The 115052-nt window shown below is 57.9% G+C and carries 111 protein-coding genes and 2 pseudogenes (1 of these 113 running past the window's edge); 66 read left to right on the top strand and 47 right to left on the bottom strand.

From position 1 onward, the window contains the following. The 11 genes from ACEW8N_RS02290 to ACEW8N_RS02240 form a co-directional block, all read left to right on the top strand. On the top strand, positions 1–214 hold the 3' portion of the coding sequence (locus tag ACEW8N_RS02290; RefSeq protein ID WP_373498171.1) for an AtpZ/AtpI family protein. Its footprint begins 5 nt before the window's first position; only the last 214 of its 219 coding nucleotides appear in the window; the start codon falls outside the window, past its left edge; the stop codon is at positions 212–214. Between the two features lie 19 nt (positions 215–233). Then, positions 234–620: an ATP synthase subunit I gene (locus tag ACEW8N_RS02285; protein WP_373498170.1), complete on the top strand. Its 387-nt coding sequence runs from the start codon at positions 234–236 to the stop codon at positions 618–620. Between the two features lies 1 nt (position 621). Next, a complete protein-coding gene (gene atpB, locus ACEW8N_RS02280) occupies positions 622–1311 on the top strand; it encodes a F0F1 ATP synthase subunit A (protein WP_373498169.1) in 690 nt (229 codons plus the stop codon). A gap of 101 nt (positions 1312–1412) precedes the next feature. Next, positions 1413–1694 carry an ATP synthase F0 subunit C gene (atpE, locus tag ACEW8N_RS02275; protein ID WP_020877026.1) on the top strand — a complete coding sequence of 94 codons (282 nt, stop codon included), beginning with the start codon at positions 1413–1415 and terminating at the stop codon, positions 1692–1694. A 313-nt stretch (positions 1695–2007) separates the two neighbouring features. After that, a complete protein-coding gene (gene rpsF, locus ACEW8N_RS02270) occupies positions 2008–2436 on the top strand; it encodes a 30S ribosomal protein S6 (protein ID WP_373498168.1) in 429 nt (142 codons plus the stop codon). Next, complete coding sequence (gene rpsR / locus ACEW8N_RS02265; protein ID WP_373498167.1) at positions 2436–2720, top strand: 30S ribosomal protein S18; 285 nt, start codon at positions 2436–2438, stop codon at positions 2718–2720. Before rpsF ends, rpsR begins: the two co-directional genes overlap by 1 nt. A 36-nt stretch (positions 2721–2756) precedes the next feature. Then, complete coding sequence (locus ACEW8N_RS02260; protein ID WP_373498166.1) at positions 2757–3728, top strand: YybS family protein; 972 nt, start codon at positions 2757–2759, stop codon at positions 3726–3728. 23 nt (positions 3729–3751) lie between these two features. Beyond that, positions 3752–4207 carry a 50S ribosomal protein L9 gene (rplI, locus tag ACEW8N_RS02255; RefSeq protein ID WP_373498165.1) on the top strand — a complete coding sequence of 152 codons (456 nt, stop codon included), beginning with the start codon at positions 3752–3754 and terminating at the stop codon, positions 4205–4207. 75 nt (positions 4208–4282) lie between these two features. After that, positions 4283–5680, top strand: a complete 1398-nt coding sequence (gene dnaB, locus ACEW8N_RS02250) for a replicative DNA helicase (RefSeq protein WP_373498164.1) — start codon at positions 4283–4285, stop codon at positions 5678–5680. Then, a complete protein-coding gene (gene hflX / locus ACEW8N_RS02245) occupies positions 5677–7314 on the top strand; it encodes a GTPase HflX (RefSeq protein ID WP_373498163.1) in 1638 nt (545 codons plus the stop codon). Before dnaB ends, hflX begins: the two co-directional genes overlap by 4 nt. A 32-nt stretch (positions 7315–7346) precedes the next feature. After that, complete coding sequence (locus tag ACEW8N_RS02240) at positions 7347–8135, top strand: inositol monophosphatase family protein (RefSeq protein WP_373498162.1); 789 nt, start codon at positions 7347–7349, stop codon at positions 8133–8135. 336 nt (positions 8136–8471) lie between these two features. Here the strand turns inward: ACEW8N_RS02240 and dnaA are convergent, their stop codons facing one another. Beyond that, a complete protein-coding gene (gene dnaA / locus ACEW8N_RS02235; RefSeq protein ID WP_373498161.1) occupies positions 8472–9824 on the bottom strand; it encodes a chromosomal replication initiator protein DnaA in 1353 nt (450 codons plus the stop codon). Between the two features lie 559 nt (positions 9825–10383). On the opposite strand from dnaA, the gene uvrA reads away from it, so the two are divergent. The 13 genes from uvrA to ACEW8N_RS02170 all read left to right on the top strand — a co-directional run bounded on the left by uvrA (position 10384) and on the right by ACEW8N_RS02170 (position 28578). After that, positions 10384–13245: an excinuclease ABC subunit UvrA gene (gene uvrA, locus ACEW8N_RS02230; RefSeq protein WP_373498160.1), complete on the top strand. Its 2862-nt coding sequence runs from the start codon at positions 10384–10386 to the stop codon at positions 13243–13245. Positions 13246–13329: 84 nt separating this feature from the next. Then, entirely contained in the window at positions 13330–14619 is a 1290-nt protein-coding gene (locus ACEW8N_RS02225; protein ID WP_373498159.1) for a phenylacetate--CoA ligase family protein, read from the top strand. A 27-nt stretch (positions 14620–14646) separates the two neighbouring features. Then, positions 14647–15936, top strand: coding sequence for an aminopeptidase P N-terminal domain-containing protein (locus tag ACEW8N_RS02220; protein ID WP_373498158.1), 1290 nt, complete (start codon positions 14647–14649; stop codon positions 15934–15936). Between the two features lie 116 nt (positions 15937–16052). Beyond that, entirely contained in the window at positions 16053–16337 is a 285-nt protein-coding gene (locus ACEW8N_RS02215; protein ID WP_373498157.1) for a PxxKW family cysteine-rich protein, read from the top strand. Between the two features lie 286 nt (positions 16338–16623). Further along, the gene (locus ACEW8N_RS02210; protein WP_373498156.1) at positions 16624–17952 is read left to right on the top strand and encodes an aminotransferase class I/II-fold pyridoxal phosphate-dependent enzyme; all 1329 of its coding nucleotides are present in this window, start codon (positions 16624–16626) and stop codon (positions 17950–17952) included. Between the two features lie 34 nt (positions 17953–17986). Continuing rightward, complete coding sequence (locus ACEW8N_RS02205) at positions 17987–18649, top strand: lactate utilization protein (protein ID WP_373498155.1); 663 nt, start codon at positions 17987–17989, stop codon at positions 18647–18649. Positions 18650–19204: 555 nt separating this feature from the next. Continuing rightward, positions 19205–21109, top strand: coding sequence for a propionyl-CoA synthetase (locus ACEW8N_RS02200; protein WP_373498154.1), 1905 nt, complete (start codon positions 19205–19207; stop codon positions 21107–21109). A 427-nt stretch (positions 21110–21536) separates the two neighbouring features. After that, positions 21537–23444 (top strand): propionyl-CoA synthetase, encoded by a 1908-nt coding sequence (locus tag ACEW8N_RS02195; RefSeq protein WP_373498153.1) that lies wholly within the window; start codon positions 21537–21539, stop codon positions 23442–23444. A gap of 258 nt (positions 23445–23702) precedes the next feature. Next, positions 23703–24617, top strand: coding sequence for a CoA ester lyase (locus ACEW8N_RS02190; RefSeq protein WP_373498152.1), 915 nt, complete (start codon positions 23703–23705; stop codon positions 24615–24617). A 179-nt stretch (positions 24618–24796) separates the two neighbouring features. Further along, complete coding sequence (locus ACEW8N_RS02185) at positions 24797–25702, top strand: substrate-binding domain-containing protein (protein WP_373498151.1); 906 nt, start codon at positions 24797–24799, stop codon at positions 25700–25702. 37 nt (positions 25703–25739) lie between these two features. Then, positions 25740–26474, top strand: a complete 735-nt coding sequence (locus tag ACEW8N_RS02180) for an ABC transporter permease (RefSeq protein WP_373498150.1) — start codon at positions 25740–25742, stop codon at positions 26472–26474. Then, on the top strand, positions 26471–27481 hold the full coding sequence (locus tag ACEW8N_RS02175) for an ABC transporter ATP-binding protein (protein WP_373498149.1): 1011 nt from the start codon (positions 26471–26473) through the stop codon (positions 27479–27481). Before ACEW8N_RS02180 ends, ACEW8N_RS02175 begins: the two co-directional genes overlap by 4 nt. Before the next feature lie 356 nt (positions 27482–27837). Next, the gene (locus tag ACEW8N_RS02170; RefSeq protein WP_373498148.1) at positions 27838–28578 is read left to right on the top strand and encodes a cytochrome c3 family protein; all 741 of its coding nucleotides are present in this window, start codon (positions 27838–27840) and stop codon (positions 28576–28578) included. A gap of 139 nt (positions 28579–28717) precedes the next feature. Here the strand turns inward: ACEW8N_RS02170 and ACEW8N_RS02165 are convergent, their stop codons facing one another. From ACEW8N_RS02165 to ACEW8N_RS02105, 13 genes are all read right to left on the bottom strand, one after another. Continuing rightward, positions 28718–29557: an aminotransferase class IV gene (locus ACEW8N_RS02165; protein WP_373498147.1), complete on the bottom strand. Its 840-nt coding sequence runs from the start codon at positions 29555–29557 to the stop codon at positions 28718–28720. Between the two features lie 180 nt (positions 29558–29737). After that, complete coding sequence (locus ACEW8N_RS02160) at positions 29738–30820, bottom strand: hypothetical protein (protein ID WP_373498146.1); 1083 nt, start codon at positions 30818–30820, stop codon at positions 29738–29740. A gap of 187 nt (positions 30821–31007) precedes the next feature. After that, positions 31008–31685, bottom strand: coding sequence for a DVU0298 family protein (locus ACEW8N_RS02155; RefSeq protein WP_373498145.1), 678 nt, complete (start codon positions 31683–31685; stop codon positions 31008–31010). A gap of 66 nt (positions 31686–31751) precedes the next feature. Beyond that, positions 31752–32099, bottom strand: coding sequence for a DsrE family protein (locus tag ACEW8N_RS02150; protein WP_373498144.1), 348 nt, complete (start codon positions 32097–32099; stop codon positions 31752–31754). A 45-nt stretch (positions 32100–32144) separates the two neighbouring features. Further along, complete coding sequence (locus ACEW8N_RS02145; protein ID WP_373498143.1) at positions 32145–32333, bottom strand: ferredoxin; 189 nt, start codon at positions 32331–32333, stop codon at positions 32145–32147. 1 nt (position 32334) lies between these two features. Next, entirely contained in the window at positions 32335–33528 is a 1194-nt protein-coding gene (locus ACEW8N_RS02140) for an FprA family A-type flavoprotein (RefSeq protein ID WP_373498142.1), read from the bottom strand. A gap of 144 nt (positions 33529–33672) precedes the next feature. Then, positions 33673–33834 carry a rubredoxin gene (gene rd, locus ACEW8N_RS02135; protein ID WP_373498141.1) on the bottom strand — a complete coding sequence of 54 codons (162 nt, stop codon included), beginning with the start codon at positions 33832–33834 and terminating at the stop codon, positions 33673–33675. Between the two features lie 35 nt (positions 33835–33869). Then, positions 33870–34841, bottom strand: coding sequence for an NAD(P)H-dependent oxidoreductase (locus ACEW8N_RS02130; RefSeq protein ID WP_373498140.1), 972 nt, complete (start codon positions 34839–34841; stop codon positions 33870–33872). A gap of 147 nt (positions 34842–34988) precedes the next feature. Next, the gene (gene cydB, locus ACEW8N_RS02125; protein ID WP_373498139.1) at positions 34989–36017 is read right to left on the bottom strand and encodes a cytochrome d ubiquinol oxidase subunit II; all 1029 of its coding nucleotides are present in this window, start codon (positions 36015–36017) and stop codon (positions 34989–34991) included. A 2-nt stretch (positions 36018–36019) separates the two neighbouring features. Further along, positions 36020–37336, bottom strand: a complete 1317-nt coding sequence (locus ACEW8N_RS02120) for a cytochrome ubiquinol oxidase subunit I (RefSeq protein ID WP_373498138.1) — start codon at positions 37334–37336, stop codon at positions 36020–36022. Between the two features lie 157 nt (positions 37337–37493). Further along, positions 37494–37700: a hypothetical protein gene (locus ACEW8N_RS02115; protein ID WP_373498137.1), complete on the bottom strand. Its 207-nt coding sequence runs from the start codon at positions 37698–37700 to the stop codon at positions 37494–37496. Between the two features lie 110 nt (positions 37701–37810). Continuing rightward, positions 37811–37966, bottom strand: a complete 156-nt coding sequence (locus ACEW8N_RS02110) for a rubredoxin-like domain-containing protein (protein WP_373498136.1) — start codon at positions 37964–37966, stop codon at positions 37811–37813. Positions 37967–38005: 39 nt separating this feature from the next. Then, entirely contained in the window at positions 38006–38380 is a 375-nt protein-coding gene (locus ACEW8N_RS02105) for a desulfoferrodoxin (RefSeq protein ID WP_373498135.1), read from the bottom strand. Between the two features lie 737 nt (positions 38381–39117). Between ACEW8N_RS02105 and ACEW8N_RS02100 the strand changes: the two genes are divergently transcribed. From ACEW8N_RS02100 to ACEW8N_RS02060, 9 genes are all read left to right on the top strand, one after another. After that, positions 39118–41031 (top strand): DUF294 nucleotidyltransferase-like domain-containing protein, encoded by a 1914-nt coding sequence (locus ACEW8N_RS02100; RefSeq protein ID WP_373498134.1) that lies wholly within the window; start codon positions 39118–39120, stop codon positions 41029–41031. A 354-nt stretch (positions 41032–41385) separates the two neighbouring features. Then, positions 41386–43017 carry an AMP-binding protein gene (locus ACEW8N_RS02095; RefSeq protein WP_373498133.1) on the top strand — a complete coding sequence of 544 codons (1632 nt, stop codon included), beginning with the start codon at positions 41386–41388 and terminating at the stop codon, positions 43015–43017. Positions 43018–43101: 84 nt separating this feature from the next. Then, positions 43102–44424, top strand: coding sequence for a hypothetical protein (locus tag ACEW8N_RS02090; RefSeq protein WP_373498132.1), 1323 nt, complete (start codon positions 43102–43104; stop codon positions 44422–44424). A 90-nt stretch (positions 44425–44514) separates the two neighbouring features. After that, entirely contained in the window at positions 44515–44706 is a 192-nt protein-coding gene (locus ACEW8N_RS02085; protein ID WP_373498131.1) for a hypothetical protein, read from the top strand. Positions 44707–44723: 17 nt separating this feature from the next. After that, on the top strand, positions 44724–46334 hold the full coding sequence (locus ACEW8N_RS02080) for an acyl--CoA ligase family protein (protein WP_373498130.1): 1611 nt from the start codon (positions 44724–44726) through the stop codon (positions 46332–46334). Between the two features lie 170 nt (positions 46335–46504). Next, on the top strand, positions 46505–48184 hold the full coding sequence (locus ACEW8N_RS02075; RefSeq protein WP_373498129.1) for an AMP-binding protein: 1680 nt from the start codon (positions 46505–46507) through the stop codon (positions 48182–48184). A 192-nt stretch (positions 48185–48376) separates the two neighbouring features. Further along, positions 48377–48721: a hypothetical protein gene (locus tag ACEW8N_RS02070; protein ID WP_373498128.1), complete on the top strand. Its 345-nt coding sequence runs from the start codon at positions 48377–48379 to the stop codon at positions 48719–48721. Positions 48722–48908: 187 nt separating this feature from the next. Next, positions 48909–49112: a hypothetical protein gene (locus tag ACEW8N_RS02065; protein ID WP_373498127.1), complete on the top strand. Its 204-nt coding sequence runs from the start codon at positions 48909–48911 to the stop codon at positions 49110–49112. A 540-nt stretch (positions 49113–49652) separates the two neighbouring features. After that, a complete protein-coding gene (locus ACEW8N_RS02060; protein ID WP_373498126.1) occupies positions 49653–50966 on the top strand; it encodes a CNNM domain-containing protein in 1314 nt (437 codons plus the stop codon). A gap of 4 nt (positions 50967–50970) precedes the next feature. Here ACEW8N_RS02060 and ACEW8N_RS02055 read toward each other — a convergent pair whose 3' ends face one another. Continuing rightward, positions 50971–52467, bottom strand: a complete 1497-nt coding sequence (locus ACEW8N_RS02055) for a phosphatidylcholine/phosphatidylserine synthase (protein ID WP_373498125.1) — start codon at positions 52465–52467, stop codon at positions 50971–50973. 329 nt (positions 52468–52796) lie between these two features. Here ACEW8N_RS02055 and nifU point away from each other — a divergent pair, with 329 nt between their 5' ends. Then, complete coding sequence (gene nifU / locus ACEW8N_RS02050; protein WP_373498124.1) at positions 52797–53627, top strand: Fe-S cluster assembly protein NifU; 831 nt, start codon at positions 52797–52799, stop codon at positions 53625–53627. Further along, positions 53624–54793 (top strand): cysteine desulfurase NifS, encoded by a 1170-nt coding sequence (nifS, locus tag ACEW8N_RS02045; protein WP_373498123.1) that lies wholly within the window; start codon positions 53624–53626, stop codon positions 54791–54793. Before nifU ends, nifS begins: the two co-directional genes overlap by 4 nt. Before the next feature lie 123 nt (positions 54794–54916). Here the strand turns inward: nifS and ACEW8N_RS02040 are convergent, their stop codons facing one another. Beyond that, entirely contained in the window at positions 54917–55237 is a 321-nt protein-coding gene (locus tag ACEW8N_RS02040) for a cupin domain-containing protein (RefSeq protein ID WP_373498122.1), read from the bottom strand. Positions 55238–55526: 289 nt separating this feature from the next. Here ACEW8N_RS02040 and ACEW8N_RS02035 point away from each other — a divergent pair, with 289 nt between their 5' ends. Continuing rightward, positions 55527–58199 carry a CBS domain-containing protein gene (locus ACEW8N_RS02035; RefSeq protein ID WP_373498121.1) on the top strand — a complete coding sequence of 891 codons (2673 nt, stop codon included), beginning with the start codon at positions 55527–55529 and terminating at the stop codon, positions 58197–58199. Between the two features lie 90 nt (positions 58200–58289). Next, positions 58290–58523 (top strand): hypothetical protein, encoded by a 234-nt coding sequence (locus ACEW8N_RS02030; protein ID WP_373498120.1) that lies wholly within the window; start codon positions 58290–58292, stop codon positions 58521–58523. 87 nt (positions 58524–58610) lie between these two features. Here ACEW8N_RS02030 and ACEW8N_RS02025 read toward each other — a convergent pair whose 3' ends face one another. Continuing rightward, positions 58611–59180: a rhodanese-like domain-containing protein gene (locus ACEW8N_RS02025; protein ID WP_373498119.1), complete on the bottom strand. Its 570-nt coding sequence runs from the start codon at positions 59178–59180 to the stop codon at positions 58611–58613. A gap of 241 nt (positions 59181–59421) precedes the next feature. Between ACEW8N_RS02025 and ACEW8N_RS02020 the strand changes: the two genes are divergently transcribed. The 6 genes from ACEW8N_RS02020 to ACEW8N_RS01995 all read left to right on the top strand — a co-directional run bounded on the left by ACEW8N_RS02020 (position 59422) and on the right by ACEW8N_RS01995 (position 63836). Then, positions 59422–60801, top strand: coding sequence for a cytochrome ubiquinol oxidase subunit I (locus ACEW8N_RS02020; RefSeq protein WP_373498118.1), 1380 nt, complete (start codon positions 59422–59424; stop codon positions 60799–60801). A gap of 5 nt (positions 60802–60806) precedes the next feature. Then, complete coding sequence (gene cydB, locus ACEW8N_RS02015) at positions 60807–61805, top strand: cytochrome d ubiquinol oxidase subunit II (protein WP_373498117.1); 999 nt, start codon at positions 60807–60809, stop codon at positions 61803–61805. 100 nt (positions 61806–61905) lie between these two features. Beyond that, positions 61906–62130, top strand: coding sequence for a hypothetical protein (locus tag ACEW8N_RS02010; RefSeq protein WP_373498116.1), 225 nt, complete (start codon positions 61906–61908; stop codon positions 62128–62130). Positions 62131–62207: 77 nt separating this feature from the next. Then, positions 62208–62384: a rubredoxin gene (locus ACEW8N_RS02005; RefSeq protein WP_373498115.1), complete on the top strand. Its 177-nt coding sequence runs from the start codon at positions 62208–62210 to the stop codon at positions 62382–62384. 193 nt (positions 62385–62577) lie between these two features. Beyond that, positions 62578–63603: a hypothetical protein gene (locus tag ACEW8N_RS02000; protein WP_373498114.1), complete on the top strand. Its 1026-nt coding sequence runs from the start codon at positions 62578–62580 to the stop codon at positions 63601–63603. Next, the gene (locus tag ACEW8N_RS01995) at positions 63600–63836 is read left to right on the top strand and encodes a hypothetical protein (RefSeq protein ID WP_373498113.1); all 237 of its coding nucleotides are present in this window, start codon (positions 63600–63602) and stop codon (positions 63834–63836) included. Before ACEW8N_RS02000 ends, ACEW8N_RS01995 begins: the two co-directional genes overlap by 4 nt. A gap of 76 nt (positions 63837–63912) precedes the next feature. On the opposite strand, the gene ACEW8N_RS01990 is transcribed toward ACEW8N_RS01995, so the two are convergent. Continuing rightward, the gene (locus ACEW8N_RS01990; RefSeq protein WP_373498112.1) at positions 63913–64458 is read right to left on the bottom strand and encodes a DUF4124 domain-containing protein; all 546 of its coding nucleotides are present in this window, start codon (positions 64456–64458) and stop codon (positions 63913–63915) included. A 169-nt stretch (positions 64459–64627) separates the two neighbouring features. Between ACEW8N_RS01990 and ACEW8N_RS01985 the strand changes: the two genes are divergently transcribed. From ACEW8N_RS01985 to htpX, 11 genes are all read left to right on the top strand, one after another. Next, positions 64628–66445, top strand: coding sequence for a penicillin-binding protein activator (locus tag ACEW8N_RS01985; RefSeq protein WP_373498111.1), 1818 nt, complete (start codon positions 64628–64630; stop codon positions 66443–66445). A gap of 416 nt (positions 66446–66861) precedes the next feature. Continuing rightward, positions 66862–67503 carry a TetR/AcrR family transcriptional regulator gene (locus tag ACEW8N_RS01980; protein ID WP_373498110.1) on the top strand — a complete coding sequence of 214 codons (642 nt, stop codon included), beginning with the start codon at positions 66862–66864 and terminating at the stop codon, positions 67501–67503. 153 nt (positions 67504–67656) lie between these two features. Then, positions 67657–70938 carry a fused isobutyryl-CoA mutase/GTPase IcmF gene (icmF, locus tag ACEW8N_RS01975; RefSeq protein WP_373498109.1) on the top strand — a complete coding sequence of 1094 codons (3282 nt, stop codon included), beginning with the start codon at positions 67657–67659 and terminating at the stop codon, positions 70936–70938. Positions 70939–71035: 97 nt separating this feature from the next. Beyond that, entirely contained in the window at positions 71036–72211 is a 1176-nt protein-coding gene (locus ACEW8N_RS01970; RefSeq protein WP_373498108.1) for an acetyl-CoA C-acetyltransferase, read from the top strand. Between the two features lie 49 nt (positions 72212–72260). Then, on the top strand, positions 72261–73112 hold the full coding sequence (locus ACEW8N_RS01965) for a 3-hydroxybutyryl-CoA dehydrogenase (protein WP_373498107.1): 852 nt from the start codon (positions 72261–72263) through the stop codon (positions 73110–73112). Between the two features lie 106 nt (positions 73113–73218). After that, positions 73219–73758 carry a helix-turn-helix domain-containing protein gene (locus ACEW8N_RS01960; RefSeq protein ID WP_373498106.1) on the top strand — a complete coding sequence of 180 codons (540 nt, stop codon included), beginning with the start codon at positions 73219–73221 and terminating at the stop codon, positions 73756–73758. Between the two features lie 76 nt (positions 73759–73834). After that, positions 73835–74992: an acyl-CoA dehydrogenase gene (locus ACEW8N_RS01955; protein WP_373498105.1), complete on the top strand. Its 1158-nt coding sequence runs from the start codon at positions 73835–73837 to the stop codon at positions 74990–74992. Positions 74993–75075: 83 nt separating this feature from the next. Continuing rightward, a complete protein-coding gene (locus ACEW8N_RS01950; RefSeq protein ID WP_373498104.1) occupies positions 75076–75252 on the top strand; it encodes a hypothetical protein in 177 nt (58 codons plus the stop codon). 493 nt (positions 75253–75745) lie between these two features. Further along, a complete protein-coding gene (locus ACEW8N_RS01945; RefSeq protein ID WP_373498103.1) occupies positions 75746–75910 on the top strand; it encodes a hypothetical protein in 165 nt (54 codons plus the stop codon). 109 nt (positions 75911–76019) lie between these two features. Continuing rightward, positions 76020–76220, top strand: a complete 201-nt coding sequence (locus ACEW8N_RS01940; RefSeq protein WP_373498102.1) for a cold-shock protein — start codon at positions 76020–76022, stop codon at positions 76218–76220. A 244-nt stretch (positions 76221–76464) separates the two neighbouring features. Next, positions 76465–77388 (top strand): zinc metalloprotease HtpX, encoded by a 924-nt coding sequence (htpX, locus tag ACEW8N_RS01935; protein WP_373498101.1) that lies wholly within the window; start codon positions 76465–76467, stop codon positions 77386–77388. A 2-nt stretch (positions 77389–77390) separates the two neighbouring features. Here htpX and thiE read toward each other — a convergent pair whose 3' ends face one another. The 3 genes from thiE to ACEW8N_RS01920 all read right to left on the bottom strand — a co-directional run bounded on the left by thiE (position 77391) and on the right by ACEW8N_RS01920 (position 78841). Continuing rightward, positions 77391–78035, bottom strand: coding sequence for a thiamine phosphate synthase (gene thiE / locus ACEW8N_RS01930; protein WP_373498100.1), 645 nt, complete (start codon positions 78033–78035; stop codon positions 77391–77393). A 146-nt stretch (positions 78036–78181) separates the two neighbouring features. Next, positions 78182–78478: a hypothetical protein gene (locus ACEW8N_RS01925; protein ID WP_373498099.1), complete on the bottom strand. Its 297-nt coding sequence runs from the start codon at positions 78476–78478 to the stop codon at positions 78182–78184. Positions 78479–78538: 60 nt separating this feature from the next. Beyond that, the gene (locus ACEW8N_RS01920) at positions 78539–78841 is read right to left on the bottom strand and encodes a hypothetical protein (protein WP_373498098.1); all 303 of its coding nucleotides are present in this window, start codon (positions 78839–78841) and stop codon (positions 78539–78541) included. Between the two features lie 462 nt (positions 78842–79303). Here ACEW8N_RS01920 and ACEW8N_RS01915 point away from each other — a divergent pair, with 462 nt between their 5' ends. After that, positions 79304–80695: a sigma-54-dependent transcriptional regulator gene (locus ACEW8N_RS01915; RefSeq protein ID WP_373498097.1), complete on the top strand. Its 1392-nt coding sequence runs from the start codon at positions 79304–79306 to the stop codon at positions 80693–80695. 39 nt (positions 80696–80734) lie between these two features. Here ACEW8N_RS01915 and ACEW8N_RS01910 read toward each other — a convergent pair whose 3' ends face one another. Beyond that, a complete protein-coding gene (locus tag ACEW8N_RS01910; RefSeq protein ID WP_373498096.1) occupies positions 80735–81295 on the bottom strand; it encodes a DUF2179 domain-containing protein in 561 nt (186 codons plus the stop codon). A 394-nt stretch (positions 81296–81689) separates the two neighbouring features. On the opposite strand from ACEW8N_RS01910, the gene ACEW8N_RS01905 reads away from it, so the two are divergent. After that, positions 81690–81917, top strand: a complete 228-nt coding sequence (locus ACEW8N_RS01905) for a hypothetical protein (RefSeq protein ID WP_373498227.1) — start codon at positions 81690–81692, stop codon at positions 81915–81917. Between the two features lie 376 nt (positions 81918–82293). On the opposite strand, the pseudogene ACEW8N_RS01900 reads toward ACEW8N_RS01905, so the two are convergent. Next, positions 82294–82725: pseudogene (locus tag ACEW8N_RS01900) on the bottom strand (class I SAM-dependent methyltransferase); the annotation flags it as partial. Then, a complete protein-coding gene (locus ACEW8N_RS01895; RefSeq protein WP_373498095.1) occupies positions 82712–83962 on the bottom strand; it encodes a glycosyltransferase family 4 protein in 1251 nt (416 codons plus the stop codon). The gene ACEW8N_RS01895 and the pseudogene ACEW8N_RS01900, both read right to left, overlap by 14 nt. Before the next feature lie 347 nt (positions 83963–84309). Here ACEW8N_RS01895 and ACEW8N_RS01890 point away from each other — a divergent pair, with 347 nt between their 5' ends. After that, positions 84310–85200 (top strand): hydroxymethylglutaryl-CoA lyase, encoded by an 891-nt coding sequence (locus ACEW8N_RS01890; protein WP_373498094.1) that lies wholly within the window; start codon positions 84310–84312, stop codon positions 85198–85200. An 82-nt stretch (positions 85201–85282) separates the two neighbouring features. Here ACEW8N_RS01890 and ACEW8N_RS01885 read toward each other — a convergent pair whose 3' ends face one another. From ACEW8N_RS01885 to ACEW8N_RS01860, 6 genes are all read right to left on the bottom strand, one after another. Continuing rightward, a complete protein-coding gene (locus tag ACEW8N_RS01885) occupies positions 85283–85795 on the bottom strand; it encodes an NUDIX domain-containing protein (protein WP_373498093.1) in 513 nt (170 codons plus the stop codon). Continuing rightward, positions 85785–87059 carry a class II fructose-bisphosphate aldolase gene (locus ACEW8N_RS01880; RefSeq protein WP_373498092.1) on the bottom strand — a complete coding sequence of 425 codons (1275 nt, stop codon included), beginning with the start codon at positions 87057–87059 and terminating at the stop codon, positions 85785–85787. The genes ACEW8N_RS01885 and ACEW8N_RS01880 overlap by 11 nt, the downstream gene beginning before the upstream one ends. A 201-nt stretch (positions 87060–87260) precedes the next feature. Further along, the gene (locus ACEW8N_RS01875; RefSeq protein WP_373498091.1) at positions 87261–87536 is read right to left on the bottom strand and encodes a hypothetical protein; all 276 of its coding nucleotides are present in this window, start codon (positions 87534–87536) and stop codon (positions 87261–87263) included. Continuing rightward, positions 87533–88276, bottom strand: coding sequence for a tRNA pseudouridine(38-40) synthase TruA (gene truA, locus ACEW8N_RS01870; protein WP_373498090.1), 744 nt, complete (start codon positions 88274–88276; stop codon positions 87533–87535). Before truA ends, ACEW8N_RS01875 begins: the two co-directional genes overlap by 4 nt. A 25-nt stretch (positions 88277–88301) precedes the next feature. Continuing rightward, the gene (locus ACEW8N_RS01865; RefSeq protein ID WP_373498089.1) at positions 88302–89213 is read right to left on the bottom strand and encodes an AEC family transporter; all 912 of its coding nucleotides are present in this window, start codon (positions 89211–89213) and stop codon (positions 88302–88304) included. A 6-nt stretch (positions 89214–89219) separates the two neighbouring features. After that, positions 89220–89327: a dual CXXC motif small (seleno)protein gene (locus ACEW8N_RS01860; RefSeq protein WP_373498225.1), complete on the bottom strand. Its 108-nt coding sequence runs from the start codon at positions 89325–89327 to the stop codon at positions 89220–89222. A 265-nt stretch (positions 89328–89592) separates the two neighbouring features. Between ACEW8N_RS01860 and argJ the strand changes: the two genes are divergently transcribed. The 9 genes from argJ to ACEW8N_RS01815 all read left to right on the top strand — a co-directional run bounded on the left by argJ (position 89593) and on the right by ACEW8N_RS01815 (position 99482). Next, complete coding sequence (gene argJ, locus ACEW8N_RS01855) at positions 89593–90777, top strand: bifunctional glutamate N-acetyltransferase/amino-acid acetyltransferase ArgJ (RefSeq protein WP_373498088.1); 1185 nt, start codon at positions 89593–89595, stop codon at positions 90775–90777. A gap of 22 nt (positions 90778–90799) precedes the next feature. Continuing rightward, a complete protein-coding gene (locus ACEW8N_RS01850; RefSeq protein ID WP_373498087.1) occupies positions 90800–91525 on the top strand; it encodes a pseudouridine synthase in 726 nt (241 codons plus the stop codon). Positions 91526–91703: 178 nt separating this feature from the next. Next, positions 91704–92996: a nucleotide sugar dehydrogenase gene (locus ACEW8N_RS01845; protein WP_373498086.1), complete on the top strand. Its 1293-nt coding sequence runs from the start codon at positions 91704–91706 to the stop codon at positions 92994–92996. A gap of 5 nt (positions 92997–93001) precedes the next feature. Then, positions 93002–94183, top strand: coding sequence for a DUF3524 domain-containing protein (locus ACEW8N_RS01840; protein ID WP_373498085.1), 1182 nt, complete (start codon positions 93002–93004; stop codon positions 94181–94183). A gap of 56 nt (positions 94184–94239) precedes the next feature. Then, a complete protein-coding gene (locus ACEW8N_RS01835) occupies positions 94240–96057 on the top strand; it encodes a thiamine pyrophosphate-dependent enzyme (RefSeq protein ID WP_373498084.1) in 1818 nt (605 codons plus the stop codon). After that, a complete protein-coding gene (locus tag ACEW8N_RS01830) occupies positions 96054–96596 on the top strand; it encodes an indolepyruvate oxidoreductase subunit beta (protein ID WP_373498083.1) in 543 nt (180 codons plus the stop codon). Before ACEW8N_RS01835 ends, ACEW8N_RS01830 begins: the two co-directional genes overlap by 4 nt. A 36-nt stretch (positions 96597–96632) precedes the next feature. Next, on the top strand, positions 96633–97658 hold the full coding sequence (locus tag ACEW8N_RS01825; RefSeq protein WP_373498082.1) for a TRAP transporter substrate-binding protein: 1026 nt from the start codon (positions 96633–96635) through the stop codon (positions 97656–97658). 34 nt (positions 97659–97692) lie between these two features. Beyond that, positions 97693–98181: a TRAP transporter small permease gene (locus tag ACEW8N_RS01820; RefSeq protein ID WP_373498081.1), complete on the top strand. Its 489-nt coding sequence runs from the start codon at positions 97693–97695 to the stop codon at positions 98179–98181. Continuing rightward, positions 98178–99482, top strand: coding sequence for a TRAP transporter large permease (locus tag ACEW8N_RS01815; RefSeq protein ID WP_373498080.1), 1305 nt, complete (start codon positions 98178–98180; stop codon positions 99480–99482). Before ACEW8N_RS01820 ends, ACEW8N_RS01815 begins: the two co-directional genes overlap by 4 nt. Positions 99483–99494: 12 nt before the next feature. Here ACEW8N_RS01815 and moaA read toward each other — a convergent pair whose 3' ends face one another. The 17 genes and pseudogenes from moaA to ACEW8N_RS01730 all read right to left on the bottom strand — a co-directional run. Then, a complete protein-coding gene (moaA, locus tag ACEW8N_RS01810) occupies positions 99495–100490 on the bottom strand; it encodes a GTP 3',8-cyclase MoaA (protein ID WP_373498079.1) in 996 nt (331 codons plus the stop codon). 64 nt (positions 100491–100554) lie between these two features. Further along, positions 100555–100956: a hypothetical protein gene (locus tag ACEW8N_RS01805; protein WP_373498078.1), complete on the bottom strand. Its 402-nt coding sequence runs from the start codon at positions 100954–100956 to the stop codon at positions 100555–100557. 53 nt (positions 100957–101009) lie between these two features. Next, complete coding sequence (locus ACEW8N_RS01800) at positions 101010–101969, bottom strand: tol-pal system YbgF family protein (RefSeq protein WP_373498077.1); 960 nt, start codon at positions 101967–101969, stop codon at positions 101010–101012. Next, positions 101970–103703, bottom strand: a complete 1734-nt coding sequence (gene gspE / locus ACEW8N_RS01795) for a type II secretion system ATPase GspE (RefSeq protein WP_373498076.1) — start codon at positions 103701–103703, stop codon at positions 101970–101972. It abuts the gene before it with no gap. 36 nt (positions 103704–103739) lie between these two features. Then, positions 103740–105761, bottom strand: coding sequence for a type II secretion system secretin GspD (gene gspD / locus ACEW8N_RS01790; protein ID WP_373498075.1), 2022 nt, complete (start codon positions 105759–105761; stop codon positions 103740–103742). A gap of 62 nt (positions 105762–105823) precedes the next feature. Beyond that, on the bottom strand, positions 105824–106720 hold the full coding sequence (gene gspC, locus ACEW8N_RS01785; RefSeq protein WP_373498074.1) for a type II secretion system protein GspC: 897 nt from the start codon (positions 106718–106720) through the stop codon (positions 105824–105826). A 21-nt stretch (positions 106721–106741) separates the two neighbouring features. Further along, positions 106742–107602, bottom strand: coding sequence for a type II secretion system protein GspN (gspN, locus tag ACEW8N_RS01780; RefSeq protein WP_373498073.1), 861 nt, complete (start codon positions 107600–107602; stop codon positions 106742–106744). Positions 107603–107620: 18 nt separating this feature from the next. After that, positions 107621–108148, bottom strand: coding sequence for a type II secretion system protein GspM (gene gspM / locus ACEW8N_RS01775; protein ID WP_373498072.1), 528 nt, complete (start codon positions 108146–108148; stop codon positions 107621–107623). Next, positions 108145–109599, bottom strand: a complete 1455-nt coding sequence (gspL, locus tag ACEW8N_RS01770; RefSeq protein WP_373498071.1) for a type II secretion system protein GspL — start codon at positions 109597–109599, stop codon at positions 108145–108147. Before gspL ends, gspM begins: the two co-directional genes overlap by 4 nt. Next, positions 109592–110656, bottom strand: coding sequence for a general secretion pathway protein GspK (locus ACEW8N_RS01765; protein WP_373498070.1), 1065 nt, complete (start codon positions 110654–110656; stop codon positions 109592–109594). Before ACEW8N_RS01765 ends, gspL begins: the two co-directional genes overlap by 8 nt. Before the next feature lie 95 nt (positions 110657–110751). Further along, positions 110752–111444 carry a type II secretion system protein J gene (locus tag ACEW8N_RS01760; protein WP_373498069.1) on the bottom strand — a complete coding sequence of 231 codons (693 nt, stop codon included), beginning with the start codon at positions 111442–111444 and terminating at the stop codon, positions 110752–110754. A 4-nt stretch (positions 111445–111448) separates the two neighbouring features. Then, positions 111449–111862, bottom strand: a complete 414-nt coding sequence (locus ACEW8N_RS01755; protein WP_373498068.1) for a prepilin-type N-terminal cleavage/methylation domain-containing protein — start codon at positions 111860–111862, stop codon at positions 111449–111451. Beyond that, positions 111852–112214: a hypothetical protein gene (locus ACEW8N_RS01750; RefSeq protein WP_373498226.1), complete on the bottom strand. Its 363-nt coding sequence runs from the start codon at positions 112212–112214 to the stop codon at positions 111852–111854. Before ACEW8N_RS01750 ends, ACEW8N_RS01755 begins: the two co-directional genes overlap by 11 nt. 69 nt (positions 112215–112283) lie before the next feature. Next, positions 112284–112403 (bottom strand): annotated as a pseudogene (locus tag ACEW8N_RS01745) (prepilin-type N-terminal cleavage/methylation domain-containing protein); the annotation flags it as partial. After that, entirely contained in the window at positions 112388–112843 is a 456-nt protein-coding gene (gene gspG, locus ACEW8N_RS01740) for a type II secretion system major pseudopilin GspG (RefSeq protein WP_373498067.1), read from the bottom strand. The pseudogene ACEW8N_RS01745 and the gene gspG, both read right to left, overlap by 16 nt. Positions 112844–112884: 41 nt before the next feature. Next, positions 112885–114111, bottom strand: a complete 1227-nt coding sequence (gene gspF, locus ACEW8N_RS01735) for a type II secretion system inner membrane protein GspF (RefSeq protein WP_373498066.1) — start codon at positions 114109–114111, stop codon at positions 112885–112887. Between the two features lie 494 nt (positions 114112–114605). Next, positions 114606–115052 (bottom strand): tyrosine-type recombinase/integrase (locus tag ACEW8N_RS01730; protein WP_373498065.1); only part of this gene is annotated, 447 nt, incomplete at its 5' end.

Genomic DNA, 115052 nt, shown 5'->3' with positions numbered 1-115052 from the left:
TAAACGAAATCTTCAGTATCTGAAAGAACTCGCGTATTTCAGCAGCATCGGGTTGTCGGTCGCGTTGTCCATATTTATCGGCCTGGGCATCGGCGTATATCTTGACGGGCGGTTCGACACCAATCCTTGGCTGACGTTGATTTTTTTAGGGCTCGGCATCGCCGCGGGCTACCGAAATATCGGGCTTGCGATCAGGAAGAGCCGGAAATTCTGACGGGAAAGCATAAACGGTTTTGAAGATCCAGCAGCGCTTATTAAAATTCGTGACACGAACGAACTGGATACTCCTGATCATTGCCAGCGCTCTCGGGCTTCTCTGGGCAACACCCGCATTTGCCGGCGGCATCTTCTGCGGCGGCCTCATCGTCACCGTCAATTTCCACCTATTGTATCGAACCCTGAGAACCGCACTTGTTCCCGCCAACTTACCCTCGCACAATGTGATTCTGGCAAAATATTATGTCCGCTTCATCATCAGCGGACTGATCATTTTCGTGCTCATCTTCAAGCACATCGTGAATCCCATAGGCCTTTTTATCGGGCTGTCGGTCGTTGTCGTCAGTATCATGCTGGCAACCCTGATCGAATTTAAAAACCTTTTTTGGAAGGAGGCTGTATAAGGTGGAACATCCCTATCTATTCTTCGTCAAGCTGTTCGAACTCATTGGCCTGGGCCATTTTGCCCATGCTTATCCCCACGTCATTTATTCCTGGGTGGTGATGCTTCTTCTTGTCGGACTGGGCTTCCTGGCGGCCAAGGGCATCGCCATGGTCCCGAACAAAATGCAGAATCTTTTTGAAATCGTGGTTTCAGGCATCGAAGACTTCATGGTGGATATCACCGGCGAAGAGGGGCGGTGGCTCTTTCCGTTGGTCGCCACGATCTTCATGTATATCTTCATCGGCAACCTGATCGGCCTCGTTCCCGGATTCTTTCCGCCGACGGCCAGCCTGAACACCACCCTGTCCTGTGCGCTGGTGGTGGTGGTTTTCACCCACATCATCGGCATTAAGTATCACGGGATTGGTTATATCAAGCACTTTTTAGGGCCCGTATGGTGGATGGTTCCCATCATTTTCCCCATCGAGCTCATCGGCCACATCGCCAGAATTCTGTCCCTCTCTTTCCGGCTTTTCGGCAACATGATGGGGCACGAACTGGTCCTGGGGATTTTGTTCGCCCTGGCCGGCGCATTTTTTGCCCCCCTGCCCATCATGGCGCTGGGCATCTTTGTCGCACTGGTTCAGGCCTTCGTTTTCTTTCTTCTGTCGATCATGTATTTCACCGGTGCCATGGAGCACGCCCACTGATCGATCGGATAATCGGGTACGGATTTAATTTCGCTATTAATGGGATAGTGGAAGAAGCTAAATACTCATCAAATCTATTCAAGGTGAAGGAGGTACGTTAGATGGAAGCTCAGGCATTACAATTTTTTATCGCATGTGTGACTGCGGCGGGTTTTGGAATCGCGGTAGCGGCTTTCGGTTGCGGCATCGGTCAGGGTCTTGGCCTGAAGGCTGCCGTTGAGGGCATTGCAAGAAATCCCGAATCTTCCGGCAAGGTAACCGTTACCATGCTGATCGGTCTTGCCATGATCGAATCTCTTTGTATCTATGCCCTGGTTATCGCGCTGATCCTTATCTATGCGCATCCGCAGGCTGCAGCGATTGCAGGATTGTTTGCCAAGTAGAGACAGGGCCGTTTATTTTTACGGATGAAAACGGGGTCGGCCATCATGGCCGGCCCTTTTTCATGGGCCCTGCGGGATCGCGCCGCGCCCGGCGCCGCCCAGCCCATGCCTGCCCTTCGACCGCTCTCCGCCCGGCCTCTCCCTGAAGCCGACTGCTGTCGCGTCGGCTCTTGTTTCCTCATGGAATATTCGATAAATAATCTTGACTTTTAGCCGTCAGCGATGCTAAAGATCCAAATTTTGAAATTGTCACAGGTAAGGGATTTTATCCTTGCTCCGCCATGTCGGGGCTTAATATCCGCAAGGAGGAATTATGAGAAGATACGAAACCATGGTCATTGTCGATTCTGACCTGTCCGGCGAAAAGCGGGATCCGCTTTTTGAGAGAATGGAGGAAATCATCTCTCAGCAGGGCGGCGCGCTGATCGTCCGTGACGACTGGGGCCCGCGAAAGCTTGCCTACGAGATCAACAAGCGGACGCGCGGACACTATGTAAGGTTTGATTACTGCGGGAACGGGGATCTGGTCAGCGAACTGGAGCGGTTTTGCCGGATCGACGACCGCGTCATGAAATACATGACGATCCAGCTTGCCAAAGAGGCTGACGCCGAGGCCATAAAGGCCGAGATCGCCAAAGCGGGGAGCGCCGAGGCGGCTTCGGCCGAGAAGCCTGATGCTGCCGATGAAACAGCATCCGCCGTGGGCGACACCGAAACACCTGACACCGCAGAGGAGGAATAATGGCTTTTCAACGCAAGAGAAATGCAGTCAAAGGCGGCGGTGGCGGCCGAAGGAAAAAACGGATTTTCCATCGTCGAAAAGTCTGCCGTTTTTGCGCCGACAGCAGCATTGCCATCGATTACAAGGAGCCGAAGACGCTCCGGATGTTCACGACCGAGCGCGGAAAGATCATTCCCCGCAGAATTTCCGGTACCTGCGCCACCCATCAACGGAAGCTGACCGCATCGATCAAGCGGGCGCGTACCATCGCCCTTCTGCCGTTTGTTGGAACGGTCGATCTGTAAGGATTTACATGGGGGCGGACCCCGCCCCCTGATGCCATGTCCGAGGAAAAACTGAACGTGCTGCCGACAGGCAGATCGAGCGCGACGGCGGATTTTTTCAGGGGGATCTTTGCCGTCGGGCTGTTGTTTTATGCGGCGACTCATATTCCGGTCGTCGGTTTTTTCTTTTCCCTCCTGATCCCGGTGCTGATCCTTTTCTACCGCCTGCGGCTGGGCCAGAGGGCAGGCGGCATCATCCCCGTGGTTTCCGGCGCGGCCATGGCCCTGACGCTGGGTGCGGCATCCTTTGAGATGCTCTTTTTCGCGGAGCTGATGCTGTTGGGCTTCGTCATGGGGGAGCTCTTCGAAAGAAATCTGCCCATCGAAAGGACCGTTCTCCTGACATGCGCGATCGCAATCGCGTCCGGCGGTGCATGTCTGGCGGTTTACAGCAGTTTCTCCGGAATCAGTCCCTGGGCCATGGTGTCTGACTATGTCGACCGGAACCTTCAAATGACGCTGGCGCTGTATGAGAGTGTCGGAATGGCCGAGGAGGTGATCCGGGCGGTATCCGAATCCCTTGAGGCGATCCATTTTTTTCTGGTGCGGATCCTTCCTTCGCTGGCGGTATCCTCGGTGCTGTTCATCACGTGGACGACCCTTGTCATGGTGAAGCCGGTCACCCGCAGGTACGGTCTTGCCTACCCCGATTTCGGTCGGCTGAATCACTGGCGGGCGCCGGAATGGCTCGTATGGGGCGTCATCGGAAGCGGCATCCTCCTGCTCTTCCCGCACAACGGGCTTCGGATGGTGGGGGTCAACGGCCTGATCATCCTGATGACGGTCTATTTTTTCAACGGGATCGCCATCGTCTCCTTTTTCCTGGAGAAAAAGCGGTTGCCCCTGTTTCTGCGGATCGGAATCTACATGTTTATCGCGCTTCAGCAGATCGCGCTTTTTCTGGTGATCGGCATCGGCTTTTTCGATATATGGTTCAATTTTCGAAAATTGGAAACACCAACAGACTGAATCCATCCCCGAGAGAGGTTAATATGAAAGTCATCCTGACAAAAACCATTGAAACCCTGGGTATCATCGGCAGCGAGGTCAAGGTTGCAAAAGGATACGCCAGAAATTATCTTTTGCCCCAAGAAATGGCTGTCCTGTCAACCCCCGCCAATCGCAAGCGGCTGGAGTTCGAAAAAAAACGGTTTGAGGTTCAAATCGCCAAGGAAAAAGCCCTTGCCGAGGAGATGGCCAAGCGTTTGGAGGGCGTCTCCTGCACCATCGCCGCCAAGGTCAGTGATGAAGACCGGCTCTACGGCTCGGTAACCGTCCGGGATGTCATCGACGCGCTTGCCAAACAGGGGCTGGATGTCCGCAAGCAGATGATTCTGATGCCGGAATCCATCAAGAAAATCGGAACCTACGCCATCCCCGTCCGGGTCTACAAAGGGGTTGAACCCGAGATCTCCGTGGTGGTTGTTCCGGAAGAACAGGCGGAATAAGAAACCCGATCGAATCCGATAAGCATCAGGGCATCCCCTAAGGGGCCTTGATGCTTGATCTTGAGGTGGATGCCCATGGCCGTGAAATCCATACAGCGGGATGCCGACACGGCATATAAGCTTCCCCCCCAGAATATCGAGGCGGAAGAATCCCTTCTGAGCGCTATTCTTCTGGATGATTCGACGCTCATCGATGTCGTCGAGATCCTTTCGCCGGAAGACTTCTATTCGACGTCTCACCAGAAGATATATGAAGCCGTCGTTGATCTGTTTTCAAAAAACGAACCTGTCGACCTGATCACCCTCTCGAACCGGCTCACCGAGAAAGGCCTCCTTGACGAGGTCGGCGGCAAGGGGCATCGCGGCATAACCTATATCTCCTGGCTGACGGATGCGGCGCCGGCGGCCGTCAACGCCCCCCATTACGCCCGGATTGTCCGGGACAGGGCAAGCCTGAGGCGCCTCATCCAGAAAGCCAACGAAATCACCCGCCGATGTTACGACGCCCAGGGGGATGTGGACGACATCATCAATTTCGCTGAAAGTTCGATCTTCGAGATATCCGAAGACAAGATCCATCCCGCTTTCTTCCCCATCAGCAAGCTCATCGAGTCGAACATCGACGCCCTGGAGGAACGCCAGGGAAACAAGACCCTCATCACCGGCGTACCGACGGGATTCACGCGCCTGGATCATCTCACCTCGGGGTTCCAACCTTCGGATCTGATCATCCTGGCGGCGCGGCCCAGCATGGGCAAGACGGCGTTCGCCCTGAACGTCGCCCGGAACGCCGCCGTGGACGGCAATGTGCCGGTCGCCATATTTTCCCTGGAAATGTCCAAGGAGCAGCTCTCCATGCGGCTCCTTTGCGCCGAGGCCCGTGTCGACTCCTCCCGGATCCGTTCCGGCTATTTCAGCCGGGACGACTGGGACGCCCTCACCGAGGCCGCCGGCGTGCTTTCCGAGGCGCCGATCTATATCGACGATTCGGCGGATATCACGGCCATCGAGATCCGCGCCAAATCCCGCAGGCTCAAGATGGAGAAGAATCTGGGGCTGGTCATCGTCGATTACCTGCAGTTGATGAAAGGGCGTTCCTCCCTGGAGCGCAGGGACCTCGAAATCTCTGAAATCTCCCGGTCGCTCAAATCCCTGGCCAAGGAGCTCGAAGTTCCCGTCATCGCCCTGTCCCAGCTCAACCGGAAGCTGGAGGAGCGCTCGGACAAGCGGCCCATGCTTTCGGACCTCCGGGAGAGCGGCAGCATCGAGCAGGATGCCGACGTCGTGGCGTTCATTTACCGGGACGAGGTCTACAACCGGGAGGAGAACAACCCCAACCGCGGGAAGGCGGAGATTATCCTCGGGAAGCAGCGGAACGGCCCCATCGGCTCCGCCAGCCTGGTCTTTCTGAACACGTATACGCGATTTGAAAATCCCGCGCCGGACGATATGGCCGGGATCGGGAGGTCATGAAAAATCTTTACGGAAATATCGACGACCTCAAGGCGGACCACGTCCGCCGCCTGGAAAATCTCTACCGGCGAAAGGTCCCGGACACATTTCTCATCACCCCCGAGCTGGCCCGGGATGTCACCCACCTTTCCCAGGAGCTGCGCCGGCAGATCGGTCTCCTGATTGACCGGTCCGGAAGGGTCGTGTCGGTCATCGTGGGGGATGCCCAAAAGATCGTCATCCCCGAGACCCCGTCCCATCGGACCCTGCCCGGCAGGCTCAAGGGGCTTCGCTGCATCCACACCCATCTCAAAGACGAGCCGCTCACCTCCGACGACCTCACCGATCTCGCCCTCCTGCGCCTCGACATGATGGCGGCCGTGACGATGACCCCCGAGGGCGGAGTCCGGATGGTCCATGCGGCCCACATCCTGCCCAAAGGCTCCCCCGAGGCACCCTACCAAATATTGGATGGCCTGCCGCCCCACCGCCTGGATATAGGGTTCACGGAGGTCATCCGTGCCCTGGAAAGCGAGCTGGCCCAGATCCAATCCGGCTTTTCCGGCGCCAGGGGAGAGGAGCGCGCCGTCCTGGTCAGCGTCACCACCGCACCGCGGAAGATCGCTGAAGACTCCCTGGCGGAACTGAAGGAGCTGGCGGTTTCCGGCGGGATCGAGGTCGTCGAGACCGTGCTGCAGCAGCGCAAAAAGGTCGATCCCCGGTTTCTCATCGGCCGGGGCAAGCTCCAAGACCTCAACCTCCTGGCGCTCCAGAAGGGGATCTCCCTCATCATCTTCGATCAGGAGATGAACGCCTCCCAGATGCGCTCCATCACGGACCAGATCGAACTCAAGGTGATCGACCGCACCCAGCTCATCCTGGATATCTTCGCCCAGCGCGCCCAGACCCGGGAGGGCAAGCTCCAGGTCGAACTGGCCCAGCTGAAGTACCTGCTGCCTCGCCTGGTGACAAAGAATACGGCCATGTCGCGCCTTACCGGCGGCATCGGCGGTCGGGGGCCGGGCGAGACCAAGCTGGAAATCAATCGAAGGCGGGTCCGTGAGCGGATCAACCACCTGGAGAAGATCCTGGGAGAGGTGATCAAGCATCGGGATCGCCAGAAGGCCCGGCGGACCAAAAAGGGACTTCCGGTCGTCTCCATCATCGGCTACACCAATGCCGGAAAATCGACGCTCCTCAACTCCCTCACCCAGAGCAGGGTCCTGGCCGAAGACCGGCTCTTCGCCACCCTCGACCCCTCCAGCCGGCGGCTCCGCTTTCCAAGGGACATCGAGGTGATCATTACGGACACGGTGGGATTCATCCGGGACCTTCCAAAGGATCTCATGGTGGCTTTCCGGGCGACCCTCGAGGAGCTTCAGAGCGCAGACCTCCTGCTTCACATCGTGGATGTCAGCAACCCGAGATACAAAGAGCAGGTGCAGTCCGTGGAGCGCATCCTTTCCGAACTGGATCTCCAGCATATCAAGGTGCTCCGGGTCCTGAACAAAATCGACCGGGTTTCGCCCGACGACGTGGCGTATCTGGTTCACACCCTGGGCGGGATCCCCATATCCGCACTGGAGCGAAAAACCCTCGTGCCGCTTACGGAAAAAGTGGCGGAAGAAATTGAAATACTGTCATCTATCGCTTGACATCCGACCCAAAATATATAAGTTTTCTGTCCATGGATCTTGAATACGTCAGAAACGTCGGTATCGCCGCGGCTTATGAAGGCGGCGGCATCCTTCGATCCTGTCTGGGCAACCTGTCCTCCATCGGCAAAAAGGGCGCCATTGATCTTGTCACGGAAGCGGATCTGGGCTCCGAAAAGCAAATCATCCAAACCATACGGTCCCGCTTCCCGGACCATGCCGTTCTCGCTGAGGAAAGCGGCGAGAATCCTGGCGAACCAGACTGTCAGTGGATTATCGATCCCCTTGACGGCACAACCAACTACGCGCACCAAATCCCGATTTTCGCGGTCTCCATTGCGTTTTCTTATCGGGAAGAGGTGGTCGTGGGGGTGGTCCTGAACCCTGTCTCCGGCGAACTGTTTACCGCCGTCAAGGGAAAGGGCGCCGAGCTGAACGGCCGGGCCATCCATGTTTCTGAAAGCCGGGACGTGTCGGAGAGCCTTTTGGTTACTGGATTTCCGTATGACTTCAAAGAGATAATCGACTCCGTCATGGGGCGTTTCAAATCCTGCCTGAGGGCGTCCCGGGGCGTCAGGCGCCTGGGGGCAGCGGCTCTTGACCTCTGCTTCGTGGCGTGCGGGCGGTTTGACGGATTTTGGGAAGAGAACTTGAAACCATGGGATACCGCTGCGGGAATGGTGATTGCGGCGGAAGCCGGTGGGCGGGTCACCGATTTCAAAGGAAAGGCATTCGATGTTCAAGACCGGGAAATTCTGGCCACAAACGGCAGCATTCACCGCGAAATGATGTCACTATTGGCGTTAAAGGAAAAGAAATGAAGCAGTCTGGCAAAAAGATTTCGTTAAACGATCATCTGGGATGTTTCGGTGAATTCAATCTGGGGGATCCGATCTGCAAAAAGATGTGTTCCCTGAACATTCGCTGTGCCATCGAACGCGAACAGAATGATCAGCTGGAGCTGTTGGAGGACCTGATATCCTCCGATACGATGATCATCAAGGTACAATAATTCGATTTGTTGAGAGATGTAAAAGCCGGCCTGCGGCCGGCTTCGTTTTTTCCCGATCTTCCCTGCCGCGATCTTCCCGGTTTTATGATTTCAACCCCCGAACAGAGGCCAGCGCCGCCACTGGGATTCAATCACTTGAATTCATTCAGTGGGATTCAATGCGTTCGCAGAGGAATTCCAACTGCTTTTTCAGGGAGCCGTCGGAGCGGATCCCCTTTTCGACCGCTGCGATGGAATGGACGGCGGTGCCGTGGTATCGGTTGAAGCTTTTCCCGATGGCCTGAAGGGGCTGGTCGGTGTATTTCCTCGCGAGGTAGATGGCCACCTGCCTGGGCCGGACGATGGCTCGTTTCCGCGAAGGGGAAATGATCTCCTCAAGGGAAATGTTGTACTGCTTGCAGACGAGTTCCTTGATAAGCTCAACGGTGATGGCCTGTTTTTGCTGGGTGATGTTCCGAACGACGCTCTCGGCGAGCCTCAGGTCGATGGATTCCCCCAGCAGGGATGCCTTGGCGGAGACGCCAATGAGGCCGCTTTCGAGCTGACGGACATTCTCGGAAAGTTCGCCGGCAAGATACTCGATGACCGTCGGGGGCAGCATGCAGCCGTGCTCCTTCATCTTTCTTTTGAGTATCTTGACCCGTGTCTGGAAGTCGGGGATCTCGATGTGAGAGATCAGGCTTCGGGCCAGGCGGGATTTGAGCTGCTCGCTCATGTTCGGGATTTCCGCCGGGAGGTGGCAACTGGTGAAAATGATCTTTTTGTTCGCGTCGATGAGATAATCGAGCGCCTGGGCGAGTTCCATCTGGGTCCGCTCTTTTCCGGTCAGAAAATGGACGTCCTCCAGCAGCAGAACGTCGCACTGGTTCCGGTACTTCAGCTTGAACTGCTCGATGGCGTCGGTCCGGAAGGCCCGGACCATCTCGTTGGTGAAATCCTCCGCCGTGATGTAATACACGTTTTCCGTTGGGAAATTGGAGAGGATATGGTGTCCGATGGCCTGGGAAAGATGGCTTTTCCCCAGCCCGGTCTGGGACATGAGAAACAGGGAGTTATGGTTCAAGCCCTGCCGCGATGCCAGAGACAGGGCGGCCGAATACGCAAAGTTGTTGTTGTTGCCCACCACGAAACGGTCAAACGTGAAGTTTTTTCGGAGGAGTCGGCCGCTGGAGGGCGGCTGAGGCATGGCGGGCAGCTCCAGCTGAGGCTCCACCCGCAGTTCGGCGGGATCGAAATTCCGCTGACGGGCGCTGTTCTGCCTGGAAGCGATTTCAATGGCGATTCTGGAGTCGCCGCCCGCATGACGCCGGAGCATCCCTTCGATCATGGCGCCGTAATGGTCCACGACCCGCTTTTTTGCAAAAAAGTTGGGGCAGGAGAGGACGATGGCGTTTCCATCCGCCTTGACGAACTCGACAGGCTCGATCCACATCCGAAAGCAGTGGGCGGGGATCTCCTTTTTGACCATAGCCTTGATGTTTTTCCAGATATTTTCCATTGGGCAATATGCTTCCTTTATTGCTCGCGCAATAGAAATAAGGCGCTCAATTTGTCGTCGTATTCGGCGTTTTGGGTTGCTTTGGCCAGTTATGGCCCAATTGACGGGATATGGTCCGGCATCTCCTTACACATGGGATGGTCTAATAGGGGATTCTTGCCTCATCGTCAAATCGGATGAAACAGGGTGGAAGAAAATTTGGCGCAGCAGGCATCCATTATTTTAACATTTCGAATAAATTGATTATTAATATTTTATTTCTTCCAACTCTCCATAAATACAATCCATTTCAGCTACCTGGTTTATCCCCAAGTATTTTAAGGGGAAAGGCAGTGCACCCCGGAAATCGCAGCAGCCCCACGCCCCTCGCAATCTTGATATTTCTTGAATTATCTTCTTTTTTCGGAAAAATACCCTGCAATTTGTCAAACTGATCACAACTCGTGGAAATGAAATAAATTATTTGAAAAAGAAAAACAGGCCGGATAAGATGCGGTCTGGAATGCTTCCGGCGGGCTTCCGCCGCGACCTCGAATCACGGTTTTGATATCGGACAGGCATGGCATCGGGCAATATCATTGTACAGGGCGCAAGGCAGCACAACCTGAAAAACATCGATGTGGAGATCCCCCGGTCCAGGCTGGTGGTGGTGACCGGCCTGTCCGGATCGGGAAAATCCACGCTGGCCTTCGACACCCTTTACGCCGAGGGGCAGCGGCGGTACGTGGAATCCCTGTCCACCTATGCCCGGCAGTTTCTGGAGCGCATGGACAAGCCGGATGTGGACCTGATCGAAGGCCTCTCTCCCGCCATCGCCATCCAACAAAAAACGGCAAGCCACAATCCTCGGTCCACTGTGGGGACCGTCACCGAGATCCACGATTATCTCAGGCTGCTCTTCGCGAGGATCGGCAGGCGCCACTGCCATCAATGCGGCAGGCCTGTCACCCCCCAATCCATCGATCAGATCGTGGCTCAGGTGACGGCGCTTCCCGAAGGAACCAAGATCATCATCCTCGCACCGCTGGCGTCCCTCCAGAAGGGGGGCCACGAGAAGCTGCTCAAAAGCCTCCGGAAGCAGGGGTTTTCCAGGGTCCGCATCGACGGCGAGGCCATGGACATCGAGAACGCGGGCACTCTCGACAAGAAACGGAGACACGCCATCGAGGTGATCGTCGACCGTCTGGTCGTGAAGCCGGGCGTTCAGCATCGGCTGGCCGATTCGCTGGAGCTGGCCATGGCCCAGGCCGACGGCCTGGCCGCCATCGACGTCATCGGCGGGGAAAGCATCCTGTTCAGTGAGCATGCCGCCTGCACCCAATGCGGGGTCAGCTTTCCCGAGATTTCACCCGCCAGTTTTTCTTTCAATTCCCCCCAGGGCGCCTGCCCCAAATGCAACGGGATGGGTGCGGCCAGCGAGTTCGACCCCGAGCTGATCGTTCCCAACCCGGAGCTGAATTTGAGGGAGGGGGCGGTGAAATTATGGGAGAACCGGAACTCCGTCCAGTTCATGGAATTCCTGGAAGCCCTGACGGGCCGATACGGGGTGGACATCTACACCCCTTACCAGGACCTTCCGGACAGCTTCAAGGAGGTCCTGATGCACGGGTCCGGAGAAGACGAGATCTCCTTTTTCTTTGAACGGAAGAACCGGCGCGTCGTTTATCGCAAGCGTTTCGAGGGGATCATTCCAAAGCTGACCCGCCGTTATGCCGAAACCGACTCCCAGCTCTCGAGGGACGAGATCCTGCAATACATGAATGTCCGGCCCTGTGAGGCCTGCGGCGGCTGCAAACTGAACCCGGTGTCGCTCTCCGTCCGGGTCGGCGGCCGGAACATCGCCTACGTCAGCCGCCTGAACATCACGCAGGTACGGGAATTCTTTTCCGCCGCGGCGCCGGAGTTCACGGAAAAGGAGACGGTCATCGCCCGAAAGATCCTGAAGGAGATCGCAGACCGCCTGGGGTTCCTGGAGAATGTCGGGCTGGGGTATCTGACCCTCGATCGTTCGGCCGGCACCCTCTCCGGCGGAGAATCCCAGCGCATCCGGCTGGCGACCCAGATCGGGGCGAAGCTCACGGGGGTCCTCTATGTGCTGGACGAGCCGAGCGTCGGGCTCCACAAGCGGGACAATCAGCGGCTCTTGTCCACCCTGTGTCAGATGCGGGATCTGGGGAACACGGTGTTGGTGGTGGAGCACGACGAAGAGACGATTCTGGCCGCCGATCACGTGGTGGATATGGGGCCGGGGGCCGGGGCCCGGGGGGGCGAAGTGGTCTTCTCCGGCCCCCCCGGGCGCCTGCTCCAGTCGGAAACCTCCCTCACGGGCCAGTATCTTTCAGGGAAAAAACGCATCGAGGTGCCCGGCACCCGGCGTGCCGGCAACGGTCGACGGATCGTCCTGAAAGGGGCCCGGGCCAACAACCTCAAGGGCATCGATGTGTCCTTCCCCCTTGGGAGCCTCATCTGTGTCACGGGCGTTTCGGGATCCGGAAAATCGACCCTCGTCCTGGAAACCCTCTACCGGGTGCTTGTCCGGAAGCTTTACCGAAACCGGACGCGCGCGGGGGCCTGCGATGATGTCGCGGGGGTCGAATTCGTGGACAAGGTGATTCATATCGACCAATCGCCCATCGGCAGGACCCCCCGTTCGAACCCGGGGACCTACACCGGCGTATTCGCCCCGATCCGGGAGATTTTTGCCGAAACCCCGGAGGCCCGGATGCGGGGGTACAAGGCGGGGCGCTTCAGTTTCAACGTCAAGGGGGGTCGGTGCGAGTCGTGCCAGGGCGACGGGATCGTCCGGATCGAGATGCATTTTCTTCCGGATGTCTATGTGACGTGCGACGTCTGCCGGGGAAAACGGTATAACCGGGAGACCCTCGAGGTCCGCTACAAGGGGAAAAACATCGCCGAGGTCCTCCACATGACCGTTGATCAGGCCCTGGAGTTTTTCCGGAACATCCCGGGCATCCACGGTAAACTGCAGACGCTTTCGGAGGTGGGGCTCGGGTACATCCAGATCGGGCAGCAGGGGACCACCCTTTCGGGAGGGGAGGCCCAGCGGGTGAAGCTGGCAAAGGAGCTGAGCCGGCGGGCCACGGGGAAAACCGTCTATTTTCTCGATGAGCCGACCACGGGCCTTCACATGGACGATATCCGAAAGCTCCTCGATGTACTGAACCGTCTGGTGGACATGGGGAACACCGTGATCGTCATCGAGCATCATCTGGACGTCATCAAAACCGCGGACCACGTCATCGATCTGGGGCCCGAAGGGGGCGACGGCGGCGGATGGGTCGTTGCCAGCGGCACCCCCGAAGCGGTCGCTGCCGGAACCGCATCCCATACCGGGCGGTTTTTGAGGCGGGTTCTATCGGTTAACGCCCTTGACGGATTCAACCCGCGGGAAGGTTCTTGACGTTTTTACACGCCGATGCCATAACCCCGCAAACCGCGCTACCCGTGCCGTGAAACCGGAGGATATATGTTGAAACGAAACTTTATGCCGGAATTTCCAACCGAAGCAGCACTGTATGCCCACCAGTTGAAGGGCCTGAAGTGGACGGTGGCCCACGCCTATGAGGGGTCTCCCGTTTACCGGGCCAAGCTGTCCGCCGCCGGGGTGTCTCCCGGGGATATCCGGTGCCTTGAGGACATCCGGAGGCTGCCCTTTACCGACGCGGAGGACCTCAAGGACGGGTACCCCTTTCCCCTGCGCTCGGTCCCCTTCGAGAGGATCGTCCGGATTCATTCGAGCAGCGGCACCACCGGCCGGCGCAAGAATCTCTGTTACACGCAAAAGGATGTGGATGACTGGGCTCATTTTTTTGCCCGGGCCTACCAGATGGCCGGGGTGACTTCCGAGGACCGGGTCCAGATTGCCGTCGGTTACGGTGTCTGGACCGCGGGGGTGGGGTTTCAGATGGCCTGCGAACGGCTGGGAGCCATGGCCCTGCCCGTCGGACCCGGCAATGTGGACCTCCAGTGCCAGTTCCTGGTGGACATGCAGAGCACCGTGCTCTGCTGCACGGCCTCCATGGGGCTCCTGATGGCCGAGGAGGTGAAGCGCCGGGGGCTCGTCCGGAAGATCAACATCAAAAAAGTGATCTACGGATCGGAGCGTTCGTCCGTTTCCATGCGCAAGAAGGTATCCGAGCTTTTCGGTGGGGCCGAGCTCTTCGACATCACCGGGCTGACGGAGCTGTACGGTCCGGGAACGGGCATCGAATGCCCGGACCACGACTGCATCCACTTCTGGGGAGACTATTATATCCTCGAAATCATCGACCCCGACACCCTGACACCGGTGGCCGAAGGGGAATGGGGCGAGATGGTGGTCACGACGCTCTGCAAGGAGGCCGTCCCCCTGATCCGCTACCGGACCCACGACATCACCCGGATCATTCCCGGCCGGTGCACCTGCGGATCTATTTTGCCCCGCCATTCCCGGATTTCGGGCCGAACCGACGATATGTTCATTTTCCGGGCGGTGAACATCTATCCCTCCACCATCGATGCCATCATTTCAGAGATTTCGGGGCTGGGCTCCGAGTATCAGATCCATCTGTCCCGGGATGAATCCGAGCGGGGCATCATGCGTCTGGTTGTCGAGCGCGCGGACGGGGTCGACGAACGAAGGTCGGAGGACCTGGCCGCCGAGGTGCGGACGCGCATCAAGAAAAAAGTCCTGGTCACGCCGACGGTGGAGGTCGTGGCCTATGGGCACCTCCCGCGCTCCGAGCGGAAAAGCCAGCGGGTATTCGACACCCGGATACAGGATCCGATCGTTTAGCAACCGGCCGATACAGGACAAGGACCCATGCGATACGCTCCCATTGACCGCGAACTCTTCATTCGGAACCGGGCCGCGTTTTCAGGCTCGCTGAAACCCCGTTCCGTGGCTGTTTTCAATGCCGGCGACGTCGCGCCCAAGAGCGCCGACGGTGTAAGGCGCTTCATCCAGCAGACCGATATGATTTACCTGAGCGGCATTGACCAGGAGGAATCCATCCTGGTTCTATGCCCGGATGCCGCGGAGAAAAAGCACAGGGAGGTCCTCTTCATCCGCGAGACCAGCGAGAAGATCGCCACCTGGGAAGGCCCGAAGTATACCCAGGAGGAGGCCCGCCGCATCTCCGGCATCCGGACGATCTACTGGACTTCCCAGTTCGAAGGGGTGTTCCGGGGACTTGCCCTGGAATCGGATTGCATCTACCTGAACACCAACGAGCACCCGCGGGCCGACGTGACGGTGGAGACCCGGGACGGGCGCTTTCTCAAGTGGTGCAAGGCCGCGTATCCGCTCCACCGCTACGAACGGTCCGCGCCCATCCTGCACCGGCTGCGGGCGGTGAAATCCCCCATCGAGACGGAGCTGATTCAGCGGGCCTGCGATATCACGGAGAAGGCCTTTCGCCGAGTTCTGGGGGCCATCCGGCCGGGGGTGTGGGAGTTCGAGGTCGAGGCCGAAATCTGCCATGAGTTCCTGAAAAACCGAGCGCGCTGGCCGGCCTACGAGCCCATCATCGCCTCGGGGCCGAATGCCTGCATCCTGCACTACGTCAAGAACGACCGGCAGATGGCCGACGGCGACCTGGTGCTGATGGACTTCGGGGCCGAATATGCCCATTATGCCGCGGATCTTACGCGCACGGTTCCGGTGAACGGGCGCTTCAGCCCTCGCCAGCGGGCGGTCTATGACGCCGTGCTCCGGGTCCAGCGGGCGGCAATCCAGATGCTTCGACCGGGCAACAGCCTCAAAACTTATCATAAGGCCGTCGGCGCCATCATGGAAAGGGAGCTCATTCACCTGGGCCTCCTCGACCCCGAGGAGGTGAAGCGGCAGGATGAGCATGCCCCGCTCTACCGAACCTACTTCATGCACGGCACCTCCCATCATCTCGGCCTGGACGTTCATGATTACGGCATAGCATCGCGGGCCTTCGAGCCGGGCATGGTTTTCACCTGCGAGCCGGGCATTTACATACGGGAGGAGGGCATCGGCGTCCGGATTGAAAATGATGTCCTCATAACAGACACGGGGCCTGTCGATTTGATGGCCAATATTCCCATTGAAGCTGAAGAGATCGAATTCTTGATGGCCCCATGACTTTTTTGGTTGACAAGATTCTTGAGCTGCTTTAATCTCGACAGTTACGAAAGAGAAGTTTGAGAAAAATCGATTCAAACTTTTTTTCAGTCCAAGTTTAAAGGAGAGATACGTAAATGATTTGTACCACTGTAAGAAAAGGGTATGACTGCCCTTTTATGACCGCCAAAGGATGTTCCTACAACGGAGGGAGCTGTCTGGAAACCGTTGAGGCCTGCAAGGGCTGCGCCCGCATGACCGAGATGGAGACCGGCTGGTATTGCAGCTCTTTTCCGGAGCCTTCGCTGAAATGGAAAAACGGCGTGTGTAACATGGCCACCCATGTGAAGCTGGGAGAAGTTTCGCCCCAGGCAAAGGTGAACCCTCTGAAGGCCTCCAAGCGCGCCCGACGCGGAAAATAAAGATCGCCTTCATATCGCCCCCATGCCCCTCCCGGATCCATCGGGCGGGGCTTTTTTTTTATCCCCTGCCGCCGGTTTTTTTCTGCTTGATATTTTTCTCTTAAAACATTACACAACATAGCTGTTTACCGCATATCCCTTGACCCGATACCCCCCCTCGGACGTGCATGCCCGTTGACGCATGAGGGCGTCACACCTGCCGTGCGCCCGGGGCGAGGCGTTCGGGGAGGGGATGATGAACATGATGCCGACAACAAGGCGCTTCGATTAGAGAGGAATAGGGCAGATGAGCGTGAATCCCATCGCACAGGAGTTGAATGCAATCATCAAAAACGGCAATCCCCACCTGATGGAGATGCTGTCCAAGACAGGGCGGCGGCTTTTTTTTCCCAAGGGGATTCTGACCCAGAGCGCCGAGGCCAGGGAAAAGGCCGATCCCAAATTCAACGCGACCATCGGCATTGCCACCGAGCATCTGGATACCATGTATCTGCCTTCGGTCATGGGATACATCAACCGCGAGGAAATCAAGGCCCGGGAATGTCTGACCTATGCGCCTTCCTATGGCCTTCCCGAACTGAGGCACCTGTGGCGGGAATTCATCTGCGAAAAAAATCCGTCCCTCGCCGGAAAAACCATCAGCCTTCCCATCGTGACCAACGGTATCACCCATGGGATCAGCATCTTCGCCGATATGTTTCTGGATCCGGATGATGTTGTGATATTTCCTGATAAGATGTGGGGGAACAACCATCTCGTCATGGCGGTGAGGCGGGATGCCGTCATCAGCAACTACCCCATGTTCAACGATCGCGGCGGTTTCAACCTCGATGCGTTTGAAAAGCGCGTCCGCATGGAGGCCGACAACAATTACAAGGTCGTCGTGTTCCTCAACTTCCCCAACAACCCGACGGGGTATACCATCAACGAGGCCGAGGCGGATCGGATCGTCGATATCCTCACCGATATCGCAGAAGGCGGCACCAACATCATCGCCGTCACCGACGATGCCTATTTCGGGCTTCGATATGAAGATGAGCCCATCAGCGAATCCCTCTTTGCACGGCTGTGCGACCGTCACTCCCGCCTCCTGGCGGTAAAGCTCGACGGCGCCACCAAAGAGATGTTCGTCTGGGGGCTCCGGGTCGGGTTCATCACCTATGGCACGAAGGTGATGCACGGCGAGGCGGTCTCGCTCTACGAGGCACTGGAAAAGAAAACCGCCGGAGGCGTCCGCGGGTCCATCTCCAGCGCCAGCCACATCGGCCAGCGGCTGGTGCTGAAAGCCCTGGGTTCGCCCGAGTTCCGCCGGGAGCGAGACGCCAAGGTCATGATCCTCAAGCGGCGCGCCAACCTTGTCAAGCGCCTGCTGGCCGGAACGAAATACAATGACGCTTGGGATGTCTATCCCTTCAATTCCGGGTATTTCATGTGCCTCCGCCTCAAAACCGTCGAGGCTGAAGCCCTCCGCCTCCACCTTCTCAATCAATACCGGGTGGGGACCATCGCCACCGGAAAACATGACCTCAGGATCGCGTTTTCTTCGGTGGATGAGGAGAACCTCGAGGCGTTGTTCGACGCCATCTACCGGGGGGCAAAAGACCTGGCAAGGTAAGGCGATTTCAATTTCTGAGGGACAGCAGGCTGCCGTGGACTTGGGGGGCGTGAAGACGGATATCCGTTACGATAAGTGGCTGGGCGAGAAGCTCGGGGAAAGATGCGTCAAAAATCTCAAAAAAAACGGATTTGACGCCCATTTTGCCCCCGCGGCCGACGATGCGCGGGCGCTGGTGATGGACCTGCTGACCTCCTGTCAGAGCTTCGGCTTCGGGGGGTCATCCACGACGCGGGCGCTGGGGCTTCCCGAAACCCTGAAACGCTTGGGGAGGGTGGTCTACGATCACTGGGCGCCGCCGGAGAACATGACCGATCTGGATGTCCGCCTGAAACAGGGGCGCTGCGACTGTTTCCTCTGCAGCGCCAACGCGGTTTCCGCCACCGGGGAAATCGTCAATGTCGACGGGGTGGGAAACCGGAACAACGCCATGACCTTCGGATGCCCCAAGGTTGTGATCATCGCCGGCATGAACAAGGTGACGTCTTCTCTGGATTCAGCGCTGGCGAGGATCCGAGAGGTGGCAGCCCCCATGCGGGCCAGGAGCCTCGGCATGGAAACCCCCTGCGCGGAAACCGGGAGGTGCAGCGACTGCAACGCGCCTCAGAGGATTTGCCGGATCACGACCATTCTGCACCGGAAGCCCATTATGACCGATATCTCGGTCGTTCTCATCAATGAACCGCTGGGGTTCTGAAGCCAAGGCAGTCCATTCCGAAAAACCCGGACATCCGTCCATGCCCGAGCTGCGGTCAGCCGCCTGGCTTCCGCTTCGGGTCCCAGCCGCCTGAACGTCCTTGCCGCCCGTGTATTTTCAGAAAATCCCGGGTCATTTCCGCACCCAAACGCCCCAAGCTTGATCCTCCAAATAATTTTTTCCGCAAACAATGCCAGGGTCGCAAGCCCGGATCGAGTTTTTTTCTGCAGGCAGGGTGGGTTCGCTGCCCGTCGGGTCTGGCTGTGTTCCCCCGGGCCGGGGCATCCGAATCGTCATCTCAAAACCGACCCAAAGGAGATACATGCCGGGCCAGGATGCTCATTTAATATACTATATGTCATTCATTTATTTTATCTTGACATATAGAATGATTTTTGATTATAGTCTATGAGAGATTAAATCCTATCGTGCGGGATATGCCAACAGTCTCTTGGGTGCCGGCGCTCGGTGGAGGTGTCGCGGAGGTCTGCGGAACAGGTTTCTCCATTCGGAGAGGCCCATGAAGTAACCGTTCAAGATGAGGAGTGAGGGAACATGACCAATTTATACGATGAGGCCTACCAACAATCATTGACGGACCCGGAGGGTTTTTGGGGGAAAGCCGCTGAGGACTGCCATTGGTACAAGAAGTGGGACAAGGTGCTGGATGATTCCAACAAGCCTTTTTACCGATGGTTTGTCGGCGGCATGATCAACACTTGCTACAATGCGCTGGATTTTCATGTCGACAACGGGCGGGGGGATCAGCTTGCGATGATCTATGACAGCCCCGTGACGAATACCATCAAGAAATATACCTACACCCAGCTCCGGGACGAGGTGGCGAAATTCGCGGGGGTTCTGGCGGGGATGGGCGTCGTGAAAGGGGATCGGGTTTTGATTTACATGCCCATGATCCCGGAGGCGGCCATGGCCATGCTGGCCTGCGCGCGCATCGGCGCGATCCATTCCGTGGTCTTCGGGGGGTTCGCCGCCAAGGAACTGGCCACCCGGATCCAGGACGCAAAACCCAAGGTCATGGTGTCGGCCTCCTGCGGCATCGAGGTGCAGCGGGTGATCAAATACAAGCCTCTCCTGGACGATGCCATCAATTTCTCCTCCCACAAGCCGGAAAAATGCATCGTATACCAGCGTCCCATGGAGAAGGCGTCCATGATCGCCGGCCGGGATTTTGACTGGAATGAGGTGATGGCAACCGCCAAACCGGCGGACTGCGTTCCGGTTGCCGCAACCGATCCGCTGTACATCCTTTATACCTCGGGAACCACAGGCCAGCCCAAAGGCGTGGTCCGCGACAACGGCGGACATGTGGTCGCCCTCAAATGGACCATGAAAAACATCTATGACGTGGATGCCGGGGATGTCTACTGGGCCGCATCCGACGTCGGCTGGGTCGTCGGGCACTCCTATATCGTGTATGGCCCGCTCTTCAAGGGGTGCACCACCATCCTGTTCGAGGGCAAGCCTGTCGGGACCCCGGATGCCGGCGTATTCTGGCGGGTCATTTCAGAACACGGCGTCAAAAGCCTCTTCACGGCGCCGACGGCATTCCGGGCAATCAAGCGGGATGATCCCAAGGGCGAATTTATCAAAAAATATGATCTTTCCAACTTCAGGATTCTTTTTCTCGCGGGAGAGCGCTCCGATCCGGATACCATCAAATGGTCCGAGGAAAATCTGAAGGTGCCCGTCATCGACCATTGGTGGCAGACGGAAACCGGCTGGGCCATCTGCGCCAACTGCATGGGGCTGCATCGCTTCCCGGTGATATACGGGTCGCCGACCAAAGCGGCGCCGGGATGGAACGTTCAGGTATTGGACCCCGAATGCAAACAGGTCGGTCCCGGGGAAATCGGGGCACTGGTCGTCAAACTGCCTCTTCCCCCGGGCAGCCTCCCGACATTGTATCAGAATGACGAGCGATACAAGGAATCCTATCTGGATGAATTTCCGGGATACTATAAAACGGCCGACGCCGGCTATATCGATGAGAATGGATATGTCTACGTCATGTCCCGGACCGACGACATCATCAACGTCGCCGGACACCGCCTCTCCACCGGCGCCATGGAAGAGGTCTTATCCGACCACCCGGATGTCGCCGAGTGTGCGGTGCTTGGGGTGGGAGACAGTCTCAAGGGGCAGGTGCCGGTCGGGTTCCTGGTTCTGAAAGCGGGGGTGTCGAAGGCGAATGAAGAGATCGTCAAGGAAGTCGTCAATATGGTCCGGGACCGCATCGGGCCGGTGGCCGCCTTCAAAACCGCGACGGTGGTCAAGCGCCTGCCCAAGACCCGTTCCGGAAAGATTCTGAGGGGAACCATTCAAAAGATCGCTGACAATCAGGCATACAATGTCCCCGCGACTATCGACGACCCGACGATTCTGAACGAAATGGAAGAGGCCCTGAAATCCATCGGGCTTGCCGGGGCCAGAAAGTAGGCGGTGTCGCCGTCGCCATGACATAGACGCATGACCCGATAGAAACCATCCTGCCCCGGAAAGCGGGGATACAACCCAAAAGATGCCGACGAGATGATGCTTGCCGGCATCTTTTTTGTTCTTCGTGTACGTCCGCGATTAAGGCTAAATGCCATTCAAAAAAATAGTTTGACAAAGTTAACATTTTTTAGTTAGATAGTGACCGCAAATTATGATTGAGCGTTCGTTCAATAAATGGCTTGTGAAAGGGGGAGGAGGATCAACGCCGAACCCGTGCATCTTTTTTTGTTAAATATTTATCGATCGCTCAGTTTTATCTTGCCGGGCCGCGGTCTGCTGTGGTGCGCAGCGGGCGGCAACCCCATCATTGGCGGCGTAGCGCCGAAAAAATAGCGGTTCACGTAAATTCAGCAAAGGGAGATGAAGCATGACCAACCTGTACGATGAGGCGTTTCAGCAGTCCATCAAAGATCCTGAAGGGTTCTGGGGCAAGGCGGCGGAGGAGATCCACTGGTATAAAAAATACGACAAGGTGCTGGACGATTCCAATAAGCCCATGTACCGCTGGTTTTCGGGCGGAGAGCTGAATACCTGCTACAATGCCCTGGATGTCCACATCGAAAGGGGAAGGGGGGGCAGGGTCGCGCTGATCTATGACAGCCCGGTGACCAACACGATCAAGAAGTATACCTACAGTGAACTGCGGGATGAGGTTGCGAAATTCGCCGGCGTCCTCACGACCCAGGGCGTGGTCAAGGGAGACCGGGTGATTATTTATATGCCCATGATCCCGGAGGCTGCCATCGCCATGCTGGCCTGCGCGCGCATCGGCGCCATTCATTCCGTCGTCTTCGGCGGCTTTGCGGCAAAGGAGCTGGCCACCCGCATCAACGACGCGGCACCCAAAGTCATCGTGTCGGCTTCCTGCGGCATCGAGGTGCAGCGGGTCATCAAATACAAGCCCCTCCTGGACGAAGCGATTGAATTTTCATCCGTAAAACCCGAAAAGTGCATCATCTTCCAGCGTCCCCAGGAAACCGCCCCCCTCACGCCCGGACGCGACATAGACTGGGTCCAGGCCATGGCCGATGCCAAGCCTGCCGCATGTGTGCCCGTTGCCGCCACGGATCCGCTGTATATCCTCTACACGTCCGGCACCACGGGTCAGCCCAAGGGCGTCGTCCGCGACAACGGCGGACACGCGGTCGCGCTGAAATGGACCATGAAGGCGATCTACGACATCGATGAAGACGACGTATGGTGGGCGGCCTCTGATGTCGGCTGGGTCGTGGGCCATTCCTACATTGTCTATGCGCCGCTGTTCAAGGGATGCACCACCGTCTTTTTCGAGGGCAAGCCGGTGGGGACTCCGGACGCCGGCGTTTTCTGGCGGGTCATCTCCCAGCACAAGGTCAAGTGCATGTTTACCGCGCCGACCGCATACCGGGCGATCAAACGCGAAGATCCCCGGGGGCTGCTGATCAAAAACTACGACCTGTCGTGCTTCAAGATCCTTTTTCTTGCCGGCGAGCGATCGGATCCGGATACCATCCAATGGTCCGAAAGAAACCTGAAGGTCCCGGTCATCGACCACTGGTGGCAGACCGAAACCGGCTGGGCCATTGCCGCCAACTGCATGGGGCTGCACCATTTCCCGGTGAAGTACGGCTCCCCCACCAAGGGCGTGCCGGGTTGGGATGTGCAGGCCCTGGACGAGGCATGCAACAAGAAGGCTCCGGGCGAAATCGGCGCGCTCTCGGTCAAATTGCCGCTGCCGCCGGGAACCCTGCCGACCCTCTGGCAGAACGACAAGCGGTTCGTGGAATCCTACCTCGCGGAATACCCCGGCTATTACAAGACCGCAGATGCGGGGTATGTGGATGAGGATGGCTACGTCTACGTCATGTCGCGCACGGACGACATCATCAACGTCGCGGGCCACCGCCTGTCCACCGGCGCCATGGAGGAGGTCCTGGCAGATCATCCCGATGTGGCCGAATGCGCGGTATTGGGCGTGGCGGACAACCTGAAGGGCCAGATTCCCATCGGCTTCCTGGTCCTCAATGCCGGCGTTACCCGGAGCCAGGAAGAAATTATTCAAGAGGTGGTCAAGATGGTCCGGGATCGCATCGGGCCGGTGGCCGCCTTTAAAAAGGCGACGGTGGTCAAGCGCCTTCCCAAAACGCGTTCCGGCAAGATCCTGAGGGGGACGATCCAGAAGATCGCCGATAATCAGGAATACAAGGTTCCGGCGACCATTGATGATCCGACCACCCTGAATGAGATGGCGGAGGCCCTGTCCGCCATCGGTCTGGCAAAGGCCCGGAAGGACTGATCCTGCTGCGCGGGAGGGGATCTCATTTTGCGGGAACGCAGGTCTCTTTCATGAAGCCAGGCCGGCATATCTGTGCGATGTGCCGGCCTTTTTTCGTTATAACCCTTTCTTGACAAACACTTACCTGTTATCTATAACCCTCCGAAGCATCTTGCCGTCGCCTGTTGTTGATGGGCGCCGTTGGATCGAGTCGACATTTTTTATCTCTGCAACCAAAGTCGGGGTTTCCGCCGCAATCTTTCAGGAGAGGAATCATCCATGAAGCCGAGGCGTTCTGTTTTATCCGTTCCCGGTCATGTGGAAAAAATGCATCTCAAGGCCGGACAGAGCCATGCCGACGTGGTGATGCTCGATCTGGAGGACAGCGTCCCCGCGGACCAGAAGGATGCGGCCCGGGACCAGGTGGTCCGTTCGCTGGAGGCGATGGACTGGGGCGGGAAGGTCGTCACCGTCCGCGTCAACGGCCTGGATACCCCCTTTGCCTACCGCGATCTCCTGGCGGTTGTCGAAAGCTGCGGCGACCGGGTGGATTCGGTGGTCGTTCCAAAGGTCAACGCACCGGGAGACATCCACTTCGTGGACCGGATGATGGACGGCATTGAAATGGCCAAGGGATTTTCCAGGCGCGTCGGGATCGAGGCATCCATCGAGACCGCCCGGGGCATGGATGCCGTATCGGATATCGCAGCCGCCAGTGACCGTCTGGTCAGCCTGGTCTTTGGCATCGCCGATTATTCCGCATCCATCGGCGCCCGTCTGGTGTCGATTTCCGGTCACGGCGAGAAGGAGGAGGCGCTCTATCCTGGCCACCGGTGGCATTTTGCCCTGAGCCGCATGATCATGGCGGCCAAAGCCCGCGGCTTGATGGCCATCGACGCGCCTTACGGGAATTTTACGGACGTAGAAGGGCTGGAGCGCTCCGCCGTCATGGCCTGCGCCATCGGGTGCGATGGGAAATGGGCGATCCATCCAGGGCAGATCGAGATCGTCAACCGCGTGTTCACGCCGTCACAGGCGGATATCGATCTGGCGGTCAAGGTGCTGGATGCTTTCGGCGATGCGGCGTCCCGAGGCCGCGGGGCGGTGGCGGTGGAGGGGCGGATGGTGGACCAGGCGACGGTCCGACTGGCCCGGCAGGTGTATGACCATGCAAGGCATTTGAAATTGCTGTAGGCTTCCATAGAAACCGCCGATTTCGAATCGATACAGCAAAGGAGTATCCTTTCCCGTATGTTTGGGGTGATATTGGTTTTTTCTTTCTGATATCTATGAATCATATAAAATTTATGATATGGACGGATATCTTCGGATAAGAAACATACCTGTTACCCCGATTCGTGAAAGGAAAAAAGATGAAAAATGGATGGATCATTTGTCTGTTTTGCCTGATCGGCGCCACGGAGGGCTACAGCGCGGATAAGGTCATCAAGATGTCGACAACAACCAGCACCGAGTCCTCGGGATTGCTGGATGTACTGCTTCCGGAGCTTCAGAAGGACACCGGCATGGAGGTCAAGGTCATCGCAAAGGGAACCGGCGCCGCCATCCGGGACGGCATGGACGGCAATGTGGACGTGGTTTTTGTCCACGACATTGAGCGCGAGCGGAAATTTGTCGAGGAGGGATACGGCACCAAGCGTTATCCGGTGATGCACAATGATTTTATCCTCTTGGGGCCGAAAAATGACCCTGCCGGGGTAGGCGGCATGAAAGATGCGGTCGGCGCCATGAAAAAGATCGCCGCGGCCGGGGCCATGTTTGTTTCGAGGGGGGATGACTCCGGCACCCACAGCAAGGAGCAGGAGTTGTGGAAGGGGACGGGGCTGCCGCTGCAGACCGTGAAGCAGACGGTCTCCTCAGAGGGGAAAACCAAAGAGATCCACTTTGTCCACCCGGACGGCCTGGGAAAGTGGTATATGTCCATCGGGCAGGGGATGGGAAAGGCCCTCGTCTTTGCCGATGAAAAACAGGCCTATACCCTGGCGGATCGGGGGACCTATATCCAATATAAATTGGGGAGGAAAGAGGGGCTTGGGCTGGAGGTGTTGAGTGAAGGGGACCCGTCGCTTTACAATCCATACGGTGTCATCCCGGTAAACCCCGAAAAGTTCAAGGATTCAACTCCGCCGATACGATATGATCTGGCCGATGCCTTTGCCCGGTGGCTGGTGTCTCCCAGGGGGCAGTCCCTGATCGCCGACTACAAGGTTCACGGGCAGCAGCTTTTTTTTCCCGACGCCATCCCCAATGTCAAGTAATCGGCTTCCGAACCATTGATCCAGCCGGGGCGGCCTGATGCTGTCCCGGTTTGCCATGGATATCCTTCCTGTTATGGAATTCTTCCTGGATAGCATCGTCTCCGCGTTGATGATGATGAGGCGTCTGGATCCGGATCTCCTCAGCATTGTCGGCGTCTCCCTCAATGTGAGCATCACCGCCAGCCTGGTCTCTTCAATGATCGGAGTGCCCCTGGGAATAGGCATCGCCGTCAACCGCTTCAGGGGAAAGCGGGCGGTGATTACGGTATTGAATACCCTGCTCGCCTTGCCGACGGTGGTCATCGGCCTGTTTGTCTATGCACTGATCTCCAGAAAGGGAATTTTTGGAAATTTAGGGTTGCTTTACACCCAAAAAGCCATTGTCATAGGCCAGATCATCCTCATCATACCGATTATTACAACCTTTACGATCTCCGCCATCAGCCGGATCGACCGGCGGTATCGCTTGACCGCCATGACCCTGGGGGCGGACCGGTTTCAAACCCTGGGGATCCTGCTGATGGAGGCCCGGTTCGGGATTGTTTCCGCCGTGGTCGGGGGATTCGGGCGGGTGATTTCGGAGATCGGCATCAGCATGATGCTGGGCGGAAACGCCCGGGGATTCACCCGGACGATGACTACCGCCATGGCGCTGGAGTATGACAAGGGAGAGTTCGTTCTGGCGATTGCCCTCGGCATGATTCTGATGACCATCAGCCTCTTTATCAATGTGCTCCTGAACTATTTTCAGGGAAGGATGTCGTCGAATTGACCCTCTATTCGCTTCGAAACCTGACCAGGGTCTACGACGACCGGACCGTCCTGGATATCCCGGAGCTGTCCATGGAACAGGGGAGAATATACGGCCTCATGGGGCCCAACGGTTCCGGAAAAACCACCCTCCTTTCCATTCTGGCATTTCTCGAGAAACCCTCGACGGGCGCTGTATGGTATCATGGTCGCCCGGTGGACTTTTCAGAAAGAAGCCTTCAGCCCCTTCGCCGCGAGATCGTGCTGGTCAATCAGCACCCCATCATGTTTTCGACCACGGTCCATCGCAATGTAGAGTTCGGTCTCAAGATCCGAAAGGTTCCCAAAAAGGATCGGACCCGGATGGTCGAAGAGACCCTGGACCGGGTCGGGATGCGCCACCTGCAAAATGCACCCGGTGCCGGGCTTTCAGGCGGCGAGACCCAGCGGGTCGCCATCGCCAGGGCACTTGCCTGTTCACCCAGAGTGATCCTGTTCGACGAGCCCACGGCCAGTGTCGATGCCGGCAGTCAGGCCGCCATCGAAAGCATCATCCGCGACCTTCATGCGGATCGCCGCATTTCAATCGTCATTGCCACGCATAATCTGCTTCAGGCATCCAGGTTGGTCGAGGATCGGATTCTATTGTTCAACGGCCGCCCGGGAGCGTCGGCAAGCGATAATATTTTTTACGGAAAGGTGGTTCGCCGCAACGATCGCTGCGTTTGCCGGGTGAGCGAAGGGGCGGCTTTTCCCATTCCCCCGACCGACAGGATGTCTGTTTCGATTGCCGTCCATCCGGAGCAGATCGTGATCGTCCCTCATGGTGAGGCGCCTCCGGCCGGGGAGGGCGTCTTTACAGGGCGGATCGTTCAGATCACCGATCAGTCCGATGGAATCCGGGTAGTGGTGGATATCGGCATCCACCTGAGTGTTCTTATGAGGCGCGAGGCCTATGCGTCGCTCGGGCTTCGCGTCGGCGTGCAGATCGGGGTGTACTGTCCGGCCCATGGCATTCGAATCCTGTGAAGCGGCAGCAACCACCGCAGTCTGGCAGGCCCTGATTCCGGTCAAGACAGGGAGCAGCCTGCTGGATTCATGGGGCGCAGCGTCTCCCGCATCCCTGACATTCGGCTTGAACAGATGGCGTGTTACCTCATTCGAAAAGGGGCCGGTTCCGCAAATTCCCCCGGGTCTTTTTTCCCGAACGCTCCTGATTCGGGCGCGATAAAGTTTTTGACAAAGAAATGGTTTTATAATAAATATGGTCCTTCCATCATTGAGAAGTTTTGCCTTAAAGAGGTGCGGAATCATTCTAACCAAGAGATGGTGACCGCCGCGGGAAACCCGGGCGGAGGCCGAACGAAACAGGAGGAGGCTTGTAGATGGACAGGAAGACGTTGGCGCTAATATTGACCGAGGTTGTTTTGATTGTTGCCCTGGTGGTCGTGGTCGCAATGGATTTTAACAAGAAGCCCCATGCCGAAGGTATCGCGGATACCGCTGTTGCCGAGAAGGCGACGGAAGCCGCACCGGAAGAGGGCGTTTCCGAGGAAAAGGCCCCTGCTGCCATAGTGGCGAAGGCTGAGGAGGCCGTTGAAGAGAAAGCGCCTGAGGCGGCCGAGGCAAAAACGGAAAAGGCCGTTGAAGCCAAGAAGCCGGCCAAGGAAGAAAAGCCCGCCGAGAAAATAGAGGCCGCCAAGCCCGTCGAAAAGGCTGCGACGGCAGCAAAAGCCTCCGGCAGCGGCGTGGTTGCCGATGTCATTGCCATGAACGAGCCCGCCTATGCCAAGCATACGAAGACTATTGTGCAGTTTACCCACAAGAAGCACACCACGGAATACAAGTCTGCCTGCGGCGACTGTCATCACAATGAAAAGGCCGAGCCCCTCACCGAGCTGAAAGAAGGGGATGCCGTTCAGAGATGCATCGAGTGTCATCCCAAGGCCAGCAAGGCCCCGGCGCCAAAGAAGGGCGAGAAGATGTCCGATTCGGAAAAAATGGAATACCACGCCGAGGCGCTCCACGCCAACTGCATCGACTGCCACAAGGAACACAACAAGAAAAACAACACCAAGGCGGCCCCGACAAGCTGCGCAACGTGTCATCCAAAAGAGGCCAAGTAACTCCCTGACTCTTGCCGCGGCGGCTCCGGGGTGCTTTCGCCCGGATCCGTCGCGGTTTCCCCTCCCGCCCCGCTAAGGCCACGGGTGGCGGGATTTATCCTGAGCTTCTCTCTGTGATCCCCGGAAGGCGCTTTTCCCGTCATCCCTCCCCCATCTTCCGTTTCTCGATATAGCGGGCGACTTCCTTCGCAAACTCCCGGATGATTTTCCTGATGACGGGCGCCGCGGCCGATGGGAGCACCATCTCCCCAATGGCGGCGACCGGCAGGACATCTACGGTCGTGCCGGTGATAAATGCGCCCTCGAGATCCGGCAGGCCGCTTCGATGAATGCATTCTTCCGCCACGTCGATGCCGTTCGCGCGGCAGATATCCATCACCTTCTGGCGGGTCACGCCGAGCAGCACGCGCTGCCCCGGCGGGGTATGGAGCCTGCCGCCCTTGAGGAAAAAAAGGTTGGACCGGCTTCCTTCGGTGATGTCCCCGTTGTCGTCCAGAAGGAGGGCTTCATAGGCGGATGCCGTCGCCAGCGCGGCGCGGACCCTCTCCCTGAAAGAATCCTTAAGGGTCTTTACGTTCGGGGTTTCTCTCTCTCCCGCGAAAAGGATGGTGGCGACCCCCCGGGCGTAGGTCTCGGCATCGGGGTATTCGGTCCGGATGAAATAGACCAGGATGCGGGGCCCTCCGGCGCCGCGGGTCAGTACGATCTTGACATTGATGCGTCCGCAATGGTTTGCTCGGACCAGCCGGTCGATATCCGACAGAATCGCTTCCTCCGAAAACGCGGTGGCTGCCCCCGAAAGCCGAAGGGATTGTTTCAGGCGGGCCATATGCTCCTCGAAGAAGATCGGGACCCCGTCGATGATCTTGATGACCTCATAGATCGACGACAGGTCCATGGGGGGGATCCGTTCCTGGTCAGAGGTCGGTAGCAGTTGATGGTTCGCGATATAGTAATCGCAAAAGGCCTCTTGAATCATGCTGTTCTCTCCACGGCGCATCCTCCTTCACCCAAAGAAATATCCCGCCGGATGTGCCCGCCGGGATGGCGATCCCCGGGGGGCTGTCCGGTCAGATGGTTGTAAGGTTCTCAGAAACGGTCATAAGATTAAGACAGGATGATTCGGGGGGCAAGAAAAAGGACCCGAAGGGCGTCGGAATCAGGGTTTCGGAGAGGCGGTTTTCCTTTCCGCTGCCGGCAGGAGGCGGAGGACCCAAAGGATCGCCGCCGAGACGAGAACCAGCGACATGAAAAAGAGGATCATGGGGCCGTTTTCCTGGATCACCGAAAGGTCCCGGATGCTGAAATAGGGCTTCAGGTAGGCGGTTCGCACCAAATCGCGCATGAGGATCATGACGGCAATCAGAACGGTCACGCTCGCAACCGAAGGCCACACCTGGGACCGAATGCCATAGTAGAGTGTCTGGATGACCAGGGCGAGGGCGATCATGAACACGGCCGTGTGCAGATTTGAGTCGCCCATAAAAAGGGCCATGACGGCTTTGGGAAGGCTCATCTGGAACCAGAACCCCACCAGGATCTGGGCCAGGGTCGCCCCGGTAAACCACTGCATGCCGAGCCGGATGTTCTTGTCGGCGTCCATGGCCCCTTTTTTTTTCTTGAAGGTCCATACCGCGGCGATGAACAGCCCTCCGACAGCCAGGGAGGCGGTCATGAAATGGAGGTAGCGGGGCAGGAGCACCGCATCTTTCAGGTTGAGCAGGAAGCCGTCCGGACGGATGAAATATCTGAACCAGGATGAGGGATTGATCATCAGGGTCATGTTGTTGGACAGGACAAAGCCGATGGTCAGGAAGAGGAAGACCGCGGAACCGAGGAAGAATCTCCGGGAGCCGATCGACAGGGCATCAAATCTGGATTTGTAATAATAAGCGTTGGTGTAGGCGATGATGAGCAGCGCGACGGCGGAAAGCCAGAACACGGCCATGAGCGTCGAGCTGGTATAGACAAACTGACCATAAAGAAGCTGAAGAAACAGGAGCGGTGCGACGCCCATGTTGATGGCCAGCGCGATCACGACGGGCAGCTTTTGGGCGACATCCTTTCCGAGGGATTCGGAGGCATCTTTTTTCAGGCCTGCGATCAGGGTGATAACGCCGGTGCCGACCATGATATTCACCAGCAGGATATGAATCATGAAAAAAACATTGAGGAGGACCCAAAACAGCACGCCGGGCGCGGGGATCGGATCGGCTGTCGGAATGAGATCGAATGGATTCATATGGCAACTCCTGACGTGAGTGTCTTAGGATCGGAAACGAAATGAATTGAACAATCTCGCTTGTCTTTTGGGCCGTCTGCTGCATTGTGTCAAAGGCCGGATACGCAGCGTATGCAACCTTTGACGCGCCTTGAAGACGACATAGAATCCGGCGCAATCTTTGTCCGATTCATTTTGTTTGCGATCCTTATGTCATTGCGTTTCGAGCAAAATCTGCAACAGCCCGCTCGATGAGACAGTCGTCGATATAAATCGTTACGGTTGCGTTATCACCGGCAAGGGCTTTTATCAAGGCCTTTGTATGCGCATCGGCAATGGGGGAGAGCGCCCAGGCGGCCAGACCCCGGTGAATCGGGTCTGATGATGTCAGAAAAGGGACGAGGTGGGGCGCGACATAGGAAACCAGCCCCGCCCTGGCGTGGGTAAGCCGGCCGACGCCCCAGAGAAGTCCTCTTTGAAGCACCGGGTGTTCCAGAAAATTGCCCTCCACCATGGTGTAGGACGCCAAAATCCGATGGAACTCCTCGGCCAGGCGCTGGTTTCGGGCCATAATCTCCCCCATGGCTTCCGGGCATCCCCAACCGATGCCTCCGGACTCGTCGTTGAGCTGCCACATCATCCGTCGCAGAACGACCCTGGCGGATTCTACGGTGCCGCTGTCGGCCATTGCGGAAACCACAACCCCCATGGCGGAGACGGCCCGCCAAAACACGATGTCATCCCCGTAAAAATGGGAAAAGAGAGGACCGATAACCTGCTTGGGCGGAAAGCGGCAGATGACGTCCATAGCCTCTTCGAAGGTCTTTTCGCGCAGGAGTTTCGAGATCTCCTTTTTCAGGGCGCGGCTTCCCAATTTTTCCGGCATCACAGATCCTTCCTTGGAATCTTCCTTGTCAAAACCTGACCGGAGGGAAATGGCGGCCGAAGGCCGTCAGAAGGTGATGATTTCATAGCCATCCCGTTGGTATCGGGCCAGGCTCGGATGACCGTTCATGTCATTCAGGGGCAGCAACCCTGCAGACCGGGCGGCGTCCAGGGTCCCCATTTTTCTCGAGCACGCTTCGCACACGCCGTCCACGAGGCCCGCCTTCTTGACTTTTTCCCAGAGGGCGTGAAGGGGATGATCCGCAGCGTCAAGCTCCGGTACCAGGCGGGTTGCGGCACCCTCCACCACGATCCTCACCTCATCCCCTTTGGCCTTCATGTCCAGGGCATTCAGCAGCACATGGATAAAACACATGGCATCCCCGTTGAACACAAACAGGGCGTTTTTTTTCATGGGTCATCACCTCGCGAGGTTGATGCGGGGGCTGGCCCCGCCGGTTTATTCCTCCCAGGAGATGCAGTCCTGGGGGCAGAGTGCGATGGCTTCGTCGACTTCAGCCTCGGGATAGGATTCCAGGTCCGCCACCTGAATGAATCCCAGGTCGTTCATGCTGAAAACGGACGGGCTGACCTCGATGCAGGCACCGCAGCCATTGCAGGCACTCAGATCAATTACAGGCCTTTTCATATTACCTGCGGGTCTCCTTGATGACTGCCGCGATCTGACGGCCGAAGGCCACGCATTTTTCAAGTGCGTCATCATCGGGGACATATTGGTGTTTGAGACCGGGGGTGATCAGGTCGAATTTCATGTCGGCCAACTCCTGCTCCAGGATTTTGACGGATTCACCGCTCCATCCGAACGAGCCGAAGGCCGCGGCGATCTTGTTCTGGGGCTTGAGTCCCTTCATATAGGTCAGAAAATCGGCCACGGTCGGGAAAATGCCGTTGTTCAGGGTGGGGGAGCCCACCACCACCGCTTTGGCGTCGCAGATCTCGGTCATGATATCACTGCGGTCGTACTCCCGAAGCTTCATGGGGCGGACATCGACGCCCTCCAGGTGGAGGCCGTCAGCGATGGCAAGGGCCATGAGTTCAGTGCTGTGCCACATGGTATCGTAAACCACCACGGCTTTGTTTTCCAGGTCTTCCTGCCGGCTCCATCTGGCGTAAGCGTCGATGATGGTGGAGGGATTCCGCCAGAGCACCCCGTGGTCCGGACAGAGCATGTTGATCTCCAGGCCCATGCCCACCACCTTGTCGATGAGCTTGAGAATCAGGGGGGCATAGAGCAGCAGGATGTTGGCGAAGTATTTTTTGGCGTGAGACATGATCTTTTCACCGACCACATCGTCGAACTGCTCATGGCCGGCGTAATGCTGACCAAAAGCGTCGCTGGAAAACAGAATCTTGTCTTCCTTCAGATAGGTGAACATGCTGTCCGGCCAGTGCAGCATTCGGGTCTCGATAAAACTGAAGGTCTTGTCTCCCAGAACGAGGTCTTCGCCTTCCTTGATCGCCTGGAAATTGAAGGTTTCCGAAAAATGGCGGGAGAGGTTCTTTTGCCCCATGCTGGAGCAGTAGACGGGTTTTTCCTTCCCCACTTTTCCCATGATGTAGGGCAGCGCCCCGCTGTGATCCATCTCCGTGTGGTTGCTGATCACGACGTCGATCTTGGCGGGGTCCACAATTCTTGCGATGTTCCTGAGCAACTGGTCGGCAAAGTTTTTCTTGACCGTATCGATCAGGACGATTTTTTCACCGACGACCAGAAAGGCATTATAGCTGGTCCCCATGTGTGTTGAGTAACCATGGAAATCCCTGATAGTCCAGTCGATGACGCCTACATCGTAAATTCCTTTGGCAATTTCAACGGGTTTCATTGGTCTTCCTTAATGTTGCAGTGTTACGGATGATCGGATGCAGCGATAGCGACGAAAAAAGGTAAATGCCCTTTTTGCCATTCGGTCCGGCGAAAAGGGCATTGTGCTCTAGAAGATTAAACGTGTAGAAGGCGATGTCAACCGTTATTCTTCGACCTCGAAATCACCTTTGCCTGCACCGCAGATGGGGCATTCCCAGGTGTCCGGGACTTTCTCGAACGCCGTTCCGGGGGGCACGCCGTTGTCGGGGTCCCCCTCGGCGGGGTCATAGACATAGCCGCAAATCGTACAAACGTATTTCTTCACTGGTACCTCCTGTCATTTAGAGTTAAACATCCGGGTTACGACTTCAACTGTCCGATCAAATCCGAGACGCGCTTCTCGATCTCGTCCCGAAGGCTCCGCATCGCCTCGATATCCAGGCCTTCCGGGTCCGGCAGGTCCCAATCGACCCGCACCGCATTCGGCGCGGACGGGATATCGCCGCACCCCATGGCGACGATCATATCGGGCGGGCCGGCTTCAAGGGCCGTATCAATGGATTCGGGAATTCGAAACCCCATATCGATGCGCTTCTCAGCCATAACCGCCTCCATGAGGGGATCGATTTTTTCCGCAGGACGGTCGCAGCCGATCAGGGCATCGATCTTTTCGCCGCCCAGCATCTGTGCAAAGGCGCCGGCCATCTGGTTCCGGGCGGAGCCCCGCCCCCCGGCGAAGAGAATTTTACGGCGGCCGACATATGGCTTGAGCAGGTCGCCGACCGCAGCGGCGACATCCCCACGAACGGAAGGATGGCGCTCCATGTCCCCCCTGTGCTCGATCTGCCAGTAATACAGACTGCCCGAATAACGGGCGCCCACAGCGTCAAAAAAATATTTGGCCGTCAGGTCGACGCCCAGAAAGAGGTTCTTGCCCTTTGTGGCGCCCTGGGAAAGCATGAATCCCCGGCGGATTCCGCGTTTGGGGTCGGTCAGCTTCAGGCGGTAATTGCGCGCCCAGAGGGTCTGGGACCGGTCGATCAGGGCCTTGAGCTGGGCGGTGACGTTGTAAAAGAATACAGGGGATGCCGGCACGACCACATCGGCCTTCCGGAGCAGGGGGTATATTTCGGGATCCATGTCGTCCTGGATGGGGCAGAATCCCTTTTTTTCGCAGGTGGTGAACTCTTTGCAGGGTTCGATATGCTTCTGGCAGACGTTCACCATATGGGTTTGGGCGCCGTATTTCCGGGCTTCTTCCAGGAAAAGCGACAGCAGGAATTCCGTGTTGCCCTTTTTTCGTGGGCTCCCCTGTAGTCCAAGTACCAGCATGATAGGGCATCCTTAAGGTTACCGTCCGTCTGCTGAAGCGCGCCGTGGTTCTGACAACACCGGTCTTTTCCCTCGAAGCGCTGGGGCAATCCGGCGGCAGAGGGGCATTCATCGCATGATGCCTCGACCGCCCGGATGGCCGTCTCCCTAATAAGCTTCTTCCGAAGCCAGATCTTCCTTCGTCACCTTGCCCTTGAACAGGGTGTAGGCCCAGACCTGGTAGGCCAGAATGATCGGCAAGAAGATGATGACCACGGTCAGCATGATCTTGAGGGTCAGGGGGCTGGATGAGGAATTGAACGCCGTGATGCTGGCCGCGCTGTCGACGCTGGATGGCAGCATGTTGGGGAACAGACCGATGATGCCGAAAAAGGTGCAGCAGAGGATGGCCAGGGCGGATGAGAACCAAGCCGTGAAATAGGCCTTTTTGATCAGGAACCATTTCACCTGGATAAAGGCTGCCAGGTTGATCACCACGAGCAGGAACAGGATCGGATTGGCGTAATAGTTGTCGTACAGCCGGGTCTCGAATTTGGAGGCGATCAGGAAGAGGAGGGCCGCCGCAACGAGGATCCACCAGAGGCCGTGGGCCGTGAGGACCGCGCGCTCATGCAGGTCGCCGTCGGATTTGATGGCGAGCCAGAGGGCGCCGTGCTCCAGGAAGAGGAGCAGGAAGAGAACCCCGCCCAGCAGGCCGTAACCGTTCAGGAGGCTGAACAGATTACCGTGGTACAGGCCGGCGGCGTCGATGGGAATGCCTCTGAAGAAATTGGCGAATGCGACGCCGAACAGCACCGCGGGAGCCGCGCTGCCGAAGAAGACGCAGAAATCCCAGATCTGCCGCCACATCGGGTGCTCCACCTTTCCCCGAAACTCCAGAGCCACCCCCCTCAGGATGAGGGCAAAGAGAATCAGCATCAGGGCTGAATAAAGGGATGAAAACATGGTGGCATACAGGATCGGGAAGGCAGCGAAGGTGACCCCGCCCGCAGCGATCAGCCAGACCTCGTTCCCGTCCCAGAAGGGGCCCATGGCGTTCAGCATGACGCGTTTTTCAGTGTCATTTTTGGCGAGGAACGGCATCAGGGTGCCGATGCCAAAATCAAAACCGTCCGTGATGAAAAAGACCGCCCACAGCAGCCCCCAAAGAAAAAACCATGTGATCTGAAGTTCCATGCTTACACCTCTCCTTCGACCAGTGCCGGTCCCTTTATCGCATTTTGAGCCATCAGATAGAATCCCGCCGCACCCAGCAGACCGTACACCAGCAGAAAACCGGCGAGGGATATTGCAACCTGGACCGAATCCACGGGCGAGGCGGCATCCGCGGTTTTCATCATGCCGTAGACGATCCACGGCTGGCGCCCGACTTCGGCCAAGATCCAGCCCAGTTCGTTGGCGATATACGGCAATGGAATGGAAAACATCATAATTTTAAGATAGAGGCTGGATTCTGCCAGGCGGTTTCGAAGCAGCAGGCCGACCGAGGTGATCAGGATAAAATAGGTGCCGAGCCCCACCATTCCCTTGAACGCAAGGGAGGAGATGAGCACCGGCGGCCGTTCTTCCTTGGGGAAGTCCTTGAGGCCCCTGACCTCGGCATCAACATTCTTGAAGGCGAGAAAGCTGAGGAGACCGGGTATTTTTCCGATTTCGATCAGGTTGCCTTCTTTTTCTTCATCCGGAATGGAAAAGAGGTAGACAGGCGCCTTGGGCTGCGTTTCCCAGAGGGTTTCCATGGCGGCGAGCTTGGCCGGCTGAACCTCTGCGACGTGGGCGGCATGGAAGTCTCCCTGAACCGCGACGAGCACCGATGCCGCAAATCCCGTGATCAGGGCTATTTTAAAGGAGCGGGTAAAAAAATCGACCTGCTGTTTTTTCAGCAGATGGTATGCGCTGATGCCCATGACAAAGAAGGCGGTCAGGACAAAGGCCCCCGCGATGACATGGAGGAAGATCATCCAGCCGAATTTATTGAAGACGACCTGGAAAAAGCTGACCAGCTCCGCCCGTCCGTTTTGGATGTCGAAACCCACGGGGTGCTGCATCCAGCCGTTTGCGATGAGAATCCATATCGCCGACAGCGTGGAGGCGCCTGCGATGAGCCACATGACGGTTGCGTGAGCCTTTTTGGAAAGCTTGTTCCATCCGAAGACCCAGACGCCGATCATCGTGGATTCGAGGAAGAAGGCCGCAGTGGCCTCAATGGCCAGGAGGGAGCCGAAAATATCGCCTACGTAGGCCGAATAGACGGACCAGTTGGTGCCGAACTGAAATTCCAGGGTGATTCCCGTGACGACGCCCACCACAAAGTTGATCAGAAACAGCTTTCCCCAGAACTTGGTCATCGCCAAATAGGTTTCATCCCCGGTCCTGACGTATTGCGTTTCCATATATGCCACAAGGGTGGAGAGCCCTATTGTCAGCGGGACAAACAGAAAATGGAAGATGGTTGCGGCAGCGAACTGCAGGCGCGAAAGCAGCACTACATCCATAGTTTCTCCTTAAAAGATCAAGAGGTTAAATATTATCCGCAAGAGGTTCTGAAAAGGCTTTTAATCAGTGGACCACCCGCCTTGCCGCGGCCGGGAGGGCAGCGGCGGGCGGATGGTCGCGATTAAGGAAGATGGAACGGTGCTCCCATCCGGTCGGCTACCGGGGGTCATCCGATTTTGCCGAGCCTTCGAGTGCACATTGGGTGAAATCGATCTTTTTGCCGCACTTGTCGCAGGTATGGGCCCGATCGAACTCATCCGAGAAGATCTCCTTGACTTCTCCGCATTCGGGGCATTTGCAGGCAAAAGACTGAAGGTTTTTGAATTGCTCGAATCCCGGGCAGTGCTGAGGGGTATTGGTCATGTCGCTCTCCTGGGTTAGTTGTAAAGGTTGAGATCAAACATCCGGCGATCGGGGTCCGCGAAGCGTCATCTCCGCAGCGGAACCGACAGGTCCGCCATGGACGGCCTGGATCATTTGATCCGCTTGTCCACACCCTCTTTGGAACAATCCGGCGTGTAGCAGGTATTGTTCAGAAACTCACACGATTGATTGCAATTGGGGCATTTCTCGGGAGGCCCTTCGGCCTGGATCGTATACCCGCAATTCTGGCATTTCCAAATGGTCATGGGGTCGCCTCCATCATCTTGCCGCATGCGCCGGCAGGATCAGGCCTTCCAGAGTCCGTGAAGGTTGCAGTATTCCCGAGCGGTTACCTGGGTCGCGGCCACGCAGAACACGGCTTCGGGGGCCTGTCCGGGTTTGAGGAACTGGCGGTAGGCGATGCCGTCTGCGATGAGCTCGATCCACTGGATGTAATGTTTTTCCTCCATGGGATGGGCCACGCTTCCAACGGTCACCTTGAAACCGCCCTCCACCTTTGCGATGACGGGCACATGTTTTTCCTTGGCCGCGTCCACCGTATTTTCGGTCATCAGTTTCATCGGCGCGCCGCAGCAGACCAGTTCACCGGCGCCGCCCTCCAGAACCTCAACGATATTTCCACATGCCTCACATTTGTATACTTCCAGCCTCTTTGCCATTATCTCTCCTTTCTCTTTGGGTAGGGATGGAAATTCCGCGGTATTCCATCGCGGGATTTCATGAGATGCACTGTGTCGTGCACCGCTGAAAACGGTTGTCGCCGGCAAAGAAAATATTCCACAGTGCCGAACAAAGACGCGCCCAATGCTTTTCTTGACGGTTCCGCAAAAATCCGACAGCCGGCTGAGTCGCGTCCTTTGTCATTTCGGCCCACTGTGACGACCCATGGCTATTTCGGGATTCGCAAGCCTTGAGCAGGATCGCTGCTGCGAAACCGTCTGCAGGCGGCTCGATTGCGAAACCTTCTTTTCCGGGCCTTTTTGCCTATTGGATTTGGTATCTTTTTACATTTTATTGGTTGACGTTGTAAAGCGCTTTGTTTCATATTGGAGCACTATCATATACCATCTCTGTAAAATTTTTCAAGGCGTGATGGCAGCGCCGTTTTTTCTCAAATGACAGCAGGGGGCATAACCCATCAAACCCCACTTTAAGGATCTGAGCTGTCTTCTGCGTTGCGCCAAAGGCCGAATCCGTAAAGTATGCAACCTTTAACGCGCCTTGAAGACGACCCAACATCCGGCGCAATCTTTGTCCAATTAATTTTGTTTAGGATCCTAAATAAGAACAGTTCCTAACTAACAAAGATCTCGCTGATTTTCAAGATATTCATTTTGACATGGAAATTTCAATGTGCCTCCCTGACAGAAGGGGGCATGCATAAGGTGTGCGGCGTATGAACGGGGAAGACATTTACGGGACGTTGACCAGAACGGATCCTTTTGGAATACTGGAGCCGGAGGTTTTGCGGGAACTCGGCGAAAAGATAGAGATGAAGGTCTATGCGGCCAATACCTATGTTTTCAAGACCGGAATGCAGAGCCTCGACGCGCTGTTCATCATCCATTCAGGCCTTGCGGAAATGATCGTCGTCGATGACAAGGGGCTGGAGATGGTGATCGGCTTGAGGCGGCCCTTTGATTTTTTCGGGGAGACCGTCGTCCTGTCCCAGCAGCGATACCCCGGCGCGATCCGGGCCAAGGAGCAGTTGGTATGCTGTCTCGTCTATCGCAGGGATCTGGAAAAACTGATCTACGACTATCCGGAGTTCTGCGGATTCTTCAACGTCCTGCTGGCCGAGAGGATGCGGCTGTTGTACGAGGCGCTGGTGGATGAGCGCTCCAAGGGGGGATATTCTGGGATCAGTCAAATGGAGCCCGAGCTTTTCAGAAAGCGGGTCAGCGAGGTGATGGCCTATCCGCCCATCACCTGCCGAACGGAGGATCTGGTGGCGACCGTTTCGAACGTCATGGCGGAAAGGGATATCAATGCCATTGTCGCCCTGGACCGGGAGAATCGGCCGAGAGGGATCCTGACGGAAAAAAATCTGGTCAAATACCTCATCGCCAAACAGACCTATCCGGTGGAGACCTGCAGGGTCGAGAATGTCATGTACAGCAACCTGGTTGAAATCAGCCCCCATGCCTTCATTGGTCAAGCCCTGGTGGCTATGATGCGCAGCAAGACCAAAAACCTCATCGTGATGGAGCGGGGCGAACTCGTGGGGGTGGTCACCCTGGTGGATCTGATCAAAACCCAAAGCGCGGGGACCCTGCTCATGACCCGGGACATCGAATCCCAGCCCGATATCCGGGGGCTTGCGGTGGTCAGTCGGGAAATCGGCAGCATCCTGGGGGCGATGATCGAGGAGAACGCCACCATGACCGAGATTTTTGACGTGATGTCTGAACTCTACGAGCGCATGAGCCGCCGGGTCATCCAGCTTTCCGAGGAGCGGATGAAACTGGACGGATGGGGGCCGCCTCCGGTGGAATATTGCCTCATCAATATGGGAAGCGCCGCGCGCTACGAACAGCCGCTTCTGACGGGCCAGGCGAACGCCATTGTGTACGCCGATCCGAAAGACGGCGAGGCCTCCGGGGTTGACGCCTATTTCGCGGCCCTATCCGAAATCATCGTGGATGGTCTTGCCCAGTGCGGTTTTGAAAGGTGCGATCAGGAGATCATGGCTGTTAATCCGTATTGGCGGCGCTCCATCGGCGGTTGGATGGCGCTGATCCGCCAGTGGACCGAACAATCCGACAGGGACCTGGACAAAGCCGTGCTCAATCTCTTTGACGCCAGGCCGTTATGGGGAAACATGGCTCTGGCCGAAACGCTGTTGGGAGGGCTGGTCCATGCGGTGGAAAGCCGGTCGGGGAAGAAGCTTTTCAGCACTGACACGGCCGTCGAGTATCATCCGCCCATAAGCTACCTCGGCACATTCATCACCGAGAGAGGCGGACTTCACAACAATGAGATCAACCTGAAATCGTCGGCGATCATGCACATGGTCAACGGCGTGCGGCGATTGGCCGCCAAAAGCCGCATCACAGAGCCGTCGACGTTGGGGCGGCTCGACCGCCTTGTCGACGCCGGCGTGATTTCTGATAAGGACGGAGAGATTTTCCGCAGGAGTTTCCAGGATTTGATGATGCTCAACATCCGGGAAAACCTGAAGGAGATCAAGCAGGAAAAGCGGCCCGACAACTATATCGATCCCTACAGCCTGAGAAAAAAGGAGCGGGTTGCATTGAAGGATGCCCTCGCGGGCGTATCCCTGCTCCTGACGATGATCCACGACGAGTGATCGGATCCGGGACCGGGCGCCCTTCACCATAAATGATCGTCTCATTTTGATCGTCTTGCCTATCTTTAGAATCCCGTTCATTTTGTAGAGAGACAGCAAAAATACATTGACAAGCATGCGCACAACCGGCTACAATGCTTTCCGAAATAAAATCGAGCGCTCGATCAGAAACTGGGTCGGGCGTGTTTTTTATTTTCCCTGAAAATGAGTGATCGCTCGATCGATTTTTTTTTTCTTTCAGGGAGAGTCCGAATTCAGTGCCCTGAGAACGCCCTTCGTCGCGAACACTGCTGTTCCATGAGGCAGGCGATGGAGTGCCGTTCGGGCGCCATGCAGTCACAAGGGGAGCCTTTCATGATGCCGACGAACAATATGGAGGATTATGAGAAAGCCTACGGTTCGTTTCGGTACGAGGTTCCTGAATATTTCAATTTTGCCGGTGACGTGATCGACAAATGGGCGGAAGATGCCAACAAACTCGCCATGTGGTGGGTGGACGATGCCGGTGTCGAGGTGAAGCGAACCTTCCGTGAGTTGAGCGCCGCCTCAAAAAAACTGGCAAACGTACTGGCCGCCCAGGGCATCCGGAAGGGCGACATGGTGATGCTCATCCTGCCCAGGGACATCGCCTGGTGGGTGGCGGTCACCGCGTGCATCCGCATGGGTGCCGTCGTGTCGCCGGGGACGACGCAGCTCACCCCGAAGGACTTGGCCTTCCGGGCCAATAAGGCCGAATCTGTCTGTATCCTGGCGAATCCGGATGTTGCTGAAAAATTCGACAAGGTCGCGGATGAGTGCCCCACCGTCAAATCCAAAATCATCATCACCAAACCCCGCGACGGGTGGCTTTTTTACGACGAAATCGTCTCAGGTGCATCCGAAGATTTTGAAACGGCCAAAACCCTGAGCCAGGACGGCTGTATCGTCTATTTTACCTCGGGCGCCACCGGGTTCCCCAAAATGGCGCTCCATACCCACGCTTCCTATCCCATCGGTCATTTTACCACGGGCAAGTATTGGCTGGACCTCCGAAAAGACGACCTTCATTGGAACATCAGCGATTCCGGATGGGCCAAGGCCGCATGGAGCAGCTATTTTGGTCCATGGATCTGCGGCGCGGCCCAGTTCATCCACCAATGCGACCGATTTGACCCTGTCAAGACGCTCGATCTGCTGGCCAGGTATCCCGTGACCACCCTCTGTGCCGCACCGACCGTCTACCGAATTCTCATCATGCAGGACCTGAGCCGATTCTCTTTTCCAACCCTCCGCCACTGTGCCGCAGCCGGCGAACCGCTGAACCGCGAGATCATCGAAGTCTGGAAAAAAGCCACGGGCTGCACCATCCGGGATGGATACGGCCAGACCGAAACGGTCCTGCTGTGCGGCTCCTTCCCCTGCATCGAGCCTCGGTTCGGCTCCATGGGGAAGCCGTCGCCCGGGGTGGATCTCCGTGTCATCGACGATGATGGCCATGTCCTGCCCCCCAACACGGAGGGGGACATCGCCCTTCGAGTCAGACCGAACCGCCCGTTGGGACTTTTCAAGGAATACTGGAAGGAGGCGGATCGCACGGTAACGGTTTACAAGGGCGATTGGTACCTCACGGGAGACCGGGCCTATGTGGATGAGGATGGGTATTTCTGGTTCGTGGGTCGATCCGACGACGTGATTCTGACCTCAGGCTACCGCATCGGACCCTTCGAGGTGGAAAGCGCGCTCGTCGAACATCCCGCCGTCGCCGAATCGGCCGTTGTCTCCAGCCCGGACAAAACCCGGGGCGAGGTGGTGAAGGCCTTCATCATCCTGACCCACGGGTACACGGGGAGCGACGCACTCGTCAAGGAGCTGCAGGACCATGTCAAGAAGGTCACCGCACCCTACAAATATCCCCGAAAAATAGAATTTGTCGATTTCCTGCCGAAAACGATCAGCGGCAAAATCCGCAGGATCGAGCTAAGGAGCCGGGAATGGCGAAGATCGTAATACAGTTGTAGGTTTTTATTAACCATGGGTGATCCGAAGGTTGGGCCGCCCGGAAGCTTTTCATTCCAATCAAGGGAGGATGGTATGTCGCAAGCAGGTGTTATCCAATCTGGAAGTTCGGTAAAAACAGGCGCAGCAAAAGCGGCCGCTCACGGGGAGCTGACAGCCCGGTGGGGCCAACCGCTGACCGGCATCATCTCACTGGTCTCTTTCACGGTGATCGCCTGGGTACTCTGGTATATCTTCAGCGATCCCCGGGGTCCGGTGGCTTCGTTCCCCTACCCATTTGTCATGTATCTGGCCATGATGATTCTGGTGGGGCTCTATCAGCACATGTTTCTCGGTGACTGGCCTTTTGAAAAACTGCCCCAGCCGACCCGGGGGATTGTCCAGACCATCATCAACCTGGTGCTCGTCTGGTTCATGATCCATGTCGTTTTTTACAGGATCTTCGGGGCGGGATTCAATTTTTTGAGCCAGAGCAACCTGGAGGCCCTGGCGGCGGCCGGCCAGACCGGCGCTGTGGATCTCGCCACCATGGAAGCCAAGCATTTCGCTGAAAGTGCCGTGGTCTGTTTCGTGCTGATCGGCTTTTACAGCTACCCCTTTGTCACCATCCTCTTCGGGAAATGGCCCATCCGGCCGAGCGACCTTCCCCAGCCCCAGGCGGGATTGGCTGAAATCGGCTGGTGTTCCATGTGGACCCTGATTTTCTATACGGTCCTGATCGTTCCCTTTTGGGGCCAGGTCTTCGGAACGGCCCTGGGAAGCTCCTACGGCCTGAATACGCCCTGGTGGGGCGGCATTTCCGGAATTACCCATGTCCATTGGGTGTTCGGCTGGTGGGAGTGGATGATCATCGTCCTGTTCATGACCCCCAACGTATGGCGGATGAAACCCTGGAGCCTCATCACCCTGCCCCAGCCGTGGAAGGGGGTGATCTCCTTTGTGATCAATTTCTGTCTGGCCTACCTCATCGCCCTTCTCTGCGTCAAGATCGCGCCCTTGTGGCTGCCCAGTGACGTCCTTCATCACCTGCAGGAGGCGAAACCCGAGAACGCCGAACTGATCCGGTTCCTCTGGTATCACGCCGCGGAAATCGCCGGTTTCACCCTGATTCCCTTCCTGGCCTGGCACCATTATTTCGACGATATGGTCCCCATGGCGGACAAGGATTCCTGGGCGGCCTTCTGGTTCAGAACCGTGGGCGTTCTGGTCTTCTGCGCCATCAACTACGTGATTTTCTATTACGTCGGATGGGGTGATTGGGGCCTGGGCAATCCTCACTGGGCGCATAAATTCGTCGACGGGGAGTCCCTCGTCTGGAACTTCTGGTGGATCATTCCGCTGCTCTGGAACGAATGGTTCTTCCACAAATGGCCGTTCTATACCCACGAAGGCCATTAATAGTCCGTTGGTTGTTGCCGCCGGACCGGTTTTGCGGCCGGCGGCTTCCCCCCGAAACTTTGATGCAATCCTTTATCAAGGAGGAATACGATGACCCTGGAAGAGATCAAACAAGCCATCATGAAGTTGAGCCCGGCCGACCAGAAACACCTGATCGTTGAGGTTATTCCCGCCATCTGGGGCGAGGCCTGCAAGGATGAAGAGTGCCTGCTCAAAATCCGCCACCTGGTGGATGAGGACACCGTGAAGCAATATCGCAAACAGCACATGAACGGCATCTAGCCGAGAGGAAGATATTCATGTCCGATAAAAGCGTCTATTATGACATCTTAACCCCGGTTCATTTCATCAGCCGGTCCGCGGCGGTCTATGATGATAAGACTGCGGTGATTTACGGGGATAAAAAATACTCCTACACGGAGTTCTACCATCGGGTGAACCGGTTGGCGAGCGGCCTCAAAAAGATCGGCATCGGCAAGGGCGACAAGGTGGCATTCATCTGCCCCAACATCCCGCCCATGCTGGAGGCCCATTATGCCGTTCCCATGATCGGGGCGGCCCTGGTGAGCATCAACATCCGCCTGTCCGCCAAAGAGATTGCCTATATCATCGACCATTCGGACGCCAAGGCCGTTTTCGCGGACAACGAATTCGCGGGCCTCGTGGCGCCCGTAACGGGCGATCTCCCCAAGGTCAAGACCTACGTCAACATCTGCGACATCAGCAAGGACCGGCCCCTCGACGGCATGGAATACGAGGAGTTCCTGGCCTCCGGCTCACCCGACCCCATCGTGCCGGATATCGATGACGAGTACCAGATCATGACCATCAACTATACCTCCGGCACCACCGGGCTGCCCAAGGGCGTCATGTATCACCACCGGGGCGCCTATCTGAACGCCTTGGGCGAGCAACTGGAGTTCGGCACCAACAGCCGGTCGATCTATCTCTGGACCCTCCCCATGTTTCACTGCAACGGCTGGTGTTTCACCTGGGGCATCACGGCCATGGGGGCGACGCACCTCTGTCTGCGGAAGGTGGTCCCGGAGGAGATCTACCGCCTGATCAAGGAAGGGGGCGTGACCCACCTCTGTGCGGCGCCGACGATTTTGATCGGCATGTCCACCTACGCCACCCAGCATAACATCAAGCTCGATCATCGCCTTGAGATCATGACGGCCGGTGCGCCGCCGGCGCCGACCGTCATCCAGAACATGGAGAATATCGGGGCCAATATCACCCAGACCTATGGGTTGACCGAGGTGTTCGGCCCCCACAGCGTCTGCCAGTGGCAGGCAAAATGGGACCATCTTCCCCTTGAGGAAAGGGCAAAGATCAAGGCCCGCCAGGGCGTCCCGTTCATCATCGCCATGTACATGGACGTTGTGGACCCCGTGACGATGCAGCCGGTTCCCAGGGACGGCCAGACCATCGGCGAGATCGTCATGCGGGGCAACAACGTGATGCTGGGCTATTACAAAGATCCGGAGGCGACTGCGGAGGCCTTCAAGGGCGGGTGGTTCCACAGCGGCGATCTCGCGGTCATGCATCCCAACAATTACGCCCAGATCATGGACCGGAAAAAAGACATCATCATCAGCGGCGGTGAGAACATCTCCACCGTCGAGGTGGAAAACGTTCTCTACAAGCACCCCGATGTCATGGAGGTCGCCGTGGTCTCCGTCCCCGACGAAAAATGGGGAGAGGTGCCCAAGGCCTTCGTCGTTTCGAAGCCCGGCACCAATCCTACCGCGGAAGACATCATCAATTTCTGCAAGGAGCACCTGGCGCGCTTCAAGGCACCGAAAACCGTGGAATTCGGGGAGCTTCCCAAAACCGCTACCGGCAAGATCCAGAAATTCAAGCTGAGGGATAAGGAGTGGAAAGGCCGGGATAAAAAGGTGAACTGAGCCCGTTCCTGTGGCACGGGGTCTTCAGAAAAACAGATCATTCACGATGACGGTCACCTTTCACTCCGGGTCCGCCCGGATTTCGGTGAATCGTCAGCGGGGCAGATAGGTCTCGATGTAATGAACTAGGCTACAATCTAACGCGAACAATCGATTTATGGGGAGGATGTATGACGTTACCTCGGTTTGAAGTCGGCAAGACCACCATCGGCCAGTTGGTCGACCTGGTTGCCGACCAGTTCGGCGACAGCAAGGCGGTGATGTATCACAAAGCAGGGATTGATTATACCTACCGGGATTTCCAGAAAGTCTGCAACGACGTGGCGAAGGGGTTCATGGCCCTTGGCGTGGCGAAGGGGGAGCATATCGCCATCTGGGCCAATAATGTCCCGGAGTGGCTCTTCAGCCAGTTCGGCACCGGCAAGATGGGCGGCGTCCTCGTTACCGTCAACACCAACTACCGCAGTTTTGAGCTGGACTACCTGCTGCGGCAGTCCGATGCCACAACGCTGGTGCTGGTCGGCGGCATTCGGGAACCCGACGATTATCTCAAGGTCGTCTACGATGTCTGTCCCGAGCTGAAGGATTGCGAACCCGGCAAGCTTGAGTGCGCCAAGCTTCCCAAGCTGAAGAATGTGGTCCTCCTGGCCAAGGAGCGGCAGCCGGGAATGTTCACCTGGGGCGACGTCATTGAAATGGGGCGGGCCGTATCCGATGCGGACCTTCGTGCGCGGCAGGATTCCATGGATCCCCACGATGTGATCAACATGCAGTATACCTCGGGGACGACCGGGTTCCCCAAGGGTGTCATGCTGACCCACACCAACCTCATCGGCAATGCCAAGAGCATCGCAGGATGCATGAGCCTGTCGTCCAAGGACAACCTCTGCATACCGGTGCCGTTCTTCCACTGCTTCGGCTGCGTACTGGGGACGCTTTCGTGCGTTGTTTCAGCCGCCTGCATGTCGCCGGTGCCGTCCTTTACCCCGACGGAGGTGCTCGAGGTGGTCGAGCACAACAAGTGCACGGCCCTTCACGGGGTCCCCACCATGTTCATCGCCGAACTCGAAGAAATGACGAAGCGGTCATACGATACCTCTTCCCTTCGGACCGGAATCATGGCTGGATCGCCGTGTCCCATCGAGGTCATGAAGAAGGTGGTCGACGTCATGGGCGCCAGGGAGATGACCATTGCCTACGGACAGACCGAGGCCTCGCCGGTGATCACCCAGACCCGCCCGGAGGATTCGCTGGAACGGCGGGTCAGCACCGTCGGACGGGCACTGCCCAACGAAGAGGTCAAAATTATCGATCCGGTAACCTTGGAGACGGTGGCACCGGGAGTCCAGGGAGAGCTGTGCACCCGCGGTTATCACGTGATGAAAGGCTATTACAAGAATCCCGAGGCCACGGCCGACGCCATCGATGCCGAAGGGTGGCTCCATACCGGGGACCTGGCGATCATGGATGAGAAAGGGTATTGCAAGATCACCGGCCGCATCAAGGACATGATCATCCGGGGCGGTGAAAACATCTATCCCAGGGAGATCGAGGAGTTCCTGTATACCCAACCCAAGGTGAAGGACGTCCAGGTGGTCGGGGTTCCGAGCATAAAATACGGCGAAGAGGTGGCGGCGTTCATCCAGCTCAAGGAGGGCGTCGCCGCCGATGAAGCGGAGATGAAGGCCTTCTGTGACGGCAAGATCGCCTTTCACAAGATTCCGGCGTTCTTCCTTTTTGTCAACGAATATCCCACGACGGCCAGCGGCAAGATCCAGAAGTACAAGCTGAGGGAACTGGCGACCACGGCGTTGAACCGCGAGGAAGCGGCAAAAATCGAAACCGCTTAGCGAATAAAACGTTCGGCAATCAGCCTCCGGAACGGGCAATCCGGCCTGGAGGCTGCCTGCGGATTTTCAAGGCACCCCCTTTATACGAAGAGGGTGCTTTTTTTTTGCCGGCGAATCTGGTAAAGAAGGCCAGTTTTTCAAGGTCTGGCGAAGGCACTTCAAGATGCCAATTACTGAAAATGGGGATTAAGGATGACACCTTTTGAACTGGTAAACACGATCAGCAGGGAAATTTCAACATACACCCCGAAACTGGCCGCGGCCGTGAACAAGGCGCTTCTCTATTACGGGGATGGGAGCGCTTTGGTCGGTCTTGGGTACGGAAAAAATGAAAAAGATGAAATCTCTTTCGAAGAGAGCGAATCCATCACGGTCAAAGCGGACGAGTCGCCTGTGGTGATGCTGAAGGTCATGCAGGCCGCGGACTTGATGGAATCCCACTCGGCATGGCGACTGATCGTGGACGTCAGGCCCGCCGACAGGGACGGCCGGATGGAGCTGAGATATACGCTGATTCGGAACCAGGCGCTCTTTTAACGACACGGAACAGGCTCCCGGTGTCTTTCATCCCGGCATCGGTACCGCGCTGACGGAAGCCTCATTTGAAGATAAAAGCCATCATTTCTTTTGACATCCCCGGCCGGGGTAACCTATATTATGAAACAGGGCAAGATGGACTGTAAGGGCCGGGCGGCCCTGAATCACCCTATTACAGGAGGCTAACATGGCGGAAGAACGCATTTCCAGAGACGACATCCTCCGCATCGCCGAAGGATTGAAGTCAATTGAAGACGGTGTCGAGAAAATACAGGCGGTCATGCGAAGAAAGAAAATTAAGTCCATCAAGGATATCGCTGCGGAACTGATTCCGGTATTCCAATCGGATGACGACTCGCTGTCGGAGTCCGTCATCAACCGTTTAACGTGATAGTGAAAAAAATCTTGACAGACCGGTCCCTTTTGCGGAAAAGCAAGACCTCAACCAACCATCCCCTGGCCGGATGACCTATGGTGAGCCAGGGGATGCAAGCCGTCCCACCAGTCATCTTACCATGCCGTAACAAGAGGAAATAAAGGAAGACATGCACCCAAATCGGATGCCGCCGCCTTGATCAGATCTGTGGATGGAAAACCACGGTCCGTGCGGGGAGGTCTGAAGAACTGTTTCCGCCGCCCCGCCGTCGTTTGGCAATCCCCATCCACTTCCAGGAATATCCCCCGAGCGCCGGAATTGACGAGCACTCGACCGAACGGTCCTTGGCCCCGGACATCGCGCAACTGAGGGCCTATGACGCCGGAGGTTGCCGTTTGATCGGGACGCCAAGGGGAACACCATTGCCATCAGGCAGGGAAGCCTCATGAAACTCTCAAAGATTCAATCGCCGGCAGACGCCGTAAACCTGTCTTTTTGGCGTATCTTCTCGATACACAAAAAGATTTTTTATCAATAAACAATTAAGGATGATTAATGGCTATCCTGATTACAATTGTATCAATAACCCTAATAGTATCATTTATATGCTCGCTGTACGAAGCCATTCTCTATTCCACCCGGCTGGGAACTCTGGAGGCGGAAAAAACCGGGGGGAAACGAAAGGCCCAGGCGATCAAGATGATCCAAATGAAGAGCAAGATTTCCGTGCCCATTTCCGCCATCCTGATCTTGAATACGGTGGCCCATACCGCCGGTGCCACCCTTTCCGGGATGTATGCCAGCAGGGTCCTGGGCGATGCCATGGTGCCCATGTTTTCCCTTGTATTTACCGTGGCCGTACTCTATCTAACCGAGATAGTTCCTAAAACAATCGGCGTGGTGCACTGGCGTTCGCTGTGGCCCACCATCATCTGGCCCCTCACCATCCTGAAATATGCGCTGTACCCGCTGATTTTCATCACCCAGAAGTTTTCCCAAATGATGATGCGGGACGACGGCAAGGGCCCCGCGGTGACGGAGGAGGATATCCTGGGGACCATCCGCCTGGGCGCGAGGGGCGGCGAAATTTCACAGTGGGAGAGCTTGATGCTCCACAATATCATCAGCCTGGAGGGCAAGCCCGTTGAAGAGATCATGACGCCGAGGACGGTGATGTTCACCCTGGATGAAGAGATGACGGTCGGGGCGGCGGTCGGGCCGGCGAGGGAAAGAGGGTTCACCCGGATACCCGTCTACCGGGGGGATCGGGAGAACATCGTCGGGTATATCATGACCCATGATCTCAGCTCCGCCCAGATTCAGAGCGAGCCGGAGACCCGCCTGGCGGCCATCACCAAACCCATCATGTTTGTCCGCGCGGAGGAAAACTGTCTGGTCCTCCTCACCACTTTCCTCAAAAAGAGGCTTCATATCGCCATCATCGGGGATGAATACGGCGGCGTTTCGGGTCTTGTGACGCTGGAGGATCTCATCGAGACGGTGTTGGGAACGGAGATCGTTGATGAAAACGATTCCGTTGTGGACCTTCAGAAAATGGCCAGAAAGCGGATGCAGAAGCGCTTCTACCTTGAAAAGGAGATGGAGAACACCGAACAGCATCCGGATCCGGGAGGATCCAAGGAAATCCGGGAAAATGGGACGGGCGCCGAGTGGATGATGGATCTTGAGCAGCCGGATGCCACTGATGGCGGCCGGTATCCGGCATTCGACGAATTTGCCGAGAGTTGGGAAAAGGAGGGTGATGCAGGCGGCATGAAGGGGAAACAGGCCGGCGCGGATCGACCTGAGGAATACGAGGCGGATGATTTTGGCCAGAAGGCGAAAAAGGCTCCGCCGGCAGATGCGTGATGGGTTATCTCTGGTCGCCCGGCCCGCTGTTGCGGGTCTCCTTTTCGGCGACATCCGGGGCGATTCGCCAGGTCACCAAGGGCGACAGAAGATATAGAAAACCATAACAAAAGGCAAAATGACCCAGATAGGGCGTGAAAACGAAGACGAACAACAGGAGCAGGGTGCACCGGGCGAACCAGGGCTGCCGGCTCATGAAGCGCCCCAGATGGAGATAATGAATCGGATAGAGGTTCATGATGATGGCGTTGAAAACCATGAGCGCGGCGCAGAAAATTCCCCAGAAGGGCACCCAGTCCGGAGCGCTCTGAGCGGCCTGGCTCAGCATGATGAGCGGCGCCGTGACGAAAAGGGCGGCGGCCGGTGTTGGCATCCCCTTGAAAAAACCTGGAATCGGAGATTTGTCCAGGGTGAAATAGATCAGCCGGATGATCCCCATGAGCGCATAAAAGACAGCGATCGGCCCAGCGGCGATCTTGTGAATGAAGGGATCTTGAATGCCTGAAAAGGCGATATAAAACATCCATGCCGGGACGATGCAGAAACTGACCCCGTCGGCCAGATCATCCATGACCCCCCCCACATTGATTTTCGGCAGGGGCCGGTCCACCGCTTCCGGAAGGGGGGTGGTGAGCCCCAGGCGTCTGGCCACCGCGCCGTCCAACTTGTCGAACATGGCGGCGCCGATCAGCAGCATGAAGGCTTCGCGAAACCGCCACTCATAGGCGAAAAAGACCGCCAGGAGCCCCATCATCGCATTCATCACCGTGAGCGCGTTCGGAAAAAAAGATAAGATCCGGCGCCGCAGCACCTCGTCGTCCAGACAGAGATCATCCAGGCAATAATTTCCATATTTCCGGCAATAGGCGGCAATGGACCCGAAGGTGATGATGAAAAACAGGATCTCAATGAAAAAGAGTCCGCGGACCGGCAGGTTGCCGAGCCATGAGATCCAGACGTAAAGCTTGGAGGTCGCAGGGCCGTTGGGGATTTCAGGGACATAGAACGCATGGGCGTAGAGCAGGGCGCTCACCGGCGCCGCCACAATGGTCCTGAGACGTGTAAATTCGCTGGGTTCCGGCTCCTGACCCTGGCGGATGGCAAAATTGCGCATGAAGCTGGCGAAATTGTCTCTCACCAGGACGGCGATGCACATGAGCAGCACGAATATGGCATGAAGCAGTTCGATCCGGCTGTAGTGGGGCGAGAGGTTGACCAGGCGCCACATGATGCCGACGGCGATGAGCGGGAAAATGATCGAGTAGACGAGCTTGTCCATGATGCGGTCCGCAAGCTGCGCAAGCGTCGGATGCGGCTGAAAGCGCGCGGCGAACCATCCGTCCACCAGATCAAAGGTCATGGAGATGAACAGCAGCGTGACGCCCAGTGTATAGAGAACCGGGCTGCGGTTCCACATCACGCCGATGGCGCAGAGCATCCCCGCGAAAACGAGAAGGGGGCGGCCGTAGACCAAGATGGCCGTAGCTTTCTTTGATATCAATAACCTGCGCGACATAAGGCACTCTTTCCGGTTCGCATTCCAAATGAAGTCGATCCTCAAAAGGCATTCAACAAGCCATCCAGACCCAACGCTGCCGGATCCGGAAATCTATTTCCGCTGTGACCGCGATAACAGGAAGGCAATCATAAAAGAAAGCGCCAGGTGTGTCAAGAAATGGAAGCCGCCCTCGACATCGCCATGCGCCGCCGGCGGGTTTCTTTTTTCAGGGGGATGATTATTACTTGGAAGGTACGCGGAACTGAAGGTTTTCTTTGTGGAAAGCCCAATGGTTGAAGCCGGAACGTCAAGAACAACCCGGGAGGGAATCAATGTGGGAATATTCTGATAAGGTTAAGGATCATTTTTTAAATCCTCGGAATGTCGGGGTCATAGAAGACGCCGACGGTGTGGGAGAGGTCGGGTCCATATCCTGCGGCGACGCCCTGAAGCTGACCTTCAAGGTCGACGAGGATGATCGGATCGTGGATGTCAAGTTTCAGACCTTCGGATGCGCCAGCGCCATTGCATCCTCTTCCGCCCTGACGGAAATGCTGAAAGGCAGGACGATCGAGGAGGCTGAAAAAATAACGAATGATGATATCGCCAACTATCTGGGCGGTCTTCCCAAGGAAAAGATGCATTGTTCGGTCATGGGCCAGGAGGCCCTGGAAAAGGCGATTGCATGCTACCGGGGCAAACCTCTCGAAGAGAAAGAGGGCGAGCTGGTCTGTGAATGCTTCGGGGTGACGGATGTGGAGATCCGGCGCGTCCTGACGGATCATCATCTGGCCGCCGTCGAGGATGTGACCAATTATATCAAGGCCGGCGGCGGGTGCGGAAAATGCCAGGACCGGATCCAGGAACTCATCAACGAGGTGACGGGGCAGACCCCTCCGGTGAAAGAAGAGCGCCCACGGATGAGCAACATCCAGAAGATAAGGCTGATCGAGGAGACGCTGGAGCGGGAAATCAAGCCGGTTCTGAAGCAGGACGGCGGGGATATCGATCTGGTCGATGTGGAAGGAAACCGGGTGCAGGTGAAGCTCCGGGGCTCCTGCTCCAGTTGCAGTGCCGCTCAGATCACCCTCGAAGCTTTCGTGGAAAAGAAGCTTCGCGAGTTCGTGCTTCCGGAGTTGGTCGTAGAGGAGGTGCGGTCATGAAAATGGTTTATTTAGACAATAATGCCACAACCGCTGTTGCGCCGGAGGTCGTGGAGGAGATGCTGCCCTATCTGAGGGACCACTATGGAAATCCCTCGAGCATGTACGGCATGGCACGACAGACGGCCTTGAAAATACGGGAGTCGCGCGCCAGGGTGGCCGGTCTCCTGGGGGCCTCCCCGGAAGAGATCGTTTTTACGAGCTGCGGAACGGAGAGCGACAGCACCGCCATTTGGGCCGCAATCCGGACAACCCCCCTGAAACGGCACATCATGACCAGTCGTGTCGAACATTCCGCCATCAAGAATCTATACGAATACCTCGCCCACAACGGCTACCGGGTGACCTTCGTTCCGGTGGATGGCAAGGGCCGGCTCGATCTCGATTATCTTTACGATCATTTGAGCGAGGACACCGCCGTGGTCAGCCTGATGTGGGCCAACAACGAGACCGGAGTCCTGTTTCCCGTGGCGGAGGTCGCCCGGGAGGTCAAGGCCCGGGGCGTGGTGTTCCACACGGATGCCGTTCAGGCGGTGGGAAAGATTCCCATGGACATCGACCGGACCGACATCGATCTGCTCTCCCTTTCCGGCCACAAGCTTCATGCCCCCAAGGGAGTGGGCGCCCTCTACGTGCGAAAGGGGACGAAGTTCACGCCGTTTATGATCGGCGGCCACCAGGAGGGAAACCGACGGGGCGGCACGGAGAACGTATCCTCCATCGTGGCCCTGGGAAAGGCCGCGGAGCTTGCCGCGGGTCTCCTGGAAGAGGAAAACACCCGGGTGAAGGCGCTGCGGGACCGACTCGAATCCGGTATCCTGGCGGCCGTTCCCCACGCCATCATCAACGGCGACACGGAACACCGGCTGCCCAATACGACCAACATCTCGTTTGAATACATCGAGGGGGAATCGATCCTTCTGATGATGGATGAACTGGGCATCTGCGCCTCGTCAGGCTCGGCCTGCACCTCGGGGTCGCTGGAGCCGTCCCATGTGCTGAGGGCCATGGGCGTGCCCTACACGGCCGCCCACGGATCGGTTAGGTTCAGCCTCAGCGTCTACAACACCCGGGAAGAAATCGATTACGTGATCGAAAAGCTTCCTCCCATCATCGAACGGCTCAGGGCCATGTCCCCCTTCTGGAAGTCGGCCCAGGCCGGCTGACGCGTGCCGGGGGGGCGGGCGCTGCCCCTGAACCGTCGCCGTGCGGGGACCGGTTCACGGCCGCGGACCCTCGCGGGGGATGCGTCTTCGTCGGGGCCTTCTTCGCGCCGTGGGCAGGGCGTGTCAGCGATAGTCCTCCCGCACCGGGTGGAATACATCGAGTATGCGGCAGTCTGTCAGCGCTTTTCCGGAATGGACCGCGTTTGGCGGGATCACCACCACGTCTCCGGGAACAAGGGCGCGGGTGTCGCCGTCCACGGTGAATTCGAATTTTCCGGCGAGCATGTTCACGACCTGCTCGTGGGGGTGGGCGTGCCCCGGAAGCGCCGCACCCCTGTCGATTTCCCAGTAGGCGAATGTCATGGATTCGGCGTGGACAAACCTCACCGTAAACCCCTGAACCAGTTCCCTTGCCTCGATAGAATCAAGCTGATGGTATTGCATTGTGTCCCTCTGCCGGTGTCGTGGTATGCATCTGATGCGCCATCGCCCTGCGCTTCTCCGGGCGTTATGCGGGAGGCGGGGGCGTTTTTTCCAGGCATCCTGCCGTGCGTTCTTTCACCTTAACCGTCCATACAACAGAACGCCTTTCAAATCGAGGCCGTTTTGATTCGTCGGAACATTCGCCGGCAAGGCAACCTGCGTCTTGATCAAGCGGCCCGGAAGGGTGTATGTTACAAATCCACTGCATCCTGGCGCCATTTCCATCAAATGCGAATCCATCTGGAGGCCTATGGGAGAGACGACGGACACCACCGCAGCGCAGGGGCTGACGGTTATCACGACCCACATGAATGCCGATTTTGATGCCATGGCATGCATGCTTGCGGCCCAGAAGCTTTATCCCGACGGGATTGTCGTCTTTCCCGGATCCCATGAGAAGACGCTCCGGAACTTTTTCGTTCAGTCGATGGTGTATCTTTTCAATATGGCCGATATCCGGGATATCGACTTTCAGAATATCCGGCGCCTGGTGCTGGTCGATACGCGGCAGCCGGCACGGATCGGCCGATTTTCGGAGATCCTCGATAAGAAGGACCTGGAAATCCATATCTACGATCATCATCCGCCGCTCAAGAACGACATCCGAGGCCAGGTCGAGGTGATCGAACCCACCGGCGCGGCCATCACCATCCTGGCCCGAATGATCAAGGACCGGAATATCCCCCTGTCGGACAACGAGGCCACGATCATGTGCCTGGGCCTGTACGAGGATACGGGGTCGTTTACATTTACCTCGACGACCGAAGCGGATTTTCTGACCGCGGCCTTTCTCCTGTCCCAGGGGGCGAAGCTGGACATTATCTCCAACCTGACGGCGCGGGAGATGAGTTTTGAGCAGGTGGGGGTCCTGAACGACATGCTTCAGGCCGTCGTCCGGCACCATATCAAAGGCGTCGAGATCGCCATGACCTCGGTCAGCACCGAACACTACGTGCCGGACTTTGCGTTCCTGGTTCACAAGATGGTCAAGATGGAAAACATCCCGGTGATCTTCGCCATCGGCCGAATGGACAGCAAGATCTATCTGGTGGCCAGAAGCCGGAACCCGGACGTGGATGTCGGGGGCATCATCGGGAGAATGGGCGGCGGTGGCCATGCCTTCGCCGCATCGGCATCCATCAAGAACAAGACGCTCATCCAGGTGGAACAGGAGCTGATCGATATTCTTTACCAGGAGGTGAGATCGAGCAAGCAGGCCCGGGACCTGATGTCTTCTCCGGCGATCCACGTCAAGGCCGATATGCCGCTGGAAGAGGCCCGAAACCTCATGACCCGCTATAATGTCAATGCCCTCCTGGTGACCGAAATCGAGGGCGGCCGGGAGATGCTTATGGGATACATCTCTCGTCAGATTATCGCCAAAGCCCTGTACCTCAAGCTGGACCAGGCCGCGGTGCGCGAATACATGTCCACGGAGATCGGGACGGTCGGCCCGGAAGCGGAGCTCCCGGACATCCAGGCGCAGATCATCGAGAACAAGCAGCGCATTCTGCCTGTGGTGGACGACGGAAAAATCGTGGGCGTCATCACCCGGACCGATCTGCTCAATATCCTGATTCAGCAGCGCGACTACGGCGACAGAAAGCAGATGAATCCCTTCATGGAGGTGACGAACGCGAGGACGCGAAGCATCCTCCGGCAGATGAAGGAGCGCCTTACGGACTACATCATGGAGATCCTCGTGAGCGTCGGCCAGGTGGCGGACGAGCTTGGATACGGCGCCTACGTGGTCGGCGGCTTTGTCCGCGATCTTTTTCTCTATCGCCTCAACGAGGATATCGATATCGTCATCGAGGGAAACGGCATCGAGTTCGCCAAGACCTTCGCCCGGCTGAGAAAAGCCCGCATCCATACGTACGACAAATTCGGGACGGCGGTGGTCATTTTTCCCGATGGATTCAAGATCGATGTCGCGACCGCCCGCATGGAATACTATCGGTTTCCCGCGGACCTGCCCAATGTGGAAATGAGCTCCATCAAGCTGGACCTGTTCCGAAGGGATTTTACCGTCAACACCCTGGCGATTCAATTGAATGCCGACAAATTCGGCACCTTGATCGACTTTTTCGCCGCCCAGAAAGACATCAAGGAGAAGGTCATCCGGATCCTCCACAACCTGAGCTTCGTGGAGGACCCGACCCGCATTTTCAGGGCGATCCGGTTTGAGCAGCGCTTCGGGTTCACCATCGGCAAGCTGACCTCGGACCTGATCAAAAATGCGGTGAGGATGGAGTTTTTCAAGAAGCTGAGCGGGCGGCGGATCTTCAACGAGATTCGTCAGATCCTGGAGGAGGCGGACCCGGCCCCGGCGGTTCGGCGCCTCCATGATTTTGACCTGCTGAAGTACATCCATCCGGATTTAAAGCCGTCGGCGAGGCTGCTCGCCAATTTCCAGGCGGTGAAAAAGGTTCTGGACTGGCACGATCTGCTTTTCCTGGAAGAAAAGTACCATCAATGGGTGGTGTATTTCATGGTTCTTCTCCGCCAGTTCAAACCGGATGTCACGAAATCCATCTGTGAAAAGTTTGAAATGGCGTCCCGATACCAGGCCATCTTCCTGGAGGAAAGATACCCGGCCGACCAGTGCCTCTTTTGGCTGCGGCGGAACATGCCCCTGGAGAACAGCAAGATCTATCGTGAACTCTCCGTGTTTCGGGTGGAACTGCTTCTCTATATGATGAGCATCACCCAAAACGAGGCGGTTCAGAAGATGATCTCCAATTATTTCACTCATCTCAGGCAGATTACCACCTCGATCGGGGGCAAGGACCTGCAGCGGATCGGCGTCAAGCCGGGCCCGGTTTACCGTGAGATACTCGACGCCACCCTGAATGCGAAACTGAACGGCCGGATCAAGACGCGGAGCGATGAGCTGAATTTTGCCCGAAACTATATGGCATGACACATTCCCGCCCGTGGATTTGACATCCGCCCGCGGGTTCTTAGAATTTCAATAGATGTATGGTGAAAACTTCATTCAAGGGAGGTTGTTATGGAAACTCTTGTGACTCCCCCGCATAAAATCATGTTGGACCTTGCGAAGCTCAATGAACTCAATTCCAAGGGATACGCAGGAAAATTCTGTTTGGGGGATACGGTGGTGCTGGCGTGCGGCGGATGGGAAGGCGGCCCGAGGTATATCCATGAGCGGGATGCCGTATACGATAAGATCGCGCGAAGCTATATCGAACGAAAGTGTTACGCGGCGCGGAAAATCAACGATTAAATTCTGAAAGCGTGGGCGTATTCATCATGGGGCGGAACATCCGGAGCAGCCATGGGCAACGGATGGGCCGCCCTTTTTTGTGATGCTTCAGAAAAGACGTTCCAGGGGCCGGAACACGACGCTGTCATAGCCTGCGGGAGGGTAATTCCATTTCTTGCCGTAGACATGGATGCGGCGGGTTTCCGCTCCGTTTTCATAGACCTTCCCGCCCTCCAGGACCCATGCCAGCAATCCCCCGGCCAGATTGCGGATCTGAATGCCTTTTGCGGCCATTTCTTCCGCAAACTTCCCGCTGCGGTAGCTGATGGTGCAGTACCCGATGATTATATGGTCATGGTAGAACGCCGGATGAAGCAGAAAGGCCTCTTTCGATATGGCGCCGGGCAGTGCGGAAACGGCCATTTCCTCTGCCGTGCGGATATCCAGGAAAACCACCTTCCCCGCTTTCATGAGCGCCATGGCTTTTAGAGGAGAGACATCCGTCACTGCGGGGAATTTTTTCTTGTAGCCCGCATACATCCCGTAGACGATCTCCTTTTTTTCGTCGTCCGAGAGAGATGCCCCGGCCATGACCTCCCGGGGCATCGCGATCATCCATATCATGATCATGCCCATCATGGCGGATGCCATGGGGGCCGCGGTGATGGCTCTCATCATTCGGGACACCTTTGATCGGTAAGATTTTCTTCTGATTTCAGACGAACTATATGACATGCGTCCGGTCTCCTGTCAACAGACCGACGGCTGCGGGACGCAGTTGAAAAGCGGCAGATTCATCTTACTATTTTGTTTTACATCACCGGCAAATTGCCCTATAGAAGATGATGAAATATGATTGTCGCATATTTTCGTATAGTTCGGGGCAGCACCAACCATCCCTGAAACCATGGAGACATTGATGGACCTTATCACCCTATCCCGTCTGCAGTTTGCTTTTACAACCGCTTTTCATATTCTGTTTCCGACCTTCACCATCGGACTGGCGTTTTTTCTCGTCATTGTCGAAGCGCTCTGGCTCAGAAGCCGGGACGAGATGTACTATCGCATGTACCGTTTCTGGGTGAAGATATTTGCACTTCACTTTGCGGTCGGGGTGGTCAGCGGCATCACCCTGGAGTTTGAGTTCGGCACCAATTTCGCCCGGTTTTCCCAGTATGTCGGCAATGTCCTGGCGCCGCTCCTGGCATTCGAAGGGATGACCGCCTTTTTCCTGGAGGCCGGTTTTCTGGGGATCATGCTCTTTGGCTGGAACCGGGTGTCGCCGCTCATCCATTTCCTGGCCACGTGCCTGGTGGCGCTGGGGGCCACCCTCTCCTCCTTCTGGATCATGGCGGCCAACGCCTGGATGCAGACGCCGGCCGGCTTTGAGATGGTCGACGGAACGCTGCTGGTGAAAAGCTTCCGGGAGGTCATCTTCAACCCGGCCTTTCCGACCCACTTAGGCCACATGATCCTTGCGGCCTATGAGACCACGGCATTTGCCATCGCCGGGATCTCCGCCTGGTTTCTTCTCAGAGAGCAGCACGTTGAGTTCTACCGGCGCTCCCTCAAGATCGCCCTCATCATGGCGGCGGTGATGGCCCCCGCCCAGGGGGTGATCGGAGATCTGAAGGGGCTGGTCACGGCCCGCCACCAGCCGGCCAAACTGGCCGCAATGGAAGGGCACTGGGAGACCAACACCCAGGGGGGCGCCGCGTTCAACCTTTTTGCGATCCCCGACATGGGAGCGGAACGGAACCGGTTTGAGGTCTCCATCCCCAACGGCCTGAGCTATCTGATCACCCATACCAGAGACGGGAAGGTCCAGGGGCTGAAGGATTTTCCCAAAGAAGACCGACCCAATGCCCTGATCACCTACTGGTCGTTCCGGGTCATGGTGGGCATTGGTTTCCTGTTCATCGGCATCATGCTGTGGGCGCTGATCCTGGCCGTTCGGAAGCGGATCTATGACACCACGCCATTCCTGAAGACCCTGGTGCTCGTTCAGCCGTTGGGATTCATAGCCGTTGTCATGGGATGGATCACCACGGAGGTCGGCAGGCAGCCCTGGGTTGTTTACGGACTCATGCGCACCTCCGACGGGGTCTCCCCCATTCATGCGGGAAACGTTCTCTGGTCCTTCATCGTTTTCATCGTATTTTTCGGGATTATCGGTTCAAGCTATTTCTATTATATCCTCAACATTCTGAGAAGCGGACCGGACATGACCAGCCCCATTCCACCCGTCCAGATGCCTTCGGGCATGCGGCCCGTTGAGGATGTGGTAAAGGAGGTATAGGGAACATGATGGACTTGGTTCAGTTGTGGATGGCCCTGGTCGGCCTGGTGGTGATTCTGTATGTCATTCTGGATGGCTTCGGGCTGGGTATCGGCATGCTTTTCCCCACCGCGAAGACCGAGGAGGATCGCGACGTCCTTATCCATTCCATCGCACCGATATGGGATGCCAACCAGACGTGGATCGTCTTTGGAGGCGGCGCCCTTTTCGCTGCGTTTCCAAGGATATACACGGTTCTGTTCAGCGCTCTTTACATTCCGCTCCTGACCTTTTTATTTGGATTGATCTTCAGGGGGGTTGCTTTCGAATTCCGGGCCAACACCCGGAAAAAGGGGGTCTGGAACCGAGCCTTTTTCATCGGCAGCCTGGTGGCCGTGCTCGGTCAGGGCTTTACCCTGGGCGGCTATATCTCGGGAATCCGGATCGTTGACGGCGCCTTTGCGGGCGGCCCCTTCGACTGGTTCAACCCCTTTACCTGCATCGTGGGGCTGGCTCTGGTCTCAGGCTACATGCTTCTGGGGGCGACCTTCCTGATCATCAAAACCGAAGGGGTCGTCCAGGAGAGAGCCTACCGGCAGGCGTTCCGGGCCGCCTTGGCAACGGCGGGGTTCATGGTGGTGGTGAGCATCTGGACGCCCTACCATGCGCCGGACCTTGTGGCGCGATGGTTTACGGAGCCCCGGATCTATTTTGTCTGGAATTTTCCGCTATTGGGCATGATCGCCTTCGGCATGCTGCTCTGGAGTCTGAGGAAAAAGAAGGAACTCATGCCGTTCGTCAGCAGCATCCTGCTCTTCATATCCGCCTATTTGGGGCTGGAAGCGGCCATCTATCCCATGGCCATTCCGCCGGATCTCTCCATCTATGAGGCCGCCGCCCAGCGCGAAACCCAGATTTTCACCCTGTGGGGGGTTGTCGTGGTGCTTCCCGTGGTGCTGGGATATACTGTTTACAGTTATCGGGTGTTCCGTGGAAAGGTCGCGGATGCAGAGGGGTATCATTAAGGTAAGCGATGTTGAAAGGCCTGCATGCGGACAGCGTCGCCCGATTCCGGCTTGAAGCCCGCATGCAGGTCTCAACGCGCATCATCAGAAAGGAGGGCGAATGGAAGATCCCCGGCCGACCCTGATCATCCATGCCAGGGTGGAGATCAGCGCCCAGGCCCTTGAGGCTATCGTGGAAAATGCCAAGAAAATTGAAGGGTGCGACGAGAGGGGACGATATCATGTCGACACGGCGGACAAGGTGGGTGAGATGATATCGCGGTTTCTTTTTGAGAAGGACTTTGAATCGTATGCGCAAAATATTCAGAATTTTCCCCGAACGTGACAAATGCCCCGGCCGGACGCGGATCCGGCGGAGGGACGATGCATCCAACTGAACATCCAACAGGTTAGGAGTGAAACATGGCAGAGAAAAACATGAGCAGATGGGAATGCCCTTGCGGGTATATTTATGATCCGGCCGAAGGCGATGCCGAAAACAACATCCTCATTGGGACCTCTTTTCAAGACCTTCCGGACGATTGGACCTGTCCGAAATGCGGCGCGGAAAAAGAGTTTTTCGAGGAGCTTGACGACTAATCCATGGAATGTCGAAATATCGGGCATGGCTTGCCGACGCGGGCTGTGCCTTTTTCTTTCTGCAAACACGCCCGATGGACTTTCTCCTGCGGAGTGCGGCTGACGGGGCGCGGGCCCTGAGGATGAAAAGGGCATCGGGGCGGAGGTGCGAGGCCCTTCCACCGGGGGATAAGGAAGGGCGGAAAGGGGAGCGTTGCTCGAAGACAGCCTTTTGATTTCGGAATGGAATGACCGGCTCCCGGGCGACGTGACAGCAATCCTCATCCGCGCCGGGAACGCCCAGGACGACCCGTTTCTGGAATTTTGCAGGATATTCAAAAAATGGGCGCCCAAGGTTGATTTCATACCGGCTGACGTCCCGGGGAAGCGGGCTCCGGCTATCGAGATCCGGCCGGGCCTGAGATACCGGGCCATCCCCGCGGGTCCCGAGTTGGGCCCCTTTCTGGATGCCCTCTCCGGGCCGCCGTCCGAACCGATGCCGGAGGCGGACCTTGCAGAAGCCCCCGCGTTTCCCATGAGGCTCACGTTGTACATTGCCGACCGCTGCCCTTTCTGTCCGGGGGCTGTCCGGAGCCTCCTGCCGCTCACGGCTGACGGCGGTCCGGCAGACCTGACCATTGTCGATGCGGGAAGATTCCCCGAGGATGCGGCGGCGGACGGCGTCAGATCGGTGCCAGCGCTTGTCTTTCGAGACCCGGTCGGGGGAGATCGGATCTGCTGGACCGGAACCCTCAGCATCCCGGAGATTCTTGGCGTTGCGGCCTCCCGAGATCCTTCCCGGTTGGGGGCCGAATCCATGGCGAGCATGATCGAGGCGGGGGATGCAGCGGGGCTTGCAGATATGATGCTGCAAAAAGGCATGATATTCCCTGCGTTCCTGGAACTGCTGACCCACGAGAAATGGCCGACGCGGCTCGGTGCGATGGTTGCCGCTGAAACCCTGGCCGAAAAGAGCCCAAAACTCGGGGCGTGCCTTATCGAGCCCCTCTGGGCGTTGTTCCCTGCTGCCGAGGAAGCCGTTCAAGGAGATATCCTTTATTTGCTTGGAACCGTGGGAGACGCCGGGATTCTGGGCCGCCTGGCGTCGGTGATTAGCGGACCCCATCCGACCCAGGTGAAGGAGGCTGCCCGGGAAGCCGTTGCGGCGATCCGCAGCGGTTCACAGAGACCGCAGCCCGATGATGAGCCTTTTCTGCCAACCCAAAGGAGGAATGGATGAGCGAGATCCGGATGACGGGAGATTTGCGGACCGACTATGATTGTGAAGCGACCGGCCTCCCGGCCGAACGATGGGGGGAGGCTGTTTTCAGGGTCGGAGACGAGGAGATCGTCCTCGAGGTCAGCGTGGAAAAGGATGTGATCGTCGCGCTGATGGTGGGTGAAGATGTCGCATGGAAGGGAACCCTCTCCGGATTGAAGGCGCTTCTCAAGGAGGGCATCCGGCCGCGCTGATCGATGCGGCCGCAGCCGGCCCCGCTTCGATCCGGACCCGGTCCGCCCTGGTGTGAGATGGATGGGGCTCTGGATGCTACTCGGTGCCGGATTCATTATCCGAATCCGGCGGTTTTCGGTTGAGCGCGTCCACTTGGGCATTGTAGCGCGCCAGGTCCTGCTCATAGGACTGGCGCTTCTTCTCGTAGGCCCGGGTTTCCTTTTTGAATTGTGCGACCCGGTCCAGATGCTGTTTGGCCTCCGCTTTGGAAGTCGTTGTCCCGCTGGCATTCTGAAGGCCCTCCTGGATTTTGATGAGGCGGGTTCTTTCCTCTTCCAGGGAATCCCGGGTTGCGTTGAGCTGCCGGGAGGCCTCGACGACGTCCGCTTCGGTTTCCAGCACCGGAATCGGTTCGCTGGGTTCGGGGGCCGGGAGGGCCTCCGGCGCCGGCAAAGCGCTCTGCAATTCGACGTATTCATCCGCTGTCAGCCGTTGATCGAGGGGCACCATGTTGAAATCATCCGTAAACCGGGTGATGCCGCTTTCGTCGGTGTATCGATAGATCTCCGCCGAGGCGATGGGAACGGAAACAGAGAGGAACAGACAAAAAAAAGCTGGAATGAGGCACATTATCCTTTTCATAAACGGTCTCCTTTTCGTTCTCGGGAAATGGGGCGCGGCACCAGATTTCAGCCAGTATACCGATGTTTGTTTCCGGACTCAACAATGAAATTGACGATTCATGAAAATTATTATAGCCTATTTGCGATATCATTCATGGCGAAGTGAACCCTCCACCCACAGATATTCTATGAACCGTAAATTGATCCTTGTTCTCGCAGCCGCCTTGGCTCTGGCCGCCTGTGTGCCGGGCTACGTGGGCACCGACCGGGCGGAGCCCGGTGCGGAGCTGTTCGCCCGAGCCGAAAGAAATTATCGCTCCGGGGCTTACAGAAAGGCCCTGGAGGCCTACAACGAATACCTTTCGGAATTTCCCAGCGGCATTCAGGCCCCAACCGCGCTGTTCCGGGAAGCCGAGATATATCGCGCATGGAAAGACTACCGGAATGCGCGGAAATACTATCTTCATCTGATCGACAATTACGGCGGCAGCCACCTGGTGCCCGATGCCATGGCTGGAACGCTCCAGACGCTGTACGACGAAAAGCGCCATCGGGAAGTGATTCAGCAGGCGGACACCTTTTTGAGGCGTCCGGGAGGGGTCGATCGACCCGTCGGCGTTTTTGCCATATTGGGAGACACCTACATGGCGCTGAACTCCCCTGTCAATGCCGTCTATTTTTATGCCAAGGCACTTGAACAGGTCTCCCCTCCCAAAGGCAAAACGATCTCCACGCGCCTGAAAGCCGCCGTCAAATTGCTTTCCGTTTCCGATATTCTGGCGTTGTCCGAACGGGTGACCGATGCTCAGACGCGGGGATACCTCATCTATGCCCTCGGCGTGAAGGAGGCCGAGGAGAAGCGATACGCCGACGCGGCGAGGACCCTGTCCCAGTTCATAGCAGCCTACCCGGAGCATGAACATTCCGGGGAGGCCAAAAGGATGCTGCAGCATCTCGAAGGCGGCCCCGTTACAGGTCCGGGCGGGGGGAAATATGTGATCGGATGCCTGCTTCCCCTCACCGGATCGTATGAGAGCTTCGGAAAAAAGGCGCTGAGGGCGATCGAGTTTGCCGTCAGCGAGGCCGCACCGACAGTGCGCATCCTCGTCAAGGATACCCGCTCGGATCAAACCCGGTCAGCGGCGGCCGTCGAGGAGATGGCCCGGGAGAACGTCACGGCCATCATCGGTCCCATTATCTCCGCGCCGGCTGCTGCGCCGAAAGCTCAGGCGGCCGGGATCCCCATCATCGTGCTGACGCAGAAGCCGGACATCACGAAAACCGGGAATTACGTTTTCAGAAATTTCCTGACACCCGAGATGCAGGCCCGATCGCTTGTTTCCCATGCGACGCAGATGATGGGGATCCGCCGGTTTGCCATCCTCTACCCGCAGGAAAAATACGGAACCGTTTTCCTGGAGACATTCAAAAGCCAGGTGAAGGCACAGGGGGGGGAATTGGTGACGTCCCAGTCCTACGGCATGAAGACATCGGACTTCAGCGCCCCCATCAAGCGGCTGCTTCAGTATAGCGGAATCGAGGCGCTTTTCATCCCCGAGGGGCCTGACAAATCCAGCCTGATCATTCCCCAGTTGACCTATCATGGATTGTCAGGCGTTCAGCTTTTGGGAACGAACCTCTGGAATTCCGAAAAGCTGGTGAGTGCGGCGGGCCGGCATGCCCAGGGCGCTATTTTCCCGGAAGTATTTTATCCCGATAGCCCTCAGCCCGAGGTTCAGAACTTTGTCCGGCGATACACCGCCCATTTCGGGGAAGCGCCCGGGTTTATCGAAGCGCTGGCCTATGACGCAGCCATGATGCTTATCGAGACGGTCCCCGCAGCGGATCAGGGCGGCCGGCCGGCCGTTCGGGAGGCGCTTTCCCGCATTCAATTCTTTCGGGGGGTGACCGGTGCAACCGAGTTCGATGAAACCGGAGATGCGGTGAAAAAACTCGAATTGCTGAAGATCCAGGGCGACCACTTCGAGACCCTGGGATTCTGGTAGATCTTCCTTCCGAACGCGGCAGGGGAGATCCTTTTTCGGCCCAACGCACAGAGGGCCGATTTCGCCGTCGATGGTCCCGATCATCCTGTCGGGGCCATCCCCCCATTCAATCCATGGTAAGGACCGGCAATGAAATGAATTGAACAGGCCTGCTCGATCTTTATCCAATTCATCCTGTTTGCGATCCTGGACCGCAGGGCGGCGGTTCCCCAATAAAGTTATGATCAAGACCTGAAAATCCCTCCGATGGCGCTGCCGGATCGACGCATCCCACCACCTCCGATTTTTTCCGATTTAAATGCTTGACATCATGCAAATGACTATGATAACGCATGACTGAGCGCTCGTTCGAGATTTTGAGGGCATGCTGATAATTTTCCTTGCCTAACCGATAGTTAGAGAACAGGACCGCGGAAATGACGGGACACGGCAGCAAATTGAAAGAGATTCCGACGCAGATCAAGAACCCCGAACTGGTCAAGCGCAGACGGCGTCAGATTGTGGATGCTGCGGTGCAGCTTTTTATCGAAAAAGGTTTCCACAAGACCACCACCCGTCAGATTGCCAAGGCGGCGGGCTTTTCCATCGGGTCGCTCTATGAGTACGTGGCATCCAAGGAGGATGTCCTCTACCTGGTCTGCGACGCCATCCACGCGGAGGTGGAACGCGGCGTCTTTCAGGCGCTTGAACGCACGACGCAGGGAAGAGAGGCTCTTGCCGAGGTGATCCGCGAGTATTTTCTGGTCTGTCACCGGATGTCCGACCACATTCTTCTCATCTATCAGGAAACCCAGTCCCTGCCGTCCCAATGGCGGAGAAAGGTGCTGGAAAACGAGATTCGGATTACCGGCATATTCGTCAAGGTGCTGGCGCGCCTGATCGAATCGGGAAATTTTCGCAGGCTGAATGACCGCTCCATCGAAATGGTCGCCCACAACATCTCCGTCCTGGGGCATATGTGGACCTTCCGAAGATGGTTTCTGGCGCGGCATTACAGCATCGACGATTACATCGCGTTTCAAACTGATTTTATTCTGGGGATTTCCACCGGCCCGTAAACAGCGGGCTGAAGAATTGAATGTCATAACAGGCATCGATCCAGGCTTTAGGTTTCGCGTTTCAGGCGCTCGGTCGGCAGCAACCCTGCCGGTGCTCCGGCGCCCGGGACCGTTTACCCGAAACCGAACACCTATCACAACAAGGAGAGGCATATGAACAGGGAAGTTCAACCTTACAAACCCAAGCATCATGTCAGGGTCGTCACCGCGACATCGCTGTTTGACGGTCATGATGCATCCATCAATATTTTTCGCCGGATCCTGCAGGGAACGGGCGCGGAGGTCATCCACCTGGGCCACAACCGGTCGGTCCAGGAGATCGTGGATGCAGCCGTGGAGGAAGACGTTCAGGGCATCGCCGTAACGAGCTACCAGGGCGGGCATGTGGAATTCTTCAAATACATGATCGATTTGCTGAAAGAGAGGAACGCCGACAACATCAAGGTGTTCGGCGGCGGCGGCGGCGTCATCGTTCCCGAGGAGATCCGGGAAATGGAAGGCTACGGCGTCACCAAGATCTACTCCCCCGAGGACGGCGCCAGGCTGGGCCTTCAGGGCATGATCAACCACATGGTCGAATCCATGGACTATCCGATCTGCGACGACAAGGCTGTCGACCTTTCGGCACTCGACACCGAAAACAAGCGCCTGGTGGCCCGAATGATTTCGGCCGTGGAAGAGGCCGCCACCCGGGATAACGGGCACCTTGCAAGCCTGCGGGCGGAGATCGCAAAAAAGACCGGCGACCGGAAGGTTCCGGTGGTCGGTATCACCGGCACCGGCGGGGCCGGCAAATCCTCGCTGACGGATGAACTCATCCTCAGGATCCTTCACGATATCGACGACATCCATGTGGCCATCATCAGCTCCGACCCTTCCCGGCGGAAAACCGGCGGGGCGCTGCTCGGAGACCGCATCCGGATGAACGCCATCGACTCCCCCCGGGTCTATATGCGCTCGGTGGCGACACGAAAATCCAATGCGGAGATTCCCGATTTCCTGGGGGATGCCATCAATGTGGTCAAGGCGGCCGGGTTCGATCTTGTGATCGTCGAGACCGCGGGTATCGGCCAGGGGGATTCCAAGATCAGCGACCTCGTGGATGTCTCGGTCTATGTTATGACCAGTGAGTTCGGCGCCGCCTCCCAGCTCGAGAAGATCGACATGCTCGATTTTGCGGACCTGGTGGTCGTCAACAAATATGAAAAGCGGGGCGGAGAGGACGCGGTGCGCGACGTCCGGAAGCAGGTTCAGAGAAACCGGCAGGCCTGGACGAAAAAGCCGGAGGACCTGCCCGTCTTTGGCACCATCGCCTCCAAGTTCAACGACGACGGCGTCACCGCTTTTTACCATGCGCTGATGGATACCGTCCAGGAGAAGACCGGCGCCGGTTTTGAAACCCGCCTGCCGCGGCCGGAATCCAAGACATCGAGTTCCAAGACCATCATCATTCCGCCGGAGCGGACGCGCTATCTCTCCGAGATTTCCGACGCCATTCGCGGGTATCATAAAAAGACCGAAGAGCAGGCCCAGGCGGTCCGGAAATCGTGGCACCTCAAGGAGGCCATGGCAGCGTTGGGCGGTCTCGATGGCGATGCGCCGACCCTGCTGAACCGTTTCCGAAACGAACTGGCCGCCGCCGAAGCGGCCCAGGAAAAAGAGACCCGGGACCTCCTTGCCCAGTGGAAGGTTTTCAAGGAAAGCTACGGCAGGGATGAACTCGTTTACTCGGTCCGAGGCCGGGAGGTCAGGGTTCCCCTGTTCACCGAGTCCCTCTGCCACAAGAAGATCCCGAAGGTGGCCCTTCCCGGGTTCACCGACCCGGGGGAGATCTACCGGTGGATGCGGCGGGAAAACCTGCCGGGCTATTTTCCCTACACAGAGGGCGTCTTTCCCCTCAAGCGGGTGGGGGAGGACCCGACCCGGATGTTCGCCGGCGAGGGAGACCCGGCCCGGACCAACCGCCGCTTCAAGCTGCTTTCGGGCGAGTATGAAGCCAAGCGCCTGTCCACGGCCTTCGATTCCGTCACGCTGTACGGATACGACCCTGACCTGCGTCCGGACATCTACGGCAAGGTGGGGAACTCCGGCGTCAGCATCTGCACCCTTGAAGACATGAAGGTCCTCTACGGCGGATTCGAGCTGTGCGCGCCGTCCACCTCCGTGTCCATGACCATCAACGGCCCGGCGCCGATCATCCTGGCCATGTTCCTCAACACGGCCATCGACCAGCAGGTCGATGCCTTCAAGGAAAAACACGGCCGGGAGCCGTTTTCCGAGGAATACGAGGAGATCCGGTCCATGGTGCTCGCCAATGTCCGCGGCACGGTCCAGGCGGACATCCTCAAGGAAGACCAGGGGCAGAACACCTGCATCTTCTCCATCGAATTCGCCTTGAAAATGATGGGGGACATCCAGGAATTCTTCATGGAAAACAACGTCCGGAATTTCTATTCCGTGTCGATTTCCGGCTATCACATCGCCGAGGCCGGGGCCAACCCCATTTCGCAGCTCACCTTCACCCTGGCCAACGGCTTCACCTACGTGGAATACTACCTGTCCCGGGGCATGGATCTCGACAGCTTCGGCCCCAACCTGTCGTTCTTCTTTTCCAACGGCATGGAGCCCGAATACACCGTCATCGGCCGGGTGGCCCGGCGCATCTGGGCCGTCGCCATGCGCGAAAAATACGGCGCCTCCGAAAGGTCCCAGAAGCTGAAATACCATATTCAGACCTCGGGCCGCTCGCTCCACAGCCAGGACATCCAGTTCAACGATATCCGGACGACGCTTCAGGCCCTGTGCGCCATCTACGACAACTGCAACAGCCTCCACACCAACGCCTTCGACGAGGCCATCACCACGCCGAGCACCGAATCAGTGCGCCGGGCCCTGGCGATTCAGCTCATCATCAACCGGGAATGGGGGCTCGCCAAGAACGAGAATCCGCTTCAGGGCAGCTTCATCGTCGAAGCCCTGACCGATCTGGTGGAGGAGGCCGTGCTGTCGGAGTTCGACAGGATCACCGAGCGCGGCGGCGTCCTGGGCGCCATGGAGACCGGCTACCAGCGGAGCAAGATCCAGGAAGAGTCGATCTACTATGAAACCCTGAAGCATACGGGCGAGATGCCCATCATCGGCGTCAACACCTTCAGGGACCCCCACGCAGACGACAAGGACCTTGTGGAGGCGGGCGGCTGTCTGGAACTGGCGAGGGCGACCCCGGAGGAGAAGGAGTCCCAGCTCGTGCGCCTGGCGGCTTTCCAGAAGGCCCATGAGGCGGAGGCGCCCGGGGCCTTGAAGCGGCTCCAGGAGGCGGCCCTGTCGGGCGGGAACATCTTCGCCGAGATGATGAACGCGGTCCGGTGCTGTTCCCTGGGGCAGATATCCCAGGGCCTCTATAATGTGGGCGGTAAGTATCGGCGGAACATGTAAGGCCTCTTCATCGACCTGAAATCCCCCGGCGGCCGCAGGGAGGCTTTCCCCATGCGGCCGCTGTCCGGAATGTAAAAACCAAACCCATGGAGCAGATATGAAAGAAGCGGTAATCGTCAGTGCGGTAAGAACCCCCCTCGGGGCCTTCAACGGGGCCCTGGGAAACATCGGTGCAACGGACCTGGGCGGCATGGTGATCGCCGAGGCCGTCAAACGGGCGGGGATCGACAAGGAAGCGGTGGACGAGGTATTGATGGGCCAGGTCCTGCCCTGCGGATACGGGCAGAACCCGGCCAAGCAGGCCGCGGTAAAGGCGGGCCTTCCCTGGAAGGCTGAATGCATCACGGTCAACAAGGTGTGCGGATCGGCCCTGAAAACCGTCATGCTGGCGGCCCAGGCCATCCAGTTGGGGGATGCGGATGTCGTCGTGGCCGGCGGCATGGAGACCATGAGCCTGGCGCCCTACTACCTGGAGAAGGCCCGCTTCGGCTACCGGATGGGGCCGGGCCAGCTTCAGGATTCCATGCTTCACGACGGCCTCTGGGACATCGTCAATGATTTTCACATGGGCATGTCCAACGAACTCTGCTCCGAAAAATATGGCGTGACCCGGGAAGATCAGGACCGGTACGCCGCGGAATCCTACCGGCGAGCGGTGGCCTCCGTCGCCTCGGGGCGGTTTGCGGATGAAATCATGCCGGTCGAGATCCCCCAGCGGAAAGGGGCGCCCAAGATTTTCGACCAGGATGAATGCGCCCGCGAGACGCCGTACGAGGCCCTTGCCGGGATGACCGGCGCCTTCAAGAAGGGCGGCGTGGGCACCGCCGGAAACGCTTCCATCATCAGCGACGGCGCGGCGGCGGTGGTGGTCATGTCGCGGGAAAAGGCCGAAGCGCTCGGATGCACCATTCTGGCCGCCATCGGCGCCCAGGCATCCTACGGCATTGACATGAAATATGTTCTGGTCGCCCCGATCTGGGCAATCCCCAAGTGCTTGAAAAAGGAAGGCATCTCCATCGACGACGTGGACCTTTTTGAGATCAACGAGGCCTTCAGCGGGTCCACCGTGGCGATTCTGAAGGAGCTCAACCTCGATCCCGCAAAGGTCAACGTGAACGGCGGGTCCGTGGCCTTGGGGCACCCCATCGGTGCCAGCGGGTGCCGGCTCCTCGTGACCCTGCTCCACGAAATGGCGAAGCAGGACAAGAAGATCGGTCTTGCGTCCCTCTGCCTCGGCGGCGGAGAGGCCGTGGCCATGATCGTGAAGCGATAGACCCTGTTTTTACCGAATTGAAACCGCATCGAAAGAAGGAAGGAACATAATGGGCATCAAGACATTTGGCGTTATCGGCGCCGGACAGATGGGAAACGGCATCGCCCAGGTGGCTGCCATGAGCGGGCTCAACGTCATCATGAGCGATATCAAGGATGAATTTGTCCAGAAGGGTCTGGCCAATATCACCAAATTGCTCGGCAAGAGCGTCGAAAAAGGGAAGATGGTTGCCTCGGAAAAGGACGCCGTCCTCGGAAGGATCCGGACTACCGTCGATCTCAAGGACATGGCCGACGCCGATTTCGTCGTGGAGGCGGCCACGGAAAACGAGACCCTGAAGTTCAAAATTTTCAAGGATTTAGACACGATCTGCAAACCCCATGTCATCCTGTCCAGCAATACCTCCTCCATCCCCATCGGGCGGATCGCCGCTCAGACCGGGCGGCCGGAGAAGGTCATCGGCATGCACTTCATGAATCCGGTTCCCGTCATGCGTCTGGTGGAGGTCATCCGGGGGCTCGCCACCTCTGATGAAACTTTCAAGACGACCTGGGACCTTTCCATCCAGTTCGGGAAAACGCCGGCCGAGGCCAATGATTTTCCCGGGTTTATCGCCAACCGGATTCTTCTGCCCATGATCAACGAAGCGGTCTATTGCCTGTATCACCATGTCGGCTCGGCCGAGGCCATCGACACGGTCATGAAGCTGGGCATGAACCATCCCATGGGCCCCCTGGCCCTGGCCGACCTGATCGGGCTGGACACCTGCCTGGCCATCATGGAAACCCTGTACAACGGGTTCAAGGATTCGAAATACCGCCCCTGCCCCCTGCTTCGGAAATATGTCGAGGCCGGATGGCTGGGCAGGAAGACCGGTCGGGGATTTTACGTTTATGAATAGGCGTACGATCTGAAGCATCCGACAAAAAGCGGGGTGACGGGCACGGACATCACCCCAGGGGGCGGGTATCGACCTGCCCCCAAGTCTTTCAAGAAAAGGAGATACCATGACGTCACAACTGATACCCATCGGAAAGAAAATCAAACAGGCGAGGCTCGACAAAAGTTTTACGCTCGATCGTATCGCCAATGAAACCGGTTACTCCATCGATTATCTGAAGCGCATCGAAGCGGGGGAGGAGATGCCGCCGGTGGGGGCGCTCCTTCAAATCGCCCGCGCCCTTGAGATCGATTCCGGATTCTTTCTGAGGGAGCAGGAAGCCAGCATGAAAGAACGGGTCCAGGAATATACCAAGCGCACGGACGCCTATGCCTATGAAACCCTGACGCCCGGCGCCGAAAACAAGCATCTGAAGGCTTTCCGGGTGACGATCGAACCCATGGAGGCGCATACCGGGGTGGGCTACCAGCATGAAGGAGAGGAGTTCAATTACGTGCTGCAAGGGAAGATCCAGGTGATGGTCGGGGACCACGTCAACATTCTGGGAGAAGGCGAATTCCTTCATTTCAACTCCGCCATCAAGCATCAGTTGAAGAACATCGGCCAGGAGACCGCGGAACTTCTGGTGGTCATCTATACCCCCTGACCGCCGCCGGCAATGTGGACATGGGTGGGCCCATAAGGTCAATGACTACAGTTAAAGGGAAACCGGAGAGTGACGTATGGCTTTTTTCAAACTGACAGACGAACAATTGATGATTCAAAGCATGGTCCGGGAGTTTTCGCGGAAGGTTGTCGCAGCGACGGCTGCGGAACGCGACAAAACCAAGGAATTCCCGGCCGAAAATCTGAAGAAGATGGGTGAGCTAGGCCTTATGGGAATGATGATCCCCGTAGAATACGGCGGCGAGGGGGCGGACACCATCAGTTATGTTTTGGCTCTTTCCGAAATCGCCTATTCATGTGCATCCACTGCGGTCGTCATGTCTGTTCACAATTCCATTGTATGCGAGAGCATTCTGAATTTTGGAAGCGAAAACCAGAAAAAGAAATTCCTGCCGCGCCTGACCGATGCGGAAATCATCGGGGCGTTCGCCCTGACCGAACCCCACGCCGGCTCGGATCCCGTGGCCCAGCTCACCACCGCCGTCAGGGACGGGGATTACTACGTCATCAACGGCACCAAACGGTTTATCACGACGGGGAAAAACTGCGGCCTGGTGATTGTCACGGCAAAGACGGATGAAGCCGAGAAGCACCGCGGGATCAGCGCCTTCATCGTCGAGAAGGACGCCCCGGGGCTGATCGTGGGAAATATCGAGGACAAGATGGGGCTGCGGGCCTCCGACACGACCGACCTCATCTTCGAAAACTGCCGCGTCCCGGCCGAGAATATCCTGGGAAATGAGGGCGACGGATTCAAGATCGCCATGAAAGGATTAGACGGAGGCAGGATCGGCATTGCGGCCCAGTCCATCGGCGTGGCCCAGGCCGCCCTGGACAGCGCCGTCAAGTATGCCAAGGAAAGGGATCAGTTCGGCCAGAAGATTGCCAAATTCCAGGGGATCCGGTGGTACATCGCCGATATGGCCACGGAAATCGAAGCCGCCCGCCAGTTGATGTTCTCCGCGGCGGCGATGAAGGATCGCGGTGAAAAATATACCCAGCAGGCATCCATGGCCAAGCTCTTCGCCTCGGAGATGGTCAACCGCATTACGGGAAAATGCCTACAGATTCACGGAGGGTACGGTTTCACCAAGGATTATGCCATTGAACGCCTATACAGGGATGCCCGGGTTTTCACGATTTACGAGGGCACTTCGGAGATCCAGCGGGTGGTGATATCCAACAATATTTTGAAGGACAAAAGAAAGCAGTGAGTTTCATAAAACCGATATTGATCACGAGAAACGGGAGAGCCGCCGTGCCGCTCTCCCGTTTCTGAAATCCATGGGAGAAAAGCATGTCGGTCCGAATGATCGCGGAAGAACTCTATCGTCTGATCACCGAGGCGGAAGAATTGGAGAATGCGCTTCGGGATGCGCCGATAGAGAAGCGCCCGGCGATAGAGGATCGTCTCCGCAAGGCGAAGGCCGAACGAAATCGGCTGCGGGCGATTCTCGAATCCAAAAAAAAATGACCCCTCCGGCCTTGCGGAGAATGGCAATCCCCTTCAATTTTTCCTCCGGGCGCCAATTAATATTTGACAAAAGAGTCGCTTTGGACTATCAAAAACAAAATGTGAATTGGTCATAGCACCCATCATCGCTGTCATGTAATCTCGCTTATCCTGATCGTCTGGTTGATTCTAAGGTGAATGAAAAGCCGGTGTGTATGACCGCCCCCGTTCAAGAGGAATCGTTTGCCTCAGTTTTCCTTCGTCTTTATCAAATGGTAGATTTAGAAGCATCCAAAGCCAAAAGATCCAATGAAGACTCCCGGAGTGATTCCCCATAAATGAACGCACCGCCAATGGGCCGGGCCTTTTCGCCGGACGACGATCCGCAGGTGAAAGCCGCGCCCGTGTTGATGGTGTTGCCCCCCTCTCCTGAATATTATGTAAAACAATATGTTATGGTCTAATGGTATGGTAGCGTCGCAGATTCAAGAAAAAGAATGAGAATGAGGAGCGAATGGATATTGTAAAAAGAACCGAAATCGAAGAAAAGCTGCGGAAATTGATTGAAGACGAATTGAAGAAAGAGGTATCTCATAAAGATGCAACGCCCAAGGCGCCCTGCAACGTTATTCGACGCCGAAAGGGAGAAGAGGATAAGCGGATCTATGCTCTAACCTGAGAGGTTGTCAGGCCAGCGGCCTCTTGTGTTCATCTGGACCGTGCAGGAAGCGCCCGTCTTTCAGCCACGGTTCGAATATCAGGGGAATCATAAAGATGGAGGTAGAATTATGGCAAATGGTGTCGTAAAATGGTTTAACGATAAAAAAGGCTACGGCTTTATTGAAAAGGAGGAGGGGGGCGATGTTTTTGTCCACTACTCTGCGATCAGCATGGGCGGTTATAAGTCCTTGAATGAAGGAGATCGGGTCTCTTTCGAAATCGAAAATGGAGACAAGGGACCCGCCGCAGCAAATGTCGTTAAGATATAGCCACCCATAGCCATAAGCGCATCCATGAGGCATCCCGGCCGATCCGCCCGGATGCCTTTTTTGTGTCATGACGCCGGTGTCCCGGAGCGGCACGGCCGGATCCCGCCGCAATGATCCCCCGCAATCCAGATATCTTGATTTTATCGGGCAACTGTCTTAAATTTTACTCCAAACCTCACGAGAGAAGGGGACGATACGGCTTGTTGCCGTCAAGGATTCTGCAATCACCGGAGGAATCAACAAGATGAACAACCAGATTCGGACGACCCTGCTCCTGGCGGTCATGACAGGGTTTATCGTGTGGATCGGAGGACTGATGGGCGGACGGGGCGGCATGGTGATGGCGCTGGTCTTCGCCGCGGCCATGAATTTTTTCAGCTACTGGTTCTCCGACCGGATTGTTCTTTCCATGTACAAGGCGGAGGAGGCCACCCCCGGCCAGGCGCCCGAACTCCATGAGATGGTAAGGGACCTGGCCCGTAAGGCCGGTTTGCCGATGCCCAGGATCTATGTGATTCCGGAGGAGGCGCCCAACGCGTTCGCTACGGGGCGGGATCCCGATCACGCCGTGGTGGCGGTCACGGAAGGGCTTCTCCGCCTCATGGACCGCCAGGAGATCATGGGGGTGCTGGCCCATGAACTGGGCCATGTCAAAAACCGGGACATCCTAATCGGGTCCATTGCGTCGACCATGGCGGGCGCGGTGATGCTCCTGGCCAACATGGCGCGGTGGTCCGCCCTGTTCGGGGGGGTGAGAAGTGATGACGAGGGCGGTGGCGGTATGGGGGGGATCGGATTGATTCTGACCTCCATCCTGGCGCCCATTGCGGCCCTCCTGATCCAGATGGCCATCTCCCGTTCCAGGGAATACCTGGCGGATGAAACCGCGGCTCGCCTGGCCGGCGGCCCCGACGGCCTGAGCCGGGCACTGGAGAAACTGGGCGCCTATTCCGGAAGACTCGCGCTGAACGCCCGGCCCGAGACCGCCCACATGTTCACGGTGAATCCTCTTTCCGGGAGCGGCCTGATGAGCCTCTTTTCGACCCATCCGCCCCTGGATGTTCGGATCGCGAAGCTTCGGGGGGTCCCTCGGGACCCGGGTCCCGGCGGCGGGAAAAACCGTCCCCCGGAAAAAAATGAAAACATCTGGGACAGGCTTTCGGGATGAGTTCACAGAACTCCGGGCACACCGCAGGCTTTCCCCAACCGAACGGCGTTGGCAAACGGATCGTCGGCCCTGGAGATGAAGCTGATGACGGCAACGCCGGCGGCGCCGCTTTTGAAACAGGCGTCCGCGTTGTCTGCGGTGATGCCCCCGATGGCCACTACGGGGATCGGCGACAGGTCGACCATCTCCTTCAGCCCGGCCAGGCCTTTGACCGCCTTGGCATCGGCCTTGGTGCCGGTGGGGAAGACCGGTCCGGTGCCCATATAGTCACATTGCGAAAGATCTGTGCTGCGAAGCTCAAGGGGGTTGGACACGGAGATGCCGACGATGGCCCCCTCGCCCAGGATTCGTCTCGCGATACCGGGCGCAGCGTCATCCTGCCCGAGATGGACGCCGTCGGCGGAGACTCGCTGCGCCAGCCGGATGTGATCATTTACGATAAACGGGACATCCTTCTCCCCGCAGATCTCCCGAATCAGAATAATTTCAGCCAGAAAATCATCGGAGTAGGATTTGTTCCGGTATTGGACCATGGTAGCGCCCGCCTGAAGGGCGATCCTGGCTTGATCCATCGGGGAGCAGCCGGGGGCGGTGTCGTCCGTGATGAAATAGAATCGAAGGGCGTTCAGCAGATGTTGACGGTGCATGATAGGGTTAGATCCTGTCTGGAGGTTGCGTCGGGCCCCGATGCACCTGATCCCCTTCGAAGGCATGCGCAACGCGGCTTCATGAATGGGTGTCGGCCGTCAGCATGCGGGAAAGGTGTCGGGGGAGGAGGGAACGGGATCTTCCGCTATTGCCGCGTTTCTTCAGGTTCTTCGGCGGAGGGTTCCGGGTCGAATTCCTCGTACTCTTCATCTCCGATGATGGGGCCATCCTCCTCTTCACTGATGAACTCATCCTGGGGCATCTCTCCCTCTTCTTCGAGAACGGCGTCCTCCCGGGGCGCATCCACCCCGGCCCGCACGGGGTCGGTATTCTCGTAATCGGCAAAGCTGTCCGAGGTTGCGGAAGTCGCAGGACCCGCTGCAAGGGTGACGATTCCGAAGAGGATGGTTACCATTCCAAGAATGCAAACGATTTTCTTCATTTTGGCCTCTGTTTCTACTTCACACGCATTGATGCCGGTACACGGACGAGACAAGCGTCTTTATTGGACGCGGGATGATTTCAATGGCGCCGCGGGGGCTGGTTCGATTCTTTTATGTTCCATGACATCGATTTTTTTGATGTAAATCCGTTTTTCCCCCTTTTTGCTGGTTGAAATCGGTCCGGTCGCATGGATGCACTTTCCCACGAGATCTAAAAAAGATTCGCCGTTTTCAATGCCGTAGGTCTTTTCATCCGTTGTCTGGATTTCCATTTCCAGAACAACGCCATCGTCGTCCCAGGCGCAGGGAATCAAGAGCCCCTCGATCGTTTGCGTCTCCTTCCTGTTTTTATTCTTCATCATCGGCCCTTTTCGTGGTGGTGACGTTGTGAACAACCGACACAGGATATGATAGAGAGATCAAGCAATAATCATGCCTGAATATCTTTCACCCCATGGAAGCATTTACATGGTGCGTTTCATCTCAAAAATGAGGATTGCGACAGGATTGATGCGCGGCCTCCTTTTCTGCGCAACCCGGGGGCTGCGCCCGGATGCGCCGGCAGAAAAAGAATCCGTGATTCCGATTCATCGGCCCATGGGAACCACGAGTTCTGATCTGACGGAAGGCCTGCCCCGGATCAGGCTCAGGAGGCGCCGGAAGGGTCATTTTACCGGGAAACGGGTGTGAAAAAACACCGGGGCGTTTGTTTGAGGTTGAATTCCTTTTGAAAGCGCCATAAAAGAGGAACTCCGGGTTCCTGGCCCCGATCGGACAGGGGGATACGGAGCCTTGGATGGCTGTAAATCTTTCAGGAGGCGTTAATGGAATCCGTTCTCGTGATTTGCCGGGACAAGGATGCGGTCCGGGCGATCATCTCCGCTTTTCCGCCCGGGTGCAGGGTCGATCAGGTTTCGGGCCCATCCCGCGCTCCGGGCATGCTGAAAAAAAATGCCTACGAATTCGTGTTCATCGATATCGATATCCTTCAGGCGGCCTACCCGGACCTGTCGATCGAGGATGCCATCACCGGTTTCCGGAAAGGGTTTGATTCCTTAGAAATAATCGTTCTCTCTACTAAGAGCCAGATACGCCAGATGGTCAAGGCCGTGAAATTCGGCGCCGGAGACTATCTGACCTATCCGGTCGAACCGGAAGAGGTGTCGCTCGTGGTCAATAGCTTGAGGGAATCGATGCGGCTGAAATCGGAGCTGGCCTATCTGCGGGAACATCCCTTCCTGGCCGAAGCGTACGACCTTGTCTATTCCCGGAACCCCGCCATGACCAGCGTATTCCAGAATATTCGAATGGTGGCCCCGACCCGGACGCCGATTCTCCTTGTCGGGGAGACAGGCGTCGGCAAGGGCGTGCTCGCCCGGTTGATCCACCGGCAGAGCCACCGGAAAACCGCCCAGTTCATCAGTGTCCACTGCGGGGCCATCCCGGAGACCCTGGTTGAAAATGAACTGTTCGGCCATGAAAAAGGGGCGTTCACCGGCGCCGGCCGCAGAAAGCTTGGAAAGTTCGAGATCGCCAACGATGGCACCATATTCCTGGATGAGGTCGGCACCATCACGCCGCTCGTCCAGATCAAACTGCTTCAGGTGCTCCAGGACGGGACGTTCAGCCGCCTGGGCGGTGAAGAGGAATTGAAGACGGCGGCGCGGGTGATCGCCGCGACAAACGCGGACCTCAAACGAATGAGCCAGGAGGGTCAGTTTCGGAAAGATCTCTATTACCGCTTGAACGTGTTCCCCATCGAAATTCCGCCGCTGCGAAAGCGGATCGAGGATATCCCCTTTTTTGTGGAGATGTTCCTGAAGAAGTTGAACCGTCTGTATGCCAAAGAGATCCAGGGGGTGCATCCTCTGGTCCTCGATGCGTTGATGAAATACAACTGGCCGGGCAACATCCGGGAACTCGAAAACCTGATTGAACGGGCCTATATCGTCGAATGCACCACGCTGTTGACGCCCGAAAGCTTCTCGGTCGAACTGGTTGAGGATCGCGGGGCGCAATCCTCCGTCAATTCAGGCGCCTCCCTGGCTGAAGGACGGCGGCGCTCGGTTGCGGCCTTCGAAAAACAATATTTGATGGAGCTGCTGACGCGTCACAAGGGAAGGGTCGGCAGCTCCGCGGCGGATGCGGGCATCAGCACCCGGCAGCTCAACAAGCTGATGCTGAAATACGGCATTCGAAAAGAAGCCTTCAAGTAAGGGCAGCCTGGGGGCTTCGGACCGGCGGGGGGAGGGGGCCTATTTGTTTTTCGTGGCCGACCGCCACCCGGTGAAAGGGACCCTGAACGGATGGAGGATTTTGTTCACGTCCCGGGCCATTTCCGTGATGATAAACGCCGACGCGTCGATGCTGTCCACCACGGAGAGCAGCCGCTTCATGTCCCGCCTGCGGCAGACCACATAAAGCTCTTTCACCGGCCCGTGCATCCCTTCCCCCACGAACACGGTCACGGGCTGGCCTGCGGCTCTCAACTCATTGGCCAGGGCATTGCCCCTTTTTGTGGAGATGATTCGAAGCACGATGTTCCCGAAGGCCAGTTTTCTCTCGACAAGGATGCCGACAACATTCCCGCTGGCAAATCCGAGTGCATAAAACAGAATTAATACAGGTGATTCCTTAATCTGATTGACGACGGTGCTGACGACGAGGATCCAGATGATCACCTCCGCGATGCCCAGGAAAAAGGCATTGACCGTTCGGCCTTGAACGGTCACGATCGTTCGAAGCGTCCCCAGAGCCACATCGAAAATCCGGGCGAAGAAAATCAAGATGCCGGTAAAAAGGATGGTTGATTCCATTTTGCTTCATCCAGGTTCAAAAACGACAGGTGAATAAAATAAAAGCCCATAAATATCCAGATTGGATGGGTATGGGGCATCTGCATGACGTTTGTATCGACGGGTGGTTTTAAGCACTTTTTATGCCAGTATATTGGAAATCCTTCTGAATATTTGGCACGTTCGTTGCTTTTAATTTCACGGTATTGGCGAGGTGCCGGCTTTCTTTTTTCCGAGACCTTCAGATCGGTATTCCACCCGGCGTCTCCGCCGCTGGGGCATGAACGGGAGGACCTTCCCTCCGCCGCCGCGCCGAAACATTGTTTGAAGGTCTGGAGTCATCCGATTTGGATGCCACGGATGAACCTCGCTGTCAAATTAGAAAAACGGCTGAGGATCCGAGAGAAAGGAATATATGAGAGAACAACGAAAATCACAGAAGAAAAAGACGATTCATCTCGAGGACGCCGACGAACCCATTCGGGTGCTGAAATCCAAGAAGAAACCAGCGCGGAAGTGCAAAATCTGTGGCAAGGATCCCTCGCCCAATTACTTCTACTGCCCCTCATGCCATCATCGGGTGAGCCACCATTCCGTTGAGATGGAAGAAGAGCGGGACGAATTTGGACTCTCGGGGTGTTAGAAACGGTCTTTTTCTTTCTCGATGTCTCTTTCTCGGGTCTGGAAATGGAGGACGGTACGGTGCAGCGTGAAGCGCGGCCCGGATCGGGTGTGGCCTGAGGTGTTTTTCCCCTTCCATAGAAAACAACGCTTTTCCCCAGGACAGGGTTCAGAAGCCGGTCCAGGAAACGGGTGATCCAGGGGCGGCGCATCATATCCCACAGCAAAAACCGATGGTACGCCCTTACCGGAAGGGCGTCGCTCCGCTCCAGGCCCAGAAGGCATCTCAGCCACCAATACGGAACATGAAGGCTGTGGGCATGGCAGCATTCCCGCAGCGCGACACCCGATTCCATTATGAGGTTCTCCATTGCCTTTCGGCCGTAAATCCGGATATGCCCGCCGGGGGTCGAACGATAGGCTTTCGACAATATCCAGCATATTTTTTCAGGATAATATCTAGGAACGCTGATCACGATGCCTCCGCCGGGCTTCAGGACGCGGACCAGTTCTGCGATGGCCGCCCGGTGGTCCGGAACGTGCTCCAGTACCTCCGAGCAGATCACGAGGTCGAAGGCGTGGTCGGGGAAGGGCAGGGTGGTGATGTCGGCCGCCGCAAGGGCGCACCCTCCGCGGATTTCCCCCATCGCATTCAGCTCGGACAGCCGTTTTCGGGCGTCCAGAAGATCCTTGCGGTGGATGTCGGTCCCCACGGTCAGGGTTCCGGAACGGCGGACGGTTTCCCCCATGTGCCGGCCGGAGCCGCAGCCGACATCCAGAATCCGGTTTCCGGCCCTGAGGGGCGTTCGCCTGAAATCAACGGTGAGCATGAATGACCTCGCGGTATGCCTCGACCGTTTTGATGGCGGCGGTCCGCCAGGTAAAATTTTCCTGAACCCGTTTCAATCCCTTCATGCCGAGATCCCGCGCATGATCGGGGTGATCCATCAGGCGCTGGATGGCCGCACCAAGGGCATGGGGATCGGCCGGCGGCACGAGGATCCCGGCATCGCCGACCACCTCCGGCAATGCCCCCCCGGTGGTCGAGATAACGGGAACGCCACAGGCCATCGCCTCCCCCGCCGGCAGGCCGAAGCCCTCGTAGACGGACGGCACGACGGCCATGCCGGCCCTGGCGTACTCCATGACGAACGCCTCGTCGCTGATCCGCCCGGTGAAACGGATGCGGTCCCCGATGCCCAGCCTGCGGATGAGTTTGACCACGCCGCCGTTGGGTTTAGGGGTCCCGACGACGACGAGCTTGAGATCGGGGGCCTTCCCCGCGATACCGGCGATGGCCTGAAGCAGGTAATAGAGGCCCTTGAGCGGCATATCGGCGCTGTTGGTGACGATGATCCTTCGGGGGTCCCGCCGAATTTCAGGCATGGGATAGAATAGACCGGTGTTGATGCCGTTGGGGATCACCCGGAAGCGCCGGGCGGGGATGGCGAACTCCCGGCTGATATCGTGGCGGGTGCATTCCGAAACCGTGATGATCCTGGAAAATTTCCGGGCGACGCGGATCTGCATCCCGATGAAGGAATACCACCGGAGGTGTTTCAGCTTCTTCCACCAGGACCGGACCGAACGGACCGCGATATCCCGGTCCACGGTGATGGGATGATGGATGGTCGGAATCACGGGAATCCGGTCCTTGAGGGCCCAGATGCCGTAGGAAAGGCTCTGGTTGTCGTGGAGGATGTCATACCGGCCGAGACGGTTCCGGAGGAACCCAAACGCGCGGATGCCGAAGGTGAGAGGCTCGGGAAACCCCATGGTGGAGACACCCAGCCACTCCAGCAGGTTGACCGGATCCGCCAGTTCCCTGATCGACGGCGTCCGGAACAGGTCCTCGGGGTTGTAAAGATCCAGGCCGGGCAGGTAGGTCAGGCGGACGCCGTTGTCCAGGACCGGCAGGGGAGGCCCGGAGATGACATCCACGGCGTGGCCGAGGTCGCGAAGGGCCTTGCTGAGGTTTCGGACGTAGACGCCCTGACCGCCGCAATGCGGGTTGCTCCGGTAGCTGAGGAGGCAGATCCTGAGGGGGGGCCGGTGACGTTCCGCCATGGCATCCTGTTTCCTTCGTTCGGTGATGGGTCCTGCTCGGGCAGATTGACTGGCGAGGGTCTTACAGCGCTCCTTTCGTTTTCGTCAAGGGCTTTTTGGGCTTGGAGACCGGCGGGTGGAGATTTCCCCTTGACCGGGGGCGCCGTTGTTTTCTACAAGCAGCGCTGAGTCCCGGACCGGAGCCAGGCATTCGCGGGGGCGGTCCGGATGACAAGCCCGGCCCGGGCGGTCGTAACCGGGGGCCGCAAGCCCTGCGGTGCGACGCCGGGGTCATGATCGAAAAAACATAACTTCATCGATTCTCGGAAGCATGCTTCCGATGGAGATTATCAGGAGGAAGCAGAGGCATGTCGCTGCCCAAGTCCGTCACAATCGTGGAGGTCGGCCCCCGGGACGGGTTCCAGCTTGAATCCAGGATCCTTCCCACGGACCTCAAGCTCGACATTATCACCGGCCTGGCTGCGGCCGGGCTCAAGCACATCCAGGTGGCGTCTTTCGTGAGCCCGAAGCGGGTGCCCCAGATGGCCGACGCCGAAGACCTCGTCCGAAGACTGCCGAAGACGCCGTCGGTGACCTTTTTCGGTCTGGCTTTGAATACCGCCGGGGTCACCCGGGCCGGAGAGGCCGGGCTCTCCTGCATCGAGGTATCCATTTCCGCAAGCGATGCCCACAGTCGGAAGAATGCGGGGATGTCTCATGAAGCAGCCCTGGCGGAAGGGGAAAGGATGGTCGCCCTCGCCAGGAGCGCGGGCATGGTGGTAACAGCCAGCATTCAGTGCGCCTTCGGGTGCGTCTATGAAGGGGCGGTCCCGGCGGCCCGCGTCCTGAGGGCGGCCCGGATGTTCGCGGATGCCGGCGTGGCGCGGCTGACCCTTGCCGATACGACGGGGATGGGGACGCCGCCTGCGGTGGAGGGGATGCTCACCGCATTGGACGCGGCCAGTGCCGCCGTTCCCATGGGCCTCCACCTCCATGACACCCGGGGGCTGGGTCTCGTCAACGCGGCGGCAGGACTCCGGTGCGGTGTCACATTTTTTGACACCGCCCTGGGCGGGATGGGAGGATGCCCGTTCGTTCCCGGCGCAGCCGGGAACATCGCGACCGAGGACACCGTCCACCTGATGGCGGCCATGGGTGCCGCCACCGGTGTCGACTGGCGGCAGGTGGCATCCTGCACCCGGCGCCTGTCGGCGTTTTTGGGCAGGGATCTGCCGGGAAAGCTCTACCGGATGGCGTGACCCGCACGGACCCTGTCTTTGCGGTGGAGGGATGTCTGGCCCGTCGGGGCGCGCACCGCCACGGGCGGCTGTGAAGACCGCCTCAGGACTGCCCGAAAAAACGCTGGATGAACTTCCGGTGGCTGCTGAAGGCCAGTTCGGGGAGGGCTTCCGGAGAAAAGAAGCCGGCGTCGTCCGCATCGTCGCCGGGGGCCAGCTCGCCGTGGAAGTCGCTCACGAGATAGCAGACCAGGGCCACCGTGTGATAGATCCGGCTGGGATTCGAATCCGCATCCAACAGGCGGTCGATCCGGCCGAGCAGGCCGGTTTCCTCCCGGAGTTCCCGCAGGGCCGTTTCCTCCGGGGCCTCCCCGAGCTCCATGTATCCGCCGGGGAGGCACCAGAGCCCCCGCTTGGGCTCGACGCTGCGTCTGACCAGTAGAAGCCTCCCCACGGAATCAACGGCGATGACGCAGGCCGCGGGGATGGGGTTCTCGTAGAACGGCGCGTTGCAGCGCTCGCAGAAAAGGCGGTTCCGCCCTTCCCATTCCTTCCGGATCAGCGGATGGCCGCAGGAAGTGCAGAATTTTTTGTCTTGGATGTCGTTAATCGTCAAAATCTCCTTTAGCGCCTTTATTCCCCGCCAGGGACTTGCCCCGTTCAAGAATTTTTTCAGGGGTCCAGTCGGCGGGGTTTTCAATGCGATGGGCCTTGGGGCCCGGGTCGTGGGAACCGGCCTTCAATATGGCGTCGATGACGATGTCCGCCGTATCCCCGGCATTGAACACGCCGGTGATCATGTTGTAGACGAAATCTTCGACCCTTCGGGCCATCCGGTCCCGGACCTCCCGGGGCTGACCCAAGAGCTTGTTTTCAAAGGGCAGGTTCAAGTTCTTGAAATTGCCGCCTTTCCAGCCATTTGCTTCCGAATGGGCGACCATGGCGGCCCACATCTCCTCTGAAACCCCTTCTCCCTTCACCTTGATGAAGTTGCCGCCGGCGTCCAGAATGGCATTGCCGTAGTCGTTCACCTCGATGCCCCAGGAGATCATCTGGAGGGCGGTGGCGACATTGGCCTTGGTGGTCCGGGTTTTCCGGACGATCTCCCGGAGCCTCTCGGAGCTGTTGCCCGAGGTGCCGTGCTGAGCCCCGGAGACCCGGTACTTTTCCAGTGCCGCATGGATATCGGCCGTCAGTTCCACCTGGATGCCCTGGCCGCTGGCCTCGATGCCGTGGGTCGTGCCGTTGTTGAGGGCGATCCAGTTGGGAAAAATGTCGTGGGCGTTGAGTCCCCGGATGAGGAAGAGCGCCTCGTCCACGGTGGACAGGCCCTCCTTTCCCTTGATTTCACCCACCTCGGTTTCGAGCCCGGCCCATTCCGGCACCACGCTCCGGATGATGTCGATGCTGGCCAGCAGGTTCTGGTCGTCGGGCATGTGGGACGCGTCGATGGCGATGGAGGTGATGCCGGCGTCGAAGAGGGAGGGAATCTCCACCTTGGCCGGCGCGATGTCGCCGGTTTTCTTGATGCCGAAATGGTCCGCGTGAACCGCGACGGGAATGGTGATCCCGAGTTCATTGCAGACGGCGTCCACCTGGCGGGCGATATTCCAGAGATTGACGGCGCAGTAGGCGGAGGCGCCGCCCTCGGAGCGGGCGATTTCGATGATGAGCGCGCTTTTGGCGCGCTGGGCCGCGGCCAGGGCCCCCCGAATGACGAAATGACTCCGGCCGTTGGCCGCAATGCAGATGGCATGGCCTTTCCGGGTCATCGCCAGATCAATGAACTTGCCGCTCACGAGAAGCGCTTTTGAATGGGGAAATATCTTTTTGACGTTGGGGGGACGACCGATGTCCAATGCGCGTTCAAAATCCGTCATTGCTGAACCTCCTGTATGGCGTTAAAGAATTGACGTCATGCCCGGCATGGGATCGGGCACGAAGTCCGTGCCCCGCTGTACCAAAGTCATCATTTTGACGTCTCTCATTAAAATTATGACGCATATTTTAGTGCATCTGCTGAATAATTCAATCTTTTTGCGAAAAATACCGGATCGACGGATGGGGTTCGGACGAGGGCGTCACGCCGGGGGCGCCTCAAAGTCGCTCAGGTCTTCCCGCCGGATATCGTCAAGAAATTCAAGGATTTTTTTTCTGAAGGCTTCGGGCGCCCGGATTTCTCCCCACCCTTTGTGGGCCTGAAACAGTCCGTCGTAGGCGGTGTCATGGTAGCTTTTCAGTTCATGGGGAATTCCCTCTTGGGCAAGGGCGCCGCTCAGGACCTGGGCCTCGATGGGGTTCTCGATGAGGGCCACCTTGACGAAACCCGTCGTCTTGAATGCTTTCCGTTTGGTCATGTCCGATCCTCCTCGCCCGGATACCAGACCTTCATGAGGAACAGCCCCTGGGGCGGCGCGGTGGCGCCGGCGCGCCTTCGGTCCCGCGATTCCAGAACCGCCTGGAATTCAGACGGAGTGATCCTGTGGTGCCCCACCTCCACGAGGGTCCCGACGATGTTCCGAACCATGAACCGAAGGAACCCGTTGGCAGAGATCTTGAAAGCGATTTCCCCGCCCCCGCCCCTTTCGAACCGCGCGGACGTAATGACCCGGATGGCGTGCTCCCGGGGGCTCCCCGCGCCCTCGAAGGCACTGAAGTCATGTTCTCCGGTGAGCATGTCGGCGGCGCTCTGCATGGCCGCATCGTCCAGGGGCCGGCGGATGAACCAGACGTGGCGCCGGCGGATGGCCGAGGGCAGGGGCCGGTTCAGAATGTAATAATGATAGGTCTTGCCCACGGCGTCGAACCGGGCGTGAAAACTGCCTGCGGCCTCCCGGCAGTCATGGATGACGATGTCGTCGTCCAGCATGCTGTTCAATCCCTTCTGAAAGGTCTCCGGAGAGAGCCGGGTGTCGCAGCGGAATCCGGCCACCTGACCCAGGGCATGGACCCCCGCGTCGGTTCTCCCCGAGGCGCAAAGGCGAACAGGGCGGCCGACCATGGTTTGGAGGGCCGACTCGATCTCGCCCTGAATGGTCCTTGCGTTTTTCTGAAACTGCCATCCGGCGTAGTTTCCCCCGTCGTATTCAATGGTCATTCTGAAGTTTCTCAACATATGTCTATCAGAGCAGCAGCACAATGGACAGTGGAATGAACGACAGCAGCGTGGACACCACGATACTGGCCGATGCAAGCGCCGTGCTGCTGTTGAGCTGGGATGACAGCACATAGATGGCCGTGGACGTCGGCAGCGCGAAAAAGATCATGCCCACCTTGAAGGGGACGCCTGAAACACTGTAATATTTCAAGCAGGTATATCCAACCAGGGGGAATAGAATCAGCTTGAGAGCAGCCGCAACCAGGGAAAGCTTCAGGTGCCCCCGCAGGGTTTCGAAGGTCAGGGTGCCGCCGATGGAGATGAGCGCCAGGGGCAGCGTGACCGAGGTGGCCAGTTTGAAGGCGCCGTCGATGAAGGCCGGGAAGGCCCCGGCAAGCCGGGCGTGCAGGATGCCGGCGGCGCATGCGAGGATGAGCGGATTGGAGACCAGCGCCCGTCCGGTGATCCGGAGGCGCTCGCCCGGGGAAAACCGCCTGCCGGAATGCCAGATCAGGGTCGAGACGGCCAGCGTATTGATGATGGGGATGGCAAATCCCACCATGATGCCGAAATGCCTTGCGCCTTCCTCTCCCAGGGTGCCCAGGATGACGGCCATGCCGATGTAGGTGTTGAAGCGGTAGCAGGCCTGGGAAAAGGAGCCGGCTTCGAATTCGGGAACAGCCAGCAGGATGACGCCCGCGCTGATGAGATAGAGGATGCCCACGGCGGTCAGGGACGCGAGGCAGAAGGGCCAGTGGATGCCGTCGGCGGTCCGGGCGCCGCCGATCTTCCAGAAAAGCATGGCGGGAAAAAAGATGAAATAGACCAGCTTGTCAGCGGTTTTCAGGAAGGCGTCGTTGGTCAGGCGGAGTTTTTTCAGACATCCGCCCAGAAACAGAAGGGCCAGGACCGGGAAAAGGCCGTTTAGGACAACCATCTGCAATTAGAGCCGGTTGCAGGGGATATTGGCCAGCAGCTCCTCAAGGTCGTCATCCAGGGCATCGGCGATCTGTTCAATGGTGAAGCGGCGGCTGCAGGACCTGCAGCGCAGAAAGGTCTGCCGTCAGGATCGCTGGACATCCAGGGGGCCGCCGCACGTCGGGCATGGTGCGCTTTTCAGACGCCCCCCTTTCATCTGCGGAAATCCATGGTACATTCGATCATTCTCCTGTGTCGGCCTTCCGACGGGATGAAATCCAAAGGAATTGACAAGCGTGAACGATTCTGTCAAATGGTCAAAATAAAATCATATCTATTTTTGAAATCGAAATAATAGATCGAATCTTTGGGAAAGTCAAAGTATAGCGATGGTGAACATGGAAAAAAAGAGGTGTGCGGGCTTTACGTTTGCGGGGATTGCCGCGGGCATCAAAAAAAAGGGGGGAAGGGACCTGGGCCTGATCGTTTCGGAGGCGCCGGCCTCGGTTGCCGGGGTGTTCACCCGGAACCGGGTTCAGGCCGCACCGGTCCTGCTGGATCGTCGCCGTGTCCAGTCCGGCCGGTGCCAGGCCGTGATCGTGAACAGCGGGAATGCCAACTGCTGCACGGGTGACGCCGGTATGCGGGACGCCGAGGCCATGTCCCGGCATGCGGCGGCGGCCCTTGGAATTTCCGAGGATCTCGTCTGTGTCGCGTCGACGGGCGTCATCGGCCAGCCCATGCCGATGGATGCCGTCGTCCTGTCGATGCCCCAACTGACAAACGCACTTTCGCCGGAAGGCATCGACGAGTTTGCCGAAGCCATCATGACCACCGATCTGGTCCCGAAGGTCGTGTCGGTCCAGGCTGAAATGGCCGGTACGCCCTACACCCTGATGGGAGTCGCCAAGGGGTCGGGCATGATCCGTCCGGACATGGCGACCATGCTCTGTTTCATCGTGACGGACCTGGCGGTTTCGCCCGAGGTGCTTCAGAAATCCCTTGCCGAAGGCGTAGACCGGTCCTTCAACCGCATCACCGTCGACGGAGACACCAGCACCAACGATACCGTCCTGATGATGGCGGGCGGGCGGTCCGGCGCGGCCGTCCGAAGCGACCCGGAGCAGGCCGAGTTCCAGGCCCGGCTGGACGACGTTCTGATCCGGCTGGCCAGGATGGTCGTGAAGGACGGGGAGGGCGCCACGAAGCTGGTCGAGATCGCCGTCGTCGGCGCGGCGTCGGAGGGGGACGCCCGAAAGGTGGCCGACACCGTGGCCCATTCCAACCTGGTCAAAACCGCCCTTTTCGGGGAAGACGCCAACTGGGGCCGGATCATCGCCGCTGCCGGGCGCTCGGGGGTACCGGTGGCGCCGGATGCCATCGACATCCGGTTCGACGGCGTGATGATGTGCCGAAATGGGATGACCTGCGGGAATGAGGCTGAAAAGGCGGTCACGGCGGTTCTGAAAAAGCCGGAATACCGCATTGTCATCGATCTCCACATGGGGACCGCGTCGGCCTCGGTCTTCACCTGCGATTTTTCCATCGACTACGTCAAGATCAACGCGGATTACCGGTCCTGATCCGGGAAATGGCCGCAGACCCATGGGATTGATCCGCCTTCAGAAGTTTCTGTCCGCCTCAGGCGCCTGTTCGAGGCGCCACGGGGAGGCCTGTATCCGGGAGGGCCGGGTCCAGGTGAACGGGGAGGTGGTCTGCGTGCTCGGCACGAAGATCGATCCCGAAAAAGACCGCGTCCTCCTGGACGGTGCGCCGGTTTCCCTCGAAGAGCGGTTCATCTATATCGCCCTCAACAAGCCCCTGGGGTATGTCACGAGCTGTGAGCAGCCAGGAGACAGGATCGTCATGGAGCTGGTGGACGTCCCCGAGCGGGTCTACCCCGTGGGGCGCCTGGACAAGGATTCGACGGGCCTGCTGCTCCTCACCAACGACGGCAGCCTTCACCATCGGCTCTCCCATCCCTCCTTCGACCATGAAAAGGAATACGAGGTGACCACGGCCCAGCCCCTTCCGGAGGGCGCCCTCCGGAAGATGGCCGAGGGGCTGCCCCTCATGGGCGTCCGAACCCGGCCCGCCAGGGTCCGGAGGATCTCTCCGACACAGTTTCGGATTACCCTGAGGGAGGGCCGGAACCGGCAGGTCCGCCGGATGGTCCGAAAGGTCGGCGGGCAGGTGGCGGCCCTGAAGCGGGTAAGGGTCGCGTCGGTCCGCCTGGGCGGCCTGGCTGAGGGGTCCTGGCGCCATCTGACGGAACAGGAGGTTTCAGACCTGGTGGGACAGGGGATTCCGGCTCCCGAGATGCCCCGGTGATAGCCTGCCAGGAACGCAAGCCATCCGAGCCGGCACAGGGGAGAGGTATCCGTCATGTTTTTTTCACAGGGGCAAGGTATTGCGCTGCGGGAAACCCAAAAGGTTTCGAACCCGCCGCAACCACATCATGATAAATGCGTTACAACGGGTTTGGAGAAAAATGATTACAGCAGAAGGATTGTATAATAAAACAGAGAAGATTGCCGTTGTCGGCCTGGGATATGTCGGCCTTCCGCTCGCCATCCATCTGGCCGGGCATTTCGACGTGGTGGGCTATGACCTGAAATCGGCCCGGATCCGGGAGCTGGCCTCCGGATATGACCGGACCCTTGAGGTGACCCCCGAAGACCTTGCGGCGTCGGCCATCGCCTTCACGGACGATCCTGCCCGGCTGTCCGAATGCCGGTTCATCATCGTGGCCGTCCCGACGCCCATCGATGTCTACCGGATTCCCGATCTGGAGCCGCTCCGGGGGGCGTCACGCATCGTGGGGCGGCACATGCGCCGGGGAAGCTGCGTCGTGTATGAATCCACGGTCTATCCAGGCGCCACGGAAGAGGTCTGCGTGCCCATCCTGGAAAAGGAATCGGGACTGGCCTTCCGCCGGGATTTCACGGTGGGCTATTCCCCGGAGCGGATCAATCCGGGGGACAAGGAGCATACCTTTGACAGGATCCTCAAGATCGTGTCGGGTTCCGACGAGGCGACCCTCGACCTGCTCGCCCGGATCTACGGCCAGGTGGTCAGGCCCGGGCTGCACCGGGCATCGTCCATCAAGGTGGCCGAGGCCGCAAAGGTGATCGAGAACACCCAGCGGGACCTCAACATCGCCCTGATGAACGAGCTGGCCATGATCTTCGACAAGATGGGCATCGACACCACTGAGGTCCTTGAGGCGGCCGGGACCAAATGGAATTTCCTGCCCTTCAAGCCGGGTCTCGTGGGCGGCCACTGCATCGGCGTCGATCCCTACTACCTCACGTTCAAGGCCGAATCCCTGGGGTATCATCCGGATATGATCCTGGCCGGCAGGCGCATCAACGACGGCATGGGCAAATTCGTGGCGGAGCGGACCGTCAAGATGCTCATCAAGACGGGCCGGCCGATCCTGGGTGCCAGAATCGCGGTTCTGGGGCTGACCTTCAAGGAGGATGTGCCCGATCTGAGGAACACCCGGGTGGTGGACATCGTGTCCGAGCTGCGGGATTACGGCATCGAGGTGAGGGTCCACGATCCGCTGGCGGACCCGGAGGAGGCCCTGAAATATTACGGCCTGACCCTGTGCGCCCTGGAGGATCTCGCGGGGATGGACGCGGTGATCCTGGCCGTCATGCACCGCGCCTACCGGGAGATGGGCCTGGGCGGGATCGCCGGGCTCTGCGCCGGTGAAACGCCCTTGGTCATCGACATCAAAAGTGCGTTCAGCGCGTCCGAAGCGGCCGCCATGGCCATCGAATATTGGCGGCTGTAGGAAGGTTGAAATTCTTGTTCCTGGAGCCGTTCTTCGGCGGCTCCCACCGGGATTTCGCCGAAGGCCTCGCCGCTCATTCCCGTCACGAAATCGATCTCGTGACCCTTCCCGCACGGTTCTGGAAATGGCGGATGCGGGGGGCGGCCCTCCATTTCTGGGGGAAACTCCAGGCCTTGTCCCGTCGCGGGCGTCCCCTGGGATCCTACGACGGCCTGATCGCAAGCGGGCTCATGAGCCTGTCGGATTTCAGGTCCCTGGCCGGCGCCGGGTGCCCCCCGGCCATGGTCTATTTCCATGAAAGCCAGCTGACCTACCCGCTGTCGGCGGGCGAGTCCTTCGACGCTCAGTTCGGATTCACCGACATCACCACCGCCCTGTCCGCAGACCGGGTGGTGTTCAATTCCCGGACCCATCACGAGCGCTTTTTCAGCGAACTCCCCGGCTTTCTGAACATGATGCCCGACTGCCGCCCGAACTGGGTGGCGGCGGCGATCCGGCGCAAGGCCCGGGTGCTCCATCCCGGCTGCCGCTTCGAGGGCGGCGACTTGACGCGTCCCCGCCGGGAGGATCCGCCCCTCATCATCTGGAATCATCGATGGGAGTTCGACAAGAATCCCGAGGGCTTTTTCGAGGGGCTGGACGCCCTGATGGAGGGTGGGACCGAATTTCGGCTCGCACTCCTGGGAGAGCGCTACCGAAACATCCCCGCGGCCTTTGCCCGGGCTCGGGAGCGGTATGGCGGCCGCATCATTCATGACGGCTATATCCCGGATAAAAACGCATATCAAAACATCCTTCGGCAGGGCGACATTGTCGTCAGCACCGCCTTTCAAGAAAATTTCGGGATATCCGTGGTGGAGGCCATAGCGGCGGGGTGCCTCCCCCTCCTGCCCCGGCGGCTCTCCTACCCGGAGATCCTCCCCCCGGAGTTTCACAAGGAATTTCTCTATGAGGGGCATGGGGACTTCGTTCAGAAACTGGCCTGGCTCGCCATGAACGCATCCCGAATGTCCGACGCGCGGCGGCGGCTTTCCCGGGCCATGGCCGTCCATGCATGGGAAAAGGCTTCGGGGGCCTACGACGACCTTCTCGCTGAAATGGCCCTCTCGGCCGGGGGCGGCTGCGGGGTGCCGCCATCTCCCGCAGACCGCGATTCGGTGCTTGACAAACCCGGGCGAGTTGGATAATTCGGCCGGGATTGCTCCATACATGAGATGACATTCCATATCCAAAGGGGGATCGGGTGAGCGAACGGAAACTGATGCTGGGAAACGAGGCCATGGCGCTGGGGCTTCTGGAGAACGGGTGTGCCGTGGCGACATCCTATCCCGGGACCCCGGCCTCCGAGATACTGGCATCGGTGGCCTCCCTGAAGCGGACCCACGGGCTGTCCCTCCACGTCCAGTGGGCGGTCAACGAAAAGATCGCCTTTGAAATCGCCTATGCCGCGGCCATCACCGGGCTCCGCACCGCCGTCAGCATGAAGCAGGTCGGGCTGAACGTGGCCTCGGATCCGCTCATGAGCGCCGCGTACATGGGGACCAAGGGCGGTTTCATCATCATCAGCGCGGACGACCCGGGCCCCCATTCCTCCCAGACGGAGCAGGACAGCCGGCTCATGGCGGTCATGGCCAAGATTCCCGTCCTGGACCCCGATTCGCCGGAACAGGCCAGAAATATGACGGCTGTGGGGTATGACCTGTCGGAGGCCTTTGAGATCCCCGTGATGATCCGCCCGACCACCCGGGTCTGCCACAGCCGGCAGGATATTTCATCCTCCGCGATCCAAAGCCAGCGGCGTACCGCGAATTTTGAAAGGAATCCGGCCCGGTGGGCCGCCACGCCGAAGTTCAGGCACCAGCTACACCGGCAGCTCGAGGAGAAGCTGGATGCCATTGCCCGGTATGGGAAGACGGCGCCCGCATGGCTGAACCCCGGAAGGCCGGCGCGGCGGGCCCTGGTCGTCTCGGGCGTGGCCGCCGCCCATTCCCGGGAGATCGTCGAGGAGATGGGACTCTGGGGGAGCCTGTCGGTCTATCAGGTCATCCAGCCCTTCCCGCTCCATGTCGATTTCATCTCCGATATTCTTGCCCGCCACGACGAGATCCTCGTCATCGAGGAGACCACCGGAGTCATCGAGATGCAGATCGCCGACGGGCGGCGCGTCAAGGGCCGAAACAGCCGGGCGGTCCCCCGGGTCGGGGAGCTGCTCCCGGAGGACATCGAACGGCTCATCGCCGGGTTTGCGGGCGTTCCCGCCAGGACCGCACCCCTGCCGCCCGAGGCAAAGGGCCGGCGGCCGACCCTCTGCGCGGGCTGCCCTCACCGTGCCAGCTTTTACGCCATCAAGCGGGCTGCGCCCAAGGGGATCTATCCGTCGGATATCGGGTGCTATACCTTGGGCCTCAACCTGGGGGCGGTGGATACCGTCCTCTGCATGGGGGCCGCCATCTCCCAGGCCGCCGGTTTTTATCATGCCCACAAGGATCTGGAAAAGCGGCCGGATATCGTCGCCACCATGGGGGACTCCACCTTTTTTCACGCAGGCATTCCGGCCCTCATCGATGCGGTCGTGCAGAAGGTCCGGTTCGTTCTGGTCATTCTGGACAATCGCACCACGGCCATGACCGGCAGTCAGCCCACGCCGGCGACGGGGCTGGGAGCCTGCGGCGAACCGCTCGACACCGTGGATATCGAAGCCCTGGTGAAGGCGTGCGGTGTGGAATACTGCACCACCGGAAACCCCTACCGCCTGGACGATTTCATCGGCCTGATGAAAGAGGCGGTGGCCTACGGCCGGGACCGCGGGCCGGCCGTGGTGATCTCCCGGTATCCCTGCATTCTGGACCGCCGCCAGGAGGGCGCCCGGGAGGCCAAAATTGCGGTGGTCGCGACCGATCGGTGCGACGGTTGTGCCCATTGCGTGACGCAGTTCGAATGCCCGGCGCTGGTGCTCGACGCGGCCGGGGAAAAGGTTCATGTGGACCGCATGGCGTGCGCCGCGTGCGGCGTCTGCATCCATGTCTGCCCCAAGGGGGCCATCGAGGAGGTCAAATCATGACGACGACGGGGCAGCAGATCGTGATCAGCGGCGTGGGCGGCCAGGGGATCCTTTTCGTGACGCGGATCCTGGCGGAGGCCGCGATCCAGAGCGGTTTTCCGGTCCTGACCTCCGAGACCCACGGCATGGCCCAGCGGGGCGGGACCGTTGTATCCCATCTCAAGGTCGGGAGGTTCACGAGCCCCCTCATCCGTCCGGGCATGGCGGACGGGGTTCTCATCATGAAAGCCGAGAACGTCGCCCTGCACGGCTATTTCCTGAAGCCCGGCGGATGGTCGGTGGTGAACCAGCCGAAGGCGCCGGTGTGCGAGATGACCCGCTGCACGGTGGATGCCGACCGGATGGCCGCCGCCCTGGGCAGCCCCAAGTCCGTCAATCTGATCATGCTGGGCTTTGTCCTGGCTCGAAGCCCGGAGATCTTCTGTCGGGCCGAAGCGGTCCGCCGGATTCTAGAACGCCGGCTGGAAAAGCAGGGCACGATGGGCGCGGCCGCCCTTGCGGCATTTGAGGCGGGCTGCCAGGCGGCCCCCAATGAATAAATCCGGGTCAACCCAAACAACACGGAGGGCGATGCGATGAAGAGACAGTCTTTTTGCGGATGGACGGCGGTGCTGGCGGTTCTGATGATCATGGGAACGGCCCCGGTCCGGGGTGCGGCGGCCGGACCGGTCCAACTCAGGTACGCGAATTTTCCCCCGGCCCCGACATTCCCCTGCGTTCAGATGGAGCGCTGGAAAACCGAGGTGGAAAAGCGGACCAGCGGTCAGGTCCGGATCCAGACCTTTCCCGGGGGCACGCTCCTCGACGCCAAGGACATGATGGACGGCGTCATCGCGGGTCAGGCGGATATCGGGTGCCTCTCCATGGCCTATCAGCCGGGGCGATTCGTCCTGACCAACGCCCTCAGTCTGCCCCTTGCCATCCCCAGCGCCAGGGTCGGTAGCCTGGTGCTCTGGGACATTTACCAGGCCTACCAGCCCGAATCCTTCGCCAAGGTCAAGGTGCTCACGATGTTCACCACGGCCCCCGCCAATATCATGTCCAAAACCCCGGTCCGATCCCTCGCAAACCTGAAGGGTCTGGACCTCCGCGCCTCGGGGGGGGCCGCCCAGATCCTCACGGCATGGGGGGCGAATCAGGTGGGGATGCCCATGTCCGACACCCCCGAGGCCCTTCAGAAGGGGGTGGTCCAGGGGCTGTTCTCCTCCCTTGAGGTCATGAAGGATCTCAAATTCGCCGAGATCTGCCCCTACATCACCATGACCGAGACGGTGATCTATCCCTTTGCCGTGGTGATGAACCTGGATGCCTGGAAAGCCCTTCCTGAAGATGTCAGGAAGGTGATGGATGACCTGAGTGTCGAGCAGGCGGAGTGGACCGGAAACTACATGGACGGTCATGTTGAAGAGGCCGTCGCCTGGTCCCGGCAGCATCACGGGGTGGAGGTGATCACCCTGCCGCCTGCGGAGAAGGCCAAATGGGATGCGCTCCTCGAACCGATAACAGCCGGGTGGATTGCGGATGCCAACGCCAAGGGCTTTCCGGCCGAGGCCATCGTGAAGGATATCCGGCACAGGCTTTCGGTGCGCGCCGGTCAATGATGATGGAGGCTTTAATAAGGGCGGGAGGCGGTGGATGATGTTCGATAAAATGATGGCGGGGATCAACCGGGTGTTGATGATTGTCGCGGGGATCTTTCTCGTCGCGATGATTTCGCTCACCTGCGGGAATATCCTCCTTCGCTTCGTCTGGCTGCCCATCCGGGGGACCTTCGAGCTGATGGGGTTTTTCGGGGCGGTCGCCACCAGCTTCGCCCTCGGGTATACCCAGATGAAGCGCGGGCATATCTCGGTGGATGTGCTGTTCCGGCGGTTTCCCCCGCCGGTGGGCCGGTTTCTGGACGGCATCAACCATCTGCTTTGCGCCGGGTTTTTCGGGATTGTGGCATGGCAGCTCGGTGAAAAGGGCCATACCCTTTTTCAGACCGGGGAGGTGAGCGAGACCCTTCGCATGGCCTATTACCCGTTCACCTACGGCACGGCCGCAGGCTGCGGTTTTCTGGGGCTGATCCTGATCGGCCGTCTTCCTGCGATGTTCCTGCCGAAAAAAGGGGAGGAATCGTGAGCCTGGTGCTGATCGGCATCGGCGGCATTCTGCTGCTTCTGGCGGCCCTGTTTTTTCTGAACATGCCCGTGGGGTTCGCCATGGGCATTGTCGGATTCCTGGGGTTCTGCCATATCATCTCATTTAAGGCCGGGCTGAACATGGTGGGCTCCGTGGTCTGGGATACCTTCTCCAGATATGGGCTTACGGTCATTCCCCTCTTCATCTTCATGGGGCAGATCGCCTTCCATTGCGGCGTCAATGAAAAACTCTACAATGCCGCCTACAAGTGGGTCGGCCATATCCGTGGGGGCCTCGCCATGTCGACCATCATGGCCTGCTCCGCGTTTTCGGCCATCTGCGGCTCCAATGTGGCCACCGCAGCCACCATGAGCACCGTGGCATTGCCCCAGATGAAGAAATATCAGTACCATCCCAAACTGAGCACCGGCGCCGTGGCATGCGGGTCTACCCTGGGGGTGGTCATCCCTCCCAGCGTCGTGCTGATTGTCATCGGGCTTTCCACGGAGCAGTCCATCGCCAGGCTGTTTTACGGCAGCGTGGGGGCGGGCGTCCTGCTGGCGCTCTTGATGATGGGGGCGGTGGCCCTGATCTGCCGGCGGCATCCCGACTGGGGGCCGGCGGGGCCAGCCGTGGGGTGGCGGGAAAGACTGGGGGCGCTTTCGGGGGCCACGGAGATGCTGGTGCTCTTCCTGCTCGTGATGCTGGGGCTTTATTTCGGCATCTTCACACCGACCGAAGCCGGGGCCGCGGGGTCGTTTTTTGCCGTTCTCATCAGCCTGATTCAAGGGAGCCTGAGCCGGCGGAAATTCACGGCGTCGGTGATGGACACCCTGGGGATTTCCTGCATGGTCATCACCATCGTCATGGGCGCGGTGATCTTCGGCCGATTTCTGGCGGTGACGCGTATTCCCTACGATATTGCCGGATGGGTGGTCTCCCTTCCCGTACCCCGGGGAATCATCATGATGATCATTTTTTTCATCTACATCATCGGCGGGGCGGTCATGGACGCCCTGGCCCTCCTGCTCATCACGATTCCGATTTTTTTTCCGGTGGCCGTCGAACTGGGGTACGATCCCATCTGGTTCGGGGTGACCATTACCGTGGTGACGACAATGGGTGCGGTGACGCCGCCCGTTGGGGCAACGACCTACGTGGTGGCCGGTATGTCGGAAGGGGTCCGCCTGGAGGAGGTTTTCCGGGGGGTCGCTTATTTTCTGCCGACCTATCTGATCTGCATCCTGCTGCTCATGCTGTTCCCTGAGATCGTCACCATCCTGCCGGGCCTGCTGAAGTAAGGCGGCCCGGGGTTACCCGCCAATAGAGGACATGGCGTCCCTGACCTCGTCTTGCCGGACGTCATCAACCCGATGCTCCATGGGTTTGAACCTCACGGCTTCCAGGAATACCTTGACGATGTCGCCGTCGAGGCATCCCTTTCGAATGGGGCCCTTGAGATCCTCCTGGCGGTCTGACAGGAGGCAGGGCCGCAGCTGGCCGCTGGCCGTCAGCCGAAGCCGGTTGCAAAGGTGACAGAAATGGTTGCTGAGCGGCTGGATGATGCCGATTTCCCCCCGGGCCCCCTGGAACCGGTACCGTTCTGCCGGGCCGTCGTCCCGGCTTCGCCGGATCGGCGTCAGATCGCCCAGCGGGCTCATTCGCGCCAGGATCTCCGGGGCGAGCAGGCGTATGCTCCGGTCGAGGTGATGATCGCCGATGGGCATGTACTCGATGAACCGCATATGGAAGGGATAGGTGAAAGAGAGCCGGGCGATGTCCGTGAGTTCGTCGTCATTGATCCCTTTCATCGCCACCGTGTTGAACTTGATGGGCGCAAACCCCATGTGGTGGGCGGCCTCGATGCCCTCCCAGACCTGGGTGAACGCATCCTGCCCCGTGATCCGGATAAACTTTTCCCGGTTCAGTGTGTCGAGGCTGATGTTGAGCCGTTTGATGCCCGCATCCCGGATCTGGGCCAGATGATCCTTTAAGAGCACGCCGTTGGTTGTCAGTGAAATGTCCGTCAGCCCTTCGATTTTCCCCAGCTCCGACAGAAATTCATAAACTCCCTTGCGCACCAGGGGCTCCCCGCCGGTGATGCGGATTTTGGTGATCCCGAGCTGGACCCCGATGCGAACGATCCGGAGGATCTCCTCGTAACGCAGCACCTGGGTGTGGGCCAGCCGTGGAATCGTCTCCCGGGACGGCATGCAGTACATGCACCGCAGGTTGCAGCGGTCGGTGATCGACACCCGCAAATAGGTGAGGTTCCGGTTGAACGGATCGATGAGCAGTGGTGGCTTCAATGCTTGATGTCCTTTCAGGCTAGGGTTTCATAGTAAGCATCGATACCTGAAATGGAAAGCAATTTTACTTTTCAGTGTTTTTCAGGGAGTTCAGAAACAATCCGGCGCCGCCCGCAAACAAGGCAAGGATCATGATGAGTTCGAAGGCCGACATGCCCCGGATCCTGAACTGGATCGTGGAGAGGACGCCCAGAAGGAGCATGATGAGGGTTGCCGCCGACAGGATCCAGCCCAATGGATTTCCGGCATTGTAGAAAATCATGCCCACTCCGAAAATCAAGGGGATGAGCGTCATCCCGGTGGTGAGCCGGAATGCGCCGAACGAGAAGACCGCGTACCCCAGGTGGAGATGGTGGGTGATGCGAACCGCATCCAGAAAGAGGTAGCCACCGCCGATCATCATGGCCATGCCGATGAAAAATTTACCGATGCCGCCGCTGGTTCCGCCTGCGCCTCTGATCGTCATGGCAGGGTATCCTTTCCTGTCCTGGGGTTCGTCACGGGATTCAACCATCCTGTCTAAAACGGATAGCGGAACGAAAGGGCCGCCCCTCCCGGCACCGGAGAAAGGGAGAGATCGATTTTGTGGCGCCTCCGGATTTCGGAGGTAAACCGTTCGGCTTGATCCCGGTTGTATTTGTGCGCGCTCGAAATCGATCCATAGATGCTTCCGCTGTAGAAGCCCAGCTCCACAACCGTCAGCAGCCCGCCCAATGCGGGGTTGTCGTTTTCAAAGGCCTTGTAGGCGGCAACCATCATGGCGCCGTTCAGGAGGAAGGAGACCAGGGCGTCCTGATACCTCCCGCAATAAATGTAGCCCATTCCCGGTATCACGGCGAGGATGCCGGCGGCCGCGGGGTTTTTCTGGGGAATGTCGCCGTACCCTTCCATGGCGTTGAAGAGATCGGGCAGGCGATAGGGACCTTTTTGATCCGGCGGGATCTGGCGGAAGACGAGGGCCGCCTTCTCCCAATGGCCTGCCTCCAGCAGGATCCAGCCCATCCGATAGCGGGCCTCCCCCTGAATCTGGTCGGATTCCGCCACGGCGGCGAGGTTGTTGAGGTTGTTGACGGCCTGTCCGGTCTCCCCCATCCTGACATAACATTCGCTGATCCGGAAATACGCGTCGGCCGTGATATCGGATCCGGAGACAGGGCGTCCGCCGTGCCGGTCGATGACCTGAGAAAAGGCTTCGATGGCCTGTTTTTCGTTTTTGGTGTGGACATGCGCCATGCCGATCTGATAGCGCGCCTCGGCCCCGCGGGCGTCTTCGGGGAAAAGGAAGATGAATCGCTCGTACTCTGTGACGGCCCTGTCGTAATCCCCCCTGGAAAACAGATGTCCGGCGAATTCGAACTGCCGGTCGGCATCCACTTCGATGGTCCGGGCGAAGGAGATCGGGGCGGCCAGAAACAGGAGCGTGGTTCCGAGCAGCAGGATGCGGGCGCAGGACCGGTGGCTGAAGCGGGAGACCTTCATCTACTGCTGCGTCACCCGGACGACCTCTTCGATGGTCGTGAGCCCCATGAGCACCTTCTGGATGCCGTCCTGCCGAAGGGTGATCATGCCCCTGGCATGGCTCTTGATAACATTGGAGTCAAAGGTTGTCAGGATCACGCTCTTGAGATTTTCATCCATCTCCATGATCTCCAGGATGGCGACGCGGCCCTTGTACCCGGTGTGGAAACAGTTGGGGCATCCCTTGGCCTGGTAGATGGTATGGCGGTTCAGGAGGTGTTTGTCGATCCCGATCCCTTCCAGCATGACGTCGCTCGGGGTATAGGGCTCCTTGCATTCGGGACAGAGGATGCGGACCAGGCGCTGGGCTGCGACGGCGATAACCGAGGAGGAGATCAGGAAGGGCTCCACGCCGATATCCACGAGCCGGGTGATGGCGGAGGCCGAATCATTGGTGTGGAGGGTCGAAAAGACGAGGTGTCCGGTCAGGGCCGATTGGACGGCGATATTGGCGGTTTCCCGGTCCCGGATCTCTCCCACGAGAATCACGTCGGGATCCTGCCGGACGATGGATCTGAGTCCTCTGGCAAAGGTCAGGTCGATTTTCGGGTTTACCTGGATCTGGCTGATGCCCTTGAGCTGATATTCGATAGGGTCCTCGATGGTGATAATGTTGATTTCAGGCTTGTTGATCGACGACAGCACCGCATAGAGGGTCGTGGTCTTGCCGCTGCCGGTGGGGCCCGTCACCAGGATGATGCCGTTGGGGGAGGTCATCAGTTTCTTGAGGCGCTCCAGCCGTTCGGGCGACAACCCCAGTTCCGTCAATTCGAGAAGGGAGGACGACTTGTTGAGCAGCCGCATGACGACGCGTTCTCCAAAGGCCGTCGGCAGGGTGGAGATCCGCACGTCGATGTCCTGGTCGCCGATCTTCACCTGAAGGCGTCCGTCCTGGGGAAGCCGTTTCTCGGCGATGTTCATGTTCGACATGACCTTTATCCTGGAGATCAATGCCGCCTGGATGCCCTTGGGCGGGGTCAGCAGGTCGTAGAGGATCCCGTCGACCCGGTAGCGGATCTTGAAGCTGTCCTGATAGGGTTCGATGTGGATGTCGCTGGCGCGGGCCTTCGCGGCCTGGGAAATGACATGGTTCACCAGCTTGATGATGGGGGCGTCGCTGGTGTCGTCCAGAAGGTCGGCGGTATCCTCGATCTCCGAGAGGATCAGGGACTCGTTTTCCTCCATGTCCTGAACGAGCTGCTCGGCGGAATCCCGGCTCAGGTCATAGGAGATGTTGATGGCGGACAGGATGGCTTCCCGGGTGGACAGCACCAGCGTCACGTTCTCCATCCCGATGATACGGATAAGATCATCTACGGGCTGAAATTGCGTTGGATCATTTACGGCGATGATCATGGCGGGAGAATGTTCGGGGTTATGGTCGCCGGTGCTCCCGGGAGGCGTTCCGGGCATTTCGTTTTCCAGCGGCACCATGAGGTATTTTTTCAGGAACTGGATGGGGATGGTCTGGAGGACCAGACTCCGGGTGCTGCCGACGGGAAGCTGCTGCAGTACCGGAAGGCTGTAAACGTCGGAAAGGATTTCCAGCCACTGGTTTTCGGTCAGCATTTTTTTTTTAATGAGGATATCCCCGATGCTGCCGCCCTTTTCCAACTGAATCAGGCGCACCTCTCCAAGGACTTCTTTGGTGAGGCCCGTCTTCTCTTGTAAGATATCAACGAGTGTTTTCTGCATCGGTCGTCCCGCGGAACGCCCCGTCGCGTTGAACCGTCAGGGCTTGTCGAACAGTTCGGGAAGCGAGGGTACGGTATCGTAGGTATCCTTGTTTTTTTCGTAGTAAAGTTTGATGCCGCCTTCCTCATCCACGGCACTGGCCTCTTTCTGCTTCTTCTCTAAGATGAGGGCCGCCTCCTCCTGATTTTTCACGACATGGGGGGTGAGAAAGATGAAGAGGTTCGTTTTTTCCCGGCCCCGGTTCATGGATTTGAAGGCCCATCCCAGGCCCGGGACGTCTCCGAGGCAGGGGATTTTGCTCTCGGATTCCGAAAAAGTGTCGTCGATCAGGCCGCCGATCACGATGGTGTTCTTGTCATTGACGATGACGGTGGTATTGACCTCCCGTTTGAAGGTGGTGGGCCGCTCGTCGTCCGAGGTGTTGGCCGCCTGGTCCAGCTTGGTCAGGGTCTGTTCGATTTTCAGCCGGATGAGCCGGTCCTTGCTGATCTGGGGCGTTACCTTGAGGGTGATGCCCACATCCCGGTACTCATAGGTGTTGTAGGTTTCAGAGGTGGCGGTGGTGCCCGTTTTGGTCTGGTAGGGGATGTTCTTGCCGACGTTGATGAAGGCCTCCTCGTTGTCGGTGGTCAGCAGTTGCGGGGTCGACAGGATGTGGATGGATCCGTCCCTTCGGTAGAACTGGGCCACGGCACCGATATTCTGAAACTTCAGGCCGCCGATTTCGATGATCTCTCCGAAAACGCCCATGGTGAACCCCTGGGGAAGCCCTACGGTGCCCGCCGCGGCTGCGCCGGCGATGCCGCCCAGAATGGAATAGGGGGTATCCCCGCCGCCGCTCCATCCGCCGCCGACCCAGGCGTCCTTGTCGCTTCCGTACTCGACCTTGCCGCCGCCGATCCACTCGGTGCCGACGCCGAATCCCTTGGTGACGTCGACCTCCATGATGAGGGCCTCGATATAGACCATGGCCCGCGGGATATCCAGGCTCTTGATGATCTCCTCGATGGCCCCGTATTCATCTTTGCCCGCAGAGATGATGAGGCTGTTGGTCGGCTTGTCGGAGGTGATCTTGACACTGTCGGAAACGATCGGGCTTTCCTTTTTTTTCCCGTCATCTCCGGTGCTTCCCGATTTGCCCGACAGCGACTGAAGGGTTTTGGCGAGATCCTCGGCGGTGGCATGCTCCAGGTAATAGACGTGAATCCCCTCATTCCCGCGGGGGAGATCCTTGTCCAGGCGGCTGATGAGGCGTTTGATTTTAACGGTTTCGTCCTCGCTCGAAAGAATGATCACCGCGTTGGTGCGCTCATCCGCGACAAATTTGGCGGTGTCTTCGGGAACCCCCGGCCTTTTGGCGGTTTTCTGGGCCTGGAAGACGGTGGACAGGGTCTTCACCATTTTTTCGGCGTCGGCGTTGGTCAGCGGCACCACCGAGATCTCCTGCCCCACGCCCTCGACGTCAATGGTCTTGAGGATGTCGACCAGGCGAATGATGTTGGAGTGGACATCCGTGATGATGAGGGTATTGGTGGGGGGGTAGGCCAGAATGACGCTGCTTTTGGACACCAGAGGCGCCAGCAATCGCTTGATATCCTCCGGGTCCGCGTATCTCAGGGGGATCAACTGGGTCACGACCTTGTCGTCGGGCGCGCGCATATCGTCGCGGAACAGGGTCTCGATATCCCGGGTTCGGGCGTCGGGGGAGGGGATGATCTTGGTGACCTCTCCGGATGTTACGGTGGTGAACCCATGGACCTCCAGGACCGACTCGAAAACCTTATCGGCCTCCTTCACGGAAATCTTCGAAGGGGAAATGATGGTGACCTTTCCCTTGACCCGGCGGTCGACGATGAAATTCCGATGGGTCAGCTCGCTGATGAACTTGATGAAGACGTTGATATCCACGTCATTGAAATCGATCGAGACAAACCGTTCCTTGCCGTTTCCATTCTCATCCTGTGCATGAACGACCGTCGCTACTACCAGAAACAATAATGCCAGGCCGAAAGCGCAGATCAGAATCAATCGCCTGTTAAGAGTGCCGTAGGATTTCATGGTCAACCTGTTGTGCTCCCGTTCCTGTTGTCATGGCGCTTGGGCGGAGCGTCTCCTGAAGGTTATTCGATAGTGTATTCAATCTGTTTCGGCATGCCTCTTCGCCGGATTTGAAGGTTCACGTTGGAAGAGGATTTCAGTTGGTTGTAAAATTTGAGGGCGTCGTCGACGGATTCGATGGCCTGGCCGTCTACCCCGGTGATGATGTCCCCGCTTCGGAGCCCGAGCTGAGAGAAAATGGAGTCCCGTCTGATCCGGGAGATGGTGAGGCCGTCGGGTTTTCCGTTTCTGAAATGGGGCCGGATTTTGGCCTGGTCCATCAAGCCGTTGATGTCGCCCATGGCTTCGTTGACGGTCTGGCGGCTCAGGGAAAGCCGCTGCTGGGAGTCTTCTGTCGCATCGCCGGAAACGGGAGGGAACGGAAGGGATGGCGCGGGCAGCGATCTTCCTGCGGGAAGTTCACCGGAACCGGTTTTTTCCATGGCCAGGACCTCGTCCTTACCGCCCACCGTGAGGACCACCTTTTCCCGCATGATGCGCTTGACGGTGGCGCCCATGATCGAATCGTTTTCCCGGTAGAGATTCTGGATTCGCTTCTGCTGATCCTCGATGACGGCGTAAGTTTTTTCGCCTTCCCCGCTCACGGTTCCCCAGAGCTTCAGGTTGAGTTCCGTCTCCTTCAGTTCGGAAACGTCGGCCGGAGGTTTGGTCTCCGCAGATCCCGATGCAGCGGGGTCAGCGGTCTTGAAGATGTTTCGCTTCCCGATGGCGTCATAGTCGCCTATCGGGCGGGCCGGGGCGGATGCCTGCCAGGGTTCCGGCGCTGTCTGGGAGCGCTGGATCTGGATGACATCCATTTTGGAGGCCACCCCCTTGTAGAAGATGTTGACGCCGAGATAGACCACCATCGTCATAAAAACGAGGTTTATTATAACCGTGAGGGGTTTTTCAGCCGGCATGATATCTTGGATCGCTCCTTGTTACCGTAATAAAAATTCTGGCGCTTCTATAGTGCCTTTGACGGCAAACGGGAAGGAATTATTGCCGCCGCGATTCTGAAACAACGCGGCGAGCGGACTCCCCAGGTCTGAAATGAACGAGGGGTGCGGCCTGACGGAGCCGGTCATGTCGAGCACGCTCTTTTCGAAAGGCGCTCTTATCTGGATTGTTCCGGAGAGGTCTCCGTTGACCTGGCTCCCCTTCGCCGTCAGGCTTTCAATGCGAAGGGCCGTCCCGCCGCCAGCCGCCAACTTGGCATTTGCCTCTGAAAAAGTCAATTCTTTCAAGTTTACGCCTGGAATTCCCAGATCGACCCGGAACCGCGACGCCGACAGATCCGCCGTCAGCCGGGTTCCGCCATCGGCTTTTTCATAATCGATCGTTCCAGAGAGGGTTCCGGCGATGTTGCGGCCCGACAGGCGCTGAAGCGCCGCCATGGCTTTCATCTGAATATCGGCCAGATCCGCATGCAGGGACGATAGGGTCCTGTTGGAATCGAGGGTGATCCTGCCCGTCATGCGGCCTTCATAACCTTCCCCTCTGACGGAGAATGCGGGGGACGCGCCGAAGGCCGTCCGAATTTCCGGCATGATTTTGACATATTCAAGGGCCAGTTCCAGGGGGCCGCCCTCGGAATAGGAAACCGGGGATGCCTTGACGCCCGGAGGAAAGGCGGGGGCGACGCGGCCGATGGTGAGGGTCGCGCTGGGCCGTTGCTTCTGGATGGCGGCGGTCAGATACGCCTCGATGGCCTCGGAGGGAAAGAGGTAATAGAGGAAACAGGATGCGACAGCCAGTGTATACAGGCTGTAAAATAACCACTTTTTGGGTATTCTGGTCATAAACGTGAACGTTATCCCTTAAGCCTCGAAGGTTTCAACCTGAATGATGGCGTCGATCAGCCCTTCCTTCCCGGTCTTGGTGATGGAGATTCGCCTGATGAAGACCATGTTTTTGGAGGTCTCCACCATATGAACGTAGGGGGTCAACTGGGTGATGCTGATCCCCTCAAGCTTGAGTTCCACCATGGACAGGGGATAGGGGCTGTTTTTCGGCCGTGATTTGGAGGGCTTCATGTAGGCGATGTTGTCCTTGACCCCCGCCTCGCCGGCCAGTTGATCCAAAAAGGAAAACAGGGTGAATCCCTGGGGCCGGGCGGAAAAATTCTGTTTGAAGCGCTCGTTTTCTCCTTTCAGGGACTCATACTCCAACTTCATCGACTGCATCTCCGAAAGGATGGTCTGTTTCTGGAGAAGCGTGGCATCAAGACGGGTCCGTCGCTCTGTGATCGGGGTGATGATAAATTCCACGGCGACGAATATGAAAACACATGCCGCGGCGGCGATGACGGCAAGTCTTTCGCGTCGGTTGAGCCGGCTGAGGATCATAGGTCCACCTTCATTTTAAACTGAACCCGGTTTTCATTCTGGTCTTTGTTCGTGGAGTTGATGGTTACCTTCTTAAATATGGGAATTTTTTCCAGGTGTGTCTGGATATCGTCGACGGAATTGAAGTTTTCCGTGTTTCCGGAGATGAGGATATCCTCAGGGTTGATGACCATTCGGGTGAATTCAACATCGATTTCGTCTGGAACATTTTTGCTGATCTCGTCGAGAATGTTGATCGTCAGAATGCGCGCGTTCGAATCCCCGGGGATGAAGGTTTCGTTTCGGAGCGAATCCATTGCGATTTTCATCTGATGAACCGGGTCGACAACCCGCTGAATCTCGGGAAAGGTCGACCGGAAAATAGACGTTATTTCCCGGTCGATCCGGTCGATCCGGCGATTCAGCGCCCGGCTCTCGATGAAGATGTCGAGTCCCGCCAGGCAGAGGAGGATCGCGGCAAACACCCCCAACCGCATCAGATGGTTCCGGTATGCGGCCCAGTTGCGCCTGGAGGCGAATTGGCCCTTTCGGAAATTCAGGCGGGGTTTCCCCTCGATCTGGGCAATCGCCAGGGCCAGGGCGTTGTCCATCTCGTCGGGTTTCCATTCCTGTTCCGAGGCGATCTTGATTTTTCCCCCGGCGCACCGGAGAAGGTCGGACCGGGATACCGGAAACGCCAGGGCCTTTTCCAGGGTGCCTGTCAACTCTTCGCCCCTGCCGTTCAATCCCTGTCCGGTTAAGAATGCTTTTTGCGGTTCAAGGGGCTCTGCGGATAGATTTCCAAAGGCCAGAAGGGTCTGCCGTATTTTGGCTTCGATGCCGGTGTCCCCTTTTCCCGACCGGAACGACGGTAAGGATCGAATCAGGCGGACCTGTCCGGAGGCGATAAAAAAGAGCGTATCCCGATGCGAGCCGATGTCGACAAGAATCCAGTCGTCGGGAGGGGACGCGAAACGGTTCAGGCAGACCGCCGTCGAATATCCGCTCGGGATAAGGATTTGGGGATCGATGCCCACGCCGGCAAAGGCGTCGAGGTAGGTTTCGATGGTTGATTTCTGGGCCGCAACGGCGATGAGGTCGGTCGCGCCCCCCAGTCCGGCGTGCGGGAGGGTCTGGAAATCGATCACCAGGTTTTCCAGGGGGAACGGTACGATGGGCTCCAGCTCAAAGGGAAGGATCTGGTCGATTTTTTTTTCACCCGTGAAGGGAACCCGGAGATTTCTGAAGGAGATCTCATCGGCCGGGATGGAGGCGATGCAGTAGGCCTGAGCCGTGTCCATGCCGGCCTGGACGGCTTCCATCGCGGACCTGAGACCGGCGGCGGGATCTCCGGTATCCGGTATGGGGACGCGAAGGCATCCCTCGATCTGGGTTTCCCGGAGACTGCTGGTGACAAGCACCGCGGATACACTGTCATATCGGACATCGAGCCCGAGGAATTTTCTACTCATATGTTCCTACCTGCCAGCGGAGGATCCTGCAGGTCCACTTTCCGGTCTTCTTTTCCTGCTCACGTTGGATAACAGCCGTCACGGTCTCCTGGATGTCATTCATCTGGGCGTTGGCCTGGATGCGGAAGACATCGCTGGAATTCCGGATGAGCTTGGGATCGATGGTGAAATCGCTCGGGATTTCCGGGACGTTTTTGTACCAGCCGTCTCCCGACAGATCATGCACAAAGGTCTCTCCGTCCTTTTCATTGCGATAGTCAAAGATCGCTTGGGCGTAGTCTGTGTTTTCGGACGGCATCATGGCGATGAGCACGGGCAGATCTGCGGTGTTGATGTTGATGCTTCCTTCATAGGAGAAATCTTTTCCGTCGACCTCCTGTGGTACCTGGGTCATTCCGTAGACGGTCACGTAAGGCTCCAGGCCCGCAGGGCCCGTCCCCCGGAAAAGCTCCGGGATGATCCCCTTGACCCGGGACAGTTCATTGATGTCCATGAACGGGCCGTTGGCGGGCATGTATGGTGGATCAAGCCCTTGGTAATATTCCGCCTCCGCGCCGTTCAGGCCGGTGGTGGCGTCGTCGTCGCCGGAGTCGAGCCAGTCCTTGACCGAATTGATGATCGCCGTTGCCTCCACATCCTTGAAGGTTTCTTCGTCCTGGGCGATCAGGAGGCGGGTGAAGCGGTCCCACATGATCTTCTGAGACTCGTTGAAATGCCGCCCCTTGGGAAAATCGATCAGCGCATTGACTTGAATTTTCCCGAGTTCATCGATGATGGTGACGCCGATCTGTCCGGCATCAAACGGAATATCCGCGATCACCTCAGCGATTTTTTCCGGATTGGCCCAGTCTTCCTGGAGGGAGTCGACGGGGGATTCGCTCTTGTCCTTGATGAGCATGGCCATGGCCGCATGAATTCCCGAGGAAGCCATCAGGGTGAGGGTCAGGCGGTCCCTGGTCGCCGCGGTGTCAACGACCGCCGCCCGCACCCGGCGGTTGAGTTCAAGCCCTCCGGCAATGAGAACGGTGATGATCGACAGGGTGACCAGGAGGGCCATGCCCCCCTCGGTGCCAATTCCGCGGGCTGCCGCCGGACCCGACGCCCCGGGGCAGCGGGGTCGCCCGCCTGGGCCCATCTTTGCGGAAAAGGGCGTCATTCGCGCGGCTCCCTGACAATGGGAAAATTTACCATTGTTTCGAAAAAAAAGGAACCGGAATCATCGCCGATCTCAACCTTGATTCTTACCGCTGCAGGGGTGGCATATTTGAACTCCTGCGATTCGGAGTCCCAGGTTTCGTGTTCGGTCCCCTCGGTGTCGTAATACAGAAATTTCAGGGATTTCAGGCGTTCGATCAAGATCGGGTCATTGCCGGGCTCCTCCATGTCGGGGTACGGGGGCAGGTGATCCGCGCGTTTCAGTACGTAGCGATTCTCTTCCGTCGGCTCGACATAATAAACGATCTGGGCGATGCCGCCCGTGCGGTCCGTTCCCATGGGCATGTGGGCGAAGGAGGCGAATCGGAGCCTGGCAAAGTCACCCTCGGCAAGGGCGCCCTGATCGCCTGCAATCCGATAGGGGTCGGGCGGACTGTCCCCCTTGGGGGGATAATAGCCGGGATATCTCGCCACGCATGCAGAGGTGATGTCGACAACCATCCGGTCCAGGCTCCCGCTGACCATTTCGAAGGCCTCCATACCGGAATTGAGGGCTTCGGTCGTCGAAAAGACGGCACGGTAGGAGCCGAAAATGGTCGTGACGATCACGCTGAAGATAAACGCTGCGATCAGAATCTCGAACAGCGTGAAACCGCTTTCACGCCCCCGGACCTTGAAGACGCCGATCATTTTGCTATCCCTTGTCCGGCATCAGTCGGTAAGTCCTGACGCGATAGGTCGACTCATTTTCGTTCAATGAAATGACGAGGTCGATTTTTTTCAGGTTTTCCGCCGTCTCTCCCAGATATTCCGATTCCGTGTCCTCGATCGTCACCTCCCAGGCATAGCCGGGGAAGTCCGGGCCGAAATCCCCGCTCCCGGAATCCCGGCCCTCCGGGTCCGTATCTATGGCCGAAAGCCGAATCTGGGCCAAAAGCGGCGCTATCGTGTAAAACCTCACGGCACCGTTCATCGATATGGTCTGGGCGTGAAGCCGATAGACGGCGAGCAGCACAATGGCCATGATGGCCATGGCCGCGACGACCTCGATGAGGGTGAACCCCGGGGGAATGCCCGCCGCGGCGGGTGACGGATGCTTACTTTTCAAAATCCACATAGGTGTCGTAAACCTTGATATTCGCCAGGAACGGCTCGATGAGCAGGGAGATCTGTTCGTCTTCGTTCGCCCGGATGTGAATGACCGCCCTGTCCGAATACCCTTTAGGATAGAAACGAACATCGGCCTGCTCCTGTCCGCTTTTCCTGCCGTCGGGAAATGCAACATCCGCTATCGTCATATGATCCGGGAATTCGTATCTCCCCTTGCTTGCGTTCTCGATGTCTTCCTCCGTCATGGATTCATCGCTCACCCACATGGCGCCCTGGCCCGGATCAATGTGGAGGATGTAGGTTTTTCTGTGCTTGACGGCATCCTGTCGGAGGTTTTTAACGGTATGCATAACCCATCTCACCGCTTTCTGAGTGCTGTCCTGAAGGAATTCCCCCTGAAACCGCGGCATCGAAAAGAAAAGAAGGATGCTGATCAGGGCAAGGACCACAATCAGCTCGATGAGCGTGAACCCCGCGACTGCCCGCAGCGCACCCCCACGGCGTACCGGCTCCGGAGCAGGCGCTATTCGAGGTCCCAATTGTTGACATCCTTGTTCTCCCCCTCGCCGTCGGGGACGCCGTCCGCCCCGTAGGAGGTAATGTCATATTCTCCGTTGACGCCGGGGCTCAGATAGATGAAGTCGTTTCCCCACGGGTCTTTGGGGACCTTCCCTTTTTCCAGGTATCCGCCGCTTTTCCAGTTTTTCGGGACGTTGCCGGTCTCGGGCGGTTCGACCAGCGCCTGCAGGCCCTGCTCGGTGGTCGGGTAGGCGCCGTTGTCCAGTTTGTAGAGTTTCAGGGCGGTTTCGAGGCTTTCGATTTGAATCTTGGCCTTCATTTGCTTCGCTTCGCCCGGGCGGCTCATGATTCTCGGGACAATCAGTCCGGCGAGGACGCCCAGGATGACGATGACGACCATGAGTTCAATCAGGGTGAATCCTTTGATCCTATTTTCCTTTGTAAATAAATCTCGGTTCATTCTCTCTCCATTGGGCGCATGTTCGGTTCTGGAATCCGTTTCTACCGGATCAATTCATTCATTTCAAAAATCGGCAGGCATATCGACAGGACGATGAACCCGACGATCACGGCCATGAACAGGATCATGAGCGGCTCCAGGAGGGAGGTCAGGCTCATGATGGTGGTCTCGACCTCGGTTTCATAAACATCGGCAACCTTGTTCAGCATCGCCTCCAACTCGCCGCTCTGCTCGCCGACCATGACCATCTGGATGGAAAGCCCCGGGAAAAGGTCGCTGGCCGCAAGGGACGGTCCAAGCCCCTGGCCCTTGCCCACATCTTCCGCGGATTGCGATATGGCCCGGGACAGCAGGGCGTTCCCGACGATGTTCTGGACGATGCCCAGGGCCGACAGCATGGTGACACCGTTCTCGAGAAGCGATCCCATGGTCCGTGCGAATCGGGCAACTGCCAGTTTTTTGATCAGCACGCCGATGCCGGGCGTCTTGAGAAGCGCCTTGTCCCAGTGATACCGGCCCTTTTCAGTTTTTCTGACCTGTGAAATGCCGATGGCCGCCCCGACGCCAAGAATGATCAGGACCCACCAGAACGATTTGAAAAAACTGCTGATGCTGATCAGGATCCGGGTGGGCGCCGGCAGGGCTTTGCCCATGTCGGAAAAGATCGAGGCGATGCTCGGCACGATGAAGGTCAGCAAAAAGAACAGGACCAGTGTCCCGATCAGCGCCATCAGGATCGGATACGCCAGGGCGGATTTGATCCGGCCGTTCAGCGCCTGCTGCTTTTCGGTGATATCGGCAAGCCGGTCCAGAACGATTTCAAGGGTGCCCGAGGACTCTCCGGCGCGGACCATGTTGATGTAGACCGGGGAAAAAATGCCCGAATACCCGGAAAGGGCCGCGGCGAAGCTGTTCCCCTCCACGATGGCGTCTTTGATCTGGGCGAGGACCCGCTTGAACCCGTGGGACTTGGTGTACGGTATCAGGGTATCCAGTGCCGAAACCAGCGGAAAACCGGCCCCGACAAGGGTCGCCAGCTGGCGGGTCATCATGGATATCTCGGACGGCTTGATCCGGATGAACGGCCTGGAAAAGCCGGTGAACCAGGAGGACTTCTGCACGGAGGTCTTATGGGTTTCCTTGATGGAGACGGGATAGATTTTGGAGCCCCGGAGTTTTTGACGGGCGGATTGAGCACTTTCGGCGTCGATGATACCTGAAACCGTTTTGCCTCGGGTATTCAGGGCGGTATATTCATATACAGGCATTGTTGCTTATCCTCAAAGAACGGTGACGCCCGGGATGCCGCTGTGATTCCAACTGAAAAGCCGTCTAAGATTGAGATCATCCTGAAACAGGCATGCAAAGCACGTCTGATCGCCGGTCATGTTTCCGATCGGTGCCTCTTGAGCATTTTGGATGTCGAAGAACCGAAACGTGGAATTTGTCAAACGATATGTCAAATTGAATGGCCCTATCATATCCGCATTGAAGAGGCTTTTCAAGGAATTTTATCACCATCCGCGTCGAGGCCCCATGCCGGACAAAGGGTTGATGGACAATCGCTTTGATGATATCACTCTTTCCGGAAAAAGAGGAATTGCACAAAAAAAAGGGGCCGCATACGCGACCCCCTGTTTAACGGATGTGCTGCTGGTCGGGGCGAGAGGATTTGAACCTCCAACTCCCTGCTCCCAAAGCAGGTGCTATGTTATATAACCATCTTAAATAGTTTATTTTATTATAACAGGATTATGCCATTTTAGTTATTGCGAGAGGATTTTAGCTCAGAAGCACTCGCAAATCCACTCGCAGAAAATAATCCCTCAATGCCGTCCATTGCAGCTCTCTGACCTTCCCCGATACTGTGTAAATAAATTTCAGTGGTGTTCAGTGACCGATGTCTTAAAAGTTTTGAAATTGTCATCAAGGATATTTTTTGTTTATCAGCCAAAAATGAAGCCATAAAGTGCCGGATGCTATGAAACCCAATATAAGGGATGCCTGCACGCTTACAGAGTCCCTTCATAAATTTTGGCCTTCGGTTGTAACGGTCATTCGTTTTGTCGTTAAAGAAAACCCAGTCGTTTTGTGTTCTTGAAGTCCATCTACGCCAAAGAACATTGAAAAGATCCGTGTTTATTGGCATGGCATCAGGCTCTAAGTTTCCATCTTTCCGTTTTCGGGTCCATAATGTAACTACCCGCTG

It is taken from the genome of Desulfococcus sp., from assembly GCF_041737845.1.
Classification (GTDB): domain Bacteria; phylum Desulfobacterota; class Desulfobacteria; order Desulfobacterales; family Desulfococcaceae; genus Desulfococcus.
The sequence above is the reverse complement of the archived record's forward strand: the minus strand, read 5'-3'. Positions and strand labels throughout refer to the sequence as shown.

Coding starts and splice junctions, on each gene's coding strand:
- gspE (WP_373498076.1), bottom strand. CDS start 103,703: ATGCAGAAAACACTCGTTGATATCTTACAAGAGAAGACGGGCCTCACC.
- ACEW8N_RS02030 (WP_373498120.1), top strand. CDS start 58,290: ATGGAAACTCTTGTGACTCCCCCGCATAAAATCATGTTGGACCTTGCG.
- ACEW8N_RS02195 (WP_373498153.1), top strand. CDS start 21,537: ATGACCAACCTGTACGATGAGGCGTTTCAGCAGTCCATCAAAGATCCT.
- ACEW8N_RS02025 (WP_373498119.1), bottom strand. CDS start 59,180: ATGATGAGAGCCATCACCGCGGCCCCCATGGCATCCGCCATGATGGGC.
- ACEW8N_RS02160 (WP_373498146.1), bottom strand. CDS start 30,820: ATGAATCCATTCGATCTCATTCCGACAGCCGATCCGATCCCCGCGCCC.
- ACEW8N_RS02155 (WP_373498145.1), bottom strand. CDS start 31,685: ATGCCGGAAAAATTGGGAAGCCGCGCCCTGAAAAAGGAGATCTCGAAA.
- ACEW8N_RS02090 (WP_373498132.1), top strand. CDS start 43,102: ATGTCGCAAGCAGGTGTTATCCAATCTGGAAGTTCGGTAAAAACAGGC.
- ACEW8N_RS02200 (WP_373498154.1), top strand. CDS start 19,205: ATGACCAATTTATACGATGAGGCCTACCAACAATCATTGACGGACCCG.
- nifS (WP_373498123.1), top strand. CDS start 53,624: ATGAAAATGGTTTATTTAGACAATAATGCCACAACCGCTGTTGCGCCG.
- ACEW8N_RS01950 (WP_373498104.1), top strand. CDS start 75,076: ATGTCGGTCCGAATGATCGCGGAAGAACTCTATCGTCTGATCACCGAG.
- gspC (WP_373498074.1), bottom strand. CDS start 106,720: ATGCCGGCTGAAAAACCCCTCACGGTTATAATAAACCTCGTTTTTATG.
- ACEW8N_RS02110 (WP_373498136.1), bottom strand. CDS start 37,966: ATGACCATTTGGAAATGCCAGAATTGCGGGTATACGATCCAGGCCGAA.
- ACEW8N_RS02095 (WP_373498133.1), top strand. CDS start 41,386: ATGATGCCGACGAACAATATGGAGGATTATGAGAAAGCCTACGGTTCG.
- ACEW8N_RS02150 (WP_373498144.1), bottom strand. CDS start 32,099: ATGAAAAAAAACGCCCTGTTTGTGTTCAACGGGGATGCCATGTGTTTT.
- ACEW8N_RS02100 (WP_373498134.1), top strand. CDS start 39,118: ATGAACGGGGAAGACATTTACGGGACGTTGACCAGAACGGATCCTTTT.
- ACEW8N_RS01965 (WP_373498107.1), top strand. CDS start 72,261: ATGGGCATCAAGACATTTGGCGTTATCGGCGCCGGACAGATGGGAAAC.
- gspF (WP_373498066.1), bottom strand. CDS start 114,111: ATGCCTGTATATGAATATACCGCCCTGAATACCCGAGGCAAAACGGTT.
- ACEW8N_RS01895 (WP_373498095.1), bottom strand. CDS start 83,962: ATGGCGGAACGTCACCGGCCCCCCCTCAGGATCTGCCTCCTCAGCTAC.
- rpsR (WP_373498167.1), top strand. CDS start 2,436: ATGGCTTTTCAACGCAAGAGAAATGCAGTCAAAGGCGGCGGTGGCGGC.
- ACEW8N_RS02120 (WP_373498138.1), bottom strand. CDS start 37,336: ATGGATGTAGTGCTGCTTTCGCGCCTGCAGTTCGCTGCCGCAACCATC.
- ACEW8N_RS02010 (WP_373498116.1), top strand. CDS start 61,906: ATGGAAGATCCCCGGCCGACCCTGATCATCCATGCCAGGGTGGAGATC.
- ACEW8N_RS01945 (WP_373498103.1), top strand. CDS start 75,746: ATGGATATTGTAAAAAGAACCGAAATCGAAGAAAAGCTGCGGAAATTG.
- gspM (WP_373498072.1), bottom strand. CDS start 108,148: ATGATCCTCAGCCGGCTCAACCGACGCGAAAGACTTGCCGTCATCGCC.
- ACEW8N_RS02225 (WP_373498159.1), top strand. CDS start 13,330: ATGCCGGAATTTCCAACCGAAGCAGCACTGTATGCCCACCAGTTGAAG.
- ACEW8N_RS01940 (WP_373498102.1), top strand. CDS start 76,020: ATGGCAAATGGTGTCGTAAAATGGTTTAACGATAAAAAAGGCTACGGC.
- hflX (WP_373498163.1), top strand. CDS start 5,677: ATGAAAAATCTTTACGGAAATATCGACGACCTCAAGGCGGACCACGTC.
- ACEW8N_RS01830 (WP_373498083.1), top strand. CDS start 96,054: ATGACGACGACGGGGCAGCAGATCGTGATCAGCGGCGTGGGCGGCCAG.
- ACEW8N_RS02035 (WP_373498121.1), top strand. CDS start 55,527: ATGGGAGAGACGACGGACACCACCGCAGCGCAGGGGCTGACGGTTATC.
- ACEW8N_RS01980 (WP_373498110.1), top strand. CDS start 66,862: ATGACGGGACACGGCAGCAAATTGAAAGAGATTCCGACGCAGATCAAG.
- thiE (WP_373498100.1), bottom strand. CDS start 78,035: ATGCACCGTCAACATCTGCTGAACGCCCTTCGATTCTATTTCATCACG.
- ACEW8N_RS02260 (WP_373498166.1), top strand. CDS start 2,757: ATGTCCGAGGAAAAACTGAACGTGCTGCCGACAGGCAGATCGAGCGCG.
- dnaA (WP_373498161.1), bottom strand. CDS start 9,824: ATGGAAAATATCTGGAAAAACATCAAGGCTATGGTCAAAAAGGAGATC.
- ACEW8N_RS02075 (WP_373498129.1), top strand. CDS start 46,505: ATGACGTTACCTCGGTTTGAAGTCGGCAAGACCACCATCGGCCAGTTG.
- ACEW8N_RS02070 (WP_373498128.1), top strand. CDS start 48,377: ATGACACCTTTTGAACTGGTAAACACGATCAGCAGGGAAATTTCAACA.
- ACEW8N_RS01765 (WP_373498070.1), bottom strand. CDS start 110,656: ATGGCCCTCCTGGTCACCCTGTCGATCATCACCGTTCTCATTGCCGGA.
- ACEW8N_RS02085 (WP_373498131.1), top strand. CDS start 44,515: ATGACCCTGGAAGAGATCAAACAAGCCATCATGAAGTTGAGCCCGGCC.
- ACEW8N_RS01925 (WP_373498099.1), bottom strand. CDS start 78,478: ATGAAGAAAATCGTTTGCATTCTTGGAATGGTAACCATCCTCTTCGGA.
- ACEW8N_RS02180 (WP_373498150.1), top strand. CDS start 25,740: ATGCTGTCCCGGTTTGCCATGGATATCCTTCCTGTTATGGAATTCTTC.
- ACEW8N_RS01805 (WP_373498078.1), bottom strand. CDS start 100,956: ATGACGATCAGAGGCGCAGGCGGAACCAGCGGCGGCATCGGTAAATTT.
- ACEW8N_RS01990 (WP_373498112.1), bottom strand. CDS start 64,458: ATGAAAAGGATAATGTGCCTCATTCCAGCTTTTTTTTGTCTGTTCCTC.
- truA (WP_373498090.1), bottom strand. CDS start 88,276: ATGACCATTGAATACGACGGGGGAAACTACGCCGGATGGCAGTTTCAG.
- ACEW8N_RS01865 (WP_373498089.1), bottom strand. CDS start 89,213: ATGGTTGTCCTAAACGGCCTTTTCCCGGTCCTGGCCCTTCTGTTTCTG.
- ACEW8N_RS02130 (WP_373498140.1), bottom strand. CDS start 34,841: ATGCTGGTACTTGGACTACAGGGGAGCCCACGAAAAAAGGGCAACACG.
- ACEW8N_RS01750 (WP_373498226.1), bottom strand. CDS start 112,214: ATGCATACCGTTAAAAACCTCCGACAGGATGCCGTCAAGCACAGAAAA.
- ACEW8N_RS01910 (WP_373498096.1), bottom strand. CDS start 81,295: ATGGAATCAACCATCCTTTTTACCGGCATCTTGATTTTCTTCGCCCGG.
- dnaB (WP_373498164.1), top strand. CDS start 4,283: ATGGCCGTGAAATCCATACAGCGGGATGCCGACACGGCATATAAGCTT.
- icmF (WP_373498109.1), top strand. CDS start 67,657: ATGAACAGGGAAGTTCAACCTTACAAACCCAAGCATCATGTCAGGGTC.
- ACEW8N_RS02065 (WP_373498127.1), top strand. CDS start 48,909: ATGGCGGAAGAACGCATTTCCAGAGACGACATCCTCCGCATCGCCGAA.
- ACEW8N_RS01985 (WP_373498111.1), top strand. CDS start 64,628: ATGAACCGTAAATTGATCCTTGTTCTCGCAGCCGCCTTGGCTCTGGCC.
- ACEW8N_RS01760 (WP_373498069.1), bottom strand. CDS start 111,444: ATGATCGGCGTCTTCAAGGTCCGGGGGCGTGAAAGCGGTTTCACGCTG.
- gspD (WP_373498075.1), bottom strand. CDS start 105,761: ATGAAATCCTACGGCACTCTTAACAGGCGATTGATTCTGATCTGCGCT.
- nifU (WP_373498124.1), top strand. CDS start 52,797: ATGTGGGAATATTCTGATAAGGTTAAGGATCATTTTTTAAATCCTCGG.
- ACEW8N_RS02080 (WP_373498130.1), top strand. CDS start 44,724: ATGTCCGATAAAAGCGTCTATTATGACATCTTAACCCCGGTTCATTTC.
- ACEW8N_RS01960 (WP_373498106.1), top strand. CDS start 73,219: ATGACGTCACAACTGATACCCATCGGAAAGAAAATCAAACAGGCGAGG.
- cydB (WP_373498117.1), top strand. CDS start 60,807: ATGATGGACTTGGTTCAGTTGTGGATGGCCCTGGTCGGCCTGGTGGTG.
- cydB (WP_373498139.1), bottom strand. CDS start 36,017: ATGGAACTTCAGATCACATGGTTTTTTCTTTGGGGGCTGCTGTGGGCG.
- ACEW8N_RS02140 (WP_373498142.1), bottom strand. CDS start 33,528: ATGAAACCCGTTGAAATTGCCAAAGGAATTTACGATGTAGGCGTCATC.
- ACEW8N_RS01800 (WP_373498077.1), bottom strand. CDS start 101,969: ATGAAGGTCTCCCGCTTCAGCCACCGGTCCTGCGCCCGCATCCTGCTG.
- ACEW8N_RS02165 (WP_373498147.1), bottom strand. CDS start 29,557: ATGATTCAAGAGGCCTTTTGCGATTACTATATCGCGAACCATCAACTG.
- ACEW8N_RS02040 (WP_373498122.1), bottom strand. CDS start 55,237: ATGCAATACCATCAGCTTGATTCTATCGAGGCAAGGGAACTGGTTCAG.
- ACEW8N_RS02170 (WP_373498148.1), top strand. CDS start 27,838: ATGGACAGGAAGACGTTGGCGCTAATATTGACCGAGGTTGTTTTGATT.
- ACEW8N_RS01920 (WP_373498098.1), bottom strand. CDS start 78,841: ATGATGAAGAATAAAAACAGGAAGGAGACGCAAACGATCGAGGGGCTC.
- atpE (WP_020877026.1), top strand. CDS start 1,413: ATGGAAGCTCAGGCATTACAATTTTTTATCGCATGTGTGACTGCGGCG.
- ACEW8N_RS01915 (WP_373498097.1), top strand. CDS start 79,304: ATGGAATCCGTTCTCGTGATTTGCCGGGACAAGGATGCGGTCCGGGCG.
- ACEW8N_RS01905 (WP_373498227.1), top strand. CDS start 81,690: ATGAGAGAACAACGAAAATCACAGAAGAAAAAGACGATTCATCTCGAG.
- ACEW8N_RS02220 (WP_373498158.1), top strand. CDS start 14,647: ATGCGATACGCTCCCATTGACCGCGAACTCTTCATTCGGAACCGGGCC.
- uvrA (WP_373498160.1), top strand. CDS start 10,384: ATGGCATCGGGCAATATCATTGTACAGGGCGCAAGGCAGCACAACCTG.
- ACEW8N_RS01880 (WP_373498092.1), bottom strand. CDS start 87,059: ATGACGGATTTTGAACGCGCATTGGACATCGGTCGTCCCCCCAACGTC.
- htpX (WP_373498101.1), top strand. CDS start 76,465: ATGAACAACCAGATTCGGACGACCCTGCTCCTGGCGGTCATGACAGGG.
- ACEW8N_RS01875 (WP_373498091.1), bottom strand. CDS start 87,536: ATGACCAAACGGAAAGCATTCAAGACGACGGGTTTCGTCAAGGTGGCC.
- ACEW8N_RS02020 (WP_373498118.1), top strand. CDS start 59,422: ATGGACCTTATCACCCTATCCCGTCTGCAGTTTGCTTTTACAACCGCT.
- ACEW8N_RS02210 (WP_373498156.1), top strand. CDS start 16,624: ATGAGCGTGAATCCCATCGCACAGGAGTTGAATGCAATCATCAAAAAC.
- ACEW8N_RS02215 (WP_373498157.1), top strand. CDS start 16,053: ATGATTTGTACCACTGTAAGAAAAGGGTATGACTGCCCTTTTATGACC.
- ACEW8N_RS01955 (WP_373498105.1), top strand. CDS start 73,835: ATGGCTTTTTTCAAACTGACAGACGAACAATTGATGATTCAAAGCATG.
- ACEW8N_RS02145 (WP_373498143.1), bottom strand. CDS start 32,333: ATGAAAAGGCCTGTAATTGATCTGAGTGCCTGCAATGGCTGCGGTGCC.
- ACEW8N_RS02105 (WP_373498135.1), bottom strand. CDS start 38,380: ATGGCAAAGAGGCTGGAAGTATACAAATGTGAGGCATGTGGAAATATC.
- rplI (WP_373498165.1), top strand. CDS start 3,752: ATGAAAGTCATCCTGACAAAAACCATTGAAACCCTGGGTATCATCGGC.
- rpsF (WP_373498168.1), top strand. CDS start 2,008: ATGAGAAGATACGAAACCATGGTCATTGTCGATTCTGACCTGTCCGGC.
- ACEW8N_RS01970 (WP_373498108.1), top strand. CDS start 71,036: ATGAAAGAAGCGGTAATCGTCAGTGCGGTAAGAACCCCCCTCGGGGCC.
- argJ (WP_373498088.1), top strand. CDS start 89,593: ATGGAAAAAAAGAGGTGTGCGGGCTTTACGTTTGCGGGGATTGCCGCG.
- gspG (WP_373498067.1), bottom strand. CDS start 112,843: ATGAACCGAGATTTATTTACAAAGGAAAATAGGATCAAAGGATTCACC.
- ACEW8N_RS01825 (WP_373498082.1), top strand. CDS start 96,633: ATGAAGAGACAGTCTTTTTGCGGATGGACGGCGGTGCTGGCGGTTCTG.
- ACEW8N_RS02185 (WP_373498151.1), top strand. CDS start 24,797: ATGAAAAATGGATGGATCATTTGTCTGTTTTGCCTGATCGGCGCCACG.
- ACEW8N_RS02005 (WP_373498115.1), top strand. CDS start 62,208: ATGGCAGAGAAAAACATGAGCAGATGGGAATGCCCTTGCGGGTATATT.
- ACEW8N_RS02240 (WP_373498162.1), top strand. CDS start 7,347: ATGGATCTTGAATACGTCAGAAACGTCGGTATCGCCGCGGCTTATGAA.
- ACEW8N_RS01890 (WP_373498094.1), top strand. CDS start 84,310: ATGTCGCTGCCCAAGTCCGTCACAATCGTGGAGGTCGGCCCCCGGGAC.
- gspN (WP_373498073.1), bottom strand. CDS start 107,602: ATGACCAGAATACCCAAAAAGTGGTTATTTTACAGCCTGTATACACTG.
- ACEW8N_RS02115 (WP_373498137.1), bottom strand. CDS start 37,700: ATGACCAATACCCCTCAGCACTGCCCGGGATTCGAGCAATTCAAAAAC.
- gspL (WP_373498071.1), bottom strand. CDS start 109,599: ATGAGTAGAAAATTCCTCGGGCTCGATGTCCGATATGACAGTGTATCC.
- ACEW8N_RS01850 (WP_373498087.1), top strand. CDS start 90,800: ATGGGATTGATCCGCCTTCAGAAGTTTCTGTCCGCCTCAGGCGCCTGT.
- ACEW8N_RS02190 (WP_373498152.1), top strand. CDS start 23,703: ATGAAGCCGAGGCGTTCTGTTTTATCCGTTCCCGGTCATGTGGAAAAA.
- ACEW8N_RS02060 (WP_373498126.1), top strand. CDS start 49,653: ATGGCTATCCTGATTACAATTGTATCAATAACCCTAATAGTATCATTT.
- ACEW8N_RS01995 (WP_373498113.1), top strand. CDS start 63,600: ATGAGCGAGATCCGGATGACGGGAGATTTGCGGACCGACTATGATTGT.
- ACEW8N_RS01820 (WP_373498081.1), top strand. CDS start 97,693: ATGATGTTCGATAAAATGATGGCGGGGATCAACCGGGTGTTGATGATT.